The sequence below is a fragment of the Streptomyces sp. CNZ287 genome, assembly GCF_007827615.1.
Genome location: NZ_VISV01000020.1, coordinates 1 through 108,457 on the forward strand (window position 1 = coordinate 1; position 108,457 = coordinate 108,457).

The following is a 108,457-nucleotide window of genomic DNA, read 5'->3' on the forward strand; positions in this document are numbered from 1 at the left end:
AAACAACACGACGTGCCGTCCCTGCCGCAGAACCACCGACATCATGCCTGAACAGTGAAAACGCAACGATCACATTCGGAAAGACAACGGCTTCTAAAGCCGCGGAGCCGACCGGACCCGGCCATGAGTCGTTTCTCCTGAGCGGGCTCGCCATCCGTAGCGCGGGCCGGCGGACCGGGGCGGAGCGGGGCGGAGACAGGAGCGGCGGCCCGGGGAGCCGGGCCGCGCGGTGAGCGGTAGCGAGCCGCCTTGAAGTCGTAGAGAAAGTTGTTACGCATGGGGCTCACATGCTGGTGTCTTGTCTCGGTTGATGCTTGACGTTGTGGCCTCACTTGATGCTTGACACCGCTTGCCTCGGGTTGGCTGTGCGCCTGGATTGGGCGTATGGGGAGGGCCGGGGCCGTGCTGGTGGAGTTGAGCGTGGTCGAGCAGCGGTATCACGCGGTGATGGAGGTCGCCGCGGGGGTTCCGGTCACTCAAGTCGCGGCCTGGTATGGGGTGTCGAGGCAGTCGGTGCACTCCTGGGTGCGCAAGTACGAGAAGGCGGGTCTGCCGGGGTTGGCGGACCGGTCGCACCGTCCGGTCTCGTGTCCGCACCGGATCGGCGGGGAGGTGGAAGCGGTGGTGTGTGAGCTGCGGCGCCGGCATCCCGGCTGGGGTCCGCGCCGGCTGGTGCACGAGTTGGAGCGGCGGGGCATCACGCCGGTGCCCTCGCGGGCGACGGTCTATCGGGTCTTGGTGCGCAACGGTCTGGTCGAGCCGGGGGTCCGTAAGCGGCGCCGGTCGGATTACCGCAGGTGGGAGCGGTCTGCGGCGATGGAGTTGTGGCAGATGGACATCGTCGGCGGCATCCTGCTGGAGGGTGGCGGCGAGTGCAAGATGGTCACCGGGATCGACGACCACTCACGGTTCATGGTGATCGCCAAGGTGGTCGAGCGGGCCACCGCCCGCGCGGTCTGCCGGGCCTTCGGAGAAGCCCTGCTGCGGTTCGGAGTGCCGGAAGAGGTGCTGACGGACAACGGCAAGCAGTTCACCGCACGGTTCGGCCACGGGCGGCCCGGGGAGACGATGTTCGACCGGATCTGCCGGGAGAACGGCATCACCCACCGCCTTACCAAGCCGCAGTCCCCGACCACGACCGGGAAGATCGAGCGGTTCCATCAGACGCTCAGACGCGAGCTCCTCGACGGTCGTGGCCCGTTCGAGAACCTCGCGACCGCGCAGGCAGCGGTGGATGCCTGGCTGGAGGACTACAACCGGATGCGGCCGCATCAGGCCCTGGACATGGCCGTCCCGGCCAGCCGGTTCGCCCCGAAGGAACAAGCAGAGCAGACCACGCTGCCGGTGGTGCTGCCCGCCCGCCTCGACCTGGTCACTCCTGCGGCTCCGCCTCCGTCGCCGCAGCCCGAATCGGCGCCGGTGTCCTGGCCGTTGGCCGACGGCGAGACCGGCGCGATCGAGGTGGAACGGCTGGTGCCTGCGTCGGGGAACCTGAGCCTTCGAGGGCAGCAGATCTGGTTCGGCCCGGCCCTGGCCGGCACCTCGGTCACGTTGCGGATCGATGTGAACCGGCTGCACGTGCTGATCGGCGGAGCACGGCACAAGACGCTGCCCTCGAAGCTGTCCGGCAGGGACCTCAAAGCCCTGCTGGCCAGTGGCGATGCCCGCCCGGCCGGGCCCTGGCCCGACGATCCCGGCCCAGCCGACGACTCCGCAAACGCGGTGGAGGTGGATCGCACCGTCAACGCGGTCGGCTACGTCGGTCTGGGCGGCGACAAGGTCCTGATCGGCTGGCCGTTCGCCGGACAACGCGTCACCCTGCGGCTCGACGGGCGGATCCTGCAAGTCCTCGACGAACAGCGGGTCCTCAAGGCCACCCTGCCCAGCCCGCTGCCACCCTCGGCCTGCAGCCGTCTGCAAGGCGGCCGTGCGGCCGGGCCACCCCCGCTGCTGCCGCCACCAGGCGAGCAGATCGCCGAGCGCACCGTCAGCAGCACCGGCGGCTTCATGGTCGCCGGACAACGCATCCAGCTCGGCCGCGGCCATGCCCGCCAGATCGTCACCGCCCACCTGGACGAGACCAGCATCCGCATCTTCCAGGGCACCGAACTGATCACCACCGTCCCCCGCATCACCAGAAAGGAGGTAGTCGTCCGCAGCTCCGGCGAACACAACCGCCGAAAGATCGTCTAGGACAGACGTCAAGCATCACCGGGCGCCAACCCGTCAACCATCAACTGAGACTCGACAGGGCTCACATACCGGTGTCTGCCTGCTTCGGCGGTGGGAGGTAGGGCACTGGTGTGACCGTCCAAGTTGCGTGCGTCGTGCCCTGCTTCAGCGTGAGCGTGTGGGCCTGGCCCTTCGACAGTTCGCGGGTCGTCTCGGCTTGGCCGTGGTCGATCCAGGCGCGGGCCTGGCGGTAGGGCTCCTCGTCCATGCTGATCGCGATCATCATCAGTGAGGCCGTGAGCCAGCGCAGTGCCTCGCCTGTGCTGTAGGCGTCGAAGGTGCCTAGCCGGTGCTCGTCGACGTGGCACTCGCAGTGAAACCAACGCGGTTCCGGGGGAGTTCGCTGGCTCATTGGTGCCGCTCCCGCGTGGTCGGCCTCAGGCTGGCCGCCGGCCGGGGTTCTGGCTCTGTGGTGCCGGGGTCCAACTCGACCATGACCGTGTAGCCCTCGTCGTCTCCGCTTACTTCCATCCGTCGCCCGAGTGCCGAGACGAGAGTGAGTCCGCGGCCGTGGGCGTCCCCTTCTGCCGCAGCTACTTCGTGGGGTTTCGTCCGGCCGCCGCCGACATCGGTGACTGCCAGGACGACCGATCCCGGTGTGCGGAAGAGCGAGACGCGCATGCTTCCGCTGGCCGCTCCGCTGGCGGAGTGCAGGAGGGCGTTCGTGCTCAGCTCGCTCACGATCAGTGCGGCCTCTTCCGCACATCTGCTGTCGCCGAGTACGTCTCTCGTCCAGCGGCGGACACGGCCGACCTCTTCGGGAAGTCCTGGGCAGGTGAGTTCCCAGATTCGACGTCTACTCGTATACTCGTCCATACAAGTTCCTTTATGCTGGTGGCCGCCATGGGTAGTGGGTTTGAGCTAGACGAGTCTCACGCCGTCATGCGCGCGCACGGCCGGCGGCGATGCGGCGTCGAGAGCGTCCAGGACGCGGATCGCGTAAGCCTCGTCGGCGAGTTCGTTGACCTCGGCGCGGGTGGCCCAGCGGAGGGCGTAGGTCTCGTCGCCGGTGGTCGGTGTGCCGTCTGTGGCGTTGCAGCGGAAGACGAGCGAGACGATCAGGCCCGTCATGTTCTTGTACACGCCGGTGAGGGTGGCGGGGAGAGCGATCTTGATTCCCGTCTCTTCCAGGACCTCGCGCTGAAGCGCTTCGGGGATCGTCTCCCCGGGCTCAAGGACTCCGCCGGGTGGCTCCCATTGGCCGTTGTCTCGGCGCTGGATGAGCAGGGCGCGGCCCTCGTCGTTGACGATGACTCCGGCGACGCTCACGGAGTGGGGGCGCTCTGCGCTACTCACGGTCCTCGGTCCCCTCGGCTGGCTAGGCTCTCCACCGTAGCAACCGCACTCAGCCTCTCGTCTAGATATCCAGAGGAGTACGCACATGGCGCCCGTTCCGTCCGGTGTTCTCGGGGCTGTCGACCCCACCAGCGACCGTGCCGTCTTCCGGCAGATCGCCGACCAACTCCGGGAGGCCATCGACAGGGGCCGCTTCAAGGAGGGTTCCAAGCTGCCGTCCGAGGCGGAGCTTGTCGAGCACTTCGGTGTCTCCCGGATGACCGTTCGTAACTCGATCGGGGTTCTCCAGAGTGAGGGGCTGATCTCCGCCGAGCATGGCAAGGGTGTCTTCGTCCGGCCTCGGCCTCCGGTGCGGCGGCTCGCGTCCGACCGCTTCGCGCGTCGGCACCGCGATCAGGGCAAGTCGGCGTTCATCGTGGAGGCGGACGCGGCGGGCTCCCGGCCAGAGGTGGACAGCCTGGAGGTGAAGGAGGAGAAGCCGAGTCGCGACATCTCCGCCCGCCTGGGCTCGCCGCGCAAGGTCCTCGCTCGCCGCCGGCGGTACCTGCTCGATGGCCGCCCCGTCGAGTTCGCCGTCTCGTACCTCCCTCTCGACCTGGCGCGTGGTACGCGCATCGCCGAGCCGAACCCCGGCCCCGGCGGCATCTATGCCCGGCTGGAGGAGGCGGGGCATCGGCTCGACCACTTCGACGAGGAGGTACGGGCCCGGATGCCCTCCCCGGGGGAGGCGAAGCTGCTGCGGCTGGCTTCTGGTGTGCCGGTGATCCACCTGGTGCGGACCGCGTACGACACCGAAGGGCGTGCTGTCGAAGTCTGCGACACCGTGATGGCCGCCGACGCCTACGTGCTCGCGTACCAACTGCCAGCAACCTGAGCTGACTTCGGAGGTCTCGATGCCGACAGGTGCGTCTTCCCGGACTCGTACACACCGAGAGGCATACTCGTATAGACGAGTGGGCAAGCTGTGTGTCACAGTGGTTCGCATCCCCGACGCCGAGCCTCGGTTCGGCTAGGTGGACTTGTATAGACGACTAGGTGTCATGACGAAGAAGGAGAAGCACCTTGCGCACCATCCGAGTGGAGACCTCCGCCGCCACCATCCTCCTGACCGAAGCCCCCGAGCCGAAGGTCCGCGACCGCCAGACCGGCGAGATCGCCAAGGACGCCACCAGCGGCGAGACGCTGATGAAGGTCGGCGTCGTCTACATCGACGAGGGCGAGTCCTCGCTGATCCACGTGACCGTTCCCGAGAGCGGCGTGAGCGAGGGACTTGCCCTCGGTGCTCCCGTCGCGCTCCCCGGCCTCGTTGCCCGCCCGTGGGAGTCGGTGTTCAACGGGCAGCAGCGCCACGGGATCGCCTACCGCGCCGCCGCCGTCACCCTGGGCGTCGTACCTGCCGGAGCGGCAGCCTGATGGCCGACCTGTCGACGCTGATAGAGGTGGGCGGCCCGATAGCCGGGCTCGGAGGCGGGGTCGCCTACCTGCGGGCCCGGCACCCGGCGGCCTACTGGTCCACGCTCGGGATGCCGCTGTCCTCTGTGCGGCTGCTGGGCTCGTACGGCTCGGTCATGGAGTCGTGCGGTCTGACCGTCGAGCCGTCACGCTTCCGCGCTCTGGCTGTACGGGCGGCTACGCGGCGCGAAGTACGGCCCGTGCCGCCCCGCCGAGGGTTGCTCCGGCCCACCTCGACCGGGCTGCGCGTTCGTCTCCGGCTCGCCCCAGGGCAGGAGCCCGCTGACCTGGCCGCCTCCGCTGAACGGCTTCGGCACGCCTGGGGCGTTCACTCCGTCTACGTACGGGAGATCAAACCCGGCGTCGTCGAACTGCGGCTCGTTGGCTTCGACGTGCTCCGCCGCGTACGGATGCCGCGCAAGGCGGGCGGCAGCTTCCTCCGGGTGCCCGTGGCGCTAAGGGAAGACGCGACCGCGTTCTTACGGGACTTCCGCGCCATCCCGCACGAACTCGTGCTCGGCGCGACCCTCTCCGGCAAGTCCATGTACCTGCGCCACCTGCTCACCGGCCTCGCCGGTCAGCGGGTCGCGCTCGCTGGAATCGACTGCAAACGTGGCGTCGAGCTGGCGCCCTTCGCGCCCCGGCTCTCCGCCCTCGCCACCGACCCGGACCAGGCGGCCGAGCTGCTGCCCGCGCTCGTACGTGAGATGGAAGACCGCTACGACCTGATCAGGGCCCGGCAGGGCATCGCCCCGTCGACTCCGGACGAGGACATCACCTCGGACGTGTGGGGCCTGCCGGAGAGCGAACGGCCCGTGCCGATCGTGCTGTTCGTCGATGAGATCGCCGAACTCTTCCTCGTCGCGACGAGGAAGGACGAGGAACGGCGCGACGAGATGGTCACCCATCTCATTCGCCTCGCCCAGCTCGGCCGCGCCGCCGGCATCTACCTGGAGGTCTGCGGCCAGCGCTTCGGCGCCGAGCTGGGCAAGGGCGCCACCATGCTCCGCGCCCAGCTCTCGGGCCGCGTGTGCCACCGCGTGAACGACGAACCGTCCGCCAAGATGGCCCTCGGCGACATCGCCCCCGAAGCGGTCGGCGCCGCCTGCGCCATCGCGCCCGACCGGCCCGGCCTGGCCGTCGCCGGTGATACGTCCGGCGGCTGGTCCCGCATCCGCACGCCGTACCTCTCGCTGGCCGACGCCGCCGCCCGCTGCCGGGAAACCGCCGACTTGGTGCCCGAGCTGCCCGCGCTGAAGCCCTTCCTCCCCGACGTTCCAGTGAGCGACTGACCTCCACTCCCAACCCGGCTGGCGCGACCGATTCGCGCCGCGTCCCTACCCCTCCCATGCCTGAAACCGGAAGGAGACGACCCGTGCGCGACCGACTCGCCCGCGTCGACCCGGTGCTCGTACAGGCGGTCATCGCCGCCGCGTTGTCCTTCGCGCACCTTCACGACGTGGCGTCGGCCGCGGGACAGGACGGCTGGAAGGCATGGGCCTATCCAGTCTCCGTCGACCTGCTCCTCGTCGCCGCCTGGCGGCGCCTGCGCTCCGGACGGGACAAGGCGGCGGCCTGGTGCTGGTTCCTCATCGCCCTGGCCGCCTCGCTCGGCGCCAACATCGCGACGGCCGGAGTGCTCGACCTGAACGACGTCCCAGACTGGCTCCGCATCCTCGTCGCCGGATGGCCGGCGCTCGCCTTCCTCGGCGGAACGCTCCTGGCGCACAGCCCGGCCCCGAAGCCCGTGCTCGACGAAGCCGCACCGGAACCGGCGCCCGTCGCCGAAGCACCGGCCACCTCCGAGCTGCCCGCCGCGCCCGTACCGGCCGCCCTCATCGAGCACGCCCGCAAGGTTGCCGCCGCCCACGAATCCCGCACCGGTACGCGCATCGACCCCGACACCCTCCGCGCCCGCCTCGGCGTCCCCGCACCCCTCGCCGACCGCATCGCCGCCCAACTCACCTGACCCGAGAGGAGAACCCCATGCCGCTCAACCGCCGCTTCCGCCGCGTGATCCGTATCGGCCCGGTCCAGGTCGGCACCGCCCCCGACGAACGGGGCCGCGACAAGCACACCGCCGCCTGCACCGCCCCGCGCTGTGGCTTCTCCGCCGACTACAACTCACGCGCCGCCGCCGAACTCGCCGCCCGTACGCACCGCTGCCCGGTGCGCTGAAGGGAGCACGTACCCCATGAACCTCGACCTGCCCCTCGTCGTCGTCCTCGGCCTCATCGCCTGGGGAGCTGTGAAGTTCCTCGGCGTCCGGGTCTGGATCGTCGTCGTGATCACCCTCTTCGGCTTCTACCTCGCCGACACCTTCATGGCCCCCGCCATCGACCACGGCACCCGCAACGGGGTCGAGGTCGTCAACGGCACCAACGACTGAGAGGAGCACCAACCATGCTGTTCAAGCCCGAGCTGCCCTCGAACTCGCACACCCCGGTCGCAGCGCCTCGCGCACACGAACACGCCGTCTGCTCCTGCCAGCACGCGCCGCGCCGCGCACTGCCCACCGTGAGCACGGGCGCCGTCATCACCGTCCTCGTCGGCGGTGTCGTCCTCACCGCGCTCCTGGCCGCCGTCGCGGTCTCGGCCGTGGCCGTCGCCGTGGCCGCCGTGGTCCTGCGCTCGCTCCTCAAGGACCGGACCCACCAACGCTGAACGGCGACCGGGGTGGCCCGATACCGCCAAGCATCCGCCGCCCCGGCCGCCTGCCCCTTCTCGACGAAGCCGAAAAGGAGACAGTCATCATCACCCGCCACAACCCCGCCCCGCTCGCCGAACTTGCCTCCCTCGCGCAAGGCGGCTCCCTGCCCTCCCTCGCACGACAGCTCTCCGGCCTGGGTGGCTGCACCAACCCCGTACGCCTGGCCGGTCACCGCACCGAACACCGCGTCGACACGACAACCGGCGAAATCGGCCCGGCACTCCGCCGCCTCGACTCCGCCGCACTGCCCGCCGGTGACCTCCTCGTCCGCTGCGGCAACCGCCGCACCACCCGATGCCCCGCCTGCGCCGAGACCTACCGCCGCGACACCTTCCACCTCATCACCGCCGGACTCCGCGGCGGCAAAGGCACCCCCGAAGGAGTCACCTCACACCCCCGCGTCTTCGCCACCTTCACCGCCCCGAGCTTCGGCCCCGTCCACAACCGCCCCGGCACCCGCCCCTGCCGCTGCGGGCGCCACCACACACCCGACGACCCCACCCTCGGCACCCCACTGAACCCCGACCGCTACGACTACGAAACCGCCGTCCTCTGGAATGCCCACGCGGGCATGCTCTGGCGCCGCTTCACCATCCATCTCCGCCGCGAGATCGCCCGCCGCGCCGGACTCACCCAACGCGCCTTCCCGCAGCACGCCCGCGTCTCCTTCGCGAAAGTCGCCGAGTATCAGAAGCGCGGCGCCGTCCACTTCCACGCCGTCGTACGCCTCGACGGCCCGGCCGGCGGCAACACCCCACCCCCGCACTGGGCAAGCTCCGAGCTGCTGACCGACGCCATCCAGGCGGCGGCCTCCCGTGCCGTCGTCCCCGGCCCGGTCCTCGACGGCCGAACCCACACCTTCGCGTTCGGTCCCCAGCTCGACATCCGCACCATCCACGGCCAGGACCTCGACGGCGGCCAGGCCCTCACCGACCGGGCGGTCGCCGCGTACATCGCGAAGTACGCCACCAAAGGCGCCGAGACAGCGACAGGAACGTTAGATCGCCCGTTGCGCTTCGTCGCCGAGCTCGGTCACCTCGACCTTCCCCCGCACGCCGAACGCCTCATCCGCACCGCTTGGGCCCTCGGCGCCCGCAGAGACCTCGCCCACCTCCGCCTGCGCGCCTGGGCGCACATGCTCGGATTCCGCGGCCACTTCTCCACCAAGACCCGCCGCTACTCCACCACCCTCGGCGCCCTGCGCGCCGCCCGCGCCGAATGGCGCCGCCTGCACGCCGCCATCGCCCGCGGCGACAACCCACAGCCTGTGGACGGCCCCGACGACGAAAGCACCCTCGTCCTCGCCCACTGGACCTTCACCGGCACTGGCCTCACTCCCGCCGAAGCCTGGCTATCCGCCTCCCTCGCCCCGGAAGGAGCCAACTCCCGATGAGAACCGCGACGATCAAACCCAAGTGGCACACCACGGCCGAAGTAGCCGCCATGCTCGGCTTCGGCCTGTCCAAGACGAAGATGCTCGTTCTCACGGGCGAGATCCGCTCCGTCAAGGTCGGCCGTAACCGCCGCATCCTCCCTGCCTGGGTCGACGAGTACGTGAACCGCTGCGCCGAGGAAGCCGAGAGGTGGACGGCATGAGCGGCAAGCGCGCCAACGGCGAGGGCTCCATCTACCCGTACAAGAACGGGTACGCGGCCTACGTCTGGGTCACCAAGCCGGACGGCAAGCGGGCCCGGAAGTACGTGTACGGCAAGACGCGCGCCCTGGTCCACGAGAAGTGGCTCAAGGCTCACGCCGACGCCAAGAAAGGCCCTGTCGCCACCCGGCACCGCACCGTCGCGGCCTTCCTCGACTACTGGCTTGAGTCGATCGTGAAGCCCAACCTCGCTCCTCTGTCCTACGTCTCGTACGAGGGCTACGTGCGGCTCTACATCACCCCGCACCTGGGCGGGAAACGGCTCGACAAGCTGACCGTCCGCGACGTGCGCGAGTGGCTGACCAAGCTGGCGACGATCTGCCAGTGCTGCGCGCAGGGCAAGGACACAAGGCGTAAGCCTTCGCGTCGGCGCTGCTGCGCGATCGGGGAGTGCTGCGAGTCGTACCCGTCCCGCCGGGTGATCCAGGCGTCACGCGACGCTCTGCGGGCCGCGCTGACGCACGCCGTCGCCGAGGAGGAGATCGGCAAGAACGTCGCGTCGCTCGTGAAGGTGCCCAAGCCGCGCCGCCGCCGGATCAAGCCGTGGTCCGTCGCCGAAGCCGGCCGCTTCCTCACCGATGCCGCCGCCCGCGACGACCACCTCTTCGCTGCCTGGGTCCTCGTCCTGTGCCTCGGCCTGCGCCGCGGTGAGGTGCTGGGCCTGACGTGGAAGTCCGTGGACCTCGACACCGGGGAGCTGTACGTGGATCACCAGATTCAGCGGGCCGGGCGCCTGATCCTTCACCGCGAGACCAAGACGGAGGACTCGGACGACTTCCTGCCTCTGCCCGCGCTGTGCGTCAAGGCCCTTCGGATGCGTCACGCGCAGCAGACCGGCGACCGGAAGGCGGCCGGGGAGCTGTGGCAGGACAGCCACGGGCTCATCTTCACAACCAAGTACGGCACCCCCATCGAGCCCGGGAACCTCACCCGCATGTTCGCCCTCCGCGCCCGCCGCGCCGGCCTCCGCGTCATCCCGCTGCGGAACACCCGGCACACATGCAGCTCGCTCCTGGTCGCCCTCAAGGTCCACCCGAAGGTGGCGCAGCGGATCCTTCGGCACTCACAGATCGCCATGACGATGGAGGTCTACGCCGAGGCGAGTGACGAAGCGGTACGGGCCGCGATCGGGCAACTGTCGGACGCCATGGGCGGTACCGGCTGACGCTGTTGCTGTACTTCGCTGCTGTACGGGCATGAGAAAAGCCCCGCAGATGTCGTCTGCGGGGCTTCTACCTGTGCGCGCTCGGCAGGATTCGAACCTGCAACCTTCTGATCCGTAGTCAGATGCTCTATCCGTTAAGCTACGAGCGCCCGCTTTCGGGCATTGGCGGCCCGGCTGCGTTGCGGGCCCAACTTTACATGACCCTCCGCGCCAGGTGAAATCCGATTCCCGCACCCCCGCCGACCTGCGGAAAGCCGTCGTCCCCCGGGCATGCAGAGAGCCCGCGCCGTACGGCACGGGCTCGCTGGTCGGGTGGCGGAGGCGGAGGGATTTGAACCCTCGATGGGGGGTAAACCCCAAACCGCATTAGCAGTGCGGCGCCATAGACCAGACTAGGCGACGCCTCCCGCACATCTGCCGGTCAAGCAGGTGTGTGCAGATGATGGCACAGGCGGCGGGGCCGCTGCCAATCGCACCTACCGTACCGGTCACCGTGCCGTGGGGGCAAAGGGCTTGCCGGGGTGCGGGGTCGGGGCGAAGGGGAGGAGGCGGGGCGGAGCGGGCATAGCATCGGTGTACGGGCCGTTTCGGTTCGTAGGCCAGTGGTCACGATGAGACAGCACGCTGGGAGGCGCACGATGGCGTCCGTCCGCCGGAAGGTCCGCGGCGCCCGCGTGAGCATCTGGCTCACCGGGCGGGCGAACGTGCGGCGCAGGGGGTACGCGCCTGCCGCGGGGGAGGCCGGGCTGGATCTGGGGAAGATCGTCGCGGCCACCGTGCGGTTGCTCGACGCCGAGGGGCTGGGGCGGCTGTCGATGCGGCGGCTCGCCGCCGAGCTGGGCGTCACGGCCATGTCCGTCTACTGGTACGTCGACACCAAGGACGAACTCCTGGAGCTGGCCCTCGACCACGCCTACGCCGAGCTGGACCTCCCCGCCGAGGACGGCGGTGACTGGGCCGCGCAGCTCCGGCAGCTCGCGCACGAGCACCGGCGCATCCTCGTCGCCCACCCCTGGGTCTCGCGGCTCGCCGGGGAGTATCTGAACGTCGGGCCGCACGCCATGGCCTGCGTCGCCGCCGCGCAGCGCGCGATGCGGCGGGCCGGGTTGCCGGAGGAGTGCCTGACGGGCGGGCTGTCGCTGCTCTTTCCGTTCTCGTACGGGTTCGGGGGCGTGGGCGGGCGCCTGGCGGAGCTGGGCGAGGACTACGGCGCGTTCGTACGGGCTCTGCGGGAGCAGCCCGAGTGCGTGCGGCCGCCCGCCGCGCGCTCTCCGGTGCCGGACCAGCCGGTGCCCGAAGGCCCCGAAGCGCCCGAAGCCCTCGAAGCGCCCGAAGCGCCCGAAGCCCCCGACCTCCCCGTCCTCCCCGCGCACGAGCAGCGTGACCGCGACTTCGCCTTCGCCCTCGAGTGCGTCCTCGCCGGCATGGCCGCCATGCGCGACCGCGTCGCCGAGCAGGTGCGGCCGACCATCACCCCCGCGTGAGTTCCTCGACCCGCCGCTCCGCCGTCGCCGTCTGCTGCAGGCCGCTGCGCGTCCGCAGCGCGACCTCCTTGACGCACGCCACCATCACGAACGCCAGCAGCGCCGCCGGCGCCGCGTAGAGGAAGATGTCCGCCAGCCCGTGCCCGTACGAGCTCTCCACCACCGTCCGCACCGGCACCGGCAGCTCCGCGAGGTTCGGGATCGCCGTGCCGTCGCCGCCCGCCTCGCCCGCGGCGCGGGCCGGCGGGATGCCGAGGTCGTGGAGGCCGTCGCGCATGTAGCCGGTGATGCGGCCGCCGAGGATCGCGCCGAGGGCGGAGACGCCGACCGCGCCGCCGAGGGAGCGGAAGAACGCGACCGCCGAGCTGGCGGCGCCGAGGTCGGCGGGGTCGACCTGGTTCTGGGTGCAGAGCACCAGGTTCTGCATCATCATGCCGATGCCCGTGCCGAGCGCGGCCATGTAGAGCGCGATGTGCCAGTACGGGGTGTCGTAGCGCATGGTGCCCAGCAGGCTGAGCCCCGAGGTGAGCAGCAGCCCGCCGGCGACGAGCCAGACCTTCCAGCGGCCGGTACGGGTGATGACCCACCCCGAGATCGTCGACGACAGGAAGATCCCCATGATCATGGGGATGGTCAGCAGGCCCGACTTCGTCGGGCTCTCGCCGCGCGCGAGCTGGAAGTACTGGCTGAGGAAGACCGTCGCGCCGAACATCGCGATGCCGACGAAGAGGGAGGCGAGCGAGGCGAGGGTGAGGGTGCGGTTGCGGAAGAGGCGTAGCGGGAGGACCGGCTCCGGCACCCAGGTCTCGACCCACAGGAACGCCAGCCCCAGTGCGACCGCGCCGCCGGTCATCGCGAACGTCTGCCAGGACAGCCACGCGTACGACTCGCCCGCCAGCGTGACCCAGATCAGCAGCAGCGAGACGGACGCGCTCATCAGCATCGCGCCGCGCCAGTCGATCGACACCTTCCGGCGCACCACCGGCAGCCGCAGGGTCTTCTGGAGTACGACGAGCGCGAGGACCGCGAACGGGATGCCGACGTAGAAGCACCAGCGCCAGCCCAGCCAGCTGGTGTCGGTGATCACGCCGCCGAGGATCGGGCCGCCGACGGTGGCGACGGCGAAGGTGGCGCCGAGGTAGCCGCTGTAGCGGCCGCGTTCGCGCGGGGAGATCATCGCGGCGAGGATGATCTGCGCGAGCGCGCTGAGGCCGCCGACGCCGATGCCCTGGACGACGCGGCAGGCGATGAGCATGCCCGTGCTCTGGCTGAGGCCGGCGACGACCGAGCCGGCGACGTAGATCACGAGGGCCGACTGGACCAGGAACTTCTTGCTCGCGAGGTCGGCGAGCTTGCCCCAGAGGGGCGTGGAGGCGGTCATCGCGAGCAGGGCGGCGGTGACGACCCAGCTGTACGCGCTCTGCGTGCCGTCGAGGTCCGCGATGATCCGGGGCAGGGCGTTGCTGACGATGGTCGAGGAGAGGATGGCCACGAACATGCCGAGCAGCAGGCCGGAGAGGGCCTCCAGTATCTGCCGGTGGGTCATGCCGGGAGATGCGACTTTAGTTTGTTGCACTAAGCAACAGTATGACGAATGGTTGCCGAAGGCAATCGAAGTCGGGTCGGTGCCGGCGGGGGCGAGCGGAAGGAGGGCTTCCCCCCGCTGACAGGCGTCCGGGGCGTTCGCTAGTGTCCTGCCCCATGGCTCACAATCCGCAAGGTCAACAGCCCGATCCCCACGACGACCCGGCCGGGAGCACCCAGATGTTCCGCGCCTTCGTGGACGAGGGCGGCGGCCCGCAGGCGCGGGGGCCGCAGCAGCCGGCGGCCGCGGCGGCGAGTTCGGGGCCGCGGGTGGGGATGATCATCGGGATCGTCGTCGCGGTGGCGGTGCTGGCGGGAGTGGTCTGGCTCGCGGTCGGGTGAGCCGGGGGACGAGGGCCTGAAGCCGGGGCCGGGGTCTGGATCAGGGGACCCGGGCGCCGAGTTCGCGCTCCCCCGTGCGGAGTCCGCGTCGCGCGCCTCCGTCATTCCTGCTTGCATCGGGGCTTCGCTCCGTAGACGCGGCTTCACGCGCCGTCTACGGGATCCGGGCGTACGGCGTACGAGCTGGGGCCGGCCCCGCGCCGGCCCCGTCGTCAGTCCGCGATCAGCCCTGCCCGGAGCTGCGCGAGCGTCCGCGTCAGCAGCCGCGACACGTGCATCTGCGAGATGCCCACCTCGTCGCCGATCTGGGACTGCGTCATGTTCCCGAAGAACCGCAGCATGATGATCCGCCGCTCCCGCGCCGGGAGTTGAGCCAGCAGCGGCTTCAGCGACTCGCGGTACTCCACGCCCTCCAGCGCCGAGTCCTCGTACCCGAGGCGGTCCGCGAGCGAGCCCTCGCCGCCGTCCTCCTCCGGGGCCGGGGAGTCGAGGGAGCTGGCCGTGTACGCGTTGCCGACGGCGAGGCCGTCGACCACGTCCTCGTCAGACACCCCGAGGTACTGGGCGAGTTCCGGCACGGTCGGCGAGCGGTCGAGCTGCTGCGCGAGGTCGTCGCTCGCCTTGGTGAGCGCCAGCCGCAGCTCCTGGAGCCGGCGCGGGACGCGCACGGACCAGCTCGTGTCCCGGAAGTAGCGCTTGATCTCGCCGATGACCGTGGGCATGGCGAAGGTCGGGAACTCGGTGCCGCGACGGCAGTCGAACCTGTCGATCGCCTTGATCAGTCCGATCGTGCCGACCTGGACGATGTCCTCCATGGGCTCGTTACGGCTGCGGAAGCGGGCCGCGGCGTAGCGCACGAGCGGCAGGTTCAGCTCGATCAGGGTGTCGCGCACGTAGGACCGCTCGGGGCTGTCCCCGGGGGGCAGCTCGGCGAGGCGGAGGAAGAGGGCGCGGGAGAGCGTACGGGTGTCGATGCTGCCGGAGGGGGCGGCATCGGCCTCGACGGGGGCGGCGTCGTCCGCCGGGGCGGCGGGGGCCGGGATGGCCGGGGCGGCGGCGTCGGGCGGATTCTGCGGTGCCGCGGCCCCGAGGGGTGGTGGCGGTGCCGGTGGCGCCGGGGCGTGGCCGGCGGCGGCCGGGTCGGGCGATGGGCCCAGGGACGGGGCCAAGGACGGGTCCAGGGTACGGTCCGGGCCCTGGGCCGTGGCGGCCCGGGCGTCGGGGAAAGCCGCTTGTGCGCCGAGAGGCGCGACTTCGGTGAGCATCTGCGAGCTGCCCAGTTCTGCGGACATGCCACCCCCTTGAGGTCGCGGACGGTTCCAGGCCGCCCCTCCCCTTGCCCCGGCGGGGACCTGGACTCCCGCCGGACCGCCGAGAGAAGCAGCCTCCGACTGACTTACCGGGTGCCGGGGCATGCCAAACACCGTTCCAGCAGAATGTCACAAGTCGGCAACGCGCTGTAGCGCCAAGTCGACATATACGCGCAGATGCGGAGCGTGTGCGTCAGGGATGACCTCGAAGAGTCCTACCCGATCCGGTTAGGAATCGATCCGGTTTGCGGATCGCAGTCGTGCGAAGCTGCGGGACAGCAGCCGGGACACGTGCATCTGGGACAGCCCGAGCTCGGCGCTGATCTGCGACTGGGTCATGTTGCGGTAGTAGCGCAGCATGAGGATGCGCTGTTCGCGCTCCGGCAGTTGGACGAGGAGGTGGCGTACGAGGTCGCGGTGCTCGACGCCGGCCAGGGCCGGGTCCTCGTACCCGAGCCGGTCCAGCAGGCCCGGCATGCCGTCGCCCTCCTGGGCGGCTTCGAGGGAGGTGGCGTAGTACGAGCGGCCGGCCTCGCGGCAGGCCCGCACCTCCTCCTCGCCGATCTTCAGATGCGCGGCGATCTCGGCGGTGGTGGGCGCGCGGCCGTGCCGTACGGTCAGGTCCTCGGTGGCGCCGCTGACCTGGGCCCACAGCTCGTGCAGCCGGCGGGGGACGTGGACGGTGCGCACGTTGTCCCTGAAGTAACGTTTGATCTCGCCGATCACGGTGGGCATGGCGAAGGTCGGGAACTGCACGCCGCGGGCCGGGTCGAAGCGGTCGATGGCGTGGATGAGGCCGATGGTGCCGACCTGGAGGACGTCCTCCATGGGCTCGTTGCGGCTGCGGAAGCGGGCGGCGGCGTAGCGCACGAGGGGGAGATTGGCCTCGATCAGCGCGGTACGGACGCGGGTGTGCTCGGGGGTGCCGGGTTCGAGCGCGGTGAGTTCGGCGAAGAGCGCGCGGGTGAGGGCGCGGGAGTCGGGTTTACGGGGGGCTTCGGGGTCGCCGGATCCGGCTGATGCGCCGGAGCCGCCGGGGGCGGGATCGGGGTCGGCCGCCGCCGCGGGATCGGCGGGGGCGGCCGGAGGGCCGGGGGCGGCCGACGCGGGGCCGGGGGCGGCCGTGGCTGCCGTCGTGGCGGCGGGGGCCGGGCCGGGGGGTGGGGGCGAGGCAGGGCTGGAGGCGGGAGGGCAGGGGACCGGCGGGGCCGTACGAGCGGACAACGGCTGCACCACACCACCACCCCTTCGCGACCACGTGACGTACGACCGGCGCCGCGGCCCGTAGCGCAGACGAGCCCGGCCAAATCGGGAAAAGCGGTCATAGCATCACAAGAGATGCGCACTCTGTGCAAGCACCGTAATTTGCCGTGTTGGCGGCCAGTTGGCCGCCGCCGCGCGCCGCGGGCGGGGGCCGTTCGGCCAGGCAGGAGGGCTGATCCCGTACGGGCGTACGGGGCCGATTGCGTGGTCGGCGATCACCCGGCCGGGCAGCCGCCGCGGGCCGACGGCCCCGGGCGGACGGCGCCCCGCGTCACTCCGAGGAGGAGGCGTCGTCGAGCAGGTCGGACATCACGTCGCCGATGGCTTTGGCGAGCTCCGATATCCACTCGAAGACGACCTGCACGAGGTCGGCCGCCTGCGAGGGGGAGCTGATGATCGAGTAGATGGCGAAGAGCCCGAGGAGCCCCAGCGCTATCTTCTTGTAGTCCACGAGCTCCGATGCCTCCCCTGTGCGGCACACGCCCGTTTCCCGCTCTCTCCCCAGGCGCAGTCGCATGATTCTATCCGCGCTTGGCACCGTACCCAGGTTCTATGGACTAAAGGCCCGGTCAGAGGGGGCTTTTGTGTCTCCCGCCCGCGGCCGTGGGCGGCGCAGCATGGACGGTGAGCCCCCGCTGGGTCCGGCAGGACCCCCGGCGGGCTCGGGGCGGGCCCCCTGCGCGGCCGCCGCGGCTACTCCCCCTCGCTGCGGCGGGTCGTAGGGCCCACCCTCCGCGGGGGGAGGCGGTCGGTTCCCCCCGGGGCCGCCTCCCTCTCCGCAGGCCGGCCCCGGCGCACCTGTCCGCCGCCGAACTCGCTGCTGCAGGTCGACTGCTGGTCCGCCGACCCGACGATGCCTGACAGGGATCACCCGCCGTGGCAGACGACGCCTCACCGAAGCCCTTATCGCCCCTCGGCGTCGTCGACTCGACGGTGTCGCACTCGGCGCGGATCTGGAACTACTGGCTCGGCGGCAAGGGCGCCTACGACGTCGACCGCCGTGTCGGCGACGAGATCCTGGCCTACGTACCGGAGTTGATCCGCTCCGCCCGCGCGGACCGCCACTTCCTCACCCGCGCGGTCCACTACCTGGCCGCCGAAGCGGGCGTACGGCAGTTCCTCGACATCGGCACCGGCCTGCCGTGGCCACCACCCACGAGGTCGCCCAGCGCGTCGCGCCTAAGTCCCGCATCGCCTACGTGGACAAAGACCCGCTCGTCCGACGGCGAGGCCATGACGGGCGCCGTCGACTACTGGAACTCCCAGGGCACCGCACCCATGCGGCTGCGTACCCGCGACGAGTCGGCGTGCCTCTTCGACCGCGTGACGCTGGTCGAGCCGGGCGTGGTGTCCTGCTCCCGCTGGCGCCCCCGGGAGGACGCCGAACCGGGCCGCATCGCGGACGTCACCCATGTCTGCGGCGTCGGCGTGAAGCGCTGACCGGCGTACGCGGCGAGGGCTGAGGCAACCTCGGCCGACGGCCCACTGCCCCGCCTGCCGCCGGACGGCCCGGTGCCGGGACCTTCGACAGGGGCGCGGCCCGCTATGCGCCGGACTCCGGATCCCACCGCCCACCGGCGTGCCGGGCGAGTGCGGTGACCAAGGCGTGGTGCTGCGGCTCGGAGAGCGGGCCGAGGATGCACAGCGGCCGGCGCTCGTTCCGGGCCCGGGGCGGCCGGAGGTGGGCCGGCCCGGCGGGGGGCGAGAAGCCGGCCGGCCGGCTGCCGGCCCCGTACTCGATCTGGAGCGCGCTGTAGCGGGGGCCTCCGGGGAACTCCGTCACGTATCCCAGCGTGCAGGCTCCGACCCGGCTCCAGGCGTACGTCCGGCGACCCGCGGGCCCGTCGGAGGGCGTGGCACGGCGCCGGTCGGTGGTGGTGATGCCGTCCGCGTCGATCCGGAGTGACCAGGGGGCGGTGTGCCGAACGGACCGGTGGTGCCGCGACCAGGCGCCGGTCCGCCTGACGAGCCATTGGCCGTACAGGACGGTCAGCGGAACGGTCGGGACGGCGAGCCACGCCAGCACTTCGCCGTCCGAGTTGAGCTGCCCCTGGTCGAGCCACATGAACGTCATCGGGATCAGCAGACCGAGCGCCGCCAGGGTGAGGACCGCAAAGGCCGCCCAGTGCCACGTCCGCGGCGGTCGGCGACGGTACGTCACGTAGCTGGAAAGGGGTTCCCGGCCGGTCCACCTGACCTCGAACGCATCGCCCCCGCCCGCGCCGGCACCGGTCTCTGCCGTCCCGTACCGCTCCGGGAGCCGGGCGGTGACGACGCGGCGCACCGCGGGCGGGACCAGGCGCTTGGTGCCGGGTTCTCCGCCGGTGGTGGCGGCTCCGGGGGAACGGAGGCGCTTCATGCGTTCGTGGACCGCCGAGGCCGACTGGGGCCGCCGCTCCGGATCGCGTTGCAGCAGGTCGGCGACGAGCGCTTCGACCGGTTCCGGGACGTCCGGGCGCAGGTCGCGCAACCGGCGGGGCTCCTCGTTGAGTTTGCGGTGGATGACAGAGAGCGCGCCGCCCTCCCCGAACGGGGGCTCGCCGGTGAGCAGGGCGAAGAGGACGCCTCCCAGGGCGTAGAGGTCGGAGCGGTGGTCACCGCGCTCGTCCAGGAACTGTTCGGGCGCTCCGTACAGTGCGGTGCCGACCGGGGAGAGCGCCGACGTGGGGACGACGGTGAAGGTGTGGCTGTGGGTGAACCCGGCGATGCCGAAGTCCACGACCTTCACCCGGCCGTCGGGGGTGAGCATGACGTTGGACGGCTTGATGTCGTAGTGGACGACATCGGCGAGGTGGGCGGCGACCAGGGCGGCACAGATCTCCTGGGCGATCTCCAGGGCCCGTGCCGGCGGCAGCGGGGCGTGCTCGCGGATGTGCCGGGCGAGCGTGACGCCGTCCACGTGCTCCATCACCAGGAACTGGAGACTGTCGTGGACACCCCGGTCATAGAGAGAGACCACGTTGGGGTGGTTGATCTGGGCGGCGGCGATGGCCTCCCGCTCGAATCGGTGCAACAGGTCGGGTGCGGCGTCGTCGCGGACCAGGAGCTTGACGGCCACGTCGCGGTGGAGGTCGCGGTCGCGCGCAGACCACACCTCGCCCATGCCGCCCCGGCCCAGCCGCTCCCGCATTTCGTACTTGCCCGCTATGCGCGTGCCGCGCTCCATCCCTGCCTCCGGTGAGGGGCCGTCGGATCCACCCTAGACGGCCGCCGGCCTCCCCAACCACGCCTGTGGACAAGGCCGGTTCCGGGACCGAAGGGCTGCCCGGACAGACAGACCCGCCGTCTGCCGCGGACCCGCGGACGAGAGGGGGACTCCACCCGCGCGTGCCCGAAACGAGACCCGGAGCAGCACGAAGGGCGGACCTTGTCGGGTCCGCCCTTTCGTCTACCTGCGGTAGCGGTGGGATTTGAACCCACGGTGGAGTTGCCCCCACACTCGCTTTCGAGGCGAGCTCCTTCGGCCGCTCGGACACGCTACCGCCACGCAGCTTAGCCCACCCGCCGCCGTGAGCAGAAATCCTTACGGGTGCGGGCCGTCCGGCGGCGGGGCGGTGCGGAAGAAGGTGGTGAGCAGGGCGGTGGCGGGTGGGGCCAGGACGTGGGGGACGACCTCCGGGCGGTGGTTGAGGCGGCGGTCGCGGAGTACGTCCCAGAGGGAGCCCGCCGCGCCCGTCTTGGGGTCACGGGCGGCGTAGACGACGCGGTCGACGCGGGCGAGGACCGCGGCGCCCGCGCACATCGTGCACGGCTCCAGCGTGACGACCAGCGTGCAGCCCGTCAGCCGCCAGCCGCCCAGCTCCGCCGCCGCCGCCCGCAGCGCCAGGATCTCCGCGTGCGCGGTGGGGTCGCCCGTCGCCTCCCTCTCGTTCCGGGCGCGGGCCAGGATCCTGCCCGTGGGCGGTGCCTCGATCAGCGAGGCGTACGAGTCCCCGGACGCGTCCACCGGGCCCACGACCACCGCGCCCACCGGCACGTCGCCCGTCTCCAGGGCGCGCTCCGCCTCCGCCAGGGCCGCGCGCATCGGCGGTGCCCACAGCTCCTCGTACGGGCCGCTCTCCCCTTCTCCGCCGGGCTCGCTCAGCGGACCGCCTCCAGGACGTCCGCCGCGCCGAGCATGTCGGCGATCTCGTTGACCGCGTCGCTCTGCAGCGCCAGCAACTGCTTCTCCGAGACCCCGAGGTCCTCCAGCAGCTCCGTGTCGCCCACCGGGCCCGCCGGCGTGCCGGGCGGGGCGTCCGGGTCGGCGCCGGCGTCCGCGCCGGAGCCGCCGGCGGGGTCCGGCTCGCCGTCCTCGGTGCCGTCCAGGTCCGTGAGGCTGTCCAGGGCGCTGTCGTCCTCGGGCTCCTGGCCGAGCAGCTCGGGGGTGAGCAGGATCTCCCCGTACGCGCTGCGCGCGGCTCCCGCGGCGTTCGAGACGAAGACACGCGGGTCGTCCTCGCCGTCTATACGGATGACGCCGTACCAGATGCCCTCCTGCTCGAGCAGCACCAGCACGGTCTCGTCGTCGTCGGCCGTCGCCTCGCGGGCGAGGTCGGCCAGGTCGTCCAGCGTCTCCACGTCGTCGAGCTCTGTATCGCTCGCTTCCCACCCGTCTTCGGTGCGCGCGAGCAGTGCGGCGAAGTACACCGTGACTCTCCCACTGGTCCTAGGTGTGCCGGGCCGGGTGGTCGAGCTTGCCTGCTCTCTCCCCCCGACCAGGGGCGGGGGACCCGCCCTCACCGGAATCGTGACAGAAACCTGCGCTGTCTGCGGGGTCTTCCGCTGTGCGTCGTGAATTGGGCCGCCGCACGGCCCCCGTTCCGCCGCTCATCGGCCGTCTACCAGCGAAAGGTGCGCATGCGGTGGACTTGCCGGCGCCGCGCCGCCCGGGCGCGCCGCGGCTGGACGCGCGCCCGCAGCGCCTCGGCTTCGTGCAGGTCGCGCAGGAAGGCGGCGCGGCGCCGGCCGCGGTCGTCGGTGGTCTCGGCCAGCGGATCACCGCTGCGCAGATCACGATCCGGCATCATGCACCTCCAGCGTCCGGGCGGGCCGGGGGACATATCCACCTTGCACCCGGTTGGCGGTTGTGTAGGAACCGCGGCCCGTTTCTCCACGCGTACCCCCCGGCCCCCACGGGTATCCGTGCCCGGCGGGGTCTCGGATAGATTCGGGAGCATGCGGATTCACGTGGTCGACCACCCCCTGGTGGCGCACAAGCTCACCACGCTGCGCGACGAGCGCACGGACTCTCCCACCTTCCGGCGGCTGGCCGACGAGCTCGTCACGCTCCTCGCGTACGAGGCGACGCGCGACGTCCGCACCGAACAGGTCGACGTGCGCACCCCCGTCGCGCAGACCACCGGTGTGCGGCTGGCCCGGCCCAAGCCGCTCATCGTGCCGATCCTGCGCGCCGGGCTCGGCATGCTCGACGGCATGATGCGGGTGCTGCCGACGGCGGAGGCGGGCTTCCTCGGGCTCATACGCGACGAGGAGACCCTCCAGCCCAGCACGTACGCGAACCGGCTGCCGGAGGATCTCTCCGGCCGGCAGGTCTACGTCCTGGACCCGATGCTGGCCACCGGCGGCACCCTGGTCGCGTCGATCCGGGAGCTGATCCGGCGGGGCGCGGACGACGTCACGGCGATCTGCCTGCTGGCGGCGCCGGAGGGGACGGACGCGGTGGAGCACGAGCTGGCGGGCGCGCCGGTGACGGTGGTCACGGCGGCGATGGACGAGCGGCTGAACGAGGCGGGGTACATCGTGCCGGGCCTCGGCGACGCCGGCGACCGGATGTACGGGACCGCCTAGCGGCGGGCCCGGCCGGGGGCCGCCGGGCCGGCAGGCGCCGGATCAGCGACCGCCCGGTCCGCGGGGCCCTCCGCCGCGGGCGTCCTCACTCGCACGCCCCCGGCTTCGCCTTCGCCGGGGCCGTCAGCGCCTTCAGCGCCGCCTTCGCCTCCGCCGGCTCGGTCAGCCCGCGGAACTCGTCGCCGATGATCAGGTCGACCACCGCGCCCTCGCGCTCGACCGCCTTCGGCTCCGCCTGCGCCAGTTGTGTGCCGAGCACCTTCAGTTCGCCGTCCACGGTCCCCGGGGCGCCGAGCAGGACGCCCTCGCCGCGTACCTTCTTGTCGTACGCCGCGGGCGCGTTGTCCACCTTGCCGATCTTGAAGCCGCGCTTCTTGAGCTCGTCGGCGGTCTTCTGCGCGAGGCCGGTCCTGGCCGTGGCGTTCAGCACGTTGACCTCGACCCGGCCCGGGGCGGGAAGCTCGGCCGGCTTCTCGCCGGGACCGCGCTCGGGTCTCTTGCCCTCGCCGGACTTCGCGCCGGTGTCCCCGGCGCCGCAGTCGCCGGGCGTACGGGCCTGCGCCGCCTTCTCCTCGTCCTCGCCGCCGCCCGTGAAGGCGTCGACGAGTTGGAGCGTCCCCCAGCCGACCACCGCGACCGCGAGCACGGCACCGAGCAGGGCGAGCACTCTCCGGCGCCGGCGGCCTCGCCGCATACGCGGATATTTGGTGCCCTTGATGCGGTACGGCCCGCCCATCTCGGGGGGCGTCAGCATGCTCATGGCGGCAGCGTAGTAGCCGGAAGGGACCGTGCCTACTAGATGATCTACGGGGTGGAGGCGGGTCCCCCCGAAAGGGTCAACAGACTGGTCAGTCCAGCTCAAGGACGCGCGCGTGCAGCACCTGGCGCTGCTGCAGCGCCGCCCGCACCGCGCGGTGCAGTCCGTCCTCCAGATAGAGGTCGCCGCGCCACTTCACGACGTGGGCGAAGAGGTCGCCGTAGAAGGTCGAGTCCTCGGCGAGCAAGGTCTCCAGGTCCAGTTGCTGCTTCGTCGTCACCAACTGGTCGAGGCGTACCGGGCGTGGCGCGACATCAGCCCACTGGCGGGTGGACTCCCGGCCGTGGTGGGGGTACGGCCTCCCGTTTCCGATGCGCTTGAAGATCACACGGAAAGCCTACCGGGGATGCGCCTCCGGGCGCAGCAGTGAGGCACAGGAGCCACAAGTCAGCGGCAAGTGCGAAGCAAGGCGGAGGCAAGCGGGAGCCGAAAGAAGCAAGGCGGAGCACGGCGGTGCACGGCCGAAGCGAGGCGGCGGCACGGCGGGGGGGGGCGGCAGGAGCCCGGGCCGTTCGCGGCCCGGGCTCCCCTCGCGTCTGTGCTACCGCGTCTGTGCTACGCCGTCACGCGCTCACCGCTCCGCGTGGTCGTCGTGCGCACCCCCGCCGCTGCCCTCGTCGCCCTCGGTGGGCACGAACGACACCGGCTCGCGCAGCGAGCTGACGTCGTGCGCGTACGTCCCGACCGCGTGGGCGATGACGTCGATGTTCGCGTCGAACGCCGGCATGCTGATGTTGTCCAGGTCGTCGCACGCCGTGTGGTAGCACGGGTCGTACGCCTTGCCCGCCGTGCCGCCGAACTTCACGGCCTGCGCCTCGGTCTTCGTCCCCTCCGCGCCCGTGAACGTGCCGCCGGACGGGATGCCCACCTCGATGAAGGGGCCGTAGTCGGAGCGGCCGGTGAAGTCGGTGCCCTCGTGCGGCATCCCCTTCCTGTCCATGAAGTCGGTGATCTGCCGCTCCAACTGCGCCGAGCCCTCGGGCCCCGGGCCCTCGCCGACGCCGTCGGAGTCGTCGCCGTCGTAGACGAAGAGGCCGTAGTTCGGCGAGGCGACCATGTCGAAGTTCAGGTACAGCTCGATGTCCCGCAACTGGCGCGGGGTGAGCCGGCTCACGTAGTCCGTGGAGCCGACGAGGCTCAGCTCCTCCGCCGACCAGAACGCGAAGCGCACCTGGTTGCGCGGCTTCTTCTCCGCCTTCGCCAGTTCCTTCGCGACCTCCAGCAGCGCCGCGGAGCCCGAGGCGTTGTCGTTGATGCCGGCGCCCTCGGCGACCGAGTCGAGGTGCGCGCCGAGCATGACGGTGCGGTCCTCGGCGCCGCCCCTGGTCTCGGCGATGACGTTCCGCGTCGTCCGCGGCTCGACGATCGTCTGGATGTCGACGTGGACGGTGACCTCGCCCTGCGTCAGCAGCGTGGTCAGGGCCTCGCCCTCGGCCTTGGTGATGCCGCCGGTGGGCACCTTGACCGCGTCGGCGTCGCCGAGGGTCCCGTTGAGTGCGCCCTCGGTGTTGTTGTAGATGACGGTGGCGACGGCGCCCGCGTCCGCGGCGTGGGCCTGCTTGACGGAGAAGTTGCAGCCGCCGCGCTGGACGAGCGCGACCTTGCCCGTGTAGTCGCCGCCCGTGAAGTCGCCCGGCTCGCAGCCCGAGGTGCCGTCGGCGTCGACGGGCACGGCGGCCAGCGGCGCGTCGAGGCCGCCCTCGGGGGTCGACTTCGAGAAGGTCATCGCGAATATCTCGATGTCCCGCGCCTCGGGCGAGACGACGGCGAACTCGTCCTTCAGCGTCTCGGAGTAGGTGAAGTCGAAGGTGTCGTACCCGACGTCGTAGCCGGCCTGCTTGAGCTGGTCGTAGACGTACGCGGCGGACGCCTCGTACCCCGGCGAACCGGCCGCGCGGTGGCCGCCGTTGCGGTCCGCGATCCGCTGGAACGCCTTGAGGTGCTTGTACGCGTCCGCAGCACTGGACGCGCGCACCAGGTCCCGGGCCAGCTTCGCGCCGTCCTTCGCCGGTTGTGCCGCGCCGGCGGGCGCCGAGCTGGCCAGGAGCAGGGGGACGGCGAGGGCGGCCGCGCCCAGCGCAGCCGTGAATCTTCGAGGGAACACAGGAGTCCTTCCGACGTCAAAGGTGGGCGAACCTGTCCGGCGTGTGGGGTCTCCTGTCCGCAAGGCGGACGGAGTGCGAGCAACCTAGCGACTCGAACGGCGTTGCGGAATGGGCCGGAGGCCAACCCGTCCCGGTTCAGGTGGTCTTCTTCGCCTTCCGCCCCGTCTTCCCCTGCGCCCCGGCCGCCTTGGCCGCCGCCTTCGCCTCCTGCTTGAACGCCCGTACCTCCGTCAGCGTCTCCGGCCCGGTGATGTCCGCGACCGACCGGCGGCTGCCGTCGTCGCCGTACGCGCCCGCCGCCTCGCGCCAGCCGTCGGGCGTGACGCCGTACTGCTTGCCCAGCAGCGCGGTGAGGATCTGCGCCTTCTGCTTCCCGTACCCGGGCAGCGCCTGGAGCCGCCGCAGCAGCTCCCGGCCGCTGCCGGCGTCGCGCCAGAGGGCTTCGGCGTCGCCGTCGTACTCGTGCACGAGGTACGCGCAGAGCTGCTGGATCCGCTTGGCCATCGAGCCGGGGTAGCGGTGCACGGCCGGCTTCTCGGAGAGCAGCGCCGCGAACGCCTCGGGGTCCTGCGCGGCGATGGCGTGGGCGTCGAGGTCGTCGCCGCCCATGCGGCGGGCGATCGTGTACGGGCCGGAGAACGCCCACTCCATGGGCACCTGCTGGTCGAGGAGCATGCCGACCAGGACGGCCAGCGGGCTGCGGCCGAGCAGCGCGTCGGCCTCCGGCTGCTGCGCGAGACGGACGGTGACGTTCATCCGAGCATCATGGCAGCAGCCGGTCGCGGCCCCGCCGGGCAACACGCGGCCCCCGGCGCGCGCCTTGCGCGCCGGGGGCGGCGGACCCGGACCGGTGTCCCGCTCAGGCGCCGGCCGGGAGCTGCTTCGCGCGGTGGCGGATGCGGACCGCGGTGGCGATCTCGATGACGCCGACGGCCAGCAGCCAGACGCCGGCGAGGTAGGTGAGGATCGCGATCGACGTCAGCGGCGACGCGATCAGCACGATGCCGGCCAGCGCCGAGATCACGCCGAGGCCGATCTGCCAGCCGCGCGCGGGCATCGCCTCGTCGGAACCGGCGGCCACCGCCTGGGTGATGCCGCGGAAGAGCCAGCCGATGCCGATCCACAGGGCGAGCAGCAGGACGGACTGCAGCGCGCTGCGGAAGCACAGCAGGCCCAGCAGGATGCACAGGGCACCGCTGATGAACGCCATCACGCGCAGCGCGGTGGAGGCGTGCGTACCGAAGGCGGCGACGAGCTGCATCACGCCGATGACCAGCAGGTACAGGCCGAAGAGGATGCCGACGACGCGGAGCGTCTCGCCGGGCCAGGCGAGGGTGAGGGCGCCGAGGACGAGGGCGGCGACGCCCGCGAGCAGCACCGCCTGCCAGGCGCCTCTGGCGAGGATGCCGAGGGGTCCTTCGGGGACGGCGCCGCGGTCGTGGTGGGCGGTACGTGCCGGGTCGCCGCCGGGCGGCGGGCCGGTGTCCTCGTCGCCCGCGACGACGCTGAGCCGGCGCTCCCGGGGGGCGTGCTCCCCGGGGGCGGTGGCCGCGCCGCCGGGTTCTTCCACGCGGCGGGTGCGGTCCCCGACGGGACGTATGCGCTCGCCGGAGGCGTCGGCGTCGGCGTCGGCGTCGGCGTCGGGGGAGGGGCCGGGCCTGTCGGGGCGGCCGCGGTGCGGCGCCGGGTCGGTGCTCATGCTCCAGGCTGTGAGCGGGCCCGGCGGGGCCGCCACCGGCGCTGGGCCGTACGGGTGACGCGTACGGCCGCGGGTCAGCCCCGCTCCAGCTCCTCCGCGAGCACCGTCAGGTGGCTGCGCCGCACTTCCTTCGTGCTGGTCACCAGCGTCAGCGGCCCCTGCTCGTACAGCGCGCGCAGGTGCGCGAGCGCCTCCGCCCGCTCGTGGTCGGCCAGCTCCTTGCGATAGCGCTTCACGAAGTCCGGGTAGCGCTCGAAGTCCGCGTGCAGCCAGTGGCGCAGCTCGTCCGAGGGCGCGATGGCCTTCAGCCACTCGTCGACGTGTGCCTTCTCCTTGGTCATGCCGCGGGGCCAGATCCGGTCGACGAGGACGCGCGTGCCGTCGTCGCCGGCGGGGTCGTCGTAGACGCGCCGTATCCGAGGGGGTGCGTGTTTTGTCGCCATACGTCCACGGTAGCCGTGCGGCGAGCCCCCCGCGCCCGCCGCACGGCCCCGCTCACTCCTCGCCGGCCCCGTGTCCGTCGGCCGCCACCGCCCGGAGCAGGCCGCCCGCCGGCGGGGGGTCGCCCGCCGGGGAGCCGGCCGTCAGCCGGGGGAGCAACTGCGCCGTGAGGAGGGTCGAGAGCGCGGATCCATCGGCGCCACCGCCTCCGCCGCCGTCCGTGCGGATGACCGTCGGCCGCGGCGCGCTGCCCGCGAGCACCGCGCCCACCTCCAGCCGCCGCCTGGCCAGCTCGTACTGCAGCACCGCGCGGTTGTCGCGGTACGCCTGCGCCAGCCGGCGCTGCGCCTTCGCCTCGTTCTCGGCGGCGATGAGGCCGCTGCGCCCGCGGGTCTCGATCTCGAAGCGGACCTTCTGCGCCTCGGTCTCCTGCTGCTCCAGCAGCCGGGCGACCTCCTCGCGGGCCCGGTTCAGCGCGGCCTTGACCTCCACGAACCGCGCGTCGCGCGCCTTCTTCGCCCGCTCGATGTCCATCTGCAGGTTGTCGATGCGGCGCTTGCGGATCAGGCCCCACTCCTGCTCGTACGCGGTCCGCTCCTTCGCCACCCGCTCGCGGGTGGCGAGGTGCTGCTGGTACTGCGCGGGGAGCTGGACGTCGGGGATGTTGGCGCCGGTGATGCGGACGCCGTAGCGGGCCAACTGGCGGTTGAGCAGGTCCTGCATGTCCGCGACGTCCGAGCCGCGCAGGTCGTACGCCCGCTCCGTGCGCACCCGGCGGGCGCGCTGGCGGATCGCGTCCTGCACGGCGCTGGAGAGCACCAGGTCGAAGTTGCCCGCGCCGATGGTGCGGACGAAGAGCACCGCGTCGTTGATGCGGAACTTCAGGAAGAAGTCGATCGAGCGCAGCGGCACGTTCTCCTGCGTCGGGCAGGCCATGACCGGCGCCGAGTACGGGATCTCCGTGGCCGTGTCGACGACGAAGTCCACCCGCGACCAGGGGTGCCAGACGAAGTGCCGGCCGGGGCCCAGCGTGCGGGAGATGGCGCCGTAGCGGGTGAGGACGCCGTTCGTGCCCTGCTCGATCTTCACGATCGAGGAGCGCCACCACCACAGCACGCCGACGACCAGCAGGAAGACGCCGGTGCCGTACGCGGCCGCCGCCAGCGCGTCGTACGCGCTCGCGCTCCAGCCGTCCTCGCTGCCGCTCTGCAGCCCGGCCATCACGCCGGTCGCGAGCGCCAGCAGCGCCAGCCACAGCGGCACCATCCACCACAGCCGGCGGCGGTGGCGGGGGATGATGACGGGGATCAGGGTGCCGGCCTCGCCGCCGCGCAGCAGTTGGGGGATGTCGCCCCAGGCCGCGACGAGTTCGGAGATGACCGACCTGCGCTTCATGGCCGCCGTGCTCATGCTCCCGCCTCCTCGTGCCCGTGGTGCGCGGGCCCGAAGCCCGTGCTCTCGTGTCCGTGGCCTTCGCCGGCTGCTCCGGCGCCGGCTCCCGCCGCCTGCGGCTCGTGCGGCGCGTGCTCCTGCTCCGCCCCGGCGCTGTCCGCCGGGGCCGGCACCGGCGCCGGCCGCTCGGCCTCGCGCAGCGCCCGGATCTCCGGCTCCCGCTCGGCGATCCGCGCCGCGACCTCGGCCAGCCGCTCCCGTACGGCCGCCATCTCGGCCTCCGAGAACAGGTCCGCGCCGTGCTCGCCGATCAGCTCCCGGGCGAGCGCCAGGAAGTCGACGCCCGCGCCGCCGCCGTTCGCGCCGTCGGCGGGGCCGCCGATGCGGAGCAACTGCGGCAGGTGGTCGGCGACCTGCTCCAGGGTGTCGAGGACCTGCTGCTGGTAGCGGTACTCCAGGATCTCCGGCGCCTCGGCGGTCGTCACCGCGCGGATGTCGAGCGCCTGCGCCTCCAGCAGCGCGGCGTTGGCCCGCGCCTCCGACTCGGCCTGGACGTACCGCTGCCGGGCCAGCGCCTCTGCGCGGTTGGTCTCGCGCTCGACGGCGGTGTCCATCTGGGCCTGGTACTGGGCGATGTCCGCCTGGATCGCGGACAGCTCCTCCTCGCGGGTCGCCAGCTCCTTGCTCAGGTCGCCCTCGTCCTGCTCCTTGCGGAGCTGGAGGGAGTACTCGTGGGTGTACGCCTCCTTGGCCATCCGCACCATCTCCGGCGCCGCGAGGTCCATCCGGTACGGCTGGTCGGAGGGCTCGGCGTGGGTGATGTTGGCGTTGGTCAGCTCGACCGCGGGCCGGAACTGGTGGTTCAGCGAGTCGAGCAGCCGGGTGGTGTCCTCGCCGACCATGTCGTAGATGCCGGCGGCCTCCTGCTCGTAGATGAGGCTGCGGATCGTCTCGCTGACGGCGTTGTTCAGCTTCTCCTCGAAGCCGCGCACGGCGCCGAGGGTGTAGACGAACTCGACCGGGTCGCTGATCCGGAACTGGATGAAGAGGTCGATGGACGCCTTCACCCCGCCCTTCGTCGGGGCCTCGCGCACGGGCGCGTTGAAGGGGTACTCGCGGGTGGTGTTGAGGATGTACGAGACCCGCTTCCACGGATTCAGCAGGATCACCCGGCCGGGGCCGACGACCTGCTCCAGCTTGCCGAACTTGGTGATCAGGGCATGACACCCGTCGGGCACCATGACCATTCCCTGCCGCCACCACACGAACCCGACGGCGAAGATCGCCAGCACCCAGTAGTGGGCGCCGAAGAGCGGGTTCGTCACGACGTCGTCGCCGGTGGCGGCCACCGCGATGGTGCCGACGGCGCCGACGACGAGCAGCAGCGACACCGGCAGCATGCTGAGGAACGAGCGCCCGCGCGGCAGCACCATCGGGCAGATGGCGTGCACCTGCTCAAGCCCCTCGCGCTTCAGCTCGCTGCGGTTCAGCACCTCCCCGGCCTCGTCCAGCGGTACGGACTGCTGCGTCATGATGGTGTCGAGGCTGCCGCCCTGGTCCCGGGCGGCGGGGAAGTCGGCCGGGTCCATCCCGTCCTCCCGGAGCGCGTCACCGCGCCGGACCCGGCCGCTTTCCCTGCCCCCGTGGCCCTGCTCCCCTTCGGGCAGCGCGCCGCGGCGGCGCAGCTCGTCCTGGGCGAACTGCCTCGGGCTGTCCCCCTCCATCACGGCCTGCGCCGCGCTTCTCACGGTCTGCGCGCGCGAACGTGCCATGTCGTCCCCCTCCTCCGGTCGCGTGATCACTCTCCGCAATTCCCACCGTTGCGTACAGTCGTACGCAAGCACAGGCGCGGATCGTGACAGCACGGGTACGTGGTCGTTGCACGATTCCGGCAGCGAAGGGTCTGGCAGGGGGCCGGCTCCTGCGCGTGCGGGACGGACGCCAGGACGCTTCAGGGCCGGCGGTGCCACCGGCCCGGTGATCAGCGCGTGCGGGCCAGGCAGAGGAGGAAGACCGCGACTGCTCCCAGTGCCAGGCACCAGGCGACGGCGCGGCGTCTGAGACGGTCGTAACGGGCCTGGTACTCCTCACGCAGTTCACGCGCGCGCCGGGCGATGTGGGTGACGGACGCGCGGGAGCGGTCCAGTTCCGTGCGGGTGTACAGGGCCAGCACCTCCTCGCGCTGACCGGCCGTCAGCCAGTCCAGCCCGGCGGTGAAGGCTTCCGCCGCCGCGCGGGCCTTTTCGGTCTCTGCCTGCCACAGCAGGTAGCCTTCCAGGTCGGCGACACCCTTGCGTACCGAGTCGGCGCTCGGCGAATCCAGTCGTCGCACGGCCGCCACCCTCAGCGCCGCCGGCCGGACCGCGCGTGCGGGCCGGACGCCGCCTTGCCGAGGGCGGCCAGGTCGCTGTGGCGCAGGTCGAAGGCCGGGGATTCGGAGCGAATACGGGGCAGGGTGACGAAGTTGTGCCGGGGCGGCGGGCAGGAGGTCGCCCACTCCAGTGAGCGCCCGAAACCCCACGGGTCGTCGACCTCGGTCTTCTTGCCGTACTTGGCGGTCTTCCACACGTTGTAGAGGAACGGGAGCACGGACAGGCCGAGGAGGAACGAGCCGATGGAGGAGACGGTGTTCAAGGTGGTGAAGCCGTCGGCGGCGAGGTAGTCGGCGTAGCGGCGCGGCATCCCTTCCGCCCCGAGCCAGTGCTGGACGAGGAAGGTGGTGTGGAACCCGATGAACAGCGTCCAGAATTGGATCTTCCCCAGGCGTTCGTCAAGGAGTTTCCCGGTGAACTTGGGCCACCAGAAGGAGAAGCCGGCGAACATGGCGAAGACCACGGTGCCGAACACCGTGTAGTGGAAGTGCGCGACGACGAAGTACGAGTCGGAGACGTGGAAGTCCAGCGGCGGCGAGGCCAGGAGGACACCTGTCAGACCACCGAAGAGGAAAGTGACGAGGAACCCGATCGACCACAGCATCGGAGTCTCGAAGGACAGTGAGCCCGTCCACATGGTGCCGATCCAGTTGAAGAACTTGACCCCGGTAGGCACCGCGATCAGGAACGACATGAAGGCGAAGAACGGCAGCAGTACCGCTCCGGTCACGAACATGTGGTGCGCCCACACGGTGATCGACAGACCCGCGATGGTGATGGTGGCCACGACCAGACCCATGTAGCCGAAGATCGGCTTGCGGCTGAAGACCGGGAGGATCTCGGAGACGATGCCGAAGAACGGCAGCGCGATGATGTAGACCTCTGGGTGCCCGAAGAACCAGAAGAGGTGCTGCCACAGGATGGCCCCGCCGTTGGCCGCGTCGAAGACGTGGGCGCCGAACTGGCGGTCTGCCTCCAGGGCGAGGAGCGCGGCGGCCAGGACCGGGAAGGCGAGCAGGACCAGGACACTGGTCAGCAGGATGTTCCAGGTGAAGATCGGCATACGGAACATGGTCATGCCGGGTGCGCGCATGCAGACGATCGTGGTGATGAAGTTGACCGAGCCGAGGATGGTGCCGAAGCCGGAGAGGGCCAGACCCATGATCCACAGGTCGGCGCCCACCGTCGGGGTGCGCACGGCGTCGGACAGCGGTGAGTAGGCGAACCAGCCGAAGTCGGCCGCGCCCTGTGGGGTGAGGAACGCGCTGATCACGATGAGCGAGCCGAAGAGGTACAGCCAGTAGGCGAGCATGTTCAGCCGCGGGAAGGCGACGTCGGGTGCGCCGATCTGCAGCGGCATGATCCAGTTCGCGAAGCCGGCGAACAGCGGGGTCGCGAACATCAGCAGCATGACCGTGCCGTGCATCGTGAACGCCTGGTTGAACTGCTCGTGCGACAGGATCTGCGTACCCGGCCGGGCCAGCTCGGCCCGGATGGCCAGAGCCATCACACCGCCGGCCAGAAAAAACGCGAAAGACGTGGAGAGATAAAGTGTGCCGATCGTCTTGTGATCGGTGCTCGTGATCCATTTGACTACCACATTGCCAGGCTTTCGCCGCCGCACGGGCAGTTCGTTCTCGTATCCGGTCTCTGCCGTCGCAGTGCCGGTGTGCGATCCTTCAGGCGCGCTCAACCTTCGTATCCTCCGCGTTTCCGGCCACACGCGCCCGCATCCGGAAAACCGTCCGGGACAGGGACCGGGTGCACCCGATTTCTGTATACGTACGATGACCGGAAAGGATTCCGGAGAGGTCAGGGCGTGCCGGAGGGATACCGGCCGCGTCTGAAAAGGTGCTTGGCGCATAGGTAATCGTCATGGTTCGGGCGCGACGATACAGGTATTCCGCCCGGCGTCAACGACGCTCGCCGGTTCGGTCCTCCATATGTGTCCGGGGCGTACCCGAGGGCGGTCACGATTCTGGAATCCCCGGAAACGCACGCGCCACCCGCCCGCGAGACCGGCTTTCCGGGGAGGCCCGCGACCGGCCCGGCAGCTCCCGGACATGCTGGGACAGCCCTTAGGTGTGCGACTCCTCCGCTGCCACCGCAGCGCCCACCGCGCCGCCCGTCAGCCAGGCCGTCACCTCGCGTAGCTCCGCCGCGTGCGCCCGGGGGTCGAACTCGTCGTCCGTCGCGGCCAGGTAGGCCGCGTCGATCACCGTGACGAGCCAGCGGGCCGCCCGCGCGGGCGGGAACGCGGGGCGGTGGCCCCGGTCCGCCAGCCGCTCCAGGAGCGTCGTCAGGGCCGCCAGAGTCCGGGTCTCGTCGTCTCCCAGGAGCCCGGCGAGCTTCTCGTCGCGCTCGCCTGGATCAGCGCCGCCGCGATCAGGCCCGGGGCCTGCGGGTCGTGGAGGTCCGCGGTGAGGCGGTCGAAGAGGAGGGCGAAGCCCTCCCCGGGGTCGGCCATCGCCAGCGCGCGGTCGCGGATCTCCGCGGTACGGGCCAGGTCGTCGGCGAAGAGGGCGTGGACCTGGAGTGCTCCGATCTGCCCCGGCTCGCCGCCGGCCTGCCCGTACCGCCGGTGTGGCTGCACGCCGACCTGTCCCCCGGGAACATCCTGCTCACCGACGACGGCCGCCTCGGCGGCGTCATCGACTTCGGCTGCATGGGCCTCGGTGAACCGGCCGTCGACCTCATCGCCGCCTGGAACCTCTTCACCGGCCCCGCGCGCGAGGCGTTCCGTGCCGCGGTCACGGGCGGGGACGACGACGCGGCGTGGGCGCGGGGGCGCGGCTGGGCGCTGTCGATCTCGCTGATCCAGTTGCCGTACTACCGGCACACCAACCCGGTCATGGTCGCCAGTTCGAAGTTCGTCATCGACGAGGTGCTGGCCGGCGGGTAGGGTTGCGGGCATGACCTGGCGACATTGATTCGTACGAACCGCCCGCCCCGAGCGGCGACTGGCGGCCTGCTTCTACGCGTACTCGTTCCTGGACGACTTCGTCCTGCTCTACCCCGTGTACGCGCTGCTCTTCGCCGACCACGGGCTGTCGCTGTGGCAGGTCTCCTCCCTCTTCGTCATCTGGTCGCTGACGTCCCTGCTGCTCGAAGTCCCCTCCGGGGCCTGGGCCGACGCGTTCTCCCGCCGCCTGCTGCTGTGCGCGGGGCCGCTGCTGTCGGGCGCGGGGTTCGCGCTGTGGATACTGGCGCCGTCGTACTGGGCGTTCGCGGCGGGCTTCGTGCTGTGGGGAGCGAAGGGCGCGTTCGCGTCGGGGGCGCTGGAGGCGCTGCTCTACGAGGAGTTGGGCCGGGCGGGCGCGGCGGAGACGTACGCGCGCACGCTGGGGCGGGGGCGCGCGGCGGGCACGGTGGGCGTGATGGCGTCGATGGCGGCGGCGGCCCCGGTCTTCGCGGCCGGCGGGTACGCGGCGGTGGGGGCGGCGAGCGTGGCGTCGTGCCTGCTGGGGGCGGCGGTGGCGACGCGGTTCCCGGAGCACCGGGCGGCTGCCGCCGGCGCTGAGACGGTACGGGGGGCGGGTCCGGCGGGTGGCGAGGCGGCACCGGACGGGGAGCCACCGCCGGGCGGGAACGCGGGCGGCTCCGGCAGCGCTCGCCGGGGCGACGGCCCGGGCGCGTCCTCGGGCGCGGACGCCGGTCCCCCCGCCGACGCCGACGCCGGTCCCGAACCCGACGGCTCCGACGACCCCGAACTCGGCTGGGCCGGCACCCTCCGTGCCGGGTTCGCCGAACTCCGCGCCGAGCCGTCCGTCCGCGGCGCCCTCCTCCTCGTTCCCGCCGTCGTCGCCGTCTGGGGCTCCCTCGACGAGTACACCCCCTACCTCGTCCGCGAGGCCGGCGTCGCCGACCCCGCCGTCCCGCTGTACCTGCTGCTGATCTGGGCCGGTGCCGCCGCCGGCGGGCTGCTGGCCGGGCAGGTCGAGGAGCGGGGCCGGGCCGCCAGGACGCCGGCGGGGGTGCTGGCCGCTCTGCTCGCCGGGTCCGCGGTGGCGCTCGCCGCGGGCGGGCTGCTGGGGACGGCGGTGGGGATCGCGCTGGTGGGGGTCGCGTTCGGCGGGTTCCAGGTGGCGACCGTGCTCGCGGAGGCGCGGTTGCAGGAGCGGATCACCGGCCCTGCGCGGGCCACCCTGACCTCGCTGGCCGGCGTCGGCACGGACCTGGGGACGATCGCGGTCTACGGCGCGTACGGCCTGCTCGGCTCGGCCGCCGGGCTCGGGCACGGGGCGGCGTTCGCGGTGTGCGCGCTGCCGTATCTGGTCGTCGCGCCGCTGCTGCTGCGCGGGCGGGGGCGTCAACGGACGTAGGGCGCGGTACGGACCGGGGGCGGTGAGTCAGGGCACCGCCCCCGGTCCCCCGGCGCCGCTACGCGCCGTCCCCCGTCACCGGTGCGCCGCCGGGCACCGAGGTCAGGCCGGCGTACAGCACGTCCGGGTCCGCCGGGCTGACGGCAAGCGCGCCGATGCCGTGGTGGCCGGAGTGCCGGATCGTCAGCTCGTCGTCGTCCGCGTCGTGGCGGTAGAGGTTGGTGCCGCTCCACGGGTCGCCGTACTCGAAGTAGACGACGTCGGCGTCGGTCGGATCCGGGCGCATCCAGCCGCCGTTGTAGATCACCACGTCCTCGCCGTCCTGGAACTGGTCGACCACGGGCCTGAAGGTGCGCCCGCCGTCGGTCGAGCGGTAGAGGTGCCGGCCGCTGTCGCCGGCCTCCAGCTCGGTGACGTTCAGCGCCTTCGCGTAGACCACCCGAGGGTCGACCGGCGAGATCGCCAGGGAGAAGCCGTTGACCTTGTCGCCCGCGGCGCCGAGCCCGGCGCGGCGCCAGGTGCGGCCGGCGTCGTCGCTGGTGAAGCCGCCGGCGTCGCTCACGCCGACGACGATGCGGTCGAAGTCGGCGCTGGAGACCTTCGCGTCGTAGAACATGGTGTGCGGGCCGACGTCGGCGAGCGGGACGGGTGTGCCGATGGGGCGGAAGCTGCGCCCGTGGTCGGTGGACTCCAGCACGCGACCGCCGTCGGTGACGGCCCGCAGGTGGCCGGCGCGGCGCGGGTTGGCGGTGAGCCCGTAGAGCCCGCCCAGCTCCTCGCCGTCGAACGCCGGCATCCGGATCAGCTCGTCGCCGTCGACCCGGTAGACACGGTCGCCGCGCAGCTCCCACACGTAGGCGCTGCCGTTGCGCCCCGGGGCGACGAACCAGTGGCCCGCCCCGAGCTTGGCGATCGTGTGCCAGCCGCAGCCGGCGTCGGTCGACCGGGTGACCCGGCCGTTGATGTCGGTGGCCAGCAGCCGGTCGGGGGTGGAGAGGGTCTCCAGGCCGGTGACCAACTGGTAGTACGGCGGCCGCTCGGCGGTGGTGGTCGGGGCGAAGGTGGCGCCGCCGTCCCGGGTGTGGGAGAGCGAGCCGTCGCTGACGACCCGGTCGCACCCGGGTGCGTTCCAGTGCTTCGGGTGCGCGGCGGCGTGGGCGGGAGCGGCGGCCGTGAACAGGCTCGCGACGAGCGCTGCGCCGACCGTCACGGTGGTAATCGCGCGGTGAAGGGTTCTCACCCGGATCTCCTCCTCGATGACGTTGTCCTCACCAGGAAGTACCGTGATCGTCTGGATGTCCACGTCGATCGGCTGGCGAACGGACGCCATGGCGCCCATGCGCCGCTCGCGCTGCCCCCATCAGGCGGGACATATCCGATACGCGCCCCGGGGGTCCACGTCATGTTCGAGCCGTTCGGCGTCCTCGCGTCCGACGAGGCCCTCTACCGCCTGCTGCTCCGCCATCCGCCGCTCGACACCGCGCGGTTGGCGGCGGCGGCCGGGCGTACGGAGGCCGAGACCGCCCCGGCGGTCGAGCGGCTCGCGGAGCTGGGCCTGGTCACGCTCCTGCCCGGCGCCCCTGTCCGGCTGGTCGCGACGCGTCCGGACGCGGCCGTCGACCAGCTCACGGTCCGCTGGCAGGACCAGGTCGCCGTGGCCAGGACCGCGGCCACCGCGCTCCTCGCCGATCTGCCCGTCGACCGCAGGCACCGCCCCGAGGACCAGGTGGAGATTCTCTTCGGCCGCGGTTCCGTCGCGGCGCGCTTCGACCGGCTCCAGCGGTCGGTGCGGCGCGAGTTGCTGGTCCTGGACCGGCCGCCGTACGCGCAGGAGCCCGCCGAGCCGAACCGGGCGGAGCTGGAGATACTGGCGCGCGGGGCGCGGGTGCGCGGGCTGTACGCGCCGGAGGCGCTGGAGGTGCCCGGCGCGTTCGACGTCTTCGAGGCGGTCGTCGCGGCCGGGGAGCAGGCCCGGGTGCACACGGACGTGCCGCTGAAGCTCGCCGTCGCCGACGCCTCGACGGCCATCCTGCCGTTCAGCCGCGAGGCCCACGAGATGGTCGACAGTGCGTTCGTGATCCACGAAGGGGCCCTGCTGGACGCGCTGGTGCAGCTCTTCGAGCTGCTGTGGGCGGCGGCGGTGCCCGTGCCCGCCGGACCGGGGACGGCGGCCGGCGCGGCCCCGAACGAGCGGGCCGGCGACGCCGAGTCCGACCGGCAACTGCTGACGCTGCTCGCCGCGGGGCTGAAGGACGAGGCGGTGGCGCGGCGGCTGGGCGTGAGCGCCCGTACCCTCAACCGCCGGGTCAGCGCGCTGATGCTGCGGCTCGGGGCCCGTACCCGCTTCCAGGCGGGGCTCCAGGCGGCCCGTAACGGCGCCCTCGACCTCTGACGCGTAGACGAAGGGACTGACGGGGCGCGGACCCGCCCCCGGGAGAAGACCGTTACCGGCCGGCCGGCTGCTCCGCCGCGGGCAGCGCCTGGGCCAGCACCTCGCGGTGCGTGGGCCTGGCGTCCTCGTACAGCCGCCGGCCCTCCTCCGTGAGCAGGACGAAGATGCCGCGCCTGTCGACGTCGCACATCGCCCGCGCCACCAGACCCGCGCGTTCCAGCCGGGCCGTCAGCCGTGACGTCGCGCTCTGGCTCAGGTGCACCGCGCCGGCCAGCTCGGCCGCGCGGCACTTGTCGTGGTCGCTCGCCGCCAGGCCCTCCAGGGCCTCGAACTCGCTGACGCCGATGCCGTGCCTGCTCTGCAGCTCGCGCTCCAGCGCACCCCACACCGCCGCGTGACAGGCCAGGAGGCCGTGCCAGCGGTCCACCAGGGCGCGTTCGGCGCCGACGTCGCTCACGCTCACAGACCTCAAGGTAACATGCGCGTGAACCTAATGCTACTTCATTAAATGCGTTGGCATTAGATGTCTCTGCATGTACTGTGGTCCGTCATGAGCTCTTCCGCACATCTGTCCACCACCTCGACGAAGTGGGACGCCCGCCTCTGGGGCATCCTGCTGACCGTCTCCCTCGTGGTCGGCCTCGACGCTCTCGACGTGTCGATGGTGGGGGTCGCCCTCCCCTCCATCCAGGCCGACCTCGGGCTGTCCACGAGCACCCTCCAATGGGTCGTCGGCGGGTACGTCCTCACCTACGGCGGTCTGCTCCTCCTCGGCGGCCGCACCGCCGACCTCCTCGGCCGGCGCCGGGTGTTCCTCGTCGCCGTCGCGGTGTTCGCCGTCACCTCGCTGCTCGGCGGGCTGGTCGACGACGGCGGGCTGCTGATCGCGACCCGGCTGCTGAAGGGCGTCTCCGCGGCGTTCACCGCGCCCGCGGCGCTCTCCATCATCACCACGACCTTCCACGAGGGCCCCGCCCGCAACAAGGCGCTCGGGATCTTCGCCGTCTTCGGCGCCAGCGGCTACAGCGCCGGGCTCGTCTTCTCCGGCCTGCTCACCGAGGCCGGCTGGCGCTGGACGTTCTTCCTGCCGTTCCCCGTCGCGGTCATCGCGCTGATCGCCGCCTTCCGCGTGCTGCCGAAGGAGGGGCCGCAGGAGCGTAACGGCGGCTACGACCTCCCCGGCGCGGTGACCGGAGTCGGCGCCATGCTGCTGCTCGTCTACACCGTCGTCGAGGCGCCGGAGGTGGGCTGGGGCGCGGCTCGTACGCTGCTGCAGTTCGTTGCCGCCGCGGTGCTGCTGGCCGCGTTCTTCATCATCGAGCAGCGCAGCAAGCACCCGCTGATCCGGCTGGGCATCCTGCGCTCGGGCCCACTGGCCCGCGCCAACCTCGGCGCCGCCGTGTTCTTCGGCGGGTACCTGGGCTTCCAGTTCCTGGTCATGCAGTACCTGCAGGCCGTGCTGGGCTGGTCGGCGATGGAGACGGCGCTCGGCTTCCTGCCGGCCGCGCTGATCGTCGCGTTCGGCTCGCCGCGGATGGTCCCGCTGATCATGCGGTACGGCACCGGGCGCACCATCGCGGGCGGGGTCCTGGCGCACCTGCTGGCGTACGTGCTCTTCCTCGCCATCGACCGGGACGCGCCGTACGCGGTCGGCACCCTGCCGAGCATGGTGCTGCTCGGCATCGGCTTCACGCTGGCGTTCGCGTCCTTCAACATCCAGGCCACCGCGGGCATCGAGGACCACGAGCAGGGGCTCGCGGGCGGGCTGCTGAACACCTCGCTCCAGGTGGGCGGGGCGATCGGGCTGGCGATCGTGACCGCCGTGCTCACCGCGAACGCGGAGGGCGCGACCGGCTCGGGAGCGCTGCTGAACGGCTTCGACCCGGCGCTGTACGTGGTCGCCGGCATGGCGCTGGTCGGCCTCGTCATCGCGCTGACGGGCCTGCGCGGCTCGCGCCGCGCGGACCCGAAGCCGGTGGAGGACCGCGAGTTCGTCTACGCGGCCGACTGACCCGCACCGCCACGACCACGGGGAATCGGGGGTACACGGACCCGGGCCGGCCAGGCCCGGGTCCGTTTCCGTGCGTGCTCAGGCGGGCGGGGTGTCCCCGTCGTCGTCCTCGCCCGGCGTTACCCCCAGGCTGTGGAGGAACGCCGCCGCGGCCGGGGACGGGCGGGTGCGGGGCCAGATGAGGCGTTCCTCCCGGGACGGGCCGTCGGCGATCCGGACGGTGGCCAGGCCCGGCAGGCGGGGGGCGAAGGTGCTGGGGAGGAGGGCGACCCCCAGCCCGGCCCGTACGAGATCCGCCATGAAGTCCATCGACGACACCTCGAAGCCCACCGTCCGCCGCAGCCCCGCCGCCGCGAACGCCTCCTCCGACTGCGCCCGCGCCGCCGTGCCCGCCGCGAAGTCGACGAACGTCTCCTCCGCCAGCCGCGCCAGATCCGTCTCGTCCGTGCCCGCCAGCGGGTGGTCCGGCGGCAGGACGGCCAGGTGCCGGTCCCGTACGAGGATCCGCTCGCGGACCTTGTCCGCCCGGAAGCCCGCCGGGACGCCGAGCAGCGCCAGGTCGTACGTGCCCTCCGCGACCGCCCGCACCAGGTGCTCGCTCGCGCCCACCGCCAGGCTGATCCGCACCTGCGGGTACGTGTCGTGGAACTCCTTCAGCGCCGCCGGCAGGTTCACCGCCGCCACCGTCGGGATCGACCCGATGGCCAGCCGCCCGCGCACCTCCCCCGTCGCCGCCGCGACCTCGGCGCGGGCCCGCTCCGCGGCGGCGAGGGTGGCGCGGGCGGCGGGCAGGAACGCCTCGCCGGCGCGGGTCGGGCGCACCTGCCGGCTCGTCCGGTCGAACAGCCGGGCACCCAGCTCCCGTTCGAGCTTGCCGATCTGGTGGCTCAGCGCCGACTGGACGACATGGCAGCGCTCGGCGGCGCGGGTGAACCCGCCGGTGTCCGCGACGGCGACGACGTAGCGCAGTTGCTGCAGCTCCATGCGATCCATCGTGATACGAGATGGATCAGATGACAACTATGTGTTGGACTCATCCATGGGGGTGGGCGGAGTCTGGGGTCATGACAACGGACCCGGCATCACCGCGATCACCGCGATCACCGCGCGAGGAGCCCACCGCCCTCGGCCGCGGCATGCTGCTGCTCATGGCGACCGCCACCGGCCTGTCCGTGGCGGGCAACTACTTCGCCCAGCCCCTCCTCGACCTCATCGGCCGGGACCTGCACGTCGGCAGCACCCTGGCCGCGCTCGTCGTCACCGCCGCGCAGACCGGGTACGCGCTGGGCCTCATCCTCCTCGTCCCCCTCGGCGACGTGACCGACCGGCGGCGGCTGTCCGTCGGGCTCTTCGTCGCCACCGCCGCGTTCCTCGCGCTCACCGCCGCCGCGCCCAACGGCCCCGTGCTGCTCGCCGGTACGGTCCTCACCGCGCTGGCGTCCGTCGGCGCGCAGGTCGTCGTCCCGTACGCGGCCGGGCTCGCGGCGCCGGAGGAGCGGGGGCGGGTGGTGGGCGTCGTGATGTCCGGCATCCTGCTCGGCGGGCTGCTGGCCCGTACCGCCTCGGGGGCGCTGTCGGAACTCGGCGGCTGGCGCACGATCTACTGGGTCAACGCCCTGCTCATGGCCGGCATGGCCGTCCTCCTCCACCGCCACCTGCCGCGGCTGCCGGCGGCGGGCGCGGGGATGGCGCGCATGTCGTATCCCGCCCTGCTGCGCTCCACGGTCGCGCTGCTGCGCGAGGAGCCGGTGCTGCGGCGGCGGTCGGTGCTCGGGGCGCTGTCGCTGGCCTCGTACAGCGTGCAGTTGACGGCGCTGACGTTCCTGCTTGCGCGGCCGCCGTACGGCTGGTCGGAGTCGGCGATCGGGCTGTTCGGCCTGGTCGGGGCGGTGGGCGTGGTGACGATGACGTTCGCGGGACGGCTCAGCGACCGCGGCCACGTCCAGGCGGTGACGGGCGCGGGCGTGCTGCTGCTGACCGGCTCGTGGGTGCTGCTGGGGGTGGCGGGCGAGTCGCTGCCGTGGCTCGTCGTGGGGATCGTCGGCCTCAACGTCGCGCAGCAGGCGGTGCTCAACAGCAACCAGGCCGTCGTGTACGCGATCCGCCCGGACGCCCGCAACCGCATCAACTCCGCGTTCATGACCAGCTTCTTCGCGGGCGGGGCGGTCGGCTCCGCGCTCACGTCGGTGGTCTGGGCACGGGGCGGCTGGCAGGCGGTGTCGGCGCTGGGCGCGGTGCTCGCGGCGGGGACGGTGGTGCTGTGGGTGGCGGAGCGGGTGGGGGAGGTGCGGACTGCCCGGGATGCCGCGCGTACGGGTGCCGCCGGGGGCGTACGGGCCGGGGCGCGGCCCGCGCAGGACGACGCCGGGCCCCGGCACGCACCCGCACGGTGACGGGCTACGCGCCCCCGCCCTGCTGGTAGGGGGCCAGCGTCGCGGCGATGTGGGCCTCCGCCGCCGCGCGGTCGACGCCGAGCCGGGAGAGCACGCCGTCGCCGTTCTCCTGCTCCAGCAGCGCCAGCAGGATGTGCTCCGTACCGATGTAGTTGTGGCCGAGCCGCAGCGCCTCGCGGAAGGTCAGCTCCAGCGCCTTCTTCCCCTCCGCGTTGTACGGGATCAGCTCCGGCACCGTGCCCTCCGCGGCCGGCGGGAGCGCCGCGGCGGCCTCCTGGCGCACGGTGTCGAGGAGGATGCCCTGCGCCTTGATCGCCGCCCCGCCGACGGCGTCGGGCTCGGCGAGCAGCCCGAGGACGAGGTGGGCCGGGCCGATCTCGGTGTTGCCCGCGGCACGGGCCTCGCTCTGGGAGGCCATCACCACGTTCTTGGCGCGGGGGGTGAACCGGGCGAAGCCCTCGCTCGGGTCGAGCGTGAGGCCCTCGTCCGAGCCCTTGGTCACGAACCGCTTCTGGGCGGCCTGCCGGGTGACGCCCATGCTCTTGCCGATGTCGGTCCAGGACGCGCCGGAGCGCCGCGCCTGGTCCACGAAGTGGCCGATGAGGTGGTCCGCGACGTCGCCGAGGTGGTCGGCGGCGACGACGGCACCGGTGAGCTGGTCGAGGACGTCGGGGTGGACCTTCTTGATGGCCTCGATGAGGTCGTCGAGGCGTACGGGATGCGTGGAGCGGTCGGGTTCCGTCATGCTGACAACCGTAGGTTGACACTCGCGTGTCGTCAACCTTCGGTTGACACCGTACGGAAGTGGGTGGTCAGCCTGCCGTCCGCCTCCAGGACGTGGAACGCCAGGGCCGGCGGCTGGTCGAGATGGACGTGGTGCGCGGCGTCCCCCTGCCGCTCCCAGGGCAGCCGGACGGTGTTGACCACACCGGGCGCCACGAGCAGCGGGCGGCCGGCGAAGGTGGTGGCGGCGGCGGTGTGCGCGTGCCCGGCGAGGAAAGCGGCCACCTGGCCGTGGCGCCCGGCCAGCTCGGCAAGCCGCGTCGCGTCGAACTGCCGGATCTCATCGACGTACGGCACGTGCAGCTCGACGGGCGGATGGTGGAACGCGACGAGCACCGGCTCCCCCTCCGGCACCCGCCCCAACTCCCCCTCCAGCCACGCCAGCGTCTCGTCCCCGAGCCACCCCTCGGGCTTCCCGGGCACCGACGAGTCGCAGGCGAGCACCGTGAACCCGTCCCCGCGATGCACCTGGTCGACGGGGCCCGAGGCCGCCGCCTCCCCGAGCAGCCCGCTGCGGAAGGCGGCCCGGTCGTCGTGGTTGCCGGGACAGACGAGCACGGGATGCCGCGAGGCGAGCAGTTCGCGGGCGGTCGCGTACTCGGCGGGGGCGCCGTGGTCGGCGATGTCCCCGGTGACGAGGACGAGGTCGAGGTCGTACGGCAGCTCCTCCAGATACTCGACGACGGCACGGGTCCGCAGGACACTGCGCTCGTCGTCGATATGAACGTCACTGAAATGCGCGATCACGGCCATGACGACTCCCCTCCCCGGCACGCCACCGCGGCGCCCGACCCGCCCGACGCTACGACCCGCCCCGGGCGGCGGTGAACGGCCACTTCGATGCCGGTGGCCCGGCAGCGGGCCGGGCGCGGGCTCAGATGCCGGAGGGGGTTTTGAACACCGCCCAGACGACCTTGCCGATACCCAGACGGCCGGAGATATCCCAGTCGTCGGCGAGGGCGTCGACCAATTGCAGCCCGCGGCCGTGGTCGTCGGTCTCCGCGGGCGTGAGGAGGCGTGGACGTGCGTCGCTCGCGTCGTGCACCTCGATACGCACGACGCCATCGTCGACGGCAACGTGCATGCGAAACCCGTGCCCCCGCGGGGTGCCGTGCAGCAGGGCGTTGGTGGCGAGCCCGGAAACGCACAGGCGGATGTCGTCCACAGGTTTCACCGGGACCACGTGGGAATTCTCCGGCTGGACCGCGCGGTCGGCGGTTCCCGCACCGTGGAGGGTCTCGCCACCGAACTCGCCCGGCGCATCCAGTCCGCCCTGGCCGCCGGCGGAGCCTCCGCCCGGGTGCGGGACGGGCTGCACCGCCTGGCTGCCGAGGCGCTGGCGTCCGCTGCCTTCGCCGCCATCGATGCCAGCGCACCTCAGCGCGCCCGCGGGCATCTCGACAAGGCCATGACGCTCGCCAGCCTCTCCAGGGACAGCGGGACGGCCTTCCGTATCTGGGACCACCTCATGCTCATGTCGAGCCAGCGGGAGAACCACGGCGAGGCCGCTGCCGGCGCCGACGTGATGAAGCGGTCGACGGCTGCCCGGCGCAACCCTCTGTACGCGTCTCTCGGACACCTGCGCAACGCCAATGCCCTCGCCCGTCTCCGCCTGTGCACCGACGCACTGCGCGCACACGGCCTGGCCGAGAAGAACTTCGAGCGCCGTGCCGACGTGCCGCACTCGGACTGGATCAAGTTCTGCGGCCGAAGCCGAGTTCGACGCCCAGTCGTCGTACATGTGGACGGCCATGGGCGCCCACGACCGGGCCGAGTTCTGCCTGCACCGCACCCTCGCCGCCCTCGCCGAGGATCAGGTCCGGGACAGGGCTCTACACCGCGCACCTGGCGCTTGCGCAAGCGCGGCAAGGCGAGTTGGAGTCGGCCTGCGCCACCGGGGCGAGGGCGTACGCCTTGCTCCCCTCCGGGTCGAAGAGGACGTCGCACACCTTGGCCCTGACGCGCGAGGTGCTGGCTGCCTCAGGGTCGAGGGCTCCCGAAGTGGTCGAGTGGACCGAGGTGTCCGGGCGATGGAACTGAAGCGGCATGGGCACGCCGAAGCTGACGACGTGTGATCTCTATTGCTGGACATCCATGACGAGGTGTACGCGGACAATCCCGACCCCTTCCACTCCCGCGAGTGCTTCACCTACTTCCTGGACCTCTGGTCCTCCCGGAAGAACTGGCGATGCGTGTCCGGGTGGGAGGATGGAAGCGCGGTGGGATACGCCTACGGGGCGATGCTCGCGCCGGGCGGTCGGTGGAAGGGGAGTGGGCGGCGGCGCGACCTCCGGGGTTCCGTGTTCGCCCTCTCGGAGCTGATGGTGCTGCCTGGGTGGCGTGGGACTGGGCGCGCCAAGAAGATCCACGATGCGCTGATCGGTCCCGTGGCGGCGGACATGGTGTCCCTCCAGGTCGAGACCGCCCACGCCAGGGTCATTTGCCTCTACGAGAGCTGGGGCTACGGGAAGGCCGACGAGTTCGCATCGGACGACGACTCGCCTCCGTGCACGGTGATGGTGAAGAAGCTGTCCGGGGCGGTGTGAGGTGCCGGGGTAGGCGAGGCGGGTGTGATCACTCGAAGGTGTGATCGTCACGAAATGTGCCCCCGGCCTGGCCGGGAGGGGCGAAGCTGGCGGTCGACCGGAAAGGAGGGCACCATGACGGTTATGGCTGAACGCACGACGTCTCACATGCTGGTGGAGGAGTTCGAACAGATCGCCTCCGCCGCGCCCGAGACCGTCACGTTGGAGTTCCTCAACGGACGGATCGAGGAGAAGCGCGTGCCGGACGGCGACCACGACGAGATCCTCATGTGGCTTCTGGAACGCTGCATGCAGTATCGACCGGATCTCCGTCTTTACCCGACCGGGCGCGGGCTGAAGGTCGATGAGTACCGCAAGGGGCGCGCCCGCCCGGACGGGGTCCTGGCACCGAGAGGGCACTTCGCCGGCGTCGGTGAGTGGTCCGAGCCCGACGGCGTGCTGATGGTCGTCGAGGTCACGTCGCACGACGGGGACACCGACCGCCGCGACCGGCAGGACAAGCCGGCCGCCTACGCGGCAGCGGGCATCCCCGTCTACCTCCTGGTGGACCGCGATACCGACACCGTCGTCGTCCAGACCAACCCCCACCCTGAGCGCGGGTGCTACCTGGACATCCACCGGGCCCCCTTCGGCGAGGAAGTGACTCTTGCCGACCCGGTGGGCATCATGCTCGACACGGAGACCCTGAAGAACTACGTCGGCTGATCCACGGGTCAGAAAAGGCTTCTGCTAGTGGTGGTCCATAGTCGGGCTATGGCTACGACGACGATTCAGGTCACCCGTGAAGTCCGGGATCATCTGGCCGAGCTCGCCAAGGAGCGGGGGGTGAGCCTGGGGCAGCTGTCGAAGCCCTTGCCGCCGAGCAGCCCACGGCGGCGCAGCGGGCCGAGCGGCTGGCGGCCGACCGTGAGGTGGCGCGTCGTCTGATCGGCGTCGACCTGAGCGACGAGGAGTTCGACCAGGCTCCCGACGTCCTTGGCAACATCTACAAGATGGCCGCCGAGAAGGCCCGTGCCGCCCGGGACGCCGTCGCTTGATCATCCTCGACACCGGCGCGGTCAAGGCTCTCGCCGCCGGTCACAAGGCGCTGAACCTGCTCGCGGGCAACATGGCGAACACCCCCGGCGACCAGTTGCGGATCCCCGCGCTGTGCCTGATGCGGGCCGAGGCCGACGAGGAGCGGCTGCACCGCCGGGTGCTGGCGTTCTCCTCGGTCGTCGTCGACCCGCTCGACACCATGGCCGCCGCCTCCGTCGGCTCCATGATCCGGGACGGCTACGGCGCCTCCGACACCTGCCACGCCCTGTACTGCGCGCTGCCCCGCGCCGAGTTCACCGGCATGTCGACCCTGCTGACCGGGGGCGAGGGGCACTACCCGCCGGGCGTCGTCACCGTCGACATCGACTCCCCCGGGATGCTCGGCTTCCCCTGACGGGCGGTGGCCGCCGCCCGTCAGTCGTCCGCCAGACGGGACAGGGCCAGGTTCAGTTCCAGGACGTTGACCTTTTCGTTGCCCAGGAAGCCCAGGTCCCGGCCCTCCTTGTGGGCGTTCACCAGGTTCTCCACCTGGGCCGCCCCCAGGCCGTTCTCCTGTGCCACCCGGTTCACCTGGATCTCCGCGTACGCCGGGGAGATGTGCGGGTCTATCGCCGAGCCCGAGCCCGTCACCGCGTCCTTCGGGACCTCCGATACGGGGACGTCGTTGAACGACGCCACCTGCTGCTTCGCCTCCTTCACCGTCTTCACCAGCGTCGCGTCCGACGCGCCCAGGTTCGACGGGCCCGTGGCCAGGGGGTCGTAGGCGCTGTTGGAGGGGCGGGGCTGGAACCAGCGGGGGTCGGGGGTCTCCGTGCCCTTGAGGTTCCAGTTCTGGCCTATCAGCTTCGAGCCCGCCTCCCGGCCCTCGAACTCGGCCTTCGAGCCGTTCGCCTTCCCGGCGAACGCGCCCTGCGCGATGCCCGTGATCACCAAGGGGTAGATCACGCCGGTGACCACGGTGAGGACCAGCAGCGCGCGCAGCGCGCTGACGAGCAGCCGGGCGGTGGAGCGTGCGGAAGTGTTCATCAGGGTTCCTCAGCCGATTCCGGGGATGAGCGAGACGACGAGGTCGATCAGCTTGATGCCGATGAACGGGGCCACCAGCCCGCCCAGGCCGTAGACCCCGATGTTGCGCCGGAGCATGCGGTCGGCGCTCATCGGGCGGTAGCGCACGCCGCGCAGCGCCAGCGGGACCAGCGCGACGATGATCAGCGCGTTGAAGACCACCGCGGAGAGGATCGCCGACTCCGGCGAGGACAACTGCATGATGTTGAGCTTGTCCAGGCTCGGGTAGGCGGCGGCGAACATCGCGGGGATGATCGCGAAGTACTTCGCGACGTCGTTGGCGATCGAGAAGGTCGTGAGCGCGCCCCGGGTGATGAGGAGCTGCTTCCCGATCTCCACGATCTCGATGAGCTTCGTCGGGTTGGAGTCCAGGTCGACCATGTTCCCGGCCTCCTTGGCGGCGGAGGTGCCGGTGTTCATGGCGACGCCGACGTCCGCCTGGGCCAGCGCGGGGGCGTCGTTCGTGCCGTCGCCGGTCATGGCGACGAGCTTGCCTCCCGCCTGTTCGCGCTTGATGAGGGCCATCTTGTCCTCGGGCGTGGCCTCGGCGAGGAAGTCGTCGACGCCGGCCTCGGCGGCGATGGCCTTCGCCGTCCCGGCGTTGTCGCCCGTGATCATGACGGTCCTGATGCCCATGCGGCGCAGTTCGGCGAAGCGTTCGCGCATGCCCTCCTTCACGACGTCCTTGAGGTGGACGACGCCGAGAACCCGCGCGCCGCCCCGCTCGTCGGCGACGGCGACGAGCAGCGGGGTGCCGCCGGAGTCGGCGACGGTGTCGGCCATGTCCCGTACGGTGTCCGGGAGTTCGCCGCCCCGTTCCCGTACCCACGCCGCGACCGCGCCCGCCGCGCCCTTGCGGATCCGGCGGCCGTCGACGTCGACGCCCGACATGCGGGTCTGCGCCGTGAACGGCACCCAGTCGGCGTGCGCCAGCGCGCCGGGTTCGCGCTCGCGCAGCCCGTAGCGGGACGTGGCGAGCACGACGATCGAGCGGCCCTCCGGCGTCTCGTCGGCGAGCGACGACAACTGTGCGGCGTCGGCGAGTTCGGCCTCCTCGGCACCGGGTACGGGCAGGAACTCGTGCGCCTGCCGGTTGCCGAGCGTGATGGTGCCGGTCTTGTCCAGCAGCAGCGTGGACACGTCGCCGGCCGCCTCGACGGCCCGGCCGGACATGGCGAGCACGTTGCGCTGGACGAGCCGGTCCATGCCCGCGATGCCGATGGCGGACAGCAGCGCGCCGATGGTGGTGGGGATGAGGCAGACGAGCAGCGCGGCGAGCACGACGAGGGATTGCTCGGCGCCCGCGTAGACCGCGAAGGGCTGGAGCGTGACGACGGCCAGCAGGAAGACGATCGTGAGCGACGAGAGCAGGATGTTCAGCGCGATCTCGTTCGGCGTCTTCTGCCGGGCCGCGCCCTCGACCAGCGCGATCATGCGGTCGATGAACGTCTCGCCGGGCTTGGCGGTGATCCGCACCACGATGCGGTCCGAGAGCACCTTCGTGCCGCCGGTGACCGCGGAGCGATCGCCGCCCGACTCCCGGATCACGGGCGCCGATTCGCCGGTGATCGCGGACTCGTCGACGGAGGCGACGCCTTCGGCCACGTCGCCGTCGCCGGGTATGACGTCGCCGGCCTCGCAGACGACGAGGTCGCCGACGCGCAGGTCGGTGCCGGGGACCCGTTCCTCGCCCGCGGCGGTACGGCGGCGGGCGACCGTGTCCGTCTTGGCCCGGCGCAGCGTATCGGCCTGCGCCTTGCCGCGGCCCTCGGCGACCGCCTCCGCCAGATTGGCGAAGAGCACGGTGAGCCAGAGCCAGGCGGCGATGACCCAGCCGAACCAGTCGCCCGGGTCGGTGACCGCGAGGACCGTGGTGAGCACCGAGCCGATCTCGACCACGAACATCACCGGCGAGGTCACCAGCGCCCGCGGGTCGAGCTTGCGCAGCGCGTCGGGTACGGACCGGAGCAACTGCCGGGGGTCGAACAGCCCGCCGCCGACCCGGGGGCCGGATGCGTGCCGTACGGGATCCGCGTCGGTGCGCGGCGCGGGGGCGGGTGTCCGGGTCTGGATGCTCATGCGGCTAGTCCTTCGGCGAGCGGCCCGAGCGCGAGCGACGGGAAGAAGGTGAGCCCGGCGACGATGGCGATGCAGGCCACCAGCACACCGGTGAACAGCGGCTTGTCGGTACGGAGCGTCCCGGCGGTGGCCGGCACGGGCCGCTGCCCGGCGAGCGACCCCGCCAGCGCCAGCACGAACACCATCGGCAGGAACCGGCCGAGCAGCATGCACAGGCCGAGCGCGGTGTTGTGGAACCCGGTGTTCGCCGAGAAGCCCGCGAAGGCGCTGCCGTTGTTGTGGGAGGCGGAGGTGTAGGCGTAGAGGACCTCGGAGAAGCCGTGCGGCCCGGTGTTCGTCATCGACGACTCGCCGTTGCCCGTGCCCATCGCCAGCGCCGTGCCGGTCAGCACCAGCGCGGGGGTGACGAGGATGTAGCAGGCCGCGAGCTTCATCTCCCGGGGCCCGATCTTCTTGCCGAGGTACTCGGGCGTACGGCCCACCATGAGCCCGGCGATGAAGACCGCGACGATCGCCATCACGAGCATTCCGTACAGTCCGGAGCCGACCCCGCCGGGTGCGATCTCGCCGATCATCATGCCGAACAGCAGCACCCCGCCCGACAGTCCGCCGAACGAGTCGTGGAAGGAGTTGACCGAGCCGGTCGACGTCATCGTCGTGGAGACCGCGAAGAGCGACGACGCGCCCTCGCCGAAGCGCTGCTCCTTGCCCTCCATCGCGCCGCCCGCCACCTGCGCGGCGGCGCCCGGGTGCGCGGCCTCCAGCGCGGTCACCGTGATCACGCCGGCCAGCCAGATGCCGGCCATCGCGGCCACGACGGCATAGCCCTGCCGGACGCTGCCGACCATCCTGCCGAAGGTGCGCGGCAGGGCGAACGGGATGACGAGCAGCAGGAAGATCTCCAGGAGGTTGGAGATGCCGGTGGGGTTCTCGAAGGGGTGGGAGGAGTTGGCGTTGTAGAAGCCGCCGCCGTTGGTGCCCAGGTCCTTGATGGCCTCCTGGGACGCGACGGCGCCGCCGGTGAGGTGCTGGGTCTGCCCGGTCACGGTGGTCACGGACTCGGTGCCGGAGAAGTTCTGGATCGCGCCGCACGCGACGAGCAGCACGGCCGCGACGGCGGCCATCGGCAGCAGGATCCGCAGCGTGCCGCGGACCAGGTCCGCCCAGAAGTTGCCCAGCTCGCCGGTGCGGGAGCGGGCGAAGCCGCGGATGAGCGCGACCGCGACGGCCATGCCGACGGCGGCCGAGACGAAGTTCTGCACGGCCAGGCCGCCGGTCTGGGTGAGGTGGCCCATCGCGGACTCGCCCGAGTACGACTGCCAGTTGGTGTTCGCAACGAACGACGCGGCGGTGTTGAACGCCTGGTCGGGGCTGATCGCGGCGAAGCCGAGCGAGAGCGGCAGCTTGTCCTGGACCCGCTGGAGCAGGTAGAGGAAGAGTACGCCGGCCAGGGAGAAGGCGAGCACGGCGCGCAGGTACGCGGGCCAGCGCATCCCGGCGTCGGGGTCGGCGCCGATGGTGCGGTAGATCCAGCGCTCCACGCGGCTGTGCTTCTTGCCGCCGTAGACCCCGGCCATGTAGTCGCCGAGAGGGCGGTGGACGAGCGCGAGGGCGACGACCAGCGCCGACACCTGGAGCACGTCAGCGAGTATCGGGCTCATGCCGGGACCTCAGAACCTCTCGGGGAAGACGAGGGCGAGGACCAGGTAGCCCAGCAGGGCGACGGCCACGATGAGGCCCACCACGTTGTCGGTGGTCACAGCTTTGCCACTCCTCGGGCGATGAGCGCCACCAGCGCGAAGACTGCGATCGCGGTGACGACGAAGGCCACATCGGCCATCGGTGCTCCTAGACGGAATCGAATCGAACGGACATGTCCAGAGAAACCCCGCGGCGGGACGGATGTGACAGGCGTTGACACTCCCCTGACGAGGCGGAGGGCGGCATTGACGGGATTCATACGCAGGTGAGGGCCGCGCCGGCGCCGCTCGACGGCACGGCCTCCCGGGCGGGGGCGCGGGCGGCCCGCGGGGGTGCGGGAGCGTAGCCTGGGGTACGGCGACGGCCGCCGGTGCGCCGGCCGGGCCGTCCCGCGGCGGTGGGGCCCGCCGTACCCGAACCGCGGCGCCGGATGCCGCCAACGGTCCCTGCTTGCGACGGAAGGCGCGCGCTGCCGCGCGCGCCGCGGCGAGTGGGTGAGGTGCGCGCATGACGGAGGCCCCGCGGCCCGGCGACGACGTCCGCCGGACGCACCGGGCAGAGCCGATCGACCCCGATGTCGAGGTGGTGCAGCCCGCGCCGGCCGAGCACCGGTGGCGCGGTCAGGGCGCGCCTGTGGCGATGGTGGCGCTGGGCGGCGGGCTGGGGTCCGCGGCGCGGTACGGGGCCGGGCGGCTCTGGCCCACGGAGCCGGCGGCCTTCCCGTGGACGACCCTGCTGGTGAACGTCGTCGGGTGCGCGGCGATCGGCGTGCTGATGGTCCTGATCACGGAGGCGCGGACGGCGCACCGGCTGGTGCGGCCGTTCCTGGGCGCGGGGGTACTCGGCGGGTTCACGACGTTCTCGGCGTACGCGGTGGACGTGCAGCGGCTGGTGGCGGAGGAGGACCGGGCGGCGGCGGGGGTGGCGTACCTGGTGCTGACGCCGGTCGCGGCGCTCGCGGCGGTGTGGGCGGCGCAGGCCGTGACGCGGCGGGCGGTGTGGGGGCCGTCCGCCGGGGCAACCGCGGAGGGGGAGGGGGACGCGTGAACTGGCTGCTCGTGATCGCCGGGGGGATGGCCGGGGCGCCGCTGCGGTACGTCACGGACCGGGCGGTGCAGTTGCGGCACGGCTCGCCGTTCCCCTGGGGCACGCTGGCCGTCAACGTCACCGGCTGCCTGATCCTCGGCACCCTCGCGGGCGCGACGCTGGCCGGCGCCGCCCCGGAGTCGGTGCGGCTGCTGCTGGGCACGGGGCTGTGCGGGGCGCTGACGACGTACTCGACGTTCTCGTACGAGGTGCTGCGGCTGGCCGAGAAGGGCCGGGGGCGGTACGCGGCGGCGTACGTGGGCGCGAGCCTGGCGGTGGGGCTCGGCGCGGCGTTCCTGGGTGCGGTGGCGGGGGAGGCGGTGTGGGGGTGAGGGGCGGCCTCTCGCGGCCGTACGGACGGTGCGGGCGGGGTGCTTGCGGTGCGGGCCGTGCTTGCCGTGCGGGCCGTGCTTGCCGTGCGGGCCGTGCTTGCCGTGCGGGCCGTACGGGCGGTGCGTACCGGAAACCGGCGTGCCTCGCCGGTGCCCGCTCGGGTAGCGTGCGCGTCATGTCGAGCCCCGAGTCGGACAGGGCGGGGGCTTTCGGTCACGCCGTCAGCCCCCTGAACCACTGAGTCCGCAGCCCCGCCGCCGCGCCGCCTGACGCGGCCGGACGTGCGCGCCCCCGGCGCTGACCCCGCGGTGACCGAGACGCCTTCCCCTCTCCCCTCCTCGTCTCGGAGCCTCCCGATGCCCTTCCCGCTCTATCTGCTCGCCCTGGTCGTCTTCGCCATGAGCACGTCCGAGTTCATGCTCGCAGGACTGCTGCCGGACATCGCCTCGGACCTCGGCGTCTCCGTCGGTACGGCCGGCACCCTCACCTCGGCGTTCGCCGTCGGCATGGTCGCCGGCGCCCCGCTCGTGGCCGCGCTCGCCCGCAACTGGCCGGGGCAAAGCACGCTCCTCGTCTTCGTCCTCGCGTTCGCGGCGGCGCACGTCGTGGGCGCCGTCACCGGCAGCTTCGCGGTGCTCTTCGCCACCCGGATCCTCGCCGCGCTGGCGAACGCGGGCTTCCTCGCCGTCGCGCTGACCACCGCCGCCGGGCTCGTACCGCCCGACCGGAAGGGGCGGGCGCTGGCCGTCCTGCTGTCGGGCACGACGGTGGCGACGGTCGCCGGGGTGCCGGGCGGGTCGCTGCTGGGTGCGGCGTTCGGCTGGCGGGCCACGTTCTGGGCGGTCGCCGCCCTGTGCCTGCCCGCGGCCCTCGGCATCCTCGCGGGGGTCCCCCGGCGCCGGGCGCGGCAGGACGCGGTGGGCGGGCCCGCGCTGCGGTCGGAGATCGCGCGGCTCAGGAGCCCCCGGCTGATCCTCGTCATGCTGCTCGGCGCGCTGGTGAACGCGGCCACGTTCGGCAGCTTCACCTTCCTGGCGCCGCTGGTCACCGACACCGCCGGGCTGGCCAAGCCGTGGATCTCGGTCGCGCTGGTGCTCTTCGGGGCGGGGTCGTTCGCCGGCGTCACCTTCGCGGGGCGGCTCGCGGACGTGCGCCCCGGTGCGGTCGTCGCCGTCGGCGGACCGCTGCTGCTGGCCGGCTGGCCGGTGCTGGGGCTGCTGGCCGCGTACCCGGTCGCGCTGCTCGCGCTCGTCTGCGTGCTGGGGGCGCTGTCGTTCGCGGTGGGCAGCACGCTGATCACGCGGGTGCTGTACGAGGCCGCGGGCGCACCCACGATGGCCGGGGCGTACGCGACGGCGGCGCTGAACGTCGGCGCCGTGGCCGGGCCGCTCGTCGCCGCGGGCGCGATCGGCGCCGCGGGGAACCGCGGCCCGCTGTGGGCGAGCGGGGTGCTGGTCCTGGCGGCGCTGCTCGTCGCGGCGCCGTTCCGCGGGGTGGTGGCGGGTGCGCGGAACGGCGCGTGAGCGTGGCGGGTGCCGTCAGAGGAGGCCGGGGAGGAGGGGGAGGTCGAGTTCGAGGCCGCCGTGGTCGGAGTCCTCGGCCGAGCCGCCGCCGGAGTCGCCCGAGCCTCCCGAGCCGCCGGAGCCACCGGAGCCGCCGTCGGTGTCGCCCTCGTTGCTCGGCGTGGGCGTCGGGGTGCCGGTGGACGGTGACGACGACTCGGGTTCGGCGGTGTCCGGCGCGGTGACGCGGCCCTCCGCCGGGGTGGTGGTCGTCGGCGCCGGGCTGTCCTTCGTCGGTGCCGGGCTCTCCGCGGGCCGGTCCGCGTCGCGGGCGGCCTTCGTCGGTCCGGTCCGCGGCCCGGCGGGCTCCGCGCCGTCCGGCTTCGCCGCGCCCGAGGGGCGGTCGCCGTCCTGGCCGGCGCCGCCGTCGCCGCCGGGCTCCTCGGACGGGAGCGGCTGCACGGGGGTGTCGGTCCGCGCCACTGCCTCGTCCGTACGGGCACCTCCGCCGCCGCCCATGGCGTTCGCGGCGAGCAGCCCGCCGGAGAGCACGGTCATACCGGCGGCCGCGAGACCGGCCAGCCGCCGGCTGCGCCGCTTGTAGCGCCGGTGCCGCGACCGGGGCCGTACGGGCACGAGTTCCGCACCCACGCCGTCGCCGCCGTACGCGGCTTCCGGCACCGCGGGCAGGGCTGCCGTCCGGTCGTGGTCGTCGAACAGCTCCAGGTCCGTGGGCGCAGGTCCGTTCGGCGCTCCCGCGGGAAGCTGCGCCGGGGCGCCGAGGGTCCCGTAGATCTCGGGGACCGCGGGCACGTCGCGCGGCTGCGCGCACCACGGCGCTCCCGCCGGGTCGTGCCGGCTGTCGCACCGCGGGCAGTAGATCGTCGTCACTGTCGTGGCGTCCCTTCCGTCGCGTGGGGGCGAGGGGTGCTCCGACGCCGGAACAATGTGCCAGCGCAGGAATCCCGCGGAGCACGAAGAATCCCCATAAGAAGTGCGGCGGTGAGACCTATCTCACATTGACGAAGGTGGTACAGACCCTCGCACCTCCGGATATCGCACCCACTCCGCGGGGCCCGTGCGGCGGCTGCGCGACTGCCGCGATGACCGTTCAGGTCGTGTCCGTGATCGGGAACAGCCCCGGGGCCGGCAAGTCCACCCTGTGTGGCGCCCTCGCCGCCGCGCTCCGCGAAGACGGGGCGGTGGTCGACCACTTCGAGGAGGCCGGCATCCTCGCGCGCGAGGTGTTCGGAGCTGACCCGGCGGGTGCTGGCCCGTACGCCGTGGCGGACGGTGCCGGTGTGCACGGGCGCACTGGACGCCGAGGCGGCGTTCGCGTAGGCCCGCGCCCGACTGGCGTCGCGGCCGGGGCGGTTCCAGGACCTGCCCCGGACGCGGTCCGTCCGCGCTGTCTCGTATGTCCCGGAAGATCCGGTCCGTACGGGCGCCCCCCGCGGCCCGATGTCAGACCCGCGCGAGATGCTCGGATCCGAACCGTTTGTTGCTGACTTCCGTAAGGATCCGAGATGAGCAGCTTCGCCGAACTCCGTTCCGCCGTCCGCGGCCGGGTGCTCCTGCCCGGCGACGACGGCTTCGAGGTGGCCACCAGGCCGTGGAACCTGGCCGTGCCGCAGCCCGCCGCCGCCGGCGTCGTGGAGGCGGCCGACGCCGACGACGTCGCCGCGCTGGTCCGCTTCGCGCGGCGGGCCGGTGTCGCGGTCGCCACGCAGCCCGCGGGGCACGGCGCTTCGGGGGCCGTGGAGGGCGCCGTTCTGCTGCGCACCGGGCTGCTGGACGAGGTGCGGGTCGACCCCGCGGCGCGGATCGCGCGGGTCGGCGCCGGGGTGAAGTGGGGGCGCGTACAGGAGGAGGCGTCACGGCACGGGCTGACCGGGCTCCCCGGCAGCTCGCCTGTCGTCTCCGTCACGGGCTACTCGCTGGGCGGCGGCGTCAGCTGGTTCAGCCGCGCGCACGGCTGGGCGGCCGACTCGGTCACCGCCTTCGAGGTCGTCGACGCCGAGGGCGTGCCCGCCCGGGTGACCGCCGAGAGCGACCCCGAGCTGTTCTGGGCCCTGCGGGGCGGCGGCGGCGACTACGCGCTCGTCACCGCGACGGAGTTCCGCCTGCACCCCGCGCCCGCCCTCTACGGCGGCCAGATGCTCTGGCCCGGCGCGCAGGCCCGCGAGGTGCTCGACGTCTTCCGCTCGGTGACCGCCGCGGCGCCCGACGAGCTGACCGTCTGGGCCGGCCTGCTGAACCTCCCCGGTGCCGACCCGATGGTCGCCGTCCACACCACGTACCTCGGCGAGGGCGCCGGGGACGCCGGGCCCGAGCTGCTGCGCCCGTTCGATGCGATCGCCGGCCGGATCGACGACAACCGGGCCGTGCTGCCCGTCCACGAGCTGGGCACCATCACCGCCGAGCCCACCGACCCCAGTCCGGGCCTCGGCCGCGCCGAGATGCTCACGGCCGTCGACGACACCGTGATCGACGCGCTCCTCGCGGAGCCGATCGCGCCGCTGCTCGGCGTCCAGCTCCGCCACGTCGGCGGCGCGCTGGGCCGTCCCTCGGACTCCCCGCACGGCGCGCTGCCGGAGCCGTACCTGCTGTACCTCTTCGGCGTCCCGTTCTCCCCCGAGGCGGCGGCCGGCATCCCCGTCCGCCGGAGCGCGCTGGTGAAGGCCCTCGATCCGTACGTCGCGGGCCGCAAGCCGTACACGTTCCTGGGCCCCGACGAGAGCCCGGCGGACGTCTTCGGCCCGGAGAGCCTGGCCCGCCTGCGGGCCGTCAAGCGCGCCCGCGACCCGCAGGGGGTGTTCCGCAGCAACTTCCCGGTCGGCAAGGACTGACTCCTGCACCGGCGGGACCGGGGGCCTGACCGGCGGCCCCGCCTTCCGGCCCGTTCACCGCCGTCACCGTACGACCGCGGTGAACTCCGCGGTGCGCACCGCGTCCTCGTGCTTGAAGTCGAGGAACAGCCGGTACGTCCCCGGGCCCGGCACCTGCGCGTGGAACGCCACGACGGGGCCGGGTCCGGTCGTCCCGTCGCCGGGGGAGCCGTCCGGGTGGACGTGGACGTACGCGAGGTCCTCCCGGCGCACCGCCACGAGGTGGCCGTACGCGGCCAGGTAGGGCTGCAGGTCGGTGACCGGTTCGCCGTCGCGGGCGACGGCGAACTCCAGCCGCCGCCCCTCGCCCGCCGCCAGTTCGCCGGTGAGGGTCACCTCGCGGCCGTCGACGGTGAAGGCCGGGGCGGGCGCGGGGAGTTCGTGCGCGGGCCCGGCGCCGTCGCCGGCCGTCAGGTCCGCGCCGAGCGTGAGGGTGCGGCCGAGCGCGGCGGGGGCGAAGTCGGCGAAGACGCGGTAGGCGCCGGCCTCGGGAAGGAGGACGCGGACGGACCAGGTGCCGTCGGCCGCCTCCGCGGGGTGGACGTGGACGTAGCGGGTGAGGTCGCGGCGTACGACGATCAGGTGGACGAGCTTGTCGTGGATGGGCGTCAGGCCGGTGACCGGGCGGCCGTCGTTGCCGAGGAGGCGGAAGCGCAGCTCGGTCTCGGCGCCCGCGGGTGCCGCGGTGGTCTCCAGCGCGAGGGTGTAGCCGTCCTCGGAGCTGTCCAGCCCGGCGGGTCCCGCGGGGGCGTGGTGACCGTGGTGACCGTGCGCACCGTGCTGACCGTGGCCGGCGTCGTGGTGCTGGGTGGCGTTCATGGTGGGTCTCCTTGCCCTTCGTCTCCGGTGCGGTCTCTCTGGTGATCAGCGTAGCAGAGATACCCCCTGGGGGTATGGCGACGTGCGGTGACGCGTGTCACGCGGGGCGGTTTGAGGGCGTCACGCCGCGGTGGTCGTACGGTCCCGGGTGAGCCGCGCGCCGCGGTCCCGCAGGGAGGGCCCGGCCGTACGCGCCGCGCCCGCCGGCCGCCACACCAGCACCGCCGCCACCGCCGCCGCGAGCCCGATGACCGCCAGCACGCCCGCCGCCACCCCCGTCCCGGCCCGTGCCGCGAGAGAGCCGGCCAGCGGGTACGTCACCAGCCACGCGACGTGCGACAGCGAGAACTGCGCCGCGAACGCCGCCGGCAGGTCCGCCTTCCCCGGCACCGCGCCGCGGATCACCCGCCCCGCCGGCGTCACCATCGCCGAGGTCGCCGCGCCGAGCACGGCCCACGCCGCGAGCAGCGCCGGCCAGGTCCTCACCCCCGCCGCGAGGCCCGTCCCGACGACGGCCAGCACCGGCGCCGGCACGAAAGCCGCCGGCAGCATCACCGCGCGGTCGCCGGCCCGCTCCAGCACCCGGGGGAGCGCCAGCGCGACGGCCATCGACCCGGCGCCGTAGGCGCCCAGCGCGAGCGACACGTCGCCGACCGGGCGGGCGAAGTGGTCGCGGACCAGGACCACGGTGTTGACGATCACCATCGAACTGGCCGCCGCGACGGCGAGGTTGAGCGCCAGGAGCGCGCGGAGCTGCGGCGCGGAGCCGAAGAGCTTCATCCCGTACGCGGCCCTGGCGAACACCCCGCCGCTCTCCGTGCCGCCCTCCCCGCCCCCCTCGCGCGGGACGGGCTTCGGCAGCGCCACCGAGACGACCAGCGCGGCGGAGGCGGCGAAGCCGGCGGCGGTGCCGAGGAAGAGCCGGTCGTAGGTGAGGAGCGTCAGCAGCCCGGCCGCGAGCACGGGGCTGAAGAGGCTCTCCATGTCGTACGCGAGCCGCGACAGCGAGAGCGCGCGGGTGTAGTCGCGCTCGGCGGGGAGCACCTCGGGGATGGTGGCCTGGAAGGTCGGGGTGAACGCGGCGGAGGCGGACTGGAGGAAGAAGATCAGCACGTAGATCTGCCAGACCTCGGTCACGAACGGCAGCGCGAGCGCGACGACGCCGCGCACGAGGTCGGCGGCGACCAGCAGGGCGCGGCGCGGGATGCGGTCGCCGAGGGCGCCGATGACGGGGGCGATGCCGACGTAGGCGACCATCTTGACGGCCAGGGCGGTGCCGAGGACGGCGGAGGCGTTGCCGCCGGCGAGGTCGTAGGCGAGGAGGCTGAGCGCGACGGTGGCGAGGCCGGTGCCGACGAGGGCGATGACCTGGGCGGCGAAGAGGTGCCGGTAGGTGCGGTTGCGGAGTACGGAGAACATGGCCCTGGCCTCTTCCTTTGCTCGTGTGCGCATATACGCACATGTTAAACAGAGGGAGGTCCGGGGGCTATTCCCGCGGGGCGGTTACCGGTTCAGGAGTGCCAGGGCTCGCCGGTCATGAGGTGGTCGGCGTGGTTGAGGGCCTCGATGACGAGACCGCGCAGATGCCCGTCGCGCAGCGAGTACACGACGCGGCGGCCCTCCTTCCTGGAGTGCACCAGGTGGGCGAGGCGCAGCTTGGCCAGATGCTGGCTGACGGCCGGCCGGGCGGCGCCGCTGGCGGTGGCCAGCTCGGTGACGTCGGCCTCGCCCTCGGCGAGCAGCCACAGCAGGTGCAGCCGCGTCGCGTCGGCGAGCAGCGCGAAGACCGTGCTCGCGGCTTCGAGCTGCTCCCGGTCGGGCGTCCACTCGTGACGGTGGACGGCGGGGGTGGGCGAGGGGGCGGTGTCGCGCTCCGGCATGCGCCTATCGTATGGCCGTACGAGGCCCGGGGCCGGGCGTCGCGGCTGCTCAGCCGGCGCGGTACATGCCGAGGGAGCCGTGCCCGGCGACGTCGGCGAAGCCGAACTTCTCGTACAGGAACCGGGCGGGCCCGTCGGCGACGAGCGACACGTACGCGGTGGCGGGCGCCCGCCGGTCCAGCTCCGCGACGAGCTCCGCCATGATCTGCTTCCCGAGTCCCTGCCCCTGGTGGTCCGGCAGCACGCACATGTCCACCACCTGGAACACGGTCCCCCCGTCCCCCACGACCCGCCCCATCCCCACGGGCACCCCGCGGTGGTACACGACCACCCCGTACCAGGTCTGCGGCAGCCCCACGGCGGCGGCCTCGGCCGCCTTGTCCGACAACCCGGCCCCGGTCCGCAACCGCCGGTAGTCCGCGACGGACGGCACCCCGGCCCGTATCTCGTAAGGGTCACTCATCGACATCATGCGTTACACCCTAACGGGGTGCCGCCGGCGATCAGGTGGTGGCGCCCGCTCCCGGGCGCCTGTCACGCACGCCACGTGCCCTCCCGCGGGAGGGTGTTCGTCTGCGATGATGGCGCTGCCAAAGGCGACGGCGGAACGAGGAAACCGGTGTGAATCCGGTGCGGTCCCGCCACTGTGATCGGTGAGCCGGCTCCGAACAGGCCACTGCCCCCGCGGGGGTGGGAAGGCCAGGGGCCGGCGGTGAACCGAGAGCCAGGAGACTCACGTCGTCGCCTCCTCGACGGATCTGGGGCGGATTTCCCCGGAGAGGAGCGTGCGCCGTCGTGCGTGCCCTGCTGCGCGGCCCGGTGCGGTCGTTGCGTGTGGTCGTTCCCCTGTCCCTGCTCTTCGCCGCCGCCTGCGGGGGGCCCGCGCGGGACGGCGGGCGGGCGGAGGGGGAGTCGCCGCCCGGGTTTCCGGTGACCGTCGGCAACTGCGGGGTCGAGACCGTCTACGAGCGGCCCCCCGAGCGGGCCGTGACCCTCAACCAGCACGTCACCGAGATCATGCTCGCCCTCGGGCTGGAGAAGTCCGTGGTCGGCACCGGCTATCTCGACGACGAGATCCTGCCCGCCTACCGCGGGGCGTACGCAGGCATCGAGGTGATCGCCGACGAGTACCCCTCCTACGAGACCCTTCTCGCCGCGGAACCCGACTTCGTCTACGGCGGGTTCGCCAGCACCTTCGAGGAGGGCCGCGGCCGTGACGCGCTCGCCGGGGCCGGCATCGACTCGTACCTCAGCCTGGAGGCGTGTGCCGAGCCGCCGGTGACGGTGGACCTCATGGACCGCGAGATACGCACCGTCGCCGAGGTGTTCGGCGTCCCGCGGCGGGCGGAGAAGCTCCTCGGCGAGCTGCACGGGACGCTCGACGGCGTGCGGGACGCGGTCGCCGGGGTGGAGGCCGCGGAGGTCTTCGTCTACGACAGCGGCGACAAGACCGCGTTCACCGCGGGCGGCGGCGGGATCGGCAACGAGATCATCGGACTGGCCGGCGGCGCCAACGTCTTCGCCGGCCTCGGCAAGCCCTTCGGCGATGTGTCGTTCGAGCAGGTCGCCGCCCGCGCCCCGGACGCGATCGTCATCTACGACTACGGCGACCAGTCCGTCGCCGACAAGAAGCGGTTCCTCCTCTCCCACCCCGCGCTCCAGGACGTCCCGGCGGTACGGAACGAACGCTTCGCCGTCCTCCCGCTGTCCTCGACCGTCCTCGGCGTACGGGTCCCGGAGGCCGTCGACTCGCTGGCCCGCCAGCTCCATCCGGACCGCTTCCGGTGACGAGGGCCCGGGCGCTGCCCTTCCCCGCCCTGCTCGTCCTCCTCCTCGGCCTGCTGCTGCTCTCCGCCACCGCCGCCGTCGCCCTCGGCTCCGTCCGCGTCCCCGCGGGCCAGGTCTGGGGCATCCTCCTGCACCGCCTCCACCCCGCCCTCGCGGACCCCGGCTGGAGCCCGGTGCGCGAGACCATCGTCTGGGACGTGCGCCTCCCGCGCGTGCTGCTCGCCGGGGCGGTGGGGGCGGGGCTCGCGGTGTGCGGGATGGCGCTCCAGGCGCTCGTACGGAATCCGCTCGCCGACCCCATGCTGCTGGGCATCTCCTCGGGCGCCACGGTCGGCGCCGTGCTCGTCGTGGTCCTCAACGTCACCGTCCTCGGCCTCTTCACGCTGCCGCTCGCGGCCTTCGCCGGCGCCCTCGCCGCGCTCGTCGCCGTCTACTTCCTCGCGCTCGGAGCCGACGGCCGCATGACGTCGCTGCGCCTGGTGCTCGCGGGCGTCGCCACGGCCGAAGTCCTCTCCGCCGTCGTCGGGTTCCTCATCGTCACCTCGGGCGACCCGCACAAGACGCAGGCCGCGCTCCGCTGGATGCTCGGCGGCCTCGCCGGCAGCACCTGGCGGCTCATCTGGATCCCGCTGGCCGTCGTCGTCCTCGGTACGGTCGCGCTGCTGGCCGTGGCCCGGCCGCTGAACCTGCTCCTCGCCGGCGAGGAGGCCGCCGCCGCCCTCGGCCTGGACGTGCACCGCTTCCGCTCCGCGATGTTCGCGCTCGTCGCCGTGATGGTCGGCGCGGCGGTCGCGGTCAGCGGGGCGATCGGGTTCGTCGGGCTGATCCTGCCGCACGTGGTGCGCCTGCTCACCGGCGCCGACCACCGGCGGGCGCTGCCCGCGGCGGCGCTGCTCGGCGCGGCGTTCCTCATCGCCGCCGACCTGGCGGCGCGCACGCTGATCAGCCCCGAGGAGGTCCCGGTGGGAGTACTGACGGCGCTGGCCGGCGGGCCGTTCTTCCTCTGGCTGATGCGCCGCGGGGCCGCCCGGTGACCGGCCGCGCGCCCGGCGCCCCCGCCGCGCCCGGCGCCCTGCGGCTGGAGTCCGTCACCGTCACCGCGGGCGGGCGCACGCTCGTCGAGGCGGTCTCCCTCGACGTCGCGCCCGGCGAGGTCGTCGGCCTCGTCGGCCCCAACGGCGCGGGCAAGACGACGCTGCTGCGCACCGTCTACCGCGCGCTGCGGCCCACCTCCGGGCGCGTACTCCTCGACGGCGACGACGTGCGCGCCCTGCCCGCCAAGCGGCTGGCGCGGCGGCTCGCCGCGGTGCTCCAGGAGATCCCGGGCGCCTTCGAGCTGACGGTGTACGACGTGGTGGCCATGGGCCGGACGCCGCACAAGCGCGCCTTCGCCGGGGACGATGACGCCGACCGCGCCGTCATCGCCGGCAGCCTCGCGGCGGTCGGGGCGGCGGACCTGGCCGGGGCGCCGTTCGACCGGCTGTCGGGGGGCGAGAAGCAGCGGGTGCTGATCGCGCGGGCGCTGGCGCAGCGCGCGGGCACGATGGTGCTCGACGAGCCGACCAACCACCTCGATCTGCGCCACCAGCTCGACGCCCTCCGCCTCGTCCGCGGCCTCGGCGCCACCGCGCTGGTCGCCCTCCACGACCTCAATCTGGCGGCCGCGTTCTGCGACCGCATCTGCGTGCTACGGGCCGGCCGCGCGGTCGCCGCGGGCCCGCCGGCGGAGGTGCTGACGCCGGCGCTGCTCGCGGAGGTGTACGGGGTGGCGGCGGAGGTCACCGTCCACCCGGCCACGTCCCGCCCCCACATCACCCTGCTCCCGGACGGGCCCCCGCCGGGAGCGGCCAGGGCGGGGGACCCGGATGCGCCGGGTGGCGCGGGGCTGCCCGGGGACGCGGATTCGCCAGGGGACGCGCGCGTGCCTGATGGCACGGGCTCGCACGGCCCGTTCGGCGTACCTCCGGACGACACCCCACCCCCGCGCATGGTCCCGCCCGGCCCGCCGGAGCCGCCCGGGCCACCCGAGCCGCCCACCGCCGCCGCGCCGTCCGACCCCGCCCCGAAGGGAGCACCGTGACACCCGCCGACCAGCCCCTGTCCCCGGCCGTCGTCGCCGCCGCGCTCGAAGACGTCGCCGCACTCGGGCCGTTCTTCGCCCTCGCCGTCGCCGGGCCCGGCGACGGCTGGCACCCCGTCGCCGGAACCTACGCCCGCGGCGCCGCCGACCTCGTCGCCGCCACCGCCGGCCGCTACGGCACCGCCGAACTCCGCATCGGCGCCTCCCTCGTCCAGTTCGGCCACGCCTCCCGGCTCTGGTCCCCGGTGCTCGCCTGCGCCCTCCTCCACGGCGTCCTACCGGACCTGACCGGGCTCCAGCGCGCCGACGAAGGCCCCGCGCTGCGGCTGCCCGTGCCCGCCGGGCGGCCGGCGCCCGCGGCGGCCCGGCTGCCCGAGGTGCTGTACGAGGAGGTGGTGACCCGGCACCTGGAGCCGCTCGCCGCGGGGCTGCGCGTCAAGGTCGCCGCCGGGCTGCTCTACGGCAACGCCGCCTCCGCGCTCGTCGGCGCCGCCGCCGCGCTCCGCGCCGCCCGCCCGGCGCTGGGCGACCCGCTCACCCGGCTCACCGGCGCCCTGCTGTGCACGGGGCGGCTGGCCGGCACGGGACTGCTCACGGGGCCGGGGCTGACCTTCCGGCGCCGTAGCTGCTGCCTGTACTACCGCGTCCCCGGCGGCGGCACGTGCGGCGACTGCTCCCTGCGTACGTGACGGCCGCCCGCCCCGTACAACGCCAGGACCCGCCACCGCCTCACCGCTTCCCCCGCCCCCGCAGGAACCGGTCCGCCCCCTCCGCCAGCTCCACCACCCGTTCCGGATACCGCGACTCCGCCCGCTCCCCCGCCGGCAGCCTCCACGGCCGGTGCACCGCCGCCCCCGCGAACCCCGCCAGCTCGGGTACCCACCGCCGCACGTACACCCCCTCCGGGTCGTAACGCCGCGCCTGCGCCAGCGGGTTGAGCACCCGGTTCGGCCGCGTGTCGGTGCCCGTCCCGGCTACCCACTGCCAGTTGAGCTGGTTGTTCGCGATGTCCCCGTCGACGAGCAGGCCGAGGAAGTGCGCGGCGCCGACCCGCCAGTCCACGTACAGCGTCTTCGTCAGGAAGCTCGCCGTCAGCAGCCGCCCGCGGTTGTGCATCCAGCCCTCGTGCGCGAGCTGCCGCATCGCCGCGTCGACGATCGGGTAGCCGGTCCGCCCCGCGCGCCACGCCGCGGTCCCGTCGGCGTCCGTGCGCCACCGGTCGCCGCGCGGGCGGTAGTCGGCGTGCGCCGCGTCGGGGCGCGCGGCGAGGACCTGGTGGTGGAAGTCCCGCCAGGCGAGCTGCCGGACGAACGCGTCGGCGCCCGGGCCGCCCGCCGCGCGGGCGCGGTGGACGAGTTCGGTGGCGGAGAGCGTGCCGAAGTGCAGGTGCGGGGAGAGCCGGGAGGTGGCGTCGCCGGGGAGGTCGTCGTGGCGGTCCGCGTACGCGGCCACCCCGGTACGAAGCCAGGCCGCGAAGCGCCGCCTGCCCTCCTTCTCGCCGCCGCGGGCCAGGCCCGGTGAGGTGCCGGAGACCTCCGCGCGCGCCGGGAGCGCGATCGAGCGCACCCCCGCGGGCACCGGGACGCGGCGCGGCGCGGGCAGCGGCGTGCGGGGCGCGGCGGCGCGCCAGCGGCGGAAGTACGGGGTGAACACCGCGAAGTGGTCCCGCCCCTGCGGCGTCACCGCACCCGGCGCCAGCACGGTGACCGCCGCCTCGTGCACGACGAGCCGCCGCCCGTCCGCCGCCAGCGCCTCGCGCAGCCGGGTCTCGCGGCGCTGGGCGTACGCGCTGACGCCCGCGGCGACGTGCACCTCGCCCGCCCCCGCGGCCGCCGCGACCCGGACGGCCTCGCGGACCGGGTCCCCGGCGCGGACGACGAGGCGGCCGCCGCGCGCCCGCAGCGCCTCGTCGAGACCGGCGAGGCAGTCCGCGAGGAACGCCCGCCTGTTGGGCGGCGCGAACCCGATCCGGGCGAGGGCGTCGTCCGCCACGAACAGCGGCACGACGTCATCGGCGGCGTGCACGGCGGCGTGCAGCGCGGGGTTGTCGTGCAGCCGCAGGTCGGACGTGAAGAGGCAGACGGCGACGCTCATCCCGGCATTCTCACGGTGCCGCCGCCCCGGCGCCGCGCGCCATGCCGGTGGCGTACGCCCCGGCCCGTCCCGTGACGTACGCCACCGAAGCCCCGCCCCCGCGCGGCGTTTACCGATTCGTTACTCGGCAAGACGCCGTGAATGCCGAACAGAAGCAGACCCAGTGCGGCGGCGGTGATCGCCGGGATCGCGGATCTGGCCGCGATCGTGATCGGACTGTGGATACTCCTGTACGTCCTCGACGCGAACCGCTCGAACGACTTCGTCGCCTTCGTGCACGACATCGCGAGCTGGCTCGCGGGCTGGTCCCGCGACATGTTCACCGTGGACCCCGACTGGTGGCAGGTCCTGCTCAACTACGGGATCGCCGCCTGCGTCTACCTCGCGGTCGGGCACACGGTGTCCAGGACCGTCAAGCGGTGGTGACCTGACGCCGGAGGCAGCAGCGGGACCGGAGGCCGCAGGACCGGAGGCCGCGGGAGGGAGGGACGATGAGGGCACACCGGCTGACGTTGAACGTGCTCAGCTCCAGCGCGCAGTGCGCGGTGATCCGCGTCGGCGGCGAACTGGACCACGGGGGCGAGCGGCTCTTCCTCGACACCGTGGGGTCGTGCGTGGACTCCGGGCACCGCTACGTCGTCCTCGACCTCACCACGCTCACCTTCTGCGACTCCCGCGGCCTCAACTGCCTCTTCGCGGTGCGCTGGCTGCTGCGCAGGCAGGGCGGCGAACTGCTGCTCGCCGCCGTCGGCCGGCGGGTGACGTACCTGCTGGAGCAGACCGGCAGCACCGACGTGATCGCCATGTACCGCAGTGTGCGGGAGGCGCTGGAGCACGTGCCGGAGCCGCTGCGGGCGCGCTGGCCGCCCGGCGCGGTCCCGGACGCTGCGCGCCCCTCGCGCCCCGATCGTTGACGCGTGCTGCAAATGGCCCAGGGACGAGCGGAAATGCGAGCTGGAAGGGGTGTTGTCGGACCACGTTGGTTACGGATGCAAAGTAACGGTCAGGTATAGCCGCCGTGATGACGGGTAGCTGCACACCACGCCTGTCGAGCAGAAGTCCACATCAGGGGGACACCATGACGACATTCGTGACGCGCGACCACGGGCCCGAGACCGGCCACGCCACGGCCACCGCCACCGGCCCCGGCCCCGCGACGGGCACCGCCCCGGCCACCGACACGGGCGCAGACCCGCTCGCCGGCCTCGACCTGCCGCCGCTGCCCGAGCTGCGCGAGGCGAGCACCGCCGACGCGCGCGCCCTGTCCCGGGTCCTCTTCGCCCGGCTGGCCGAGCTGGAGGAGGGCACGTACGCCTACTCGTACGTCCGCAACACCCTCGTCGAGCTGAACCTCGCGCTCGTCCGCTACGCCGTCAGCCGCTTCCGGCTGCGCAGCGAGTCCCGCGAGGACGTCGTGCAGGTCGGCACCGTCGGCCTGATCAAGGCGATCAACCGCTACGACCTCGGCGAGGGCACCGAGTTCCCCACGTTCGCGCTGCCCACGATCATGGGCGAGATCAAGCGCCACTTCCGCGACACCTCCTGGGCGGTGCGGGTGCCGCGGCGGATGCAGGAGCGGCGGCTGACGCTGGCGAAGGCGAGTGCGCGGCTGGAGCAGACGCTGGGCCGCGGCCCGAGCGTCGCGGAGCTCGCGGAGCAGACCGGTCTCGACCCGGACGAGGTCGTCGAGGGGCTGGTCGCCGCCAACGCGTACAAGACGTCGTCGCTCGACTACCACGCCGCCGACGAGGAGGGCGAGTCCTTCCTCGCGCGGCGCACCGGGGTCACGGACCCCGACCTGGAGAAGGTCGAGAACCTGGTGTCGCTCAAACCGCTGGTCGAGGCGCTGCCGGAGCGCGACCGCAAGGTGCTCGACCTGCGGTTCGGCGCCGAGATGACGCAGAGCGAGATCGGCGCGGAGCTGGGCATCTCGCAGATGCACGTGTCCCGGCTGCTGTCCTCGATCCTCAGACGCCTGCGTGAGGGACTGACCGAGCCGGCGTGAGCGCCGGCGCGCGCCTGCGGCGGGGCGGGCGTTCCGTGCGCCCCGGCCGCGTACGGCGCCGGAAGGCGACCGGGATCGCCGGGACCCGGCGGCTGCGCCGGGCGGACCACGCGCTCTTCGCCCGGATCGCCGCGACCCGCTGGCCCGGCGCCGAGCCGGTGCTGCCGCGGCTGAGCCGCGCCGCCGACCACGGCGTCCTGTGGTTCGGCACCGCCGCGGCCGTCGCCGCGTTCGGCGGCCCGCGCGGGCGGCGCGCCGCGCTGCGCGGGCTCGGCTCGCTGGCGCTGGCCTCCGCGACGGCGAACACCGCGGGCAAGGGCGCGTTCCGCCGCGCCCGCCCGGTGCTCGACGCGGTGCCCGTCATCCGGCATCTCACGCGCCAGCCGATCACCTCGTCCTTCCCCTCGGGACACACCGCCTCCGCCGCCGCCTTCGCGTGCGGCGTCGCGATGGAGTCCCCGCGCTGGGGTCTGGCCCTGGCGCCGGTCGCGTGGTCGGTCGCCTTCTCCCGGATCTACACCGGCGCCCACTACCCCAGCGACGTGCTCGCCGGGGCCGCGCTCGGGCTGGGCGCGGCGCTCGTCGTACGCCGCCTGGCGCCGCCCCGCGCCCGCGGGACGCACCCGGCGCCGCCGCCCGCCGAGGCGCCCGCGCTGCCCGGGGGCGCGGGGCTCTACGTCGTGGTCAACCCCGCCTCCGGCGCGCAGCAGTTCGGCGACCCGGTGCAGCAGCTCGCGACGGTGCTGCCGGAGGCCCGGGTGGCGCTCGCCGACACCCCGGCAGGACCCGGGGCGGGACCGCTGCCCGAGTTGCTGGACACCGCGGCGCGGGAGGCGGCGCGGCACGGCGGTGCCCTGGGCGTCTGCGGCGGCGACGGCACGGTGGCCGCGGCGGCGGAGGCGGCCCTGCGGCACGGCGTGCCGCTGGCGGTGCTGCCGGGCGGCACGTTCAATCACTTCGCCACCGACCTCGGGGTGGAGAGCATCGCGGAGGCCGGCGAGGCGGTGACGCACGGCAGCGCCGTCGCCGTGGACGTCGGCCGGCTCCGCCCGCGGGAGCCCGCGGGCCCGCCGGCCCTCTTCCTGAACACCTTCAGCCTCGGCGTCTACCCCGAGCTGGTGCGGCGGCGCGAGCACTTCCCGCCGCCGTTCCGCGGCCCGCTCGGCACGGTCGCGGCGGTGCTGCGCGTCATACGTACGGCACAACCCGTCAGCGCGCGGATCAACGGCCGGCGGCGGGAGGTGTGGCTGCTGTTCGCGGGGTCGGGCGCGTACCACAGCGTGGGCATCGCGCCCGTGCGCCGCGACAACCTCGCCGACGGCGTGCTGGACGTGCGCATCGCCCGCGCAGGGGACTTCGCGCGGGCCCGGCTGCTGGCCACGGCGCTGGCCGGCGGCCTGGCCAGGACCCGGCTGTACGCGGCGGGCCGGCTGCGCCGGATCGTCGTCTCGGGGCTGCCGGAAGGCACGCGGATGGCCTACGACGGGGAGGTCGTCCCCGCGCCGACCGCGTTTGAGCTGGATAAGCTCGAAAGAGCGCTGACCGTCTACCGGCCGGCAAGGAGCTGACGCATCCCCCGGGAGGCCCGCATGATCGAGGCACACGACATCCGTGAGTGGCGCGGCCACTCGGTCCGCGGCGCGGACGGCGGCAAGATCGGCGAGATGGAGGCCGTCTACGTCGACACCCGCACGGACGCGCCGTCGTTCGCCACCGTCAAGGCGGGCGTGCCGGGGCGCAAGCGGCTGGTGTTCGTCCCGCTGGAGGGCGCGTCCGTCAGCCCCGGGTACGTGACCGTCGCGTACGACAAGGGCCAGGTGAAGTCCGCGCCGTCGATCGATACGGACGGGGAGCTGGCGTTCGAGGAGGAGCCGGCGGTCTTCAGGCACTACGAGCTGGAGTACGAGTCGGGCGCGGCGGGCGAACGCCGGCTGGCCCGCCGCTGACCAGGCTCCCGGCCCGGCGCCTCAGGGCGCCGCGGTCCTCACCGCGGTACGGCAGGCACCGCAGGGCGCCGCGGTGGGCGGGCGGCCTCCGGATTGCCCTCACCGCGCGCGAGCAGCGCGTTGAACTGCGCGCCCGCCAGCAGCGCCAGGTTCGAGAACCACAGCCAGATCAGGAAGACGACGACCCCGGCGAGTGACCCGTACAGCCTGCTGTACGTCCCCGCCGCGTACGACGCGTACATCGCGAACCCCACCGACGCCAGCAGCCACAGCACGCCCGCCAGCAGCCCGCCCGGCACGGCGTGCGACACGTTGCGCGACTCCGGCGGCCCCGAGCGGAAGAGCAGCAGCACCAGCAGCGCCGCCACGAAGACCAGGAACGGCCAGCGCAGGAAGTCCCAGAGCGCCGCCGTCTGCTCGCCCATCCCCAGCGGTCGCCCCAGCGCCCGCATGCCGGGCCCGGTGACCACGAGGGTCAGCGCGCCGGAGACCAGCAGCGTCAGCAGCAGCAGCGCCATCGCCAGGATCGCGGGCGCGCGGCGCAGCACGGGCCGGCTGTCGGAGGTGCCGTACATCGCGTGCAGGGCACGCCGGAAGACGGACAGGAAGCTGCACGCCGACCAGACGGCGCTGGCCGTGCCCACGGTGGTGAGGATCCAGGCGGTGGAGTGGCCGCGGGTCACGTCGTGGAGGGCGTCGTTGAGCGCCGTGTCGGTGCCGGTGGGGGCGAGCCCCGCGATGTAGGCGATGAGGGCTTCGGTGCCGGACGGGTCGGCGAGGCCGATGACGGTGAGGGTGACGAAGAGCGTGGGCAGGACCGTGAGTATGGCGTAGTACGTGAGGGCGGCGGCCCAGTCGCTGATGTCGTCGTTCCAGAGGGCCACCGGGGTACGGCGCAGGGCGGCGCGGTAGCGCGCCCCGTTCGCCCATCTGCCCCGTGCGTGCACCCCACGCTTCATCGGTCCATGCTCCGCTCTTCGTTCGCTCCGCGCCCGCCGGGCACGCCGCCGTGGACCGTCCCTGTCTACCGCGTGCGGGCCGCCGGCCCTTCAACCGGCCGGGCGCGGCCCGCGGAAGACGCGGTGCCACCAGCGGCGGCGCGGCGGGTGAACGGCGCGGCCGAGGCGGCGGCCGAGGAACAGATAGCCGAGGAAGGCCCCGGTGGTGTTGAGGATGACGTCATCGATGTCGAACGCCCGGCCCGTGAGGAAGGTGCCCTGGACCACCTCGACGGCCGTCATCACCGCCGCCGTGCACAGTCCCACGCGCAGCAGCCCCCGGGCGGGCGGCACGAGCACGGGCAGCAGCAGGCCGAAGGGCACGCCGAGGAGGATGTTGCCGCCGAGTTGCCGGACGGTGTCGACGAACGCCGGCTGGGTGAGGTAGTCGCGGATCGAGTCGCCGGGGCGCAGGTTCGTGTGTGTGACCGGCTCCGAGGCGGACGACCCCTCCAGCGTCAGCCGCGCCAGCACCACGGCGAACGCCACCATCAGGGCGAACGCGACCAGCATCGCGGCTGCGCGCACCCACCGGGCCACGGGCGGTGCGCCGGCCGGCGGCTCCGCGGGCCGCTCGCCGGCGGCGGCCGTGCCGCCGGTCGCGGCGGTCGGAGGCCGGTGCTTACGGGAGATACCCATCACGCCTCCCCGAGGTCGGCGGGAGTGCCGCGGGCGCATCGCCACTCGTCGGCGGACGGGGGCGCGGATGACATGAATCCTCCCTTCCGAGGGCCGGGCGGGGTGCCCGGCGCGGTGTCAGCGGGCGGTTACCCGGCCGTCCGGGCGGTATGCACCGTGGCGTGACCTGCGGGGCGGGCGCGGCCGGTGGGGCCGCCGGGAGGTGTGCGCCGGTGCGCCGGTGGCGCGACGGGCGTACGGCGGTCGCTGCCGTGTGCGAAGACTGATGCGCCGCGGCGCGGGCCGGCCCCGTGTCCGGCCCGCGCCGCGGCTGTCCCGGTGCGGTGGAGGTGATCGGTGCGGGGTGCGCGGGGGTGGCGCACCGCGGGGTGTAAGTGACATACGGACATGGCGCGGTGTCTGTTCACGCGCTCGCGTCGAGGACCTCCCGCAGCTTCGCGCCGAACGCCTCCGGCCGGCCCGCGTAGCCGTACTCCGCGTCGAGGAAGCCGCCGTGGTGGCTGGGGAAGACCGTCGCCTCCTGCCCGAGCAGCGCGGCCGTGCCGCGTGCCGTACGGGCCGTGAAGGTGTCGCCGGACTCCTCGCCCACCGCGATGACCACGCGCGTCGGCGCGGCGGCGAGCGCGGCCGGGTCCGGGCGGTAGCCGCTGACGGCCCAGGAGGCGTCGGAGAGCAGTGGGTCGTCGCGGTTGCCGTCGTCGTCGGCGGGCATGCCGAAGGCCGCCGGGTCGGGCGCGGGCTGCGCGAAGTAGGCGTCGGTGAACTCGCCCTGCCAGGCGCCGAGTCCCATGAACGCCGCCATGCCGGTGCCCCAGCCCTTGGCGTTGTACGCGTCGGTGACGCCCTGCCGGGCCCGCTCCGCGGCCTCGGCGTCGGGGAGCGCCGGGATGATCGGCGGCTCGTGCGCGACGAGCGTGGTCACGTCCTCCGGGTACGCGGTCACCAGTGCCAGCGCCGTCACCGCGCCGCCGCTGCTGCCGAAGAGCTCGACCGGGCCCGCGCCCAGCGCGGCGATGAGGGCGTGCACGTCCTCGGCCTGCGTCTGCGGGTTGTGGTCGTGCCGGCCGTCCTTGCGGGTGCTGCGGCCGAGGCCGCGGGGGTCGTACGTGACGACGGTGCGGTCCGTGAACTGCGCCGCCAGCGCGCGGAAGCCGCCGGCGTCCATGGGCTGGCCGATGAGCAGCAGCGGGGGGCGGCCGTCGGCGGTGGGCAGGGGGCCGCGCACGTCGTAGACGAGGTCGGCGCCGGGGAGGTTCAGCGTGTGTGTGTCCATGTCCGTGCAGACGGTGCGGCACGCGCAAACTCATCGGCGCCGGAGGTGACCCCCCACACTTGCAACCCTGTGGGTGCAGTAGACGGGATTCATGTGCAATGCTGCGGTTGCAGATAGACACGCGAGGAGGAACCGTGAACGACATCGCGTACACCGACGCGGAACTGGCGGAGCTGGACCGGGTCGCCCGCCGGATCGACATCGACGCCCCCGCCGACCGGGTCTGGGACCTGGTCGTACGCCCCGGCTGGTACATCAACGAGGGCGAGGTCGACCCCGAGCCCGACCTGAGCTACGACGGGGACGTGGCCGTCGTCCGCGGCGACAGGTTCGGCGAGTTCCGGTTCAGCACCGTGGAGCTGGACAAGCCGCGCTACGCCGCCTTCCGCTGGCTCACCGGCCGGAACCAGCCGGGGGCCAAGGGCTCCACCCTCGTCGAGTTCTGGATCGACGAGCGCCCCGGCGGCGTGACGCTGCGGGTCGTGGAGAGCGGCTTCTCCCGCCTCTTCGACGAGCGGTCCGCGTGGCTCAAGGAGCGCGAGGGCAACGACGTGGGCTGGGCCGAGGAGCTGGCGGCCGGCAAACGCTACGTCGAGAAGGCCGCCGCCGCGGCACCCCGGTCGTGACCGCGGCCGCCGGCCCCGCCGTCGTGTGTGCCGCGCTCGGCGAGCCGACGCGCTGGACGATACTCACCCGTCTCGGCGAGGGCCCGATGTCGGCCTCCGCGCTGGCCAAGGTCATGCCGGTCAGCCGGCAGGCCATCGGCAAGCACCTCGACGTGCTGCGCGAGGTCGGTCTGGTCGAGTCCGAGCAGCGCGGCCGGGAGGTCGTGTACGTGGCCGTGGGTGCCCGCCTCCACGCGCTCGCCCGGGAGCTGGACCGGGTCGGCCGGGCCTGGGAGAGCCGCCTGCTGCGGATCAAGGAGCTGGCGGAGCTGCCGGACTCCGGCCCGCCGCCGCGGAGCTGACGCCGCGCGCGACCCCCTCCCCGATGCGGCCGGGGAGGGGGTCGCGCTACCGGGCGGCCCGGCTGCGTACCAGGAGGTACAGGAAGTACGGCGTGCCGATGACCGCGGTCATCAGACCCGCGCCGAGCTGCGCCGGGGCGATCACCGAGCGGCCGGTGACGTCGGCCGTGCACACCAGCACCGCGCCGAGCAGCACCGCGACCGGCACCACCCGGGTGTGCTGCCGCCCCACCAGCGCCCGCGCCGCGTGCGGCGCCACCAGGCCGACGAACCCGATCGTGCCCGCCGCCGACACCGCCGTGCCGGCCAGCACGACGCTCAGGATCAGCAGCCACAGCCGGCTGCGGCCGAGGTCGAGGCCGAGCAGCCGCGGCGTGTCCTCGTCCAGCGAGACGAGGTCCAGCTCCCGGCGGCGGACCGCCGCGATGGCGAGCCCCACGACCAGGACGATCGCCAGCGGCACCACGTCCGGCAGCGTCCGCCCGTACGTCGAGCCGGAGAGCCAGGTCAGCGCCATCGTCGCGTTGAACGGGTCGGTGAGCACGATCAGCAGGCTGATCAGCGCCGTCGAGGCGGTCGCGAAGCCCATGCCGACGAGCACCAGCCGGTTCTGCTGGAAGCCGCCGCGGGCGGCGAGCCCGAAGACCCCGACCGAGGTGAGCGCCGCGCCGCCGAGCGCGGCGGCCGACAGGGCCCACGAGCTGGGCACCGACACCGTCGTCACCAGCAGCACCGCGCCGAGCGCCGCACCGTTGGAGACGCCGAGCACGCCCGGCTCGGCCAGCGGGTTGCGGGTCACGGCCTGCACGATCGTGCCGGAGAGCGCGAGCGCGGCGCCGGCCAGCAGCGCGGCGAGCACCCGCGGGACGCGGGTGTCCAGGACCACGTCGGTGGTCGGCCCCGCCCGGCCCTGCAGCCAGTTGGCGACGTCGCCGAGGAGCAGCTTGGTGTCGCCGACCAGCAGCGCGACGACCGTGACGGCGACCAGCGCCGCCACCAGCAACGCCGTGGTGACCACGAACGTGCGGTGGCTGCGGATGCGCAGCTTGTCGGTGTCGGCCGCGCCCGCGGTGTCCCGCAGCCGGGCGGCCATCACGACGAGGAACACCGCGCCGACGAGGCTCGTGACCACGCCCGTCGGCACGGAGACCGCCGTGTCGGCGGGCACCATGGCCCGCAGCAGCACGTCCGAGCCGAGCACCAGCGCCATGCCCAGCAGCGCCGCCAGCGGAATGCCCGCCCGCGTCTTGCCGTACGTGCGGAACCTGCGGGCGACCGACCGCACCAGCGCGGGCGCGCAGAGCCCCACGAAGCCGATCGGCCCCGCGAGCGTCACCGACGCCGCGGCGAGCAGCACCGCGAGCAGCACCGCCGTGACGCGGGTGGCGCGCACCGGGACGCCGAGCCCGCGGGCGGCGTCGTCGCCGAGCGCCAGGGCGTCGATGCGCCGGGAGAGCAGCAGCAGCCCGGCGAGCCCGGCGACGGCGAGCGGCAGCAACTGCGTGACGCCGTCCCAGCCGCTCTGCGAGATGCTGCCCTGGTGCCACTCGTAGAGGCCCTGCGTCTCCTCGGGGAAGAGCAGCAGCATCCCCTCGGTGACCGCGTACAGCCCGAGCGTCAGCGCGCTGCCGGCGAGCACCAGCCGTACGGTGCCCGTGCCCAGGCCCGAGAGCCCGAGCACCACCGCGGCGGCGGCGAGCCCGCCCGCGAACGCGATGCCGGAGGACGCCAGCAGCGGCAGCGACACCCCGGTGGCGGCGGCCAGCCCCAGCGCGGCGTACGAACCGGCGTTGACGGCGAGCGTGTCCGGCGAGGCCAGCACGTTGCGGCTGACCGCCTGGAGGGCGGTGCCGGCGATCGCCAGCGCCGCGCCGACGACCAGGCCCGCGACCATCCGGGGGAGCCGGGACGCGATGACGACGGAGGAGTCGGTCGAGTCCGCCTGGCCGGTGAGCGCCTTCCAGACCTCGGCGGTGCCCGCGTCCGAGGTGCCCTGGGTGAGGTCGACGACCGCGAGGACCGCGACCACCAGAGCGATTCCGGCGGCCACCGCCGCCGCGCCCGTCCGCGACCGTACGGTCGGCGGCGGGGCGGGCGCGGTGGCGGTGGCCGGGGCGGTGACGGCCATCGAGGCCACCGGCTACTTCGTCAGCGCGCCGACGAGGGCGTCGACGTACTGGTTCATGGATTCGACGCTGCCGAACATCCAGATGCCGTCGTCCAGCCGGTGGACGTCGCCCGCCTTGACGAACGGCAGCGACTTCCAGACGGAGTCGTCCTTCAGCTCGCCGGTGAACGGGGTGCTGGCCTCGTCCTCGTCGTTGCCGATGTACACGAACTGCGTGTCCTCGGGGAGCTTCGTCAGACCCTCGACGTCGGTCGAGCCGAGGCCGTAGTCCTTGTCGCCCTTGACGTCCCAGGCGTTCTCGAGGCCCAGCCGCTCGTTGACGCCGCCGAGCAGGGAGCCGCTGGTGAAGGGGCGGATGGAGACCTGGTTGGAGACGACGTACCCGTCGGCGAAGGCGACCTTCGCGCCGCCCAGGCCGGCGTCGTCGAGCGCCTTCCTGCCCTCGTCGAGCTTGGCGTCGAAGTCCTTCTTCAGCTTCTCGGCCCGGTCGGTCGTGCCGGTGGCCTTCGCGATGAGGTCGAGGTTCTCGGTCATCTGGCCGACGGGGTCGGAGGCGTCCGCGGAGCGGAGGGTGAGCACCGGGGTGCGCTCGCTCAACTGCTTGACGGCCGACTCGGGCAGGTCGCTGGTGGCGATGATCAGGTCGGGGTTGAGCGAGGCGATGGTGTCGATGCTCGGCTCGCCGCGGGTGCCGATGTCCTCGGGCTCGTTGGTGAGCGGGACCGCGGAGTCCCAGGTGTTGTAGCCCTTGACGTCGGCGACGCCGACGGGGTCGACGCCCAGCGACACGAGGTTCTCGACCACGTTCCACTCGGTGCCGACCACCTTGGTGGCGGGCCCGTCTTCGAGCGTCACCTTCTTGCCGGTGGAGTCGGTGAGGGTGATCGGCTGCGCGGCGCCCTTGCCGGCGCCGCCCTTGTCGTCGTCGTCCGCGGCGTCTTCGGTGGTGCCGCAGGCGGCCAGGGTGAGCGTCGCGGCGGTGGCGACCGCCGCGGTCAGCAGGAGGCGTGTCATGAGGAGGTGCTGAGCCTTTCGCTTCGCTTGTGGTGCCGGCCGATCGCGCGGGTGCGCAGCCGGCCCGTCAGGGGGTCGTCGTCGACGTCGATGCGGATTCCGTACGCCCTGCTGAGCAGTTCGGGCAGCAGGACGTCCTCCGGGCGGCCGTCGCCGACGATGCGGCCGTCGTCGAGCAGGACCATGCGGTCGGCGACGGCCGCCGCCTGGTCGAGGTCGTGCAGGACGGCGCCCACCGCGATGCGGTGGTCGTCGGCCAGGTCGCGTATCAGGTCGAGGAGTTCGACCTGGTAGCGCAGATCGAGGTGGTTGGTCGGCTCGTCGAGCAGCAGCACGCCGGTGTCCTGCGCGAGGCAGCCGGCCAGCCAGACGCGCTGCAACTGTCCGCCGGACAGGTGCTCGGCGCCGCGCTCGGCGAGTTCGGTGACGCCGGTCATCGCCAGCGCCCGGTCGACCGCCGCGCGCCCGCCGGGGTCGGAGGCGCCCCAGCGGCCGCGGTACGGGTAGCGGCCGAACTCCACGACGTCGCGGACCGTCAGCCCGCTGGGCGTGGGCCGCCCCTGCGTGAGCAGCGCGACGTGCCGGGCGAAGTGCCGGGTGGACATCGCGAACCCGTCGGTCTCCTCGTCGATGACGAGGCTGGCGCGGCGGGCCCGTTGGAGCCGCGCGAGGGTGCGCAGCAGGGTCGACTTGCCGCTGCCGTTGGGCCCGACGAGGACGGTCACCTCCCCGGGCCGCAGCCGCAGCGAGGCGTCGTGGACGACGTCGACGCCGTCGTACGCCACGGTGACGTCGGCGGCGGACAGGGCGTGCCCGCGGGCTCCCGCGGCGGTGGGCGTGCTCTCTCCGGCTCTCACGGGAGCTTAGGTTAACCTAACCTCACCCCGGCTCGGCAGTCGGTACGCGAGGGAAGTCTGCGCGCCCCCCGCCGAGGGCCGCCCCCTCGCCTTCCGCGGACCGGCGGCCTACGCTTCCCCGCGGCCCCATCTCCCCGAGGAGGCCGCCCCGGTGAACTGGTGGAAGAAGCTCCGTACGGCCCTGGCAGGTGGCGACAAGCACACCGGCCCCTGGTGCGACGCCTGCCGCAGACGCATGCCGGGAGGGGTCACGAAGGCGCCGCCGCCCGGGGTGCTGTCCCCGTTCTACGTGGGTGCGCCTGGCCGGGTCGGCTCCACCGTCGTCCGCGAAGCCTGCGACGACTGCTGGCGGCGGCACCGCGAACTCACCGCGGAAGGCGAGGCGGACTACCGCAGGACGCATCCCGTCGAGAAGTACGTCGCGGCGCTGCGGGACCGCGACCTGTCCGTCCGCGAGGACGCCGCGCGCGTGCTGATGACGCTGCGCGACCCGCGCGCGGTCGCACCGCTGATCGCGGCGATCCGGTCGGAGACGGACCATCCCCGGGTGGAGCGGTCGTACTACGTCAGCGCCCTGATGTTCGCGCTCGCCGACACCGGCGGCGAGGAGGCCCGGGACTTCCTCGACGGGCTGCTGCGCGCGCCGGCGTCCTGGCGGGAGCTCCACCGCCCGGACTTCTACCCGCTGATCCCGGCCGTCGACTGGGTCGCCCCGGCGCTCGCCGTCCCGGGCGACACCGTGATGCTGCGGCCCCTGCTCGATCTGCTGGCGGAGGACCGTCCGGTCCCGGTGCGCCGCGGGGTGGCGCAGCACCTGGCCCGCCTCACGAACGGCGGCGCGGGCCGGTGGTCGGTGGACGGTCCCGTGGTGTGCGAGATCACCCCGGAGGGGCGGAGGATGTTCACCGAGGGGATGCGGGCAGCGGCGGACGACGCGGACGAGACGGTACGCAGGTACGTCACGAGGGCGCTGGCGCACGTCGGGGCCTGGTAGCCGGGCCGCTTCCGGACGTACCCGCGGCGCCCGGCGGCGCCGGGAGGCGAACCTCACTGGCGCGCGAGGGGGGTGCCGGGGCGAGAATACGGGTGGGCGGCGTGCGGATGCCGGACCCACACGCGAGCGCCAGGCACCCGCGGCGCCCGCAGACGAGCACATCCTGGAGGCTCCGTGACCGCCGCACCACCGCGTACGACAGCCGCCCCCGCGGGCGGCGGAGAGGCCCCGCAGGCCACCGTGGCGTGGGCCGCCGCCGTGGGGCAGCGGGCGCCGTGGCTGGCGGCGTTCAGCCGCCGGGCGTGGTTCCCGCCCGCGCTCGCCGCGGTCGCCGGGGTGCTGCTCGCGCTCGCCTTCCCGCCGTACGGGCTGTGGCCGCTGGCCGCCGTCGCGCCCGCGGCGCTCTTCGTGCTGCTGCGCGGCGCCCGCCGCAAGAGGGACACGTTCTGGCTCGGTACGGCCTTCGGCGTCGCGTTCTTCGTCCCCCTGCTGTGGTGGCTGTCCAACCTCGGCATCCTGCCGTGGCTGCTGCTCAGCGTGATCCAGGCGCTGATGCTCGGCGGCCTGTGCCTCGCCGTGCCGCCGCTCGTGCGGCTGCCGGCCTGGTGGCTGTGGGCGGCGGCCTGGTGGGTGGCGGTCGAGGCGGTGCGCTCGCGGGTGCCGCTGGGCGGCTTCCCCTGGGGCCGGCTGGCCTTCAGCCAGGCCGACGCCCCGACGCTCGGCTGGGCCTCGGCCGGCGGCGCCCCGTTGGTCAGCGCCGTCGTCGCGCTCACCGGGGGCGCGCTCGCGGCGCTGGTCACCGCGCGCGCCGCGCACCGCGTGGTGCCGGCGGTCGCGCTCGCCGGGTCGGTCGCGCTGGGGGCGTGCGGGATGCTGCTGCTGCCGAGCGCCGGGGACGCGGGCGACGAGCGGGCGACCGTGGCCGTGGTGCAGGGCAACGTGCCGCGGGCGCGCAGCCTGGAGGAGCAGGCCCGGGTCGAGATGGTCGCGGAGAACCACATCGCGGCCACCGAGGAACTGGTCGAGGACGTCAGGGCGGGCCGGGCGGAGCGGCCGGACCTGGTGCTGTGGCCGGAGAACGCCACCGACCGCGACCCGCGCAACGACGCCGTCCTCAGCGCCCGGATCTCCCAGGTCGTGGACGACCTCGGCGCCCCCGTCGTCGTCGGCGCGATCCTCGACGCCCCCGGCGACCGCATCCGCAACGCGGGTCTCCTCTGGCTCCCGGGCAGCGGCCCCGGTGAGTACTACGCCAAGCGGCAGCTCGTGCCCTTCGGCGAGTACATCCCGATGCGCGCGCTGCTCGGCGGCTTCGGCGACCTCCAGCTCATCCCGCGCGACTTCGAGCCGGGGGAGGAGGCGGTGCGGCTGGACGCCGGGGCCGTGCGCCTGGCGGAGTCGATCTGCTACGAGGTCGCGTACGACGGCCAGGTCCGCGACCAGGTGCGTACGGGGGCCAACCTGCTGGCCGTACCCACCAACAACGCCACCTACATGCGCGACGGCAACCTCGGCGAGCCCGAGCAGCAGCTCGCGATGTCGCGGCTGCGGGCGGTCGAGCACGACCGCTCGACGCTGGTCGCCTCCACGACGGGCATCAGCGCGATCGTCACGCCGGACGGCGAGACGGTCGACGAGACGGGCCCGTGGCGCCGCGAGGTGCTGACGGCGGAGGTCCCGCTGCGCACGGACGAGACCCTGGCGACGCGGGTGGGCTCGGCCCCGGAGTGGGCGATCGTGGCGATCGCGGCGGGGTCGCTCGGCACGGCGCTGTACCTGCGCCGCCGGGAGGGCGCTCCTGCTTCGTCTTCGGCTTCGGCTTCCGCTTCGGGTCCGGGTCCGGCTTCCGGGGCCCGTACGCCGACGGAGGACTGACCCGCCGCCGTGACGGGCCTGGGGGCGGACTTCCGGCGGCTGTGGTTATCCTCCGCGGTCTCCAACCTCGGCGACGGCGTCCGCCTGACCGCCCTGCCCCTGCTGGCCGCCGCCGTGACCCGCGACCCGGTGGCCGTCGCCGTCGTCTCGGTGGCGGCCGAACTCCCGTGGCTGCTGGTCAGCCTCCCCGCCGGCGCCCTGGCCGACCGGGTCGACCGGCGTCGGCTGATGGTCGCGGTCCAGCTCGTCCGGATGTGCCTGGCCGCGCTCCTCACCGCCACCGTCCTGGCCGACCGCTCCTCGATCGCGGTGCTGTGCGCGGTCGTGTTCCTGCTGGGCATCGGGGAGGTGGTCTACGACGCGGCGGCGCCCACGATCCTGCCGCGGATCGTGCCCCGGGAGCAGCTCACGCGCGGCAACGCGCGGCTCTTCGGCGTGGAGCTGGGCGCCAACGAGTTCGCGGGCCCGCCCCTCGGCGGCCTCCTCTTCCGGCTCGGGCAGGCGGTGCCGTTCGTGCTCGACGCGGTGAGCTTCGCGGCGAGCGCGGCGCTGCTGAGCCGGCTGCGGGGCACGTTCCGGCCCGCCGGGGCGGCGGACGCGCCGAGGGCCGGCGTGGTGCGCGCGATAGGGGAGGGCTTCGGGTGGCTGTGGCGCCATCCGGTGATCCGCGCCCTGTCGGTCGTCGTCACATTCATGAACCTCGCCCGCGCGATGACCATGGCCGTCTTCGTGCTGTACGCCCTGGAGACGCTGGACCTGTCGGCGGTCGGCTACGGGGTGCTGTCCAGCGCCGTCGCGGTCGGCGCGGTCGCCGGGTCCTGGGCCGCCGAGCGCATCCGGCCCGCGGCGGCGGGGCCGTGCCTGGTGGCGGCCGTGCTCGGGCACGGGCTGACGACGGTCGCGATGGGGGCGACGTCGAATCCGTGGGCGGCGGGGGCGAGCAGCGCCGGGTTCGGGTTCGCGACGATGACGTGGAGCGTGCTCACCGCGGCGGTGCGGCAGACCATCGTGCCGGACCGGCTGCTGGGGCGGATCAGCAGCGTGCACCGGTTCCTGAGCTGGGGCAGCCTGCCGCTGGGTTCGCTGCTGGGCGGGGTGCTGGCGGCGGCGTACGGGCTGCGCGTGCCGTTCGCCGCGGGCGGGGCGGCGGTGGTGCTGGCGGCGCTGGTCGCGGCTCCTACGCTGCTGGGGGTCTCGGCGCTGCTCGCCGGGCCGGGCGGTGCCGGTGGTGCCGGCGAGGCCGGCGGGGTCAGTGGAAGCGGGTCGTGACGATGCGGGCCTTGTAGATCTGGGCGCCGGGGCGGGTCTTGGACTGGCCGCCGGAGAAGTAGACGGTCGGGCCGCCCCACGGGGGATCCGCGGGGGTCGGGTCGAGGGTCCACATCGCCTCGCCGTCGGTGTAGCGGACGTAGGACTTGACGTAGTTCTCCTCGGAGATGATCGTCACCTTCCGGGTCGCCTTGTCCAGCGAGTACACCCGGCCGCTGTCGGTGACCCACAGCTTGCCGGGGTCGGTGTAGTCGGGCTGGATGTCGTGGCCGTTGCCGGCGAACGTGATGTCCGTACCCGACTTCACCAGCCGGGCCGTGGAGTTGGCGCCCGTGACCCGGTAGGTGCGGATGACCGTGCCGCCGGTGACCCACAGCAGGTCGTTCACGTCGTCCCAGAGGACCGCGTGCGGCTTGGGCATGTCGGTGATCGTCTGCACCTCGCGGAGCGTGGAGTGGTCGCTGTTGGCGCCGCCGTAGACGTGGATGCGGTCGCGGGTGCCGGCGACGACCACGGCGGCGACGTTCGGGATGCGCTCGATGCAGTGCGGGTAACTGGCCACGGACGCCTCCCAGATGAGGTCGCCGCGGTCCAGCCGGTTGCCGTTGCCGGTGACGGCCACGATGCCGGCGCGGCCGTTGCCGGGCTGGCCCGCGGTCATGAGCGCGATCGTGCCGTAGCGGGTGGTCGCGCGGAAGCGGATCTCGAAGGGGTCGTCCCAGCCGTTCGTGGTCCCCGGGGTGAAGCTCCAGTCGGACGCGGCGGACCAGTCGCCGGTGCGGTCGAAGACCTGGAAGCTGTTGGTGGCCTGATCGGTGAGCGCGATGGGGTAGTCGGCCACCGCGGCGTTCGCCTTCGACGCGCCGAGGGTGACGGCGGCCGGCGCGGCGACCGCCCCGGCGAGGGCTCCGGTGAGCAGGCTGCGTCGCTTCATCGTCCGTCCATCCGTTCGTCGGCTCGCCGGTGGGGACCGGCCGATTTCCGTTGTAATGCACGGGTAATGCACGCCGGTTGCGCCGCGGTTGCGCGGCATGGGGGACGTACACCGACTTCATGATCCTGTCAGGGGCATGACTTCCCACGGCCATTCTACGCGCATAGTCTGAGCGCCGGCACGGCCGACTGCCGGCACTCCCGCGGCAGTTGGCGCACCCCCAGGCCGTGCGCCGTGACCCGGCGCACCTACCCGAGGAGTCCCCATGCGCCCCACCGCGAAGAAGGGTCTGGTCGCCGCCGGCGTCACCGCGGCAGCCCTCCTGGCAACCGTCGCCCCCGCCGAGGCCGCCCCCGCCGACAAGCCCCAGGTCCTCGCGAGCTTCACCCAGACCAGCGCCACGAGCTACAACTCCTGGGCCGCCGCCGAGGCCAACCGCGGCGCCTGGTCCGCCTATGCGTTCAACTGGTCGACCGACTACTGCAGCAGCTCCCCCGACAACCCCTTCGGCTTCCCTTTCCAGAAAGCCTGCCAGCGCCACGACTTCGGCTACCGCAACTACAAGGAGATCGGCGGCTTCGACGCCAACAAGTCCCGCCTCGACAGCGCCTTCTACGAAGACCTCAAGCGCGTCTGCAACCGCTACTCGGGCGCCACCAAGACCTCCTGCAACAGCACCGCCTGGGTCTACTACCAGGCCGTCCGCGCCTTCGGCTGACCCCGTCCCCACCCCCAATCCGGCCCCGGCGGTGCCCCATGCCGCCGGGGCCGGACGCCTGTTCGCCGGCACCTCGGTGTGGGGGTTGAAGAGGGTCCGGCGGTGGGGGTGCGGGGATGAGTTTCCGGCTGGCGGCGTACGCGGTGTGCATCGCGGGCGGCCGGGTGCTGCTCGCCCGGCACGTACCGCCGGAGGGGGAGAGCAACTGGACCCTTCCGGGCGGCCCATGCCGGACATCACGTGGGAGCAACCGTTCTGCCAGGACTCGGGGAACTGCTTCCGCATAGGCACGGACGCGGAGGGCAACGCGCACATCGCCGTGGCAGGCAGGGAGGAGCACCGGGTCACCGACTCCGTGGAAGCACTCCGCACGCTCATCCGGGACATCAAGGCCGGCAAGGCGGACCACCTGCTGTAACGGGCCAGCCCGGCGTCGGATGGGCGGCGTCGGGGGTACCGGCATCGCTTGGGCACCCCCCGGGCCACCCATCTCCTGATGATGCGGGCCTCCGTCCGGTGTCAAGGGCGCTCCTCTCCGCTTCGCTGCGAGGAGCGTCGCTGCGCGATGGGGCTTCGCCCCACCCTTGACACCGGACTCCGGCCCGTAACGACCGGCGGCTATGAGTGGCCCGGGGGGAGCGGCACCCCGTTGAAGGGCCTACGGATCGGTGCCCGGCGGACGGGGGCCGACGCCGCGGCGGGACGACTCCGCTCGCGGAGAGGCCCGGCGCCGACTCGGACCGGAGCCGGGCGACTGGACTGCGGAGGGGCCCGAGCTGGGGTGGACGGTGTCGTAGGGGGGAGCAACGCCCGACGTCTGCTGCACGACGTGCATCCGCCCGGTGATCGCCCACCGGGCCCCTGTCCGTACCGCCGCGGCGGAGAAAAGGAGCCGTAACTCCTGGTAACACCCCTGGATCCGGCCCGAATCAGCCCCAGGCGCCGACTTTCGCCCACCGGGCCACAGCCCATCCCCCAGCACCCGGATCACGCGGAACGCACGTGACCGGGACGAACTCGCGGTAACCCCTAGCAAAAACCAGCCCAAACCGCCCATCGGCCCCGACTTTCGCCCACCCAGCCGCCACGGTCACGCCCAGGCCAGACCCGCGGCCGATCCGAAGCCGGCTGCTGTGACCGGGATGGTCCACCGTGATCGGGAGGCGGCTCGCGGGACGAGCGTACGCGAAACGGCTGATATGACTGGGGCATGCAGGAAGAGATTGCACGGTCCGCGATCGACATGTTCATCTCCGCGTTCAACGCCTCGGACGAGAGCTATGTGACTGCCCTGCTCTCCCAGGCTCTGACCTCGGACGTGGTCTTCTGGGGGCCGTTGGGTCGCAGCGAAGGAATCGAGGCGGTCGAGCGGTTCGTGCTGGACATCCGGCGTCACCCGGCGGGGACCGGCACGATGGTGCGCTGCTCGGCGGTGGACATGCCTGACGAGTGGGCCCGGTACCAGTGGGTCTTCACCGCGCCGGACGGAGGTCCCCGCCTGGCGGGAACGGACGTCGTCCATCTGCGGCGGAGCCTCATCGACCAGGTCATCGTCTTTGCGGGGGAGATCGAACCGTCCGCCTCCTGAGTCATCCTTCCGCCGCTGTCCTTCTCCTGAACTTGCCCCCTTCGGCGCTCGGAGGGCTGCGGTTCATCCCACCGCCCCGACCGCCAACCCGGTGGACCTGTGCGGTCACGGCACTAGGCGGAGAAATGGGAGCGCAACTCGCGGTAACGCCCCCGCCGAATGGGGGCAAATCGCCCGCCGGGCCGGACTTTCGCCCATCCGCGTGCACTCGCCTCACCGCGGGCGGGCGGGCTCGCCCTGAGGCGGGTCGGGTGCGGGGAATCGAGCAGAACTCGCCGTGCCGCCGCTGGGGACCGGGGCAAGTCGCCCTCGTGGGGTGACATTCGCCCGTCGACGTGCAGGCGGCCGATTGGAGGGCCGTTGGCTGCCGTTCGGGGTGTCCGGGCGGAGGAATTGGGTCGTAACTCGCGGTAACACCCCCGGTTCCGGGCTGAATCGGCCCCCGGAGTCCGACTTTCGCTCAGCGGCACGCATGCGCGGGTGTCCCGGATCGCGTGAGCCCGAGGCCGGTTCTGCGCGGCACCGGCCTGGGCTTCCGTCTGCCGGAGGGACCGGTGACCGGGCCGAGCCCGGTTCCGTGGGGCCGCCCTCGTCCGCCGGGGGAGCGGCGAGGAAGTGCAGCCTGCCTCCGGCCTTCGCCCCACGCCTGCCGGGGAGATCGGCGAGGGGGACAGCCCTGGCGCCCGGCGGCCCGGCTCTCGTCCGCTGGAGGGCCTCGGCGATCGGGAGGCGCCCCGGGCCCGGCCCCCTCCCGCCGGAGGGGGATCGGCGATCAGGGGAGACCCCGGCGCCCGGCGGCCCGGCCCTCGTCCGGCGGGGCCACCGGCGATCGGGCCCGGCCCGCCCGTCCGCCGCCCTCCGGCGGGAGGGGCAAGGGCGATCGGCGAAACCCCGGCGCCCGGGGTCCGGCACCCTGCCCGCCGGGGGCATCCGCGCTCGGGGAAGCCCCGGCGCCCGGCAGCCCTCTGCCCCGTCTGCCGGGGGGATCGGCGCTCGGGCCCGGCCCGGGCGCCGGTGGCCTCGGCCCCCCGTCCACCGGGCACGGCATCCGTAGTCCCTGTCGGAGGGCGCCCGCTCCCTCCGGGCCACCCTTAGTCGCCGGTCTGTTTCGGGCCGGAGTCCGGTGTCAAGGGTGGGGCGAAGCCCCATCGCGCAGCGACGTCTCCGGAGCGAAGCGGAGGGGACGCCCTTGACGCCGGGCGGAGGCCCGCACACTCACAAGCGGGGTGGCCCGGGGGGAGCCTTGACGAACCCGCTACTCCCCTCGCCGGCACCCCCGTACACCGGCCCATCTGGCGAAGCACCGCCCGCCCGGCTCCGTACCCCCGCACCCGGTGCATCCCCGGGGCCCCGAAACCAGCACGCCGAACTCGCCCCACCCCACGACCGGCCGACCCCACCCGGCACCGCTCCCCTCCCCCGTTCCCCCGAACCGGCCCGCACCAAGCTCACGTACCACCCGCCCCAACGCCCCCCGCCCCAGCCGCGACCGCCCCGCAAGGGAGCCCACCTCGGTCAGCACGGCGTTGTCAGTGGAGCGGCCTACCCTAGGGCGGGTGTGGGGGTGAAATGTTCCCCGCCCGCCGGTTCCCGCCCCGCCTCGCCTGTTCCACGCCCCCCCGCCTGGTCCCGCCCCACCCCTCGCCCGCCGAAGTCGCCCACCCGCAAATTCCGTTGACCCCCGCCCGCCCCGGCGCAAGAGTGGTCGTCCGGCAGGGGTCGGTCGGCGGCGTGCCTGGGGCGGTGTGGTGGCTGGTTCGGAGATGGCCCGCAGGCTGCGTGCCGGGGGTGCCGGGGGTGCCGGGGGTGCCGGGGATCCGCCTTCCCCCACGCCCCTGTGGACGACGGACTTCCGGCTCTTCTTCACCGCCCGCACCACCTCCCTCCTCGGCGACGCCATGCTCCCCGTCGCCATCACCGCCGCCGTCCTCGGCGCCGGCTACGGCGCGAGCGGCGTCGGTTACGCCCTGGCCGCCCTCGTCGCGCCGTTCGCCGTGCTGATCATCTTCGGCGGCGTCCTCTCCGACCGCTTCGGCGCCCGGCGGCTCATGGTCCTCTCGGACGCGGCGCGGCTCGTCTTCCAGATGGCGCTCGCCCTGCTCTTCCTGGTGGGTACGCCCCCGCTGTGGCAGATCCTCGTGCTGCTCGCCTTCGTCGGCGCGGGCAGCGCGCTCTTCCAGCCCGGCGTCGCCAGCATCACGCCGCGCGTCGCCCGCGACGTGCAGAAGGCCAACGCCACCCTGCGCATCGCCGAGTCGGTCACCCTCGTGCTCGGCCCGTCGCTCGCTGGGCTGCTGCTGGCCGTCTCCTCGCCCGCCGTCGTCGTCGCCCTGGACGCCGTGACGTACGCGGTCAGCGGCGCCTGCCTCTTCGCTCTCCGCGCGGTCCCCATGGGCCCCGGCAAGGCGGCGCGCGAAGGGGCGCCCTCGTTCCGGGCCGATCTGGTCGAGGGCTGGCGGGAGTTCTCCGCGCGCACCTGGCTGTGGAGCGTCATCGTCGTCTTCATGCTCTGGCAGCTCGCCGGCGCGGGCCCCACCACGACCCTCGGCAACAGCACCCTCGTCACCGACTACGGCGCCTCGACGTTCGGCCTGGTCATGTCGTCCCTCGGGGCGGGCAGCGTGCTGGGCGGGCTGGTCGCGATCCGGCTGCGCCCGCGGCACCCGCTGCGCGCCGGGGCGCTGTCGATGACCCTGTGGGCGCTGATGCCGCTGGGCGTCGCCCTCGGACTCTCCGCGCCGCTGGTCGCCCTCTGCTACGGGGTGAGCGGTATCGGCGCCGCCTTCTGGATCGTCATGTTCCATACCAGCGTGCAGACGCACGTCCCGCAGGACGTCCTCGGCCGGGTGCACGCGTACGACGCGGCCGGGTCGCTGGTGATGAAGCCGGTCGGCCAGGCGGCGGCGGGACCGCTGGCGGGGGTGGTGGGCACGGTGCCGCTGCTCTTCGTGTCCGCCACGATGGCGGTGCTCACCTGCCTCCTGCTCCTGGCGATCCCGGCGGTACGGGGCCTGCGGCGCGTCGAACGCTAGCCGCCGCGGCGCGGGTTCGTTCACCGGCCCTCGGCCGCCGCGCGCCGCCACGCCGCGGTGCGCAGCAGCCGCAGCCCGTTGAGGCCGACCAGCACCGTCGAGCCCTCGTGGCCGGCGACGCCCAGCGGCAGCGGCAGGTGCCAGGCCAGGTCCCAGACCACCAGGCCGGCGATGCACACCCCGGCGATGACGAGGTTCTGCACCACCAGGCGGCGGGCCCTGCGGGAGAGGGCGACGACGGCGGGGACGGCGGTGAGTTCGTCCCGTACGACGACGGCGTCGGCGGTCTCCAGGGCGAGGTCGGAGCCCGCGCGGCCCATGGCGACGCCGGTGTGCGCCGCGGCCAGGGCGGGGGCGTCGTTGACGCCGTCGCCGACCAGCAGCACCCGCCGGCCGCCGGACTGCAGCGCGCGTACGGTCTCGGCCTTGTCCTGCGGCAGCAGGCCCGCGTGGACGTCGGCGGCGGCGATGCCCACGCCGGCCGCCAGCCGGTGCGCGGCGGGCGCGTTGTCGCCGGTGAGCAGGAGCGGGGGCGCTCCGGTGAGCACCGCGAGGGCGGCGACGGTGCCGGGGGCGTCGGGGCGGGTGCGGTCGGCGATGCCGAGGACGCCGACCGGCGTGCCGTCGCGGGCGACGACCACGGCGGTACGTCCCTCGCCCTCCAACTCGCCGACCACCTGCCGGGCGGCGGCCGCCGCGTCCGGCGGGGTGCCCGGTGAAGCGCCCGGTGCGGGGCCGGAGTCCGGGCCCGAGTCCGGGTCCGGGTCCTCGCCGCGCAGTCCCGCCGGGCTGCCGACCGTGACGCGGGCGCCCGCGACCGTGGCGGTCACGCCGCGGCCGGGGGCCGCGGTGAAGTCCCGTACGGCCGGGACGGGCAGGGCCCGTCCGCGGGCGGCGGCCACGACGGCGCGGGCGAGGGGGTGTTCCGCGGGGTACTCGGCCGCCGCGGCGAGCGCGAGCAGGTCGTCCTCCGTCATCCCCGAGCCGTCGAGGGGCCGTACGTCGGTGAGGTGCGGCCGGCCCTCCGTCAGGGTGCCGGTCTTGTCGAGCGCCGCCCGGTCGGCCTGGCCCACCTGCTCCATGACGACCGCGGACTTGACCAGCACCCCGTGCCGTCCCGCGTTGGCGATGGCGGACAGCAGCGGCGGCATCGTGGCCAGCACCACCGCGCACGGCGACGCCACGATCATGAACGTCATCGCCCGCAGCAGCGTGGACTCCAGTTCCGCGCCGAGGAGCAGCGGCACGGCGAAGAGCGCCACCGTGGCGGCCACCATGCCGATCGAGTAGCGCTGTTCGATCTTCTCGACGAAGAGCTGCGTGGGCGCCTTGGTCCGCGACGCCTCCTCGACCATGGCGACGATCCGGGCGATCACCGAGTCCGCCGGGTCGCGCCCGACCCGTACGGTCAGCGCGCCGGTGCCGTTCAGGGTGCCGGCGAACACCTCGTCGCCGGGCTCCTTGGGCACCGGCAGCGGTTCGCCGGTGATGGTGGCCTGGTCGGCTTCGCTCGCCCCGTCGAGCACCCGGCCGTCGGCCCCGATGCGGGACCCGGGCCGGACGAGGATCACGTCGCCCACCCGCAACTGCCCGGTGGGTACGTCCTCTTCCGTGCCGTCGGCCGCGACGCGGACGGCGGTGGCGGGGGCGAGGTCGAGGAGGCCGCGTACGGAGTCGGCGGTGCGGGCGGTGGCGATCGCCTCCAGCGCGCCGGAGGCGGCGAAGATGACGATCAGCAGGCCGCCGTCCAGGAACTGCCCGAGGGCCGCCGCCCCCAGCGCGGCGACGACCATGAGCAGGTCCACGTCGAGCGTCTTGTCCTTCAGCGCCCGCAGCCCCGCCCAGCCGGGCTCCCAGCCGCCGGCGGCGTACGTCAGCGCGTAGAGCGGGCCCCAGCTCCAGGCGGGGGCGCCGAGGAGGTCGAGCGGGAGGGCGAGGAGGAAGAGCGCGAGCGCCGCGGCCGCCCAGCGGGCCTCAGGTACGGAGAGGGGCCCGGGGCGGCGGGGAGCGGCGGCCGGAGCCGGAGTCCCGGCGGCCCGGGCGGTCTGCGGGTCCGGCTGCGTGAGGGTGTGCGGCATCGCGGCGTGATCTCCCTGCGGGTGGCGGAGCTGCCTGACCGCCTCACCATACAGGAACGTATGAAGAGGTATTCATGTGTGGGCTGAGTACGATGACGGCATGGGTCACGGAGCCGCCACCCCGGGCGCGAGCGACGGCGGGCGCGTACGCCTCGACGCCGCCACCGCGCAGAAGGTGGCCGCCACGCTCCAGGCCCTGGCCACCCCCTCACGGCTGCTGATCCTCGCCCGGCTGCGCGAGGGCCCGCTGCCGGTCTCGGAGCTGGCCGCCGAGGTCGGCATGGAGCAGTCGGCCTGCTCCCACCAACTGCGGCTGCTGCGCAACCTCGGTCTGGTCACCGGCACGCGCCACGGGCGCTCGATCGTCTACGCGCTCTACGACGACCACGTCGCCGCACTGCTCGACCAGGCGCTCCACCACACCGAGCACCTGCGCCTCGGCCTCACGGACACCCCCGCGGGCGCCGGCCGCGACGACCTGCTCGGCGAGGAATCGGCCGCGGCGCGGGGGTGACCGGGCGGGTGCCCGGGGCACGGTGCCTTCCCGGACCGGTGCCCGCGCTGTCGGTGGGGGTGCGTACGCTGGCGGGGTGACCGGGAGCATCCGCATCGGACCACGCCGCCGCCCCGCCGGGCGGCTGTTCGTGCTGCTGGTGCTCGCGGTGCTGGCGGGCGTGCTGGGCATGCACGCGCTGGGCCCCGGCGGTGCGCCGGCCCCGGAGCGGCCGACGGCCATGGCGCCGGGCCACGGCGGCGCGGAGGCGCCGGCGGCGATGCCGGCGCAGACGCCTCTGCCGGTCTCCGGGACGCCGGAGGCTTCCGCGGGGCACGTCCCCGCGGCGTTCGTCCCCGCGGCGCAGACCCCCGCGTCCCCCGCTTCCCACGCGCCCGTGGAACAGACCCCCGTCGCCACGCCCGCCGGTGACGCCTGCTCCCATACCGACGGGGGCTCCGGGCACCTCGCCCACGCCGACCGTACGTGTGCCGCCGCCGGCACGTCCTCCGCGTACGCGCCGCCCGCCCTCGCCGGCGCCCTGCCCGGCGCTCCCGCCGCCGCGCCCGCGCCGATAGCCGGGCCCGCCGCCGGGCTGCCGGACCGGACGCCGCCGGATCTCGCCGAGCTGCAACTCCTGCGGATATAGCGGCGGCCCGCACGGCATTCCCCCGTACGACCCTCGTACGCCGCCCTGTGCAGGGCCCGTGCCGTGCTGCCGCATGCCAGGACATCCGTACGTTCCGCGCGCCCGCAGCGGCGCGCGCGAAGGAGTTGCACAGTCATGATCCGCACACGTTCCCTGTCCCGCCGCGGCGCCGCGGCGGCGACCGCGGGCGCGGTCGCCCTCCTCCTCGCCGCCTGCGGCGGCAACGACGACGAGTCGGGAGACCACGGCAAGCACGGCGGTGCTTCCGCGTCCAGCCCCGCCGACTCCCAGAAGGAGCAGAACGCCGCCGACGTCACCTTCGCCAAGGGGATGATCCCCCACCACCGCCAGGCCGTGGAGATGGCCGGCCTCGCGCCTGAGCGGGCCGCGTCCGACGAGGTGAAGAAGCTCGCCGCGGAGATCAAGAAGGCCCAGGACCCGGAGATCGAGACGCTCTCCGGCTGGCTCACCTCCTGGGGCGAGGACGTCCCCGCGGAAGGCGAGATGGACCACTCCATGCACGGCTCCGCCGGCGGGATGATGTCCGCCGAGGACATGAAGAGCCTGGAGAAGGCGGAGGGCGCCGCGTTCGACACGGCCTTCATGGAGATGATGATCGAGCACCACGAGGGTGCCGTCGCCATGGCCGAGACCGAGCAGGCGGACGGTTCGTACCCGCCGGCGAAGGAGATGGCCGGGCAGATCATCAGCTCCCAGGAAGCCGAGATCGACGCGATGAAGTCGATGCTCGACAAGGGCTGACCGCGGTGCGCGCGTAGGGCGGGCGCGGTGCCCGCCCTACGCGTACCGCAGCGCCCGCCGCCGGCCCGACACGATGGCCACCAGCGAGACGCTGAGCGTGAGGACGTACGCCGCGAACGCCCAGGCCGCCGGGGACCACGAGGTGATCGTCAGCAGCGTGACCGTGGCGCCGGTGCCGACGAGGACGTAGAAGAGGAGGTTCTCCGAGGCCGGGTCGTGCCACGCCTTCACGACGGTCGGCAGTGCCGCCGCCGCGTCGGCCGCCACGGCGGACACCACGGCCAGCGCCGCCTCGCCGAGCCCCAGCCACGCCCCGAGCGCGGCGCAGGCGGCGACCGCGCAGGCGAGGTCGAAGGCCCCGAGCCGCGCCAGGTTACGCCGCGTGCACACCCCGGTCACCACGACCACCAGCGGCCCGGCCCCCGCCACCAGCGTCTGCACCGCGGGCAGCCCCACGCCGGAGTCGAGCCGCGCGGAGAACGCGATCAGCGGCACCGCGGCCGACAGCGACCACGTCACGGGATGCGGCCGAACGGTGCCGCGCACGATGGCGTACGCGTACCGGACACTGCCCGCCATCCCGAGCACGGCGCTGACGAACACCCAGCGCGGATCGATCACCCCGCGCCCCCTCCGCCCCCGGGTCTACTGCTCTGACCGGGAAGGTACCCCGGGTCGGCAGTTCCAGCAGGTGGATGTCCGGAGACGTCCGATCCGACCGTTGGGAGTGTGGTGGCTGAGCCTGTCCATGTGCGCAGGTTGACCGACCACGAGGGGCAGAAGCTGGAGCAGATCGTGCGCCGGGGCAGCACCGGTTCGGTGCGCTATGCATCCTGGGCCAACCCGATCGAAGCCCACTTCGGATCGCTGCGGCAGTTCACCATCGCCAACTCTCACCACCCCAACCACAACGTCCAGACCCGGGCCCTGCATGCCTGCCTGCGCTGGCGTAACGCCAACGCCCGCCACCCCGACGTCCTCGCGGCGCAGCGTCGCGAACGTGTCCGTATCCGAAGCGAGAAGGGCATCCGCTGGGGTGGAGGTCCCTTGCCGTCGCGAGCTGAACGGTCTGACGAATCCATGCGGTCGCAACCCGAAGGTGCAGCAGAGCACCGGACAGACGAATCACTCGCGCGTACGGCCTGACGCGGGCGCGGCGAGCATCGCTTTGAGGATGCGTTGCAGCTCGACGCGGTCCTGGGGGGTAACCATCGCCAGTCTGCGGTCGTACTCCGCCGCGAGCGCTGCACGTGCTCGGTCGCGTGCTTGTGTGCCCTCGGCGGTCAGTACGAGCCGATGACGCCGCAAGTCCGCCTCGTCGATCTCGCGGCGGACAAAGCCCTTGGCAACGAGGTTGCGAACGTAGACCGTCACGCTCGCCTTGGGCAGCAGCAGCGCAGTCGCGATCTCGGCCGGGTACGGCGATGCCTCCACCTCGGCCAGGACGAAGAACTCCTTCGTCTCCAACCCGAGTTCCGCCAGCTCCCGCGTGCAGGCATCCATCACGACGCCCAGCAGCCGCTGGTTCAGCGTCCACAGCTGCGCCCCGTCGACCGGCATGCGAGCCTCCATCCAGGTGGTACGGTCTCGTATTAGTTTCAGATCGTACAAGACATTATTCTGTACTGGACTCCTATGGAACAACCATCTCACCAAGGAAGCCACGCATGCTTCAGCACCTCACGATCCCGCGCGGACCGATCGAGCTCGCGGCCGACCTCCACCTGCCCGACAACGCCGACAGCACCGCGCCGCTGCGCGCCGTGGTGCTCTCCACGCCCGGCAGCAGCGTGAAGGAGCAGATCGGCGCGAACTACGCGTCCCGCCTCGCCGCCCGCGGCATCGCGGCGCTCGTCTTCGATCCGGCTCACCAAGGGCAGAGCGGAGGCGAGCCCCGCGACTTCGAAGACCCCTACCGCCGCGGTGAGGACATCTCCTACGCCATCGACGCACTCGGCGCGATCCCCGGCATCGACCCGCAGCGCATCGGCGTCCTCGGCATCTGCGCCGGCGGCGGCTACGCCGTGCACACCGCCCGCACGGACCACCGCATCAAGGCGGTCGGAACCGTCGTTCCCGGCAACATGGGCACCTCGTTCCGCAGCTTCCAGCCCGACGGCCCGGCAGCCGCACTCGACGCCCTCGCCGACGCGCGCATCGAAGAGACACGCTCCGGCGAGATGACCCGTGTGAACTGGCTGCCCGACACCCTGGAGGACGCCGCGGCAGCCGGTATGACCGACATCGACACCACCCAGGCCATCACCTACTACCGCACCGAGCGGGGTGGCAGCGAGCACTCCACCAACCGCCGCCTCTCGCGCAGCGACTCCCTCCTGCTGGGCTACGACGCGTTCCACCTGGTCGACCAGCTCATGACCCAGCCACTGCAGGTCATCCTCGCCGGACGCATCGGCAACACCGGCTCTTACGACACCGGCATGCAGCTATGGAAGCTGGCCCCCAACCCCGTCGACCTCATGGTGATCGACGGCGCCGGCCACTACGAGATGTACGACGAACCCGAATACGTCGACGCCGCCGTCGAACGACTCACCAGCTTCTATGCGGACAACCTGTAAGGCATCCGAACCGGCGAACCTATGCGGTCACAGCACTAGCTAGCAACTGCAGTCGCAGCAACCGCAATCGCAGTCGCAGCAACCGCCGTCGTCGCCGTCATCGTCGCCGCCGCAGCACTGGCACCAGTTGCACATTTCGCCGCAGCCCTCGCAACAGCCGCTCCTGTCGGTGTGCCGCTCCGTCTCCTCCTCGCCCTGCCCCAGCGGTACGAACTCCGGCGGCGGCGGGCCGAACCCGCCGCCCGCGTGGGCGAAGGTGCGGCGGACCGCCCGTTCCAGCTCGCCGACCAGCAGGGCGCGGACCAGCCGGTCGTCGGTGAACTCCGCGTCCGCCAGGGCGAGTGCCACGCCGCGGGTCGCGTCGTCGCACAACTGCCGTACCCGGGCGGGGGGAGTGGCCGTCGCCGTGATCGGGTTCCACGCGCCCGTGCGGCGGTCGTCCTCCGCGTCCTGTACGGCGTCCAGCAGGTGCGCGACCCGGCCGAAGAGGCGGCCGGCCTCGGCCAGCGCGGCCTCGTTCCCGGGCCGGCCCGCCAGCTTCGCGGTGTGCGCGAACGCCGCCGCCGTCGCCAGCTCCGTCGGCTCGGTCACCACCAGCACCGACGTGCCGGGCCCCGCCAGCGCCTCCACCTCCCGCTGCCGCTCCACCGCCTCGACGAGCACCCCGGTGTCGAACCCCAGCCCGGCGCCGCCCCGGGCCCCGGCCGCCTCCCAGCCCCCGGCCACCCGCCGCGCCGGGGCGGCCAGCACCGGCCGCGCCAGCGCCCCGTCGCCGTCGGCGACGTGGTCGCGGATCTTCGCCGAGGCCAGCAGCAGCGACACCACGGCCGCCAGTTGCGCCCCGTCCCCGTGCGCCACCTCCGCCCGCCGCATCCGGCGCAGCGGGCACGGCCCGGCGGTGCGCCAGCCGCCGCCGGCCTTGCCCTCCGCCGGGGCGGCCTGCGCGTCGTACAGCACAGATATGAGCAGCCCGTCGTGGTTGGTGGCCGCCCGCGCGACCTGCCCGCCCTGGCCGCGCAGCGCCAGGCACAGCCCGCACAAATGCCCCAGCCACTCCTTGGCGAGCCCCTTCGGCAGCCGGCAGCGGCACGGCCGAATGATGCCGAACATGCGTCTCCCCTCCCGCATTCCCCGTGTCCAGTGGAAGACGAGGCTACGCGCGGCCCGGTTCGCCCGCGGGCGTCTCCCACCACGACAGATGGGCGGCGGCCTGCGCCGCCGGCTCGATGATCTCCCAGGCTTCCGCGATCAGCCCGTCCTCGATCCGCCAGACGTCGGCCACCGTGATCTCCGGCCCGCCGCCGGGGAGCCACCGCCGGGAGTGCATGACGACGTGGTCGCCGTCGGCCAGCAGGTGGTGGATCTCGACCCGCATGCCGGCGAGCGGGATGAGCGCCGCGCGTACGGCGGCCAGCCAGGCCGTCTTGTCCGAGGTGGTCGCGTCGGGCCGGTGGTGGACGAAGTCGTCGTGCAGCAGCGGCGCGAGGCCGTCGGTGCTGCCCGTCTCGACCAGAGCGGCGAGTGCCTGTCCGACGAGGGTCTTGTTGCTCTCTGCGGTCATGGGACGCAGTGTTTCCGCGGTCGCGGCGGCTGTCGATGACATGGCATTTCATGGGCGTACGAGGCCGCGGTGCGTACCCTCGGGACCGTGCCCACCATCGGTGACCTCCTGCGGCAGTGGCGGCACCGCAGGCGCCTCAGCCAGCTCGACCTCGCGCTCGCCGCCGGCGTCTCGGCCCGCCACGTCAGCCTCATCGAGACGGGCAAGACCAACCCGAGCGCCGCCATGGTGCTCCGCCTCGCCGGCCATCTCACCGTGCCGCTGCGCGAGCGCAACCGGCTGCTCCTCGCCGCCGGCTTCGCCCCCCGCTACCCCGAGCGGCCCCTGGACGACGAGGCGCTGGCGGCGGCCGGGGCCGCGGTCGCCCGGGTGCTGCGCGCCCACGAGCCGTACCCCGCGGTGGCCTTCGACCGCCGGTGGAACATCCTGCGCACCAACCGTGCGGTCGAGCCGTTCTTCGCCGGCGTCGACCCCGCCCTGCTGCGGCCGCCGGTCAACCTCGTCCGGCTGGGCCTCGACCCGCGCGGCTTCGCCCCGCTGGTGGTCAACCTGGACGACGTACGCACCGTGTTCCGCGCCCGGATCCGCCGCCAGCTCGCCCTCGCCCCCGACCCCGAACTCACCGCGCTCTACGACGAGCTGCTGGCTCCGGGCGCCGCGGACCCGCCGGATGCGGACCCGGTCGGCCCCGGCCCGGCGGGCGCGTCCGACGTCGTGATCCCGATGGTCCTCCGCGTGGCCGGGCGTGAGCTGCGGCTCTTCTCCACGATCACCACGTTCGGCACGCCGGTGGACATCACGCTGGCCGAGGTCGCCATCGAGTCGTACTACCCGGCGGACGCCGAGACCGCCGCCCACTTCGAGGAGTCCGGAAGACGCCCGCGCCCGTCCGCGCCGGATCCCGCGGAGTGACCGGCAGGGCGGGAAAGCGGCCCGGCGCCCGCGGCCGGACACGTGCGTGACGGCGGCGTCAGCGCACTTACGCGGCTGCAATCGCCGTCCTGCTTCGATGGGGCGATGAGAGTCCTGGTAGCGGAGGACCACCGCATCCTGGCGCGTACCGTCGCCACCGGCCTGCGCCGCCAGGCCATGGCGGTCGACGTCGCCCACGCCGGCGACGAGGCCGAGCGGATGTGCCTGCTCACCGCGTACGACGTGCTGATCCTCGACCGCGACCTGCCGGGCCTCAGCGGCGACGAGGTGTGCCGGCGGCTGCGCGCGGCCGGGGGCCCGCCGCGGATCCTGATGCTGACGGCCGCGGGCGAGGTCACCTGCAAGGTCTACGGGCTGACCGCGCTCGGCGCCGACGACTACCTGGCCAAGCCCTTCGACTTCGCCGAACTCGTCGCGCGGGTACGCACCCTGAGCCGCAGGGCGCAGAAACCGGCGCCCGGCGCGCTGGAGTTCGCGGGCATCGTCCTGGACCCGGTCCGGCACCGCGTCCACGCGCACGGCCGGCCCGTGGACCTGACGCCCCGGGAGTTCGCCGTGCTGCACCTGCTGCTACGGGCCGGGGGCGCGCCGGTGCCGCACGACACCCTCGTCCGTAGCGTCTGGGACGAGCACCTCGACCCGCGCACCAGCGCCGTCCGCGCCACCGTCAGCCGGCTGCGCGGCAAGCCCGGCGGAGGCGGCGTGATCGCCGCCGACACCGGAGAGGGCTACCGGCTGTGCGGCTGAACCCCCGCAACCCCCGCGCGCTGGCGCGCCGGCTGCCGTTCCGCGCCCGCCTCACCGCGGCGATCACCGGCCTCTTCCTCCTCACCGGCACCGGCCTGCTGGCCTTCGTCGTGGTCCTGGCCCGGCACGGGGCGGCCGAGAAGGTCGACGGCCTGGACATCTCGTACCACTCGACCGCCGGCCCGCCGCTCACCGGCGCCCACCCCACGGACGCCTCCGGGGCGCGGGCCCCCGGCGACTACGCCGAGATCAGGAAGATGGCGGAGACCGTCCAGGCCGTCCAGGACACCGCGCTGCGGCAGATGGTCCTCTGGTCCGCGGTCGGCGTCCTGGTCCTGGCGCTGCTGGCCGGGTTCCTCGGCTGGTGGCTGGCGGGCCGCGCGCTGCGCCCCGTCGCGTCCATGACGGCGGCCGCGCGCCGCATCAGCGAGCAGAACCTGCACCAGCGGCTGGCCCACGCCGCCACCCTCACCGCCGCGCCGGCCCCGGGGGGTGGCCTGACGGTCACTCTCCGTTTCCCACCGCCGCACTGAGGCGAACGGCCGCGGCCGTTCGGATGGCTGTGTTAGTCTGAAGCAGTTGCAGTTGTGGTTCCCATTTACTTTGTGTGCGCCTGTCGGCTCTGACCTCGGGCGCATTTTTGTTTTTCGGTGCTTGCTCCGGATCGGGAATTCATCGCGGCGACGCGGGATCATGCACACGTATGCGCCCGGTATGCCCCCCAAGAAGGAGACACAAGCCATGGCAAACGGCACCGTGAAGTGGTTCAACAGCGAAAAGGGCTTCGGATTCATCGCCCAGGACGGCGGCGGCGCCGACGTCTTCGCGCACCACTCCAACATCGACGCGCAGGGCTTCCGCGAGCTGGTCGAGGGCCAGCAGGTGGAGTTCGACGTCGTTCAGGGCCAGAAGGGCCTGCAGGCGGAGAACATCCGCATCGTCTGATCCGGGACGACGCGGCGTAAGCCGTAGCGCAAGGGGCCGTGCCGCAGGGCACGGCCCCTTGCTGTGCGGTACGCGGTCATCGGACCGCCCGGCCGCGTGCTTTCAGAGCTTTTCCATCTGATCGTACGGGGCGGTGACTCGGACTTGGCACGAGCCGAAGTCCACGAGCATCGCGACGCCGTTCTCGGCGGCGACGATCGTGCCCAGGCCGTACCGGTCGTGTGTGACCTTGTCGCCGGGCGCGAACGTCTTGACCGCGGGGACGACGGGCGCGTCGAAGGGGCTGGTGGGCAGGTGGCGCCGAGGCGCGGATGCTTTTTTCATCGGAAGCCCAGTATGGGCTGCCGAGGCCGCCCGCGTCCCCTCCGTGCGTGATCCGTCCGTCCGCGCCGCGCGCCTACCCCTCCCGGAATACATGAGCAGTCATGTTGTTGAGGGGGGTACGCGCCCACGCGCCCCGGCGGGACGCGCGGAGTGGAGAGGAGAGGATCATGCAGTTCGGGATCTTCAGCGTCGGCGACATCGCACCCGACCCGCTGACCGGCCGCACCTACAGCGAGGCCGAGCGGATCGACAACATCGTCCGGGTCGCGAAGCGGGCCGACGAGGTGGGGCTGGACGTGTTCGCGCTGGGCGAGCACCACAATCCGCCCTTCATCCCGTCGTCCCCGCCGACCCTCCTCGGGTACATCGCCGCGCAGACGCGGCGCATCATGCTCAGCACCTCGGTCACCCTCATGACCACGAACGACCCGGTGAAGATCGCCGAGGACTACGCCATGCTCCAGCATGTCGCGAAGGGGCGGCTGGACCTGATGGTGGGGCGCGGCAACACCGTGCCGGTCTATCCGTGGTTCGGGAAGGACATCCGCGAGGGCGTCGGACTCGCGCTGGAGAACTACAACCTGCTGCACCGGCTGTGGCGCGAGGACGTCGTCGACTGGGAGGGCAAGTACCGCACCCCGCTGCAGGGCTTCACCGCCACGCCGCGGCCGCTGGACGACGTACCGCCGTTCGTCTGGCACGGCTCGATCCGCTCGCCGGAGATCGCCGAGCAGGCCGCGTACTACGGGAACGGGTTCTTCGCCAACCACATCCTGGCGCCGAACTTCCACTTCAAGCGGCTGGTCGACCTCTACCGGCAGCGGTACGCGCACTACGGCCACGGCACGCCCGAGCAGGCCATCGTCGGCCTGGGCGGGATGTCCTTCATCGCCGCGCGGTCGCAGGACGCGGTGGAACGCTTCCGCCCGTACTTCGAGAACTACCCGATGTTCCGCGGGTCCCGGCTCGAAGACCACATGGCGGCCACCCCGCTGACCGTGGGCAGCCCGCAGGAGGTCATCGACAAGGTCCTCACCTTCCAGGAGGGCTTCGGCGACTACCAGCGGCAGCTGTTCGCGCTCGACGGCCTCGCGCTGCCGGTGGAGACGGCGCTGGAGCAGGTCGAGCTGCTGGGCACCGAGGTCGTGCCGGTCCTGCGCAGGGAGCTGGAGTCGCGCCGGGCGGAGGGCGTGCCGGACGCGCCGACGCACGAGTCGCTCGTCACCGCCAAGTACGGGGACGCGGAACCGCGCCGGCCGCGGCCGAACCCGAACCGCGGCGACAACCTGTCCGGCACCATGCCGTACCAGGACAGCGACCCGGCGGTGCGGGCCGAGTTCCCCGTGGTGCGGTGATGGCGAACACCACGCAGATCGCGCTCGCGGCCTGGGAGTCGTTGCTGCGGGCCCAGGCCACGATCGCCCGCGAGTTCGAGTACACCGGCGACTGGGGCGACGTGCTTCCGCGCGAGTACGCCGTCCTGCACGCCCTGTCCGACGCGGACGACGGGCGCCGGATCACCGAGCTGATGGAGGACGCGCTGCTCACCCAGGCCGGCGTGTCGCGCCTGGTCGCCCGGCTGGAGACGCGGGGGTACGTCGAACGCCGCGACGACCCCGACGACGCCCGCGCCTGCCGCGTCGCGCTCACCGCCCGGGGCCGCGAGACGTACCGCAGCCTGGGCCGCGCCCACGCGCGGCAGGTCCGCGAGGTGATGACGCGGGCCCTGGACCCGCAGGCCATGGAAACGCTGCGGGAGCTGACGGAGGCCCTGATCGCCGCCAGCCCCCGCCCTGACCCCCGCCCCGACCCCCGCCCCAGCCACGCCCGATCACAGCGAAGGAGGCCGACATGAGCACGGAACGCACGATCGTCGTCATCAACGCCGGTGTCAGCGAGGAGTCCTCGACCCGCCGGCTGGCCGGCCGGATCGCGCAGCAGAGCATCGACAACCTGGGCGCGGCCGGCATCCCGGCCACCGTGACGATGCTCGACCTCGGGCCGCTGGCCACCGAGATCGCGCGCTCCCTCGTCTCCGGCTTCCCCACCGAGGCGGTGAGCGAGGCGATCTCCCGGCTGGCCGGGGCCGACGCGGTGATCGCGGCCACGCCCGTCTACAAGGCGGGGATCAGCGGCCTCTTCAAGTCGTTCGCCGACCTGATCGACAACGACCTGCTCATCGCCGTGCCCGTGATCCTCGCGGCCACCGGCGGCACCGCCAGGCACGCGATGGTCACCGACGACCAGCTCCGCCCCCTCTTCGCCTTCCTCCGCGCCCTGCCGGTCCCCACGTCGCTGTACGCGGCCCCGGAGGACTGGGGCTCCCCGGAGCTGGGCAGGCGGATCGGCCGGGCGGCGGGCGAACTGGCCGTCCTGCTGCGTACGGACGCGCCCCGCCAGATCGCCGACGACAACTGGACCGGCTACCAGCACCGGTTCGCCGGCCAGGCCACCCGCGCGGAACAGGGCGCGGCGGACGTCGACTTCACCACCGACCTGATGCGCCTGGCCGCCGGCGGCCAGGCGCCCTGACCCGCCCGGAGGGGCGGGCCCGGGGCAGGCGGCCGGGTCCCGGGGCCCTCCGTGCGCAGCACCGCCGGACCCTCCCGCCTGCACCCGGAGACCGCGGCACCCCGCCGTTCCACCGACCCGGCCCGCCGGTGCCGGTCCCGGTGGTCAGCCGGCGGGGGCGCCCTCCTGCCGGCTGCGGTGCGCCGTTTCGACGATCTCCTTGATACGGCCCATGTTGATCTCCGACATCTCGTTGAGATGCGCGGTCATCTGGGCGTTGTCGTACGGGGCGCCTTCCTTCATGTCGAATTCCTGCACCCAGCGCAACTCGGTGCCCTCGCCGGTCACGCGGTAGCTCCAGTGCAGCTTCATGTAGACGAAGGGACCCGTCTCGATCCGGTGCGCCTCGACGGTGAGGGACTCCCGGTCCGGGACGCGGTGGGACACCCATTCCCACACCCGCCCGTTCGCGTCCGGGTGCGTCTTGATCCGGAAGTCGATGCCGTCGTCCGTGGCCCGGAGGATCTCCGTCTCGGCGTAGCCGGCGAAGAGATCGGGCCAGGACTCGACGTCGTTGGTCATGGTCCACACCAGGTCGACCGGGGCGTCGATCACGATGGCGTGTTCGGTGCGCGCTCCCATGTCAGGCTTCCCTTCCGGAGACTGCTTCGTTGATGAGCCGGAGCGTGCCCCCGGGAGTCCGCATCTCGCTCTCCGCGACCTCGACCCCGAGGGTCTGCTTGATGCGGGCGGACAGTTCCAGCAGGGCGAGCGAGTCGTAGCCGAGTTCGTCGAAGGCCATGTCGGCGATGTCGCCGCTCAGATCGGCCACATCGGATTCTCCGGCGCAGTCTCTGATCAGGGCGACGAGGTGCGAGAGGGTGAATTCGGACACGGATGACCTCCTACGGGTGTGGTGTGTCCGGTACGGGCAGGGCCCGCGGTTCAGCCGTAACGGCTGAGCACCAGCGCCGAGTTGAAGCCGCCGGCGCCGCGGGCGACGACCAGCGCGTGGCGCACCGCCGTCTCGCGGGGCCCGTCGAGTACCAGGTCGATGCCGAGGCCGGGCGCGGGGGAACGGGTGCCGGCGGTCGGCGGGATGACCGAGTCGCGTATGGAGAGCAGGGCCGTGGCCACGTCCAGGGCCGCGCCGCCCGCGTAGAGCCGGCCGGTCAGCGTCTTGGGCGCGGTGACGGGGACGGCCGACGGGCCGAAGACCCGTACCAGCGCCTCCGCTTCCGCCCGGTCGGCGGCCGGTACGCCGAGGGCGTCGGCGAAGACCACGTCGACGTCCGCGGGATCCAGCCGCGCCTCGTCCAGCGCCCCGGTGATCGCCGCCGCCAGCGCGGGCGGCCGGCCGGAGCCGGGCCGGGGGTCGAACGTCGAGGCGTGTCCCGCGATCCGCCCGTAGATCCCGGCGGCGTTCCGGCGCAGCGCCGTGTCCTCCCGCTCGACCACCAGGAGCGCCCCGCCCTCGCCGACCGCGTAGCCCGCCGCGTCGGTGTCGAAGGGCAGATAGGCGCGCTCCGGTTCCGTGGCGGTGCTGAGCAGCCCGGTGGGGAGCTGGACGGCCAGGCCCCACGGGCAGAGCGGGGCGTCGAAGCCGCCGGTCAGGGCGGCGCCGAGGGTGCCCGTACGCAGCAGGCGCGCGGTCTGGGCCGCGGCGTCGAGGGCACCGGCCTGCTCCGAGACGAAGACCGAACTGTGGCCCCGCAGGCCGTGGCGGATGGAGATCTGGCCGGTGTTGACCGCGTAGAACCAGGCGAACGACTGGTAGGTGCTGACCCGTTCGGGCCCCGTCCCCCAGAGCTTCTGCAACTCCCGCTGGCCGAACTCGAAGCCGCCGCAGGCGCCGGCCGTCAGCACGCCCAGGTCGTACTCCCCGAGGCCGGCTGCTCCGGGGTCTGATGGGCCCGGGTTCCCTGGTGTCAGGCCGGCGTCCGCCAGTGCCCAGTCGGCGGCGGCCAGGGCGTAGCGGGTCATGCGGTCGGTTTGGGGCAGGATGCGTTGTGGGAGCAGGGCGTCGGCGTCGAAGTGGGTCACTTCGCCGCCGATGTGCACCGGGTAGGGGCGTGTGTCGAAGCGCTGGATGGGGCCGATGCCGCTTGTGCTGGTGAGGGTCGCTGTCCAGTAGTCGTCGGTGCCGGTGCCGTTGGGTGCGACGATGCCGATTCCGGTTACCAGGGCGCTTGTCGGTGCGGTGCGGGTCTCCCTGGTGGTGGTCTGCCCGGCCGCGGTTGTCGCTGCGCCGGCGGTCGCGGTCATGGTGTCGCTGCTTTCGTGGGTGGGCGGGTGAGTACGGCGGCGCTCTGGAAGCCGCCGAAGCCGCTGCCGACGCTGAGGACGGTGTCCACGCGCTGTTCGCGTGCGATGTTGGGGACGTAGTCCAGGTCGCATTCGGGGTCGGGGTTGGTGTAGTTCGCGGTGGGTGGGATCACGCTGTGTTCGATGGCCAGTGCGCAGGCGGCCAGTTCCAGGGAGCCGATGGCGCCGAGGGAGTGGCCGATCATCGATTTGATGGAGCTGACGGGTACGTCGTAGGCGCGGGTGCCGAGGCTGCGTTTGAATGCGGCGGTTTCGTGCCGGTCGTTTTGCCGGGTGCCGGAGCCGTGGGCGTTGATGTAGCCGAGGTCGTCGCCGGTGCAGCGGGCCTGGTGCATGGCGGCGCGGATGGCTTCGGCCATCTCGCGGCCGTCCCGGGTCAGGCCCGTCATGTGGTAGGCGTTGGTGCGGGTGGCGAAGCCGCGGACTTCGGCGTACAGGTGGGCTCCGCGGTGGTGGGCGGCGGTGTGTTCCTCCAAGACGAAGACGGCGGCTCCCTCGCCGAGGACGAAGCCGTCGCGCCGGCGGTCGAAGGGGCGGGAGGCGTGTTCGGGGTCGTCGTTGTTCGCGGAGGTCGCCTTGATCGCGTCGAAGCAGGCGACGGTGATGGGGGAGATGGGGGCGTCGGTCGCGCCGCAGACGACCACGTCCGCCCGGCCGGTGCGGACGAGGTCGGCTCCGTAGCCCACGGCGTCGAGGCCCGAGGTGCAGCCCGTGGAGATCACGGTCACCGGGCCCTCCGCCCCCGTCTCCCAGGCCACGTCCCGGCCGATGGACGACGGAATGAAGTAGTCGAAGAGCTGCTTCACAGCGACCGTGGGGTCGACCAGCCAGCGGGAACCGCCGTGGCTGGCCCGCTCGTACTCCCGGTCGAGGCTGGTGGTGCAGCCGACGGCGGTGCCGATGCTGACGCCGATCCGGCCGGGGTCCGTCCCGGTGGTGTCCAGTCCGCTGTCGCGCACCGCCTCGCGGGTGGCGGCGAGCGCGAGTTGCGTCGCCCTGTCGTAGGTTTCCGCTTCCGCGGGCGACAGACCCTCCGCCGCCGGGTCGAAGTCGATCTCGGCCGCGACGCGGGACCGGAACGGGGAGGGGTCGATCAGCGTCATCGTGCGGGTCGCGGTGCGCCCGGCGACCAGCAGCTTCCAGAACGCGTCCGTGCCCACCCCGCCCGGGGCCCGTACGCCGATGCCGGTGATCACCGCGCGTTTCTCCGCGTGCCCGTCCATGTCAGCCACCCACGCGCGGTGGTACGCACCCGGGATGGGGCACGGGTTCGGTGTCCACATGGCCGAGTTCAGGACGGGGCGCGAGCGGGGCGATCTGGAATACGGCCTTCAGCACCCCTTCGCCGCGGTTCTCGATGCGGTTGCGCTGGCCGCGGGTGATGAGCAGCGCCTGGTCCGATTCCAGCGGTACTTCTTCGCCGTCGACCCGGACGACGGCCGAACCCTCGGTCACGTACAGGAACTTGTCGGAGAACGGGTGGTAGTGCTCCGTGACGAATTCCCCCGGGGCCAGTTCGAGATGCCCCAGGAACCCGGAGGTCGCGCCGACGGACGCGGGGGTGAGCAGCGCCCGTATGGCACCCCCCTGCCGGCGGTTCGGCGCGACGTCTTCCAAGGTGACCCTGGCGGTCCATGCCTCATTTTTTGCCACGACTTTGTCCTGCCTTTGCGAAACCCGAGGAAAAGCCGAACTCGGCCCGGTAGTAGCGGAGATGAGTGAATTCCCCCACCACGCCAGGTGATTTCTCCAGCGTGTCCTGGCGAAAACGACGACGCTCTTCCGGCCACTCAAATGGGTGTAGTTTTACGATCAGTCCGACCAGCGGCAGGCGCGAATATCGCAGGTGGGGGCGGAGTGCGGGTGGCGCGGAGGGCGCATTCCGCCGCCGTGCACTCCTCATCGATTCCCCGGGGCGGCGCGGCCGTTCGGCAGGACCACCACGGGTGGCGGGGGCTCAGGGGCCGGCACGTTCAGGGACGGGTGGCGGTGCCGATGACGTGGGCGGCGCGGGGGGCCAGGGCGGAGAACGCGAAGCCGAAGCGGTCGAGGTCGCCGAGGGCGAACCCGGCGGCGCGGACGGCGGCTTCGGTGTCGCGGTTGGGGTGGCAGCCGCCGGCCGCCCGGCCACCGCGCGGCACGCCTCCGTTGCGCGACGGGGCATGTAAGTCTACACTTACGGTTCGTGGCTACTTACGAAACGGACGACGGGTGGAACGCGGTGGGCGACCCCACCAGGCGGGCCATCATGACCTGCCTGGCCGAGCGGGAGCGCGCGGTCGGGGAACTGGCCGACGAACTGCCGATCAGCAGGCCGGCGGTCTCCCAGCACCTGAAGGTGCTCAAGAACGCGGGACTGGTCACCGAGCGCACCGCGGGCACGAGACGGATCTACCGGCTCAACCCGGCGGGGGTGGCCGCGCTCCGGGACCAGCTTGAGACGTTCTGGAGCCGGGCCCTGGCCGGGTACCGGGAAGCCGCGGAAGACCACGACAACGGCAAGGAAGCACACGGCGAGGAGAAGGCATGACTGAGGCAGCAACCCCTGTGGTGCGGCGGCAGACCGTCGTGGCGGCACCCCTGGAGAAGGCGTTCGCCGTCTTCACCGAGCGCTTCGGCGACTTCAAGCCGCGGGAGCACAACCTCCTCGGCGCCCCCATCGCCGACACTGTCTTCGAGCGGCGGGTCGGGGGCCACATCTACGACCGCGCCGAGGACGGCAGCGAGTGCCGCTGGGCCCGGGTGCTGGCGTACGAGCCGCCGGAGCGGGTGGTGTTCAGCTGGGACATCGGCCCCACCTGGACGCTGGAGACCGACCCGGAGAACACCAGCGAGGTGGAGGTCCGCTTCATCGCGGAGACGCCGGACCGCACCCGCGTGGAACTGGAGCACCGCAACATCGACCGCCACGGCCCCGGTTGGCCGTCCGTCGCGGACGGTGTGGGCGCAGGCGAGGGCTGGCCCCTGTACCTGGACCGCTACGCCGCGCTCTTCAACTGACAGCCCCGGCAACCCCGGAGAACCCCCGGGCGCCGACGACGAGGCCCCGCAGCGGCACGCCGCTGCGGGGCCTCGTTTCGCCGCCGGACGGACGCCGGTTGTTCTACCTTGCGTAGAGCAAGTGCCTGGAGTGCTGCTACGGTGCCGCCCACAGTTGCTCTACAAAGCGTAGAGTAAAGTCAGGTACGGAAGGCCCGTCTCATGCTCGTCCGCATCGCCCGCGCCTGCCACCGCCGGCGCTGGACCACCCTCCTCGGCTGGCTGCTGGCCGCGCTGGCCCTCGCGTCGGCCGGCGGCATGGCCGGCACGGACTTCGACTCCGCGTACGACCTGCCCGGCACCGGCTCCCAGCGCGCGTACGACGTGCTGGAGCGGCACTTCCCCGAACAGTCCGCGGGCACCGGCGACATCGTGCTGCACGCCGACGCCGGCCTCGACGCTCCCGGCGTACGGGAGCGGGCGCGGGACGTGCTCGCGGCGGCGCGTACCGCCGACCCCGTGGTGGCCGAGGTCGTCCCCTTCGACGACGCCGCCCGCGGCGGGCTCGTCAGCGACGACGGCACCACCGCGACGGCGCGCATCGTCTTCACCGTCGGCCGCACCGAGGTGCCCGACGAGGCCGCCGAGAAGATCAGGCAGCGGCTGACCGGCATGTCCGGTGACGGCCTGCACGTCGAGTTGTCCGGCACCATGTTCGCCCCGAAGCCGAGCACCGGGCTGAGCGAGAGCGTCGGCCTCGCGGCCGCGCTGGTGATCCTGCTCGCCGCGTTCGGGTCGCTGGCGATGGCGGGGCTGCCCGTCCTGGCCGCACTGACCGGGCTGTTGACCGCCATGGGGCTGGTCATGCTGCTGAGCAAGGCCATGAACGTGCCGGACTTCAGCATGTCGGTGGCCGTGATGATCGTCCTCGGAGTCGCCGTGGACTACGCGCTGTTCATCGCCGCCCGCTACCGCGGTGCCCGCCGCGAAGGACACGAGCCCGACCGGGCGGTGGCGCTGGCCGCGGGCACGTCCGGGGCGGCGGTGCTCTTCGCCGGCACGACGGTGATCGTGTCGCTGGGCGGGATGTTCTTCATGGGGGTGCCCTTCGTGTACGGGCTGGCCGTGTCGTGCATCGTCGGTGTCGCCGCGACCCTCGGCCTGGCGCTCACCCTGGTGCCGGCTCTGCTGGGCATCGCCGACCGGTGGCTGACGCCGCGCGGGCGGCTGGAGCGCCGGGGTGCCGGGGCGCGGGGGGCCGGTGCGTACGAACGGGCCCCCGGTGCGTACGAGAAGCTCCTGCGCGGCCGGCCCCTCGCGGTGGTCGTCGGCGCCACCGCGCTGCTGCTGGCCCTCTGCGCGCCGCTGGCCGCGATGCGGCTGGGCTCCGCCGACGCCGGCAACGCCCCCGCCTCGGACACCA

114 protein-coding genes, 3 tRNA genes, 6 pseudogenes and 1 riboswitch (1 of these 124 cut by a window edge) are annotated in these 108,457 nt (G+C 73.1%); of the genes and pseudogenes, 62 read left to right on the forward strand and 61 right to left on the reverse strand.

The window, feature by feature from the left end; all coding sequences use genetic code 11:
• Positions 1–414 precede the first annotated feature (414 nt).
• Entirely contained in the window at positions 415–2,193 is a 1,779-nt protein-coding gene (locus FB457_RS28460) for an IS481 family transposase (protein ID WP_145783800.1), read from the forward strand.
• A 61-nt stretch (positions 2,194–2,254) separates the two neighbouring features.
• Here FB457_RS28460 and FB457_RS28465 read toward each other — a convergent pair whose 3' ends face one another.
• The 3 genes from FB457_RS28465 to FB457_RS28475 are packed head-to-tail and all read right to left on the reverse strand — an operon-like array spanning position 2,255 to position 3,501.
• Positions 2,255–2,584 (reverse strand): hypothetical protein, encoded by a 330-nt coding sequence (locus tag FB457_RS28465; RefSeq protein WP_047016677.1) that lies wholly within the window; start codon positions 2,582–2,584, stop codon positions 2,255–2,257.
• On the reverse strand, positions 2,581–3,048 hold the full coding sequence (locus tag FB457_RS28470) for an ATP-binding protein (protein ID WP_078898314.1): 468 nt from the start codon (positions 3,046–3,048) through the stop codon (positions 2,581–2,583). The genes FB457_RS28465 and FB457_RS28470 overlap by 4 nt, the downstream gene beginning before the upstream one ends.
• Before the next feature lie 45 nt (positions 3,049–3,093).
• Complete coding sequence (locus FB457_RS28475; RefSeq protein ID WP_047016676.1) at positions 3,094–3,501, reverse strand: NUDIX hydrolase; 408 nt, start codon at positions 3,499–3,501, stop codon at positions 3,094–3,096.
• Positions 3,502–3,613: 112 nt separating this feature from the next.
• On the opposite strand from FB457_RS28475, the gene FB457_RS28480 reads away from it, so the two are divergent.
• From FB457_RS28480 to FB457_RS28525, 10 genes are all read left to right on the forward strand, one after another.
• A complete protein-coding gene (locus tag FB457_RS28480) occupies positions 3,614–4,402 on the forward strand; it encodes a GntR family transcriptional regulator (protein WP_047016675.1) in 789 nt (262 codons plus the stop codon).
• Positions 4,403–4,590: 188 nt separating this feature from the next.
• Complete coding sequence (locus tag FB457_RS28485; RefSeq protein WP_026276764.1) at positions 4,591–4,941, forward strand: SCO3933 family regulatory protein; 351 nt, start codon at positions 4,591–4,593, stop codon at positions 4,939–4,941.
• Positions 4,941–6,272, forward strand: a complete 1,332-nt coding sequence (locus FB457_RS28490) for an FtsK/SpoIIIE domain-containing protein (RefSeq protein ID WP_047016674.1) — start codon at positions 4,941–4,943, stop codon at positions 6,270–6,272. Before FB457_RS28485 ends, FB457_RS28490 begins: the two co-directional genes overlap by 1 nt.
• A gap of 83 nt (positions 6,273–6,355) precedes the next feature.
• Positions 6,356–6,949, forward strand: a complete 594-nt coding sequence (locus FB457_RS28495) for a DUF2637 domain-containing protein (RefSeq protein ID WP_047016673.1) — start codon at positions 6,356–6,358, stop codon at positions 6,947–6,949.
• A gap of 17 nt (positions 6,950–6,966) precedes the next feature.
• Positions 6,967–7,158, forward strand: coding sequence for a mobile element transfer protein (locus FB457_RS28500; RefSeq protein ID WP_047016672.1), 192 nt, complete (start codon positions 6,967–6,969; stop codon positions 7,156–7,158).
• A 16-nt stretch (positions 7,159–7,174) separates the two neighbouring features.
• A complete protein-coding gene (locus tag FB457_RS28505; RefSeq protein ID WP_047016671.1) occupies positions 7,175–7,369 on the forward strand; it encodes a hypothetical protein in 195 nt (64 codons plus the stop codon).
• Positions 7,370–7,383: 14 nt separating this feature from the next.
• Positions 7,384–7,644, forward strand: coding sequence for a SpdD protein (locus FB457_RS28510; RefSeq protein ID WP_107086121.1), 261 nt, complete (start codon positions 7,384–7,386; stop codon positions 7,642–7,644).
• 149 nt (positions 7,645–7,793) lie between these two features.
• A complete protein-coding gene (locus tag FB457_RS28515; protein ID WP_145783722.1) occupies positions 7,794–9,083 on the forward strand; it encodes a replication initiator in 1,290 nt (429 codons plus the stop codon).
• Entirely contained in the window at positions 9,080–9,286 is a 207-nt protein-coding gene (locus tag FB457_RS28520; protein ID WP_018841172.1) for an excisionase family DNA-binding protein, read from the forward strand. The genes FB457_RS28515 and FB457_RS28520 overlap by 4 nt, the downstream gene beginning before the upstream one ends.
• Positions 9,283–10,509: a site-specific integrase gene (locus tag FB457_RS28525; protein ID WP_145783723.1), complete on the forward strand. Its 1,227-nt coding sequence runs from the start codon at positions 9,283–9,285 to the stop codon at positions 10,507–10,509. The genes FB457_RS28520 and FB457_RS28525 overlap by 4 nt, the downstream gene beginning before the upstream one ends.
• Positions 10,510–10,585: 76 nt before the next feature.
• On the opposite strand, the gene FB457_RS28530 is transcribed toward FB457_RS28525, so the two are convergent.
• Together FB457_RS28530 and FB457_RS28535 are read right to left on the reverse strand one after the other, a co-directional pair.
• Positions 10,586–10,658 (reverse strand) — tRNA-Arg (locus FB457_RS28530).
• Between the two features lie 164 nt (positions 10,659–10,822).
• Positions 10,823–10,916 (reverse strand) — tRNA-Ser (locus FB457_RS28535).
• Between the two features lie 231 nt (positions 10,917–11,147).
• Between FB457_RS28535 and FB457_RS28540 the strand changes: the two genes are divergently transcribed.
• The gene (locus FB457_RS28540; RefSeq protein ID WP_047016668.1) at positions 11,148–11,993 is read left to right on the forward strand and encodes a TetR/AcrR family transcriptional regulator; all 846 of its coding nucleotides are present in this window, start codon (positions 11,148–11,150) and stop codon (positions 11,991–11,993) included.
• 16 nt (positions 11,994–12,009) lie between these two features.
• Here the strand turns inward: FB457_RS28540 and FB457_RS28545 are convergent.
• Positions 12,010–13,539, reverse strand: a pseudogene (locus tag FB457_RS28545) (MDR family MFS transporter); the annotation flags it as partial.
• Between the two features lie 155 nt (positions 13,540–13,694).
• On the opposite strand from FB457_RS28545, the gene FB457_RS28550 reads away from it, so the two are divergent.
• Positions 13,695–13,919, forward strand: coding sequence for a hypothetical protein (locus FB457_RS28550; protein ID WP_047016666.1), 225 nt, complete (start codon positions 13,695–13,697; stop codon positions 13,917–13,919).
• Positions 13,920–14,131: 212 nt separating this feature from the next.
• Here FB457_RS28550 and FB457_RS28555 read toward each other — a convergent pair whose 3' ends face one another.
• The 3 genes from FB457_RS28555 to FB457_RS28570 form a co-directional block, all read right to left on the reverse strand.
• Positions 14,132–15,211, reverse strand: coding sequence for an RNA polymerase sigma factor SigF (locus FB457_RS28555; RefSeq protein WP_173534857.1), 1,080 nt, complete (start codon positions 15,209–15,211; stop codon positions 14,132–14,134).
• A gap of 246 nt (positions 15,212–15,457) precedes the next feature.
• Positions 15,458–16,465 (reverse strand): RNA polymerase sigma factor SigF, encoded by a 1,008-nt coding sequence (locus FB457_RS28565; protein ID WP_078898312.1) that lies wholly within the window; start codon positions 16,463–16,465, stop codon positions 15,458–15,460.
• A gap of 298 nt (positions 16,466–16,763) precedes the next feature.
• Positions 16,764–16,943, reverse strand: a complete 180-nt coding sequence (locus FB457_RS28570; RefSeq protein WP_047016665.1) for a hypothetical protein — start codon at positions 16,941–16,943, stop codon at positions 16,764–16,766.
• Positions 16,944–17,368: 425 nt separating this feature from the next.
• Between FB457_RS28570 and FB457_RS28575 the strand changes: the two are divergent.
• A pseudogene (locus FB457_RS28575) lies at positions 17,369–17,932 on the forward strand (SAM-dependent methyltransferase).
• 103 nt (positions 17,933–18,035) lie between these two features.
• On the opposite strand, the gene FB457_RS28580 reads toward FB457_RS28575, so the two are convergent.
• The 5 genes from FB457_RS28580 to FB457_RS28600 form a co-directional block, all read right to left on the reverse strand.
• Entirely contained in the window at positions 18,036–19,658 is a 1,623-nt protein-coding gene (locus tag FB457_RS28580; RefSeq protein WP_145783726.1) for a protein kinase domain-containing protein, read from the reverse strand.
• Positions 19,659–19,887: 229 nt separating this feature from the next.
• Positions 19,888–19,974: transfer RNA gene (locus FB457_RS28585), tRNA-Ser, on the reverse strand.
• Positions 19,975–20,015: 41 nt separating this feature from the next.
• Positions 20,016–20,516, reverse strand: a complete 501-nt coding sequence (locus FB457_RS28590) for a nucleoside deaminase (RefSeq protein WP_047016664.1) — start codon at positions 20,514–20,516, stop codon at positions 20,016–20,018.
• A gap of 56 nt (positions 20,517–20,572) precedes the next feature.
• Positions 20,573–21,121, reverse strand: coding sequence for a tRNA adenosine deaminase-associated protein (locus FB457_RS28595; protein ID WP_145783727.1), 549 nt, complete (start codon positions 21,119–21,121; stop codon positions 20,573–20,575).
• 191 nt (positions 21,122–21,312) lie between these two features.
• Positions 21,313–21,501 carry a hypothetical protein gene (locus FB457_RS28600; RefSeq protein WP_253911302.1) on the reverse strand — a complete coding sequence of 63 codons (189 nt, stop codon included), beginning with the start codon at positions 21,499–21,501 and terminating at the stop codon, positions 21,313–21,315.
• Between the two features lie 148 nt (positions 21,502–21,649).
• Here FB457_RS28600 and upp point away from each other — a divergent pair, with 148 nt between their 5' ends.
• The gene (upp, locus tag FB457_RS28605) at positions 21,650–22,282 is read left to right on the forward strand and encodes a uracil phosphoribosyltransferase (protein WP_047016662.1); all 633 of its coding nucleotides are present in this window, start codon (positions 21,650–21,652) and stop codon (positions 22,280–22,282) included.
• 85 nt (positions 22,283–22,367) lie between these two features.
• Here upp and FB457_RS28610 read toward each other — a convergent pair whose 3' ends face one another.
• The 12 genes from FB457_RS28610 to FB457_RS36495 form a co-directional block, all read right to left on the reverse strand.
• Positions 22,368–23,036 carry a LytR C-terminal domain-containing protein gene (locus tag FB457_RS28610; RefSeq protein WP_145783802.1) on the reverse strand — a complete coding sequence of 223 codons (669 nt, stop codon included), beginning with the start codon at positions 23,034–23,036 and terminating at the stop codon, positions 22,368–22,370.
• Positions 23,037–23,130: 94 nt separating this feature from the next.
• Positions 23,131–23,427, reverse strand: a complete 297-nt coding sequence (locus tag FB457_RS28615; RefSeq protein ID WP_018836497.1) for a type II toxin-antitoxin system VapB family antitoxin — start codon at positions 23,425–23,427, stop codon at positions 23,131–23,133.
• A 243-nt stretch (positions 23,428–23,670) separates the two neighbouring features.
• A complete protein-coding gene (locus tag FB457_RS28620; RefSeq protein ID WP_047016661.1) occupies positions 23,671–25,203 on the reverse strand; it encodes a M28 family metallopeptidase in 1,533 nt (510 codons plus the stop codon).
• Between the two features lie 136 nt (positions 25,204–25,339).
• A complete protein-coding gene (locus tag FB457_RS28625; protein ID WP_125935793.1) occupies positions 25,340–25,960 on the reverse strand; it encodes an HhH-GPD-type base excision DNA repair protein in 621 nt (206 codons plus the stop codon).
• A gap of 103 nt (positions 25,961–26,063) precedes the next feature.
• Positions 26,064–26,903 (reverse strand): HdeD family acid-resistance protein, encoded by an 840-nt coding sequence (locus FB457_RS28630; RefSeq protein ID WP_047016659.1) that lies wholly within the window; start codon positions 26,901–26,903, stop codon positions 26,064–26,066.
• Between the two features lie 74 nt (positions 26,904–26,977).
• Entirely contained in the window at positions 26,978–27,346 is a 369-nt protein-coding gene (locus tag FB457_RS28635; protein ID WP_047016658.1) for a DUF488 domain-containing protein, read from the reverse strand.
• 52 nt (positions 27,347–27,398) lie between these two features.
• Positions 27,399–28,754 (reverse strand): SPFH domain-containing protein, encoded by a 1,356-nt coding sequence (locus tag FB457_RS28640; RefSeq protein WP_047016657.1) that lies wholly within the window; start codon positions 28,752–28,754, stop codon positions 27,399–27,401.
• Positions 28,751–30,508: an SPFH domain-containing protein gene (locus FB457_RS28645; RefSeq protein WP_047016656.1), complete on the reverse strand. Its 1,758-nt coding sequence runs from the start codon at positions 30,506–30,508 to the stop codon at positions 28,751–28,753. Before FB457_RS28645 ends, FB457_RS28640 begins: the two co-directional genes overlap by 4 nt.
• A gap of 209 nt (positions 30,509–30,717) precedes the next feature.
• Positions 30,718–31,068 carry a hypothetical protein gene (locus tag FB457_RS28650; protein ID WP_486589161.1) on the reverse strand — a complete coding sequence of 117 codons (351 nt, stop codon included), beginning with the start codon at positions 31,066–31,068 and terminating at the stop codon, positions 30,718–30,720.
• 11 nt (positions 31,069–31,079) lie between these two features.
• Positions 31,080–32,801 carry an aa3-type cytochrome oxidase subunit I gene (ctaD, locus tag FB457_RS28655; protein ID WP_047016655.1) on the reverse strand — a complete coding sequence of 574 codons (1,722 nt, stop codon included), beginning with the start codon at positions 32,799–32,801 and terminating at the stop codon, positions 31,080–31,082.
• A gap of 385 nt (positions 32,802–33,186) precedes the next feature.
• On the reverse strand, positions 33,187–33,327 hold the full coding sequence (locus FB457_RS36490) for a hypothetical protein (RefSeq protein ID WP_253911301.1): 141 nt from the start codon (positions 33,325–33,327) through the stop codon (positions 33,187–33,189).
• A gap of 80 nt (positions 33,328–33,407) precedes the next feature.
• Positions 33,408–33,701 carry a hypothetical protein gene (locus FB457_RS36495; protein WP_253911678.1) on the reverse strand — a complete coding sequence of 98 codons (294 nt, stop codon included), beginning with the start codon at positions 33,699–33,701 and terminating at the stop codon, positions 33,408–33,410.
• Between FB457_RS36495 and FB457_RS28665 the strand changes: the two are divergent.
• A pseudogene (locus tag FB457_RS28665) lies at positions 33,684–34,010 on the forward strand (phosphotransferase); the annotation flags it as partial. The gene FB457_RS36495 and the pseudogene FB457_RS28665 sit on opposite strands and share 18 nt — an antisense overlap.
• 58 nt (positions 34,011–34,068) lie before the next feature.
• Positions 34,069–35,430, forward strand: a complete 1,362-nt coding sequence (locus FB457_RS28670; RefSeq protein ID WP_222439521.1) for an MFS transporter — start codon at positions 34,069–34,071, stop codon at positions 35,428–35,430.
• Positions 35,431–35,488: 58 nt separating this feature from the next.
• Here the strand turns inward: FB457_RS28670 and FB457_RS28675 are convergent, their stop codons facing one another.
• On the reverse strand, positions 35,489–36,760 hold the full coding sequence (locus FB457_RS28675) for a sialidase family protein (RefSeq protein ID WP_347613798.1): 1,272 nt from the start codon (positions 36,758–36,760) through the stop codon (positions 35,489–35,491).
• A gap of 72 nt (positions 36,761–36,832) precedes the next feature.
• Between FB457_RS28675 and FB457_RS28680 the strand changes: the two genes are divergently transcribed.
• Positions 36,833–37,822, forward strand: coding sequence for a helix-turn-helix domain-containing protein (locus FB457_RS28680; protein WP_047016652.1), 990 nt, complete (start codon positions 36,833–36,835; stop codon positions 37,820–37,822).
• A 52-nt stretch (positions 37,823–37,874) separates the two neighbouring features.
• On the opposite strand, the gene FB457_RS28685 is transcribed toward FB457_RS28680, so the two are convergent.
• The gene (locus FB457_RS28685) at positions 37,875–38,285 is read right to left on the reverse strand and encodes a MarR family winged helix-turn-helix transcriptional regulator (protein ID WP_486589162.1); all 411 of its coding nucleotides are present in this window, start codon (positions 38,283–38,285) and stop codon (positions 37,875–37,877) included.
• 87 nt (positions 38,286–38,372) lie between these two features.
• On the opposite strand from FB457_RS28685, the gene FB457_RS28690 reads away from it, so the two are divergent.
• Positions 38,373–39,833 carry an MFS transporter gene (locus FB457_RS28690; RefSeq protein WP_047016650.1) on the forward strand — a complete coding sequence of 487 codons (1,461 nt, stop codon included), beginning with the start codon at positions 38,373–38,375 and terminating at the stop codon, positions 39,831–39,833.
• 78 nt (positions 39,834–39,911) lie between these two features.
• On the opposite strand, the gene FB457_RS28695 is transcribed toward FB457_RS28690, so the two are convergent.
• On the reverse strand, positions 39,912–40,817 hold the full coding sequence (locus FB457_RS28695; RefSeq protein ID WP_145783731.1) for a LysR family transcriptional regulator: 906 nt from the start codon (positions 40,815–40,817) through the stop codon (positions 39,912–39,914).
• A gap of 80 nt (positions 40,818–40,897) precedes the next feature.
• Between FB457_RS28695 and FB457_RS28700 the strand changes: the two genes are divergently transcribed.
• Positions 40,898–42,226 carry an MFS transporter gene (locus FB457_RS28700; RefSeq protein ID WP_347613800.1) on the forward strand — a complete coding sequence of 443 codons (1,329 nt, stop codon included), beginning with the start codon at positions 40,898–40,900 and terminating at the stop codon, positions 42,224–42,226.
• 4 nt (positions 42,227–42,230) lie between these two features.
• On the opposite strand, the gene FB457_RS28705 is transcribed toward FB457_RS28700, so the two are convergent.
• The 3 genes from FB457_RS28705 to FB457_RS36500 form a co-directional block, all read right to left on the reverse strand.
• A complete protein-coding gene (locus FB457_RS28705; RefSeq protein ID WP_047016648.1) occupies positions 42,231–42,971 on the reverse strand; it encodes a Clp protease N-terminal domain-containing protein in 741 nt (246 codons plus the stop codon).
• 32 nt (positions 42,972–43,003) lie between these two features.
• A complete protein-coding gene (locus FB457_RS28710) occupies positions 43,004–43,762 on the reverse strand; it encodes a metallophosphoesterase (RefSeq protein ID WP_145783733.1) in 759 nt (252 codons plus the stop codon).
• A 121-nt stretch (positions 43,763–43,883) separates the two neighbouring features.
• Positions 43,884–44,750 carry an ATP-binding protein gene (locus FB457_RS36500; protein ID WP_486589163.1) on the reverse strand — a complete coding sequence of 289 codons (867 nt, stop codon included), beginning with the start codon at positions 44,748–44,750 and terminating at the stop codon, positions 43,884–43,886.
• Between the two features lie 361 nt (positions 44,751–45,111).
• Here FB457_RS36500 and FB457_RS28725 point away from each other — a divergent pair, with 361 nt between their 5' ends.
• From FB457_RS28725 to FB457_RS28740, 4 genes are all read left to right on the forward strand, one after another.
• Entirely contained in the window at positions 45,112–45,555 is a 444-nt protein-coding gene (locus tag FB457_RS28725) for a GNAT family N-acetyltransferase (protein WP_486589164.1), read from the forward strand.
• 114 nt (positions 45,556–45,669) lie between these two features.
• Positions 45,670–46,260, forward strand: a complete 591-nt coding sequence (locus FB457_RS28730) for a Uma2 family endonuclease (RefSeq protein WP_047016646.1) — start codon at positions 45,670–45,672, stop codon at positions 46,258–46,260.
• 206 nt (positions 46,261–46,466) lie between these two features.
• Positions 46,467–46,592, forward strand: coding sequence for a hypothetical protein (locus tag FB457_RS36505; RefSeq protein ID WP_486589165.1), 126 nt, complete (start codon positions 46,467–46,469; stop codon positions 46,590–46,592).
• Positions 46,589–46,987, forward strand: coding sequence for a hypothetical protein (locus FB457_RS28740; RefSeq protein WP_047016644.1), 399 nt, complete (start codon positions 46,589–46,591; stop codon positions 46,985–46,987). Before FB457_RS36505 ends, FB457_RS28740 begins: the two co-directional genes overlap by 4 nt.
• Before the next feature lie 20 nt (positions 46,988–47,007).
• On the opposite strand, the gene kdpC is transcribed toward FB457_RS28740, so the two are convergent.
• From kdpC to kdpF, 4 genes are read right to left on the reverse strand one after another with little or no spacing between them, the layout of a single operon-like run.
• On the reverse strand, positions 47,008–47,619 hold the full coding sequence (gene kdpC / locus FB457_RS28745; protein WP_047016643.1) for a potassium-transporting ATPase subunit KdpC: 612 nt from the start codon (positions 47,617–47,619) through the stop codon (positions 47,008–47,010).
• 9 nt (positions 47,620–47,628) lie between these two features.
• Positions 47,629–49,737: a potassium-transporting ATPase subunit KdpB gene (gene kdpB, locus FB457_RS28750; protein ID WP_145783735.1), complete on the reverse strand. Its 2,109-nt coding sequence runs from the start codon at positions 49,735–49,737 to the stop codon at positions 47,629–47,631.
• Positions 49,734–51,398, reverse strand: a complete 1,665-nt coding sequence (gene kdpA, locus FB457_RS28755) for a potassium-transporting ATPase subunit KdpA (RefSeq protein WP_047016641.1) — start codon at positions 51,396–51,398, stop codon at positions 49,734–49,736. The genes kdpB and kdpA overlap by 4 nt, the downstream gene beginning before the upstream one ends.
• Positions 51,399–51,407: 9 nt before the next feature.
• Complete coding sequence (kdpF, locus tag FB457_RS28760; protein WP_037737371.1) at positions 51,408–51,497, reverse strand: K(+)-transporting ATPase subunit F; 90 nt, start codon at positions 51,495–51,497, stop codon at positions 51,408–51,410.
• Between the two features lie 448 nt (positions 51,498–51,945).
• On the opposite strand from kdpF, the gene crcB (FB457_RS28765) reads away from it, so the two are divergent.
• From crcB (FB457_RS28765) to FB457_RS28775, 3 genes are all read left to right on the forward strand, one after another.
• On the forward strand, positions 51,946–52,485 hold the full coding sequence (gene crcB / locus FB457_RS28765; protein WP_047016640.1) for a fluoride efflux transporter CrcB: 540 nt from the start codon (positions 51,946–51,948) through the stop codon (positions 52,483–52,485).
• On the forward strand, positions 52,482–52,856 hold the full coding sequence (gene crcB, locus FB457_RS28770; RefSeq protein ID WP_047016639.1) for a fluoride efflux transporter CrcB: 375 nt from the start codon (positions 52,482–52,484) through the stop codon (positions 52,854–52,856). The genes crcB (FB457_RS28765) and crcB (FB457_RS28770) overlap by 4 nt, the downstream gene beginning before the upstream one ends.
• Positions 52,857–53,213: 357 nt before the next feature.
• Positions 53,214–54,380: a Cmx/CmrA family chloramphenicol efflux MFS transporter gene (locus FB457_RS28775; protein WP_145783736.1), complete on the forward strand. Its 1,167-nt coding sequence runs from the start codon at positions 53,214–53,216 to the stop codon at positions 54,378–54,380.
• A gap of 15 nt (positions 54,381–54,395) precedes the next feature.
• Here the strand turns inward: FB457_RS28775 and FB457_RS28780 are convergent, their stop codons facing one another.
• Positions 54,396–55,250, reverse strand: coding sequence for a hypothetical protein (locus FB457_RS28780; RefSeq protein WP_047016637.1), 855 nt, complete (start codon positions 55,248–55,250; stop codon positions 54,396–54,398).
• 635 nt (positions 55,251–55,885) lie between these two features.
• On the opposite strand from FB457_RS28780, the gene FB457_RS28790 reads away from it, so the two are divergent.
• Positions 55,886–57,208: an FAD-binding oxidoreductase gene (locus FB457_RS28790; protein WP_047016636.1), complete on the forward strand. Its 1,323-nt coding sequence runs from the start codon at positions 55,886–55,888 to the stop codon at positions 57,206–57,208.
• A 63-nt stretch (positions 57,209–57,271) separates the two neighbouring features.
• Here the strand turns inward: FB457_RS28790 and FB457_RS28795 are convergent, their stop codons facing one another.
• From FB457_RS28795 to FB457_RS28810, 4 genes are all read right to left on the reverse strand, one after another.
• Positions 57,272–58,066, reverse strand: coding sequence for a hypothetical protein (locus tag FB457_RS28795; protein WP_047016635.1), 795 nt, complete (start codon positions 58,064–58,066; stop codon positions 57,272–57,274).
• Positions 58,067–58,186: 120 nt separating this feature from the next.
• Positions 58,187–59,485 (reverse strand): MFS transporter, encoded by a 1,299-nt coding sequence (locus tag FB457_RS28800; protein ID WP_145783808.1) that lies wholly within the window; start codon positions 59,483–59,485, stop codon positions 58,187–58,189.
• Positions 59,486–59,577: 92 nt separating this feature from the next.
• On the reverse strand, positions 59,578–59,946 hold the full coding sequence (locus FB457_RS28805) for an ArsR/SmtB family transcription factor (protein ID WP_047016634.1): 369 nt from the start codon (positions 59,944–59,946) through the stop codon (positions 59,578–59,580).
• A gap of 49 nt (positions 59,947–59,995) precedes the next feature.
• A complete protein-coding gene (locus FB457_RS28810) occupies positions 59,996–60,418 on the reverse strand; it encodes a GNAT family N-acetyltransferase (protein ID WP_173534856.1) in 423 nt (140 codons plus the stop codon).
• A 92-nt stretch (positions 60,419–60,510) separates the two neighbouring features.
• Positions 60,511–60,701, forward strand: a riboswitch (cobalamin riboswitch).
• Between the two features lie 52 nt (positions 60,702–60,753).
• Between FB457_RS28810 and FB457_RS28815 the strand changes: the two genes are divergently transcribed.
• From FB457_RS28815 to FB457_RS28830, 4 genes and pseudogenes are all read left to right on the forward strand, one after another.
• Positions 60,754–61,734 (forward strand): ABC transporter substrate-binding protein, encoded by a 981-nt coding sequence (locus tag FB457_RS28815; protein WP_486589175.1) that lies wholly within the window; start codon positions 60,754–60,756, stop codon positions 61,732–61,734.
• A complete protein-coding gene (locus FB457_RS28820) occupies positions 61,731–62,768 on the forward strand; it encodes a FecCD family ABC transporter permease (RefSeq protein WP_047016633.1) in 1,038 nt (345 codons plus the stop codon). Before FB457_RS28815 ends, FB457_RS28820 begins: the two co-directional genes overlap by 4 nt.
• A pseudogene (locus FB457_RS28825) lies at positions 62,738–63,625 on the forward strand (ABC transporter ATP-binding protein); the annotation flags it as partial. The gene FB457_RS28820 and the pseudogene FB457_RS28825, both read left to right, overlap by 31 nt.
• 185 nt (positions 63,626–63,810) lie before the next feature.
• Entirely contained in the window at positions 63,811–64,503 is a 693-nt protein-coding gene (locus FB457_RS28830; protein ID WP_078898310.1) for a (2Fe-2S)-binding protein, read from the forward strand.
• Positions 64,504–64,543: 40 nt separating this feature from the next.
• On the opposite strand, the gene FB457_RS28835 is transcribed toward FB457_RS28830, so the two are convergent.
• Positions 64,544–65,908, reverse strand: a complete 1,365-nt coding sequence (locus FB457_RS28835) for a cryptochrome/photolyase family protein (RefSeq protein ID WP_145783738.1) — start codon at positions 65,906–65,908, stop codon at positions 64,544–64,546.
• Positions 65,909–66,049: 141 nt separating this feature from the next.
• Between FB457_RS28835 and FB457_RS28840 the strand changes: the two genes are divergently transcribed.
• The 5 genes from FB457_RS28840 (at position 66,050) to FB457_RS28860 (ending at position 69,859) form a co-directional block, all read left to right on the forward strand.
• Positions 66,050–66,334: a hypothetical protein gene (locus tag FB457_RS28840; protein WP_047016631.1), complete on the forward strand. Its 285-nt coding sequence runs from the start codon at positions 66,050–66,052 to the stop codon at positions 66,332–66,334.
• Positions 66,335–66,399: 65 nt separating this feature from the next.
• Positions 66,400–66,822: an STAS domain-containing protein gene (locus tag FB457_RS28845; protein ID WP_047016630.1), complete on the forward strand. Its 423-nt coding sequence runs from the start codon at positions 66,400–66,402 to the stop codon at positions 66,820–66,822.
• 164 nt (positions 66,823–66,986) lie between these two features.
• Positions 66,987–67,913 (forward strand): sigma-70 family RNA polymerase sigma factor, encoded by a 927-nt coding sequence (locus tag FB457_RS28850; RefSeq protein WP_486589166.1) that lies wholly within the window; start codon positions 66,987–66,989, stop codon positions 67,911–67,913.
• A complete protein-coding gene (locus FB457_RS28855; RefSeq protein ID WP_078898309.1) occupies positions 67,910–69,481 on the forward strand; it encodes a diacylglycerol kinase family protein in 1,572 nt (523 codons plus the stop codon). Before FB457_RS28850 ends, FB457_RS28855 begins: the two co-directional genes overlap by 4 nt.
• A 21-nt stretch (positions 69,482–69,502) precedes the next feature.
• A complete protein-coding gene (locus FB457_RS28860; protein ID WP_047016628.1) occupies positions 69,503–69,859 on the forward strand; it encodes a PRC-barrel domain-containing protein in 357 nt (118 codons plus the stop codon).
• A 38-nt stretch (positions 69,860–69,897) separates the two neighbouring features.
• On the opposite strand, the gene FB457_RS28865 is transcribed toward FB457_RS28860, so the two are convergent.
• The 3 genes from FB457_RS28865 to FB457_RS28875 form a co-directional block, all read right to left on the reverse strand.
• Positions 69,898–70,818, reverse strand: coding sequence for a YihY/virulence factor BrkB family protein (locus tag FB457_RS28865; RefSeq protein WP_047016627.1), 921 nt, complete (start codon positions 70,816–70,818; stop codon positions 69,898–69,900).
• A gap of 90 nt (positions 70,819–70,908) precedes the next feature.
• Positions 70,909–71,496 (reverse strand): VanZ family protein, encoded by a 588-nt coding sequence (locus tag FB457_RS28870; RefSeq protein WP_253911293.1) that lies wholly within the window; start codon positions 71,494–71,496, stop codon positions 70,909–70,911.
• Positions 71,497–71,899: 403 nt separating this feature from the next.
• The gene (locus FB457_RS28875) at positions 71,900–72,769 is read right to left on the reverse strand and encodes an alpha/beta fold hydrolase (protein WP_047016626.1); all 870 of its coding nucleotides are present in this window, start codon (positions 72,767–72,769) and stop codon (positions 71,900–71,902) included.
• A 134-nt stretch (positions 72,770–72,903) separates the two neighbouring features.
• On the opposite strand from FB457_RS28875, the gene FB457_RS28880 reads away from it, so the two are divergent.
• Entirely contained in the window at positions 72,904–73,395 is a 492-nt protein-coding gene (locus FB457_RS28880) for an SRPBCC domain-containing protein (protein ID WP_145783740.1), read from the forward strand.
• Positions 73,392–73,736 carry an ArsR/SmtB family transcription factor gene (locus FB457_RS28885; protein ID WP_047016624.1) on the forward strand — a complete coding sequence of 115 codons (345 nt, stop codon included), beginning with the start codon at positions 73,392–73,394 and terminating at the stop codon, positions 73,734–73,736. The genes FB457_RS28880 and FB457_RS28885 overlap by 4 nt, the downstream gene beginning before the upstream one ends.
• Before the next feature lie 46 nt (positions 73,737–73,782).
• On the opposite strand, the gene FB457_RS28890 is transcribed toward FB457_RS28885, so the two are convergent.
• Genes FB457_RS28890 through FB457_RS28900 form a run of 3 tightly spaced genes read right to left on the reverse strand, consistent with a single transcriptional unit; the run spans position 73,783 to position 77,735 of the window.
• Positions 73,783–75,864, reverse strand: coding sequence for an iron ABC transporter permease (locus FB457_RS28890; protein ID WP_145783812.1), 2,082 nt, complete (start codon positions 75,862–75,864; stop codon positions 73,783–73,785).
• Between the two features lie 12 nt (positions 75,865–75,876).
• Positions 75,877–76,878, reverse strand: coding sequence for an iron-siderophore ABC transporter substrate-binding protein (locus FB457_RS28895; RefSeq protein WP_047016623.1), 1,002 nt, complete (start codon positions 76,876–76,878; stop codon positions 75,877–75,879).
• Positions 76,875–77,735: an ABC transporter ATP-binding protein gene (locus tag FB457_RS28900; RefSeq protein ID WP_047016622.1), complete on the reverse strand. Its 861-nt coding sequence runs from the start codon at positions 77,733–77,735 to the stop codon at positions 76,875–76,877. Before FB457_RS28900 ends, FB457_RS28895 begins: the two co-directional genes overlap by 4 nt.
• A 151-nt stretch (positions 77,736–77,886) precedes the next feature.
• Here FB457_RS28900 and FB457_RS28905 point away from each other — a divergent pair, with 151 nt between their 5' ends.
• The 3 genes from FB457_RS28905 (at position 77,887) to FB457_RS28915 (ending at position 81,873) form a co-directional block, all read left to right on the forward strand.
• A complete protein-coding gene (locus FB457_RS28905; RefSeq protein WP_145783742.1) occupies positions 77,887–78,729 on the forward strand; it encodes a HEAT repeat domain-containing protein in 843 nt (280 codons plus the stop codon).
• A gap of 174 nt (positions 78,730–78,903) precedes the next feature.
• A complete protein-coding gene (gene lnt, locus FB457_RS28910; protein WP_047016620.1) occupies positions 78,904–80,604 on the forward strand; it encodes an apolipoprotein N-acyltransferase in 1,701 nt (566 codons plus the stop codon).
• Between the two features lie 9 nt (positions 80,605–80,613).
• Positions 80,614–81,873, forward strand: coding sequence for an MFS transporter (locus FB457_RS28915; RefSeq protein WP_047016619.1), 1,260 nt, complete (start codon positions 80,614–80,616; stop codon positions 81,871–81,873).
• Here FB457_RS28915 and FB457_RS28920 read toward each other — a convergent pair.
• Positions 81,854–82,807, reverse strand: coding sequence for a DUF6528 family protein (locus FB457_RS28920; protein WP_047016618.1), 954 nt, complete (start codon positions 82,805–82,807; stop codon positions 81,854–81,856). The genes FB457_RS28915 and FB457_RS28920 overlap by 20 nt on opposite strands.
• A gap of 265 nt (positions 82,808–83,072) precedes the next feature.
• Here FB457_RS28920 and FB457_RS28925 point away from each other — a divergent pair, with 265 nt between their 5' ends.
• The 5 genes and pseudogenes from FB457_RS28925 (at position 83,073) to FB457_RS28945 (ending at position 88,145) form a co-directional block, all read left to right on the forward strand.
• Positions 83,073–83,525 carry a phospholipase gene (locus FB457_RS28925; RefSeq protein ID WP_047016617.1) on the forward strand — a complete coding sequence of 151 codons (453 nt, stop codon included), beginning with the start codon at positions 83,073–83,075 and terminating at the stop codon, positions 83,523–83,525.
• A 116-nt stretch (positions 83,526–83,641) separates the two neighbouring features.
• A pseudogene (locus FB457_RS36510) lies at positions 83,642–83,749 on the forward strand (NUDIX hydrolase); the annotation flags it as partial.
• A gap of 2 nt (positions 83,750–83,751) precedes the next feature.
• On the forward strand, positions 83,752–83,943 hold the full coding sequence (locus tag FB457_RS28935; protein ID WP_047016616.1) for a hypothetical protein: 192 nt from the start codon (positions 83,752–83,754) through the stop codon (positions 83,941–83,943).
• Between the two features lie 792 nt (positions 83,944–84,735).
• Positions 84,736–85,113, forward strand: a complete 378-nt coding sequence (locus FB457_RS28940; protein WP_047016615.1) for a nuclear transport factor 2 family protein — start codon at positions 84,736–84,738, stop codon at positions 85,111–85,113.
• A gap of 1,748 nt (positions 85,114–86,861) precedes the next feature.
• Positions 86,862–88,145 carry an MFS transporter gene (locus FB457_RS28945; protein ID WP_486589167.1) on the forward strand — a complete coding sequence of 428 codons (1,284 nt, stop codon included), beginning with the start codon at positions 86,862–86,864 and terminating at the stop codon, positions 88,143–88,145.
• Positions 88,146–88,165: 20 nt separating this feature from the next.
• Here the strand turns inward: FB457_RS28945 and FB457_RS28950 are convergent, their stop codons facing one another.
• Positions 88,166–90,223 (reverse strand): heavy metal translocating P-type ATPase, encoded by a 2,058-nt coding sequence (locus FB457_RS28950; protein ID WP_145783744.1) that lies wholly within the window; start codon positions 90,221–90,223, stop codon positions 88,166–88,168.
• Between the two features lie 100 nt (positions 90,224–90,323).
• Here FB457_RS28950 and FB457_RS28955 point away from each other — a divergent pair, with 100 nt between their 5' ends.
• The 3 genes from FB457_RS28955 to FB457_RS28965 all read left to right on the forward strand — a co-directional run bounded on the left by FB457_RS28955 (position 90,324) and on the right by FB457_RS28965 (position 92,127).
• Positions 90,324–90,737, forward strand: a complete 414-nt coding sequence (locus FB457_RS28955) for an ArsR/SmtB family transcription factor (RefSeq protein ID WP_047020076.1) — start codon at positions 90,324–90,326, stop codon at positions 90,735–90,737.
• A 76-nt stretch (positions 90,738–90,813) separates the two neighbouring features.
• The gene (locus tag FB457_RS28960) at positions 90,814–91,365 is read left to right on the forward strand and encodes a DUF6153 family protein (RefSeq protein ID WP_145783746.1); all 552 of its coding nucleotides are present in this window, start codon (positions 90,814–90,816) and stop codon (positions 91,363–91,365) included.
• A gap of 135 nt (positions 91,366–91,500) precedes the next feature.
• Positions 91,501–92,127, forward strand: a complete 627-nt coding sequence (locus FB457_RS28965) for a DUF305 domain-containing protein (protein ID WP_145783748.1) — start codon at positions 91,501–91,503, stop codon at positions 92,125–92,127.
• A 36-nt stretch (positions 92,128–92,163) separates the two neighbouring features.
• Here the strand turns inward: FB457_RS28965 and FB457_RS28970 are convergent, their stop codons facing one another.
• The gene (locus FB457_RS28970; RefSeq protein WP_145783750.1) at positions 92,164–92,748 is read right to left on the reverse strand and encodes a hypothetical protein; all 585 of its coding nucleotides are present in this window, start codon (positions 92,746–92,748) and stop codon (positions 92,164–92,166) included.
• Positions 92,749–92,952: 204 nt separating this feature from the next.
• Between FB457_RS28970 and FB457_RS28975 the strand changes: the two are divergent.
• Positions 92,953–93,168 (forward strand): annotated as a pseudogene (locus FB457_RS28975) (IS630 family transposase); the annotation flags it as partial.
• Between the two features lie 84 nt (positions 93,169–93,252).
• Here FB457_RS28975 and FB457_RS28980 read toward each other — a convergent pair.
• Positions 93,253–93,687, reverse strand: a complete 435-nt coding sequence (locus FB457_RS28980) for a MarR family winged helix-turn-helix transcriptional regulator (RefSeq protein WP_047016610.1) — start codon at positions 93,685–93,687, stop codon at positions 93,253–93,255.
• A gap of 107 nt (positions 93,688–93,794) precedes the next feature.
• Between FB457_RS28980 and FB457_RS28985 the strand changes: the two genes are divergently transcribed.
• Entirely contained in the window at positions 93,795–94,709 is a 915-nt protein-coding gene (locus FB457_RS28985; RefSeq protein ID WP_047016609.1) for an alpha/beta hydrolase, read from the forward strand.
• A 39-nt stretch (positions 94,710–94,748) separates the two neighbouring features.
• Here the strand turns inward: FB457_RS28985 and FB457_RS28990 are convergent, their stop codons facing one another.
• Both FB457_RS28990 and FB457_RS28995 read right to left on the reverse strand, forming a co-directional pair.
• Positions 94,749–95,819: a DUF5685 family protein gene (locus FB457_RS28990; RefSeq protein ID WP_047016608.1), complete on the reverse strand. Its 1,071-nt coding sequence runs from the start codon at positions 95,817–95,819 to the stop codon at positions 94,749–94,751.
• A gap of 43 nt (positions 95,820–95,862) precedes the next feature.
• On the reverse strand, positions 95,863–96,270 hold the full coding sequence (locus tag FB457_RS28995; protein WP_047016607.1) for a nuclear transport factor 2 family protein: 408 nt from the start codon (positions 96,268–96,270) through the stop codon (positions 95,863–95,865).
• 87 nt (positions 96,271–96,357) lie between these two features.
• Here FB457_RS28995 and FB457_RS29000 point away from each other — a divergent pair, with 87 nt between their 5' ends.
• From FB457_RS29000 to FB457_RS29015, 4 genes are all read left to right on the forward strand, one after another.
• Complete coding sequence (locus FB457_RS29000) at positions 96,358–97,182, forward strand: helix-turn-helix transcriptional regulator (protein ID WP_145783752.1); 825 nt, start codon at positions 96,358–96,360, stop codon at positions 97,180–97,182.
• Positions 97,183–97,287: 105 nt separating this feature from the next.
• Positions 97,288–97,950 carry a response regulator transcription factor gene (locus tag FB457_RS29005; RefSeq protein WP_047016606.1) on the forward strand — a complete coding sequence of 221 codons (663 nt, stop codon included), beginning with the start codon at positions 97,288–97,290 and terminating at the stop codon, positions 97,948–97,950.
• Positions 97,941–98,483 carry a methyl-accepting chemotaxis domain-containing protein gene (locus FB457_RS29010; protein ID WP_486589168.1) on the forward strand — a complete coding sequence of 181 codons (543 nt, stop codon included), beginning with the start codon at positions 97,941–97,943 and terminating at the stop codon, positions 98,481–98,483. Before FB457_RS29005 ends, FB457_RS29010 begins: the two co-directional genes overlap by 10 nt.
• 208 nt (positions 98,484–98,691) lie before the next feature.
• Entirely contained in the window at positions 98,692–98,895 is a 204-nt protein-coding gene (locus FB457_RS29015) for a cold-shock protein (protein WP_047016605.1), read from the forward strand.
• 102 nt (positions 98,896–98,997) lie between these two features.
• Here the strand turns inward: FB457_RS29015 and FB457_RS29020 are convergent, their stop codons facing one another.
• Positions 98,998–99,219, reverse strand: coding sequence for a hypothetical protein (locus FB457_RS29020; protein ID WP_047016604.1), 222 nt, complete (start codon positions 99,217–99,219; stop codon positions 98,998–99,000).
• 167 nt (positions 99,220–99,386) lie between these two features.
• Here FB457_RS29020 and FB457_RS29025 point away from each other — a divergent pair, with 167 nt between their 5' ends.
• The 3 genes from FB457_RS29025 to FB457_RS29035 are packed head-to-tail and all read left to right on the forward strand — an operon-like array spanning position 99,387 to position 101,751.
• Positions 99,387–100,574 (forward strand): CE1758 family FMN-dependent luciferase-like monooxygenase, encoded by a 1,188-nt coding sequence (locus FB457_RS29025; protein ID WP_047016603.1) that lies wholly within the window; start codon positions 99,387–99,389, stop codon positions 100,572–100,574.
• Positions 100,574–101,074: a MarR family winged helix-turn-helix transcriptional regulator gene (locus FB457_RS29030; RefSeq protein WP_253911290.1), complete on the forward strand. Its 501-nt coding sequence runs from the start codon at positions 100,574–100,576 to the stop codon at positions 101,072–101,074. The genes FB457_RS29025 and FB457_RS29030 overlap by 1 nt, the downstream gene beginning before the upstream one ends.
• Complete coding sequence (locus FB457_RS29035) at positions 101,071–101,751, forward strand: CE1759 family FMN reductase (RefSeq protein WP_047016601.1); 681 nt, start codon at positions 101,071–101,073, stop codon at positions 101,749–101,751. Before FB457_RS29030 ends, FB457_RS29035 begins: the two co-directional genes overlap by 4 nt.
• A 144-nt stretch (positions 101,752–101,895) precedes the next feature.
• Here the strand turns inward: FB457_RS29035 and FB457_RS29040 are convergent, their stop codons facing one another.
• From FB457_RS29040 to FB457_RS35450, 6 genes are all read right to left on the reverse strand, one after another.
• A complete protein-coding gene (locus FB457_RS29040; protein WP_047016600.1) occupies positions 101,896–102,372 on the reverse strand; it encodes an SRPBCC family protein in 477 nt (158 codons plus the stop codon).
• Position 102,373: 1 nt separating this feature from the next.
• A complete protein-coding gene (locus FB457_RS29045; RefSeq protein ID WP_253911289.1) occupies positions 102,374–102,625 on the reverse strand; it encodes an acyl carrier protein in 252 nt (83 codons plus the stop codon).
• Between the two features lie 50 nt (positions 102,626–102,675).
• Positions 102,676–103,995, reverse strand: a complete 1,320-nt coding sequence (locus FB457_RS29050) for a ketosynthase chain-length factor (RefSeq protein ID WP_145783753.1) — start codon at positions 103,993–103,995, stop codon at positions 102,676–102,678.
• Positions 103,992–105,278, reverse strand: a complete 1,287-nt coding sequence (locus FB457_RS29055) for a beta-ketoacyl-[acyl-carrier-protein] synthase family protein (protein ID WP_145783816.1) — start codon at positions 105,276–105,278, stop codon at positions 103,992–103,994. Before FB457_RS29055 ends, FB457_RS29050 begins: the two co-directional genes overlap by 4 nt.
• Position 105,279: 1 nt before the next feature.
• Positions 105,280–105,708 (reverse strand): cupin domain-containing protein, encoded by a 429-nt coding sequence (locus FB457_RS29060; protein WP_047016598.1) that lies wholly within the window; start codon positions 105,706–105,708, stop codon positions 105,280–105,282.
• Between the two features lie 320 nt (positions 105,709–106,028).
• Entirely contained in the window at positions 106,029–106,196 is a 168-nt protein-coding gene (locus FB457_RS35450) for a hypothetical protein (RefSeq protein ID WP_164492544.1), read from the reverse strand.
• A 44-nt stretch (positions 106,197–106,240) separates the two neighbouring features.
• Here FB457_RS35450 and FB457_RS29065 point away from each other — a divergent pair, with 44 nt between their 5' ends.
• The 3 genes from FB457_RS29065 to FB457_RS29075 all read left to right on the forward strand — a co-directional run.
• Positions 106,241–106,585 carry an ArsR/SmtB family transcription factor gene (locus FB457_RS29065; RefSeq protein WP_486589169.1) on the forward strand — a complete coding sequence of 115 codons (345 nt, stop codon included), beginning with the start codon at positions 106,241–106,243 and terminating at the stop codon, positions 106,583–106,585.
• Entirely contained in the window at positions 106,582–107,055 is a 474-nt protein-coding gene (locus FB457_RS29070) for an SRPBCC domain-containing protein (RefSeq protein WP_145783755.1), read from the forward strand. Before FB457_RS29065 ends, FB457_RS29070 begins: the two co-directional genes overlap by 4 nt.
• Before the next feature lie 201 nt (positions 107,056–107,256).
• On the forward strand, positions 107,257–108,457 hold the 5' portion of the coding sequence (locus tag FB457_RS29075) for an MMPL family transporter (RefSeq protein WP_145783756.1). It continues 962 nt past the right edge of the window; the window shows 1,201 of its 2,163 coding nt (coding positions 1–1,201); the start codon lies at positions 107,257–107,259; its stop codon lies beyond the right edge, outside the window.

Excerpts from the sequence above, each read along its gene's own strand:
- FB457_RS28465 (WP_047016677.1), bottom strand. The coding sequence starts at position 2,584 with ATGAGCCAGCGAACTCCCCCGGAACCGCGTTGGTTTCACTGCGAGTGC.
- FB457_RS28470 (WP_078898314.1), bottom strand. The coding sequence starts at position 3,048 with ATGGACGAGTATACGAGTAGACGTCGAATCTGGGAACTCACCTGCCCA.
- FB457_RS28480 (WP_047016675.1), top strand. The coding sequence starts at position 3,614 with ATGGCGCCCGTTCCGTCCGGTGTTCTCGGGGCTGTCGACCCCACCAGC.
- FB457_RS28490 (WP_047016674.1), top strand. The coding sequence starts at position 4,941 with ATGGCCGACCTGTCGACGCTGATAGAGGTGGGCGGCCCGATAGCCGGG.
- FB457_RS28500 (WP_047016672.1), top strand. The coding sequence starts at position 6,967 with ATGCCGCTCAACCGCCGCTTCCGCCGCGTGATCCGTATCGGCCCGGTC.
- FB457_RS28505 (WP_047016671.1), top strand. The coding sequence starts at position 7,175 with ATGAACCTCGACCTGCCCCTCGTCGTCGTCCTCGGCCTCATCGCCTGG.
- FB457_RS28510 (WP_107086121.1), top strand. The coding sequence starts at position 7,384 with ATGCTGTTCAAGCCCGAGCTGCCCTCGAACTCGCACACCCCGGTCGCA.
- FB457_RS28520 (WP_018841172.1), top strand. The coding sequence starts at position 9,080 with ATGAGAACCGCGACGATCAAACCCAAGTGGCACACCACGGCCGAAGTA.
- FB457_RS28525 (WP_145783723.1), top strand. The coding sequence starts at position 9,283 with ATGAGCGGCAAGCGCGCCAACGGCGAGGGCTCCATCTACCCGTACAAG.
- FB457_RS28540 (WP_047016668.1), top strand. The coding sequence starts at position 11,148 with ATGGCGTCCGTCCGCCGGAAGGTCCGCGGCGCCCGCGTGAGCATCTGG.
- FB457_RS28550 (WP_047016666.1), top strand. The coding sequence starts at position 13,695 with ATGGCTCACAATCCGCAAGGTCAACAGCCCGATCCCCACGACGACCCG.
- FB457_RS28555 (WP_173534857.1), bottom strand. The coding sequence starts at position 15,211 with ATGTCCGCAGAACTGGGCAGCTCGCAGATGCTCACCGAAGTCGCGCCT.
- FB457_RS28580 (WP_145783726.1), bottom strand. The coding sequence starts at position 19,658 with ATGGAGCGCGGCACGCGCATAGCGGGCAAGTACGAAATGCGGGAGCGG.
- FB457_RS28590 (WP_047016664.1), bottom strand. The coding sequence starts at position 20,516 with ATGCGCGCGGCCCTGGCGGAGGCGGAGCGCGCCCTGGAGACGGGCGAC.
- FB457_RS28600 (WP_253911302.1), bottom strand. The coding sequence starts at position 21,501 with ATGATGCCGGATCGTGATCTGCGCAGCGGTGATCCGCTGGCCGAGACC.
- upp (WP_047016662.1), top strand. The coding sequence starts at position 21,650 with ATGCGGATTCACGTGGTCGACCACCCCCTGGTGGCGCACAAGCTCACC.
- FB457_RS28610 (WP_145783802.1), bottom strand. The coding sequence starts at position 23,036 with ATGCTGACGCCCCCCGAGATGGGCGGGCCGTACCGCATCAAGGGCACC.
- FB457_RS28625 (WP_125935793.1), bottom strand. The coding sequence starts at position 25,960 with ATGAACGTCACCGTCCGTCTCGCGCAGCAGCCGGAGGCCGACGCGCTG.
- FB457_RS28630 (WP_047016659.1), bottom strand. The coding sequence starts at position 26,903 with ATGAGCACCGACCCGGCGCCGCACCGCGGCCGCCCCGACAGGCCCGGC.
- FB457_RS28635 (WP_047016658.1), bottom strand. The coding sequence starts at position 27,346 with ATGGCGACAAAACACGCACCCCCTCGGATACGGCGCGTCTACGACGAC.
- FB457_RS28640 (WP_047016657.1), bottom strand. The coding sequence starts at position 28,754 with ATGAGCACGGCGGCCATGAAGCGCAGGTCGGTCATCTCCGAACTCGTC.
- FB457_RS28645 (WP_047016656.1), bottom strand. The coding sequence starts at position 30,508 with ATGGCACGTTCGCGCGCGCAGACCGTGAGAAGCGCGGCGCAGGCCGTG.
- FB457_RS28675 (WP_347613798.1), bottom strand. The coding sequence starts at position 36,760 with ATGGCGTCCGTTCGCCAGCCGATCGACGTGGACATCCAGACGATCACG.
- FB457_RS28680 (WP_047016652.1), top strand. The coding sequence starts at position 36,833 with ATGTTCGAGCCGTTCGGCGTCCTCGCGTCCGACGAGGCCCTCTACCGC.
- FB457_RS28690 (WP_047016650.1), top strand. The coding sequence starts at position 38,373 with ATGAGCTCTTCCGCACATCTGTCCACCACCTCGACGAAGTGGGACGCC.
- FB457_RS28695 (WP_145783731.1), bottom strand. The coding sequence starts at position 40,817 with ATGGAGCTGCAGCAACTGCGCTACGTCGTCGCCGTCGCGGACACCGGC.
- FB457_RS28700 (WP_347613800.1), top strand. The coding sequence starts at position 40,898 with ATGACAACGGACCCGGCATCACCGCGATCACCGCGATCACCGCGCGAG.
- FB457_RS28705 (WP_047016648.1), bottom strand. The coding sequence starts at position 42,971 with ATGACGGAACCCGACCGCTCCACGCATCCCGTACGCCTCGACGACCTC.
- FB457_RS28710 (WP_145783733.1), bottom strand. The coding sequence starts at position 43,762 with ATGGCCGTGATCGCGCATTTCAGTGACGTTCATATCGACGACGAGCGC.
- FB457_RS36500 (WP_486589163.1), bottom strand. The coding sequence starts at position 44,750 with ATGTACGACGACTGGGCGTCGAACTCGGCTTCGGCCGCAGAACTTGAT.
- FB457_RS28730 (WP_047016646.1), top strand. The coding sequence starts at position 45,670 with ATGACGGTTATGGCTGAACGCACGACGTCTCACATGCTGGTGGAGGAG.
- kdpC (WP_047016643.1), bottom strand. The coding sequence starts at position 47,619 with ATGAACACTTCCGCACGCTCCACCGCCCGGCTGCTCGTCAGCGCGCTG.
- kdpB (WP_145783735.1), bottom strand. The coding sequence starts at position 49,737 with ATGAGCATCCAGACCCGGACACCCGCCCCCGCGCCGCGCACCGACGCG.
- kdpA (WP_047016641.1), bottom strand. The coding sequence starts at position 51,398 with ATGAGCCCGATACTCGCTGACGTGCTCCAGGTGTCGGCGCTGGTCGTC.
- crcB (WP_047016640.1), top strand. The coding sequence starts at position 51,946 with ATGACGGAGGCCCCGCGGCCCGGCGACGACGTCCGCCGGACGCACCGG.
- FB457_RS28775 (WP_145783736.1), top strand. The coding sequence starts at position 53,214 with ATGCCCTTCCCGCTCTATCTGCTCGCCCTGGTCGTCTTCGCCATGAGC.
- FB457_RS28790 (WP_047016636.1), top strand. The coding sequence starts at position 55,886 with ATGAGCAGCTTCGCCGAACTCCGTTCCGCCGTCCGCGGCCGGGTGCTC.
- FB457_RS28795 (WP_047016635.1), bottom strand. The coding sequence starts at position 58,066 with ATGAACGCCACCCAGCACCACGACGCCGGCCACGGTCAGCACGGTGCG.
- FB457_RS28800 (WP_145783808.1), bottom strand. The coding sequence starts at position 59,485 with ATGTTCTCCGTACTCCGCAACCGCACCTACCGGCACCTCTTCGCCGCC.
- FB457_RS28805 (WP_047016634.1), bottom strand. The coding sequence starts at position 59,946 with ATGCCGGAGCGCGACACCGCCCCCTCGCCCACCCCCGCCGTCCACCGT.
- FB457_RS28810 (WP_173534856.1), bottom strand. The coding sequence starts at position 60,418 with ATGATGTCGATGAGTGACCCTTACGAGATACGGGCCGGGGTGCCGTCC.
- FB457_RS28835 (WP_145783738.1), bottom strand. The coding sequence starts at position 65,908 with ATGAGCGTCGCCGTCTGCCTCTTCACGTCCGACCTGCGGCTGCACGAC.
- FB457_RS28840 (WP_047016631.1), top strand. The coding sequence starts at position 66,050 with ATGCCGAACAGAAGCAGACCCAGTGCGGCGGCGGTGATCGCCGGGATC.
- FB457_RS28845 (WP_047016630.1), top strand. The coding sequence starts at position 66,400 with ATGAGGGCACACCGGCTGACGTTGAACGTGCTCAGCTCCAGCGCGCAG.
- FB457_RS28850 (WP_486589166.1), top strand. The coding sequence starts at position 66,987 with ATGACGACATTCGTGACGCGCGACCACGGGCCCGAGACCGGCCACGCC.
- FB457_RS28860 (WP_047016628.1), top strand. The coding sequence starts at position 69,503 with ATGATCGAGGCACACGACATCCGTGAGTGGCGCGGCCACTCGGTCCGC.
- FB457_RS28865 (WP_047016627.1), bottom strand. The coding sequence starts at position 70,818 with ATGAAGCGTGGGGTGCACGCACGGGGCAGATGGGCGAACGGGGCGCGC.
- FB457_RS28870 (WP_253911293.1), bottom strand. The coding sequence starts at position 71,496 with ATGGGTATCTCCCGTAAGCACCGGCCTCCGACCGCCGCGACCGGCGGC.
- FB457_RS28875 (WP_047016626.1), bottom strand. The coding sequence starts at position 72,769 with ATGGACACACACACGCTGAACCTCCCCGGCGCCGACCTCGTCTACGAC.
- FB457_RS28890 (WP_145783812.1), bottom strand. The coding sequence starts at position 75,864 with ATGGCCGTCACCGCCCCGGCCACCGCCACCGCGCCCGCCCCGCCGCCG.
- FB457_RS28895 (WP_047016623.1), bottom strand. The coding sequence starts at position 76,878 with ATGACACGCCTCCTGCTGACCGCGGCGGTCGCCACCGCCGCGACGCTC.
- FB457_RS28920 (WP_047016618.1), bottom strand. The coding sequence starts at position 82,807 with ATGAAGCGACGCAGCCTGCTCACCGGAGCCCTCGCCGGGGCGGTCGCC.
- FB457_RS28925 (WP_047016617.1), top strand. The coding sequence starts at position 83,073 with ATGCGCCCCACCGCGAAGAAGGGTCTGGTCGCCGCCGGCGTCACCGCG.
- FB457_RS28935 (WP_047016616.1), top strand. The coding sequence starts at position 83,752 with ATGCCGGACATCACGTGGGAGCAACCGTTCTGCCAGGACTCGGGGAAC.
- FB457_RS28940 (WP_047016615.1), top strand. The coding sequence starts at position 84,736 with ATGCAGGAAGAGATTGCACGGTCCGCGATCGACATGTTCATCTCCGCG.
- FB457_RS28950 (WP_145783744.1), bottom strand. The coding sequence starts at position 90,223 with ATGCCGCACACCCTCACGCAGCCGGACCCGCAGACCGCCCGGGCCGCC.
- FB457_RS28955 (WP_047020076.1), top strand. The coding sequence starts at position 90,324 with ATGGGTCACGGAGCCGCCACCCCGGGCGCGAGCGACGGCGGGCGCGTA.
- FB457_RS28965 (WP_145783748.1), top strand. The coding sequence starts at position 91,501 with ATGATCCGCACACGTTCCCTGTCCCGCCGCGGCGCCGCGGCGGCGACC.
- FB457_RS28980 (WP_047016610.1), bottom strand. The coding sequence starts at position 93,687 with ATGCCGGTCGACGGGGCGCAGCTGTGGACGCTGAACCAGCGGCTGCTG.
- FB457_RS28985 (WP_047016609.1), top strand. The coding sequence starts at position 93,795 with ATGCTTCAGCACCTCACGATCCCGCGCGGACCGATCGAGCTCGCGGCC.
- FB457_RS28990 (WP_047016608.1), bottom strand. The coding sequence starts at position 95,819 with ATGTTCGGCATCATTCGGCCGTGCCGCTGCCGGCTGCCGAAGGGGCTC.
- FB457_RS28995 (WP_047016607.1), bottom strand. The coding sequence starts at position 96,270 with ATGACCGCAGAGAGCAACAAGACCCTCGTCGGACAGGCACTCGCCGCT.
- FB457_RS29005 (WP_047016606.1), top strand. The coding sequence starts at position 97,288 with ATGAGAGTCCTGGTAGCGGAGGACCACCGCATCCTGGCGCGTACCGTC.
- FB457_RS29015 (WP_047016605.1), top strand. The coding sequence starts at position 98,692 with ATGGCAAACGGCACCGTGAAGTGGTTCAACAGCGAAAAGGGCTTCGGA.
- FB457_RS29020 (WP_047016604.1), bottom strand. The coding sequence starts at position 99,219 with ATGAAAAAAGCATCCGCGCCTCGGCGCCACCTGCCCACCAGCCCCTTC.
- FB457_RS29025 (WP_047016603.1), top strand. The coding sequence starts at position 99,387 with ATGCAGTTCGGGATCTTCAGCGTCGGCGACATCGCACCCGACCCGCTG.
- FB457_RS29030 (WP_253911290.1), top strand. The coding sequence starts at position 100,574 with ATGGCGAACACCACGCAGATCGCGCTCGCGGCCTGGGAGTCGTTGCTG.
- FB457_RS29035 (WP_047016601.1), top strand. The coding sequence starts at position 101,071 with ATGAGCACGGAACGCACGATCGTCGTCATCAACGCCGGTGTCAGCGAG.
- FB457_RS29040 (WP_047016600.1), bottom strand. The coding sequence starts at position 102,372 with ATGGGAGCGCGCACCGAACACGCCATCGTGATCGACGCCCCGGTCGAC.
- FB457_RS29050 (WP_145783753.1), bottom strand. The coding sequence starts at position 103,995 with ATGACCGCGACCGCCGGCGCAGCGACAACCGCGGCCGGGCAGACCACC.
- FB457_RS29055 (WP_145783816.1), bottom strand. The coding sequence starts at position 105,278 with ATGGACGGGCACGCGGAGAAACGCGCGGTGATCACCGGCATCGGCGTA.
- FB457_RS29070 (WP_145783755.1), top strand. The coding sequence starts at position 106,582 with ATGACTGAGGCAGCAACCCCTGTGGTGCGGCGGCAGACCGTCGTGGCG.